The organism is Pseudomonas sp. PIC25 (genome assembly GCF_002286785.1).
In the GTDB taxonomy this organism is placed as follows: Bacteria; Pseudomonadota; Gammaproteobacteria; order Pseudomonadales; family Pseudomonadaceae; genus Pseudomonas_M.
Genome location: NZ_MUJY01000090.1, coordinates 1 through 83,961, shown reverse-complemented (window position 1 = coordinate 83,961; position 83,961 = coordinate 1). Strand labels below are relative to the sequence as shown.

Annotated in this window: 77 protein-coding genes, 2 tRNA genes and 2 pseudogenes; 32 read left to right on the top strand and 49 right to left on the bottom strand. The window is 63.4% G+C overall.

Annotated elements, in window-relative coordinates; genetic code table 11:
• From BZL41_RS11420 to BZL41_RS11410, 3 genes and pseudogenes are all read right to left on the bottom strand, one after another.
• Nucleotides 1-76 (bottom strand) — tRNA-Ala (locus tag BZL41_RS11420).
• A gap of 164 nt (nucleotides 77-240) precedes the next feature.
• Nucleotides 241-1,722, bottom strand: a complete 1,482-nt coding sequence (gltX, locus tag BZL41_RS11415; RefSeq protein WP_095599407.1) for a glutamate--tRNA ligase — start codon at nucleotides 1,720-1,722, stop codon at nucleotides 241-243.
• A gap of 25 nt (nucleotides 1,723-1,747) precedes the next feature.
• Nucleotides 1,748-2,669, bottom strand: a pseudogene (locus BZL41_RS11410) (LysR family transcriptional regulator).
• 102 nt (nucleotides 2,670-2,771) lie between these two features.
• On the opposite strand from BZL41_RS11410, the gene BZL41_RS11405 reads away from it, so the two are divergent.
• A complete protein-coding gene (locus BZL41_RS11405; protein WP_095599406.1) occupies nucleotides 2,772-3,818 on the top strand; it encodes an HlyD family secretion protein in 1,047 nt (348 codons plus the stop codon).
• A gap of 52 nt (nucleotides 3,819-3,870) precedes the next feature.
• Nucleotides 3,871-5,358, top strand: a complete 1,488-nt coding sequence (locus BZL41_RS11400) for an MDR family MFS transporter (protein ID WP_174706158.1) — start codon at nucleotides 3,871-3,873, stop codon at nucleotides 5,356-5,358.
• Nucleotides 5,359-5,375: 17 nt separating this feature from the next.
• Here BZL41_RS11400 and BZL41_RS11395 read toward each other — a convergent pair whose 3' ends face one another.
• The 16 genes from BZL41_RS11395 to BZL41_RS11320 all read right to left on the bottom strand — a co-directional run bounded on the left by BZL41_RS11395 (nucleotide 5,376) and on the right by BZL41_RS11320 (nucleotide 22,566).
• Nucleotides 5,376-6,293 carry an alpha/beta hydrolase gene (locus BZL41_RS11395; protein WP_218224499.1) on the bottom strand — a complete coding sequence of 306 codons (918 nt, stop codon included), beginning with the start codon at nucleotides 6,291-6,293 and terminating at the stop codon, nucleotides 5,376-5,378.
• Nucleotides 6,294-6,359: 66 nt separating this feature from the next.
• Nucleotides 6,360-8,555, bottom strand: coding sequence for a TonB-dependent siderophore receptor (locus BZL41_RS11390; RefSeq protein ID WP_095599403.1), 2,196 nt, complete (start codon nucleotides 8,553-8,555; stop codon nucleotides 6,360-6,362).
• A gap of 152 nt (nucleotides 8,556-8,707) precedes the next feature.
• Nucleotides 8,708-10,054, bottom strand: a complete 1,347-nt coding sequence (locus tag BZL41_RS11385; protein WP_095599402.1) for a sensor histidine kinase — start codon at nucleotides 10,052-10,054, stop codon at nucleotides 8,708-8,710.
• Nucleotides 10,051-10,761: a response regulator transcription factor gene (locus BZL41_RS11380; protein ID WP_095599401.1), complete on the bottom strand. Its 711-nt coding sequence runs from the start codon at nucleotides 10,759-10,761 to the stop codon at nucleotides 10,051-10,053. Before BZL41_RS11380 ends, BZL41_RS11385 begins: the two co-directional genes overlap by 4 nt.
• Nucleotides 10,762-10,974: 213 nt before the next feature.
• Nucleotides 10,975-11,682, bottom strand: coding sequence for a GntR family transcriptional regulator (locus BZL41_RS11375; RefSeq protein WP_095599400.1), 708 nt, complete (start codon nucleotides 11,680-11,682; stop codon nucleotides 10,975-10,977).
• A gap of 113 nt (nucleotides 11,683-11,795) precedes the next feature.
• Nucleotides 11,796-12,503 carry a GntR family transcriptional regulator gene (locus BZL41_RS11370; RefSeq protein WP_174706157.1) on the bottom strand — a complete coding sequence of 236 codons (708 nt, stop codon included), beginning with the start codon at nucleotides 12,501-12,503 and terminating at the stop codon, nucleotides 11,796-11,798.
• A gap of 55 nt (nucleotides 12,504-12,558) precedes the next feature.
• Nucleotides 12,559-13,587 carry a proline racemase family protein gene (locus tag BZL41_RS11365; protein WP_095599399.1) on the bottom strand — a complete coding sequence of 343 codons (1,029 nt, stop codon included), beginning with the start codon at nucleotides 13,585-13,587 and terminating at the stop codon, nucleotides 12,559-12,561.
• Nucleotides 13,588-13,597: 10 nt separating this feature from the next.
• Entirely contained in the window at nucleotides 13,598-15,079 is a 1,482-nt protein-coding gene (locus BZL41_RS11360; protein ID WP_095599398.1) for an aldehyde dehydrogenase family protein, read from the bottom strand.
• Nucleotides 15,076-16,350: an FAD-binding oxidoreductase gene (locus BZL41_RS11355; protein ID WP_256578137.1), complete on the bottom strand. Its 1,275-nt coding sequence runs from the start codon at nucleotides 16,348-16,350 to the stop codon at nucleotides 15,076-15,078. The genes BZL41_RS11360 and BZL41_RS11355 overlap by 4 nt, the downstream gene beginning before the upstream one ends.
• Nucleotides 16,337-17,395: a 4-hydroxyproline epimerase gene (locus BZL41_RS11350; RefSeq protein ID WP_095599396.1), complete on the bottom strand. Its 1,059-nt coding sequence runs from the start codon at nucleotides 17,393-17,395 to the stop codon at nucleotides 16,337-16,339. The genes BZL41_RS11355 and BZL41_RS11350 overlap by 14 nt, the downstream gene beginning before the upstream one ends.
• 55 nt (nucleotides 17,396-17,450) lie before the next feature.
• A complete protein-coding gene (gene dapA, locus BZL41_RS11345) occupies nucleotides 17,451-18,329 on the bottom strand; it encodes a 4-hydroxy-tetrahydrodipicolinate synthase (protein ID WP_095599395.1) in 879 nt (292 codons plus the stop codon).
• 36 nt (nucleotides 18,330-18,365) lie between these two features.
• Nucleotides 18,366-19,031 carry an amino acid ABC transporter permease gene (locus BZL41_RS11340; RefSeq protein WP_095599394.1) on the bottom strand — a complete coding sequence of 222 codons (666 nt, stop codon included), beginning with the start codon at nucleotides 19,029-19,031 and terminating at the stop codon, nucleotides 18,366-18,368.
• 10 nt (nucleotides 19,032-19,041) lie between these two features.
• Entirely contained in the window at nucleotides 19,042-19,713 is a 672-nt protein-coding gene (locus BZL41_RS11335; RefSeq protein WP_095599393.1) for an amino acid ABC transporter permease, read from the bottom strand.
• 11 nt (nucleotides 19,714-19,724) lie between these two features.
• Nucleotides 19,725-20,543 carry an amino acid ABC transporter ATP-binding protein gene (locus BZL41_RS11330; protein ID WP_095599392.1) on the bottom strand — a complete coding sequence of 273 codons (819 nt, stop codon included), beginning with the start codon at nucleotides 20,541-20,543 and terminating at the stop codon, nucleotides 19,725-19,727.
• Between the two features lie 53 nt (nucleotides 20,544-20,596).
• On the bottom strand, nucleotides 20,597-21,442 hold the full coding sequence (locus BZL41_RS11325; RefSeq protein ID WP_095599391.1) for a transporter substrate-binding domain-containing protein: 846 nt from the start codon (nucleotides 21,440-21,442) through the stop codon (nucleotides 20,597-20,599).
• Between the two features lie 212 nt (nucleotides 21,443-21,654).
• The gene (locus BZL41_RS11320; protein WP_095599390.1) at nucleotides 21,655-22,566 is read right to left on the bottom strand and encodes a LysR family transcriptional regulator; all 912 of its coding nucleotides are present in this window, start codon (nucleotides 22,564-22,566) and stop codon (nucleotides 21,655-21,657) included.
• Between the two features lie 565 nt (nucleotides 22,567-23,131).
• On the opposite strand from BZL41_RS11320, the gene BZL41_RS11315 reads away from it, so the two are divergent.
• From BZL41_RS11315 to BZL41_RS11305, 3 genes are read left to right on the top strand one after another with little or no spacing between them, the layout of a single operon-like run.
• Nucleotides 23,132-23,908: a PP2C family serine/threonine-protein phosphatase gene (locus BZL41_RS11315; RefSeq protein ID WP_095599389.1), complete on the top strand. Its 777-nt coding sequence runs from the start codon at nucleotides 23,132-23,134 to the stop codon at nucleotides 23,906-23,908.
• 9 nt (nucleotides 23,909-23,917) lie between these two features.
• Complete coding sequence (locus BZL41_RS11310; protein WP_095599388.1) at nucleotides 23,918-25,474, top strand: serine/threonine-protein kinase; 1,557 nt, start codon at nucleotides 23,918-23,920, stop codon at nucleotides 25,472-25,474.
• A 48-nt stretch (nucleotides 25,475-25,522) separates the two neighbouring features.
• On the top strand, nucleotides 25,523-26,380 hold the full coding sequence (locus tag BZL41_RS11305) for an FHA domain-containing protein (RefSeq protein WP_095599387.1): 858 nt from the start codon (nucleotides 25,523-25,525) through the stop codon (nucleotides 26,378-26,380).
• A gap of 179 nt (nucleotides 26,381-26,559) precedes the next feature.
• On the opposite strand, the gene BZL41_RS11300 is transcribed toward BZL41_RS11305, so the two are convergent.
• Both BZL41_RS11300 and BZL41_RS11295 read right to left on the bottom strand, forming a co-directional pair.
• Complete coding sequence (locus BZL41_RS11300) at nucleotides 26,560-27,273, bottom strand: class I SAM-dependent methyltransferase (protein ID WP_095599386.1); 714 nt, start codon at nucleotides 27,271-27,273, stop codon at nucleotides 26,560-26,562.
• A 175-nt stretch (nucleotides 27,274-27,448) separates the two neighbouring features.
• Complete coding sequence (locus BZL41_RS11295; protein ID WP_095599385.1) at nucleotides 27,449-28,453, bottom strand: GlxA family transcriptional regulator; 1,005 nt, start codon at nucleotides 28,451-28,453, stop codon at nucleotides 27,449-27,451.
• Nucleotides 28,454-28,561: 108 nt separating this feature from the next.
• Here BZL41_RS11295 and BZL41_RS11290 point away from each other — a divergent pair, with 108 nt between their 5' ends.
• Entirely contained in the window at nucleotides 28,562-29,155 is a 594-nt protein-coding gene (locus BZL41_RS11290; RefSeq protein WP_095599384.1) for a thioesterase family protein, read from the top strand.
• 280 nt (nucleotides 29,156-29,435) lie between these two features.
• Here BZL41_RS11290 and BZL41_RS11285 read toward each other — a convergent pair whose 3' ends face one another.
• Nucleotides 29,436-30,203 carry a MipA/OmpV family protein gene (locus BZL41_RS11285; protein WP_256578136.1) on the bottom strand — a complete coding sequence of 256 codons (768 nt, stop codon included), beginning with the start codon at nucleotides 30,201-30,203 and terminating at the stop codon, nucleotides 29,436-29,438.
• 340 nt (nucleotides 30,204-30,543) lie between these two features.
• Between BZL41_RS11285 and leuC the strand changes: the two genes are divergently transcribed.
• Nucleotides 30,544-31,965, top strand: a complete 1,422-nt coding sequence (gene leuC, locus BZL41_RS11280; RefSeq protein ID WP_095599382.1) for a 3-isopropylmalate dehydratase large subunit — start codon at nucleotides 30,544-30,546, stop codon at nucleotides 31,963-31,965.
• 1 nt (nucleotide 31,966) lies between these two features.
• Nucleotides 31,967-32,575, top strand: a complete 609-nt coding sequence (gene leuD, locus BZL41_RS11275) for a 3-isopropylmalate dehydratase small subunit (protein ID WP_095599381.1) — start codon at nucleotides 31,967-31,969, stop codon at nucleotides 32,573-32,575.
• A 105-nt stretch (nucleotides 32,576-32,680) separates the two neighbouring features.
• Here the strand turns inward: leuD and BZL41_RS11270 are convergent, their stop codons facing one another.
• The 8 genes from BZL41_RS11270 to BZL41_RS11235 all read right to left on the bottom strand — a co-directional run bounded on the left by BZL41_RS11270 (nucleotide 32,681) and on the right by BZL41_RS11235 (nucleotide 41,730).
• The gene (locus BZL41_RS11270; RefSeq protein WP_095599380.1) at nucleotides 32,681-33,598 is read right to left on the bottom strand and encodes a LysR substrate-binding domain-containing protein; all 918 of its coding nucleotides are present in this window, start codon (nucleotides 33,596-33,598) and stop codon (nucleotides 32,681-32,683) included.
• Between the two features lie 77 nt (nucleotides 33,599-33,675).
• Nucleotides 33,676-34,659 (bottom strand): alpha/beta hydrolase fold domain-containing protein, encoded by a 984-nt coding sequence (locus BZL41_RS11265; RefSeq protein ID WP_095599379.1) that lies wholly within the window; start codon nucleotides 34,657-34,659, stop codon nucleotides 33,676-33,678.
• 1 nt (nucleotide 34,660) lies between these two features.
• On the bottom strand, nucleotides 34,661-36,031 hold the full coding sequence (locus BZL41_RS11260; protein ID WP_095599378.1) for an MmgE/PrpD family protein: 1,371 nt from the start codon (nucleotides 36,029-36,031) through the stop codon (nucleotides 34,661-34,663).
• A gap of 119 nt (nucleotides 36,032-36,150) precedes the next feature.
• The gene (locus BZL41_RS11255) at nucleotides 36,151-36,459 is read right to left on the bottom strand and encodes a DUF4387 domain-containing protein (protein ID WP_095599377.1); all 309 of its coding nucleotides are present in this window, start codon (nucleotides 36,457-36,459) and stop codon (nucleotides 36,151-36,153) included.
• Nucleotides 36,452-37,867, bottom strand: a complete 1,416-nt coding sequence (locus tag BZL41_RS11250; RefSeq protein ID WP_095599376.1) for an acyclic terpene utilization AtuA family protein — start codon at nucleotides 37,865-37,867, stop codon at nucleotides 36,452-36,454. The genes BZL41_RS11255 and BZL41_RS11250 overlap by 8 nt, the downstream gene beginning before the upstream one ends.
• Nucleotides 37,868-37,896: 29 nt before the next feature.
• The gene (locus tag BZL41_RS11245; protein ID WP_256578134.1) at nucleotides 37,897-38,913 is read right to left on the bottom strand and encodes a phosphoglycerate dehydrogenase; all 1,017 of its coding nucleotides are present in this window, start codon (nucleotides 38,911-38,913) and stop codon (nucleotides 37,897-37,899) included.
• Between the two features lie 35 nt (nucleotides 38,914-38,948).
• Nucleotides 38,949-40,349 carry an OprD family outer membrane porin gene (locus tag BZL41_RS11240; protein WP_095599375.1) on the bottom strand — a complete coding sequence of 467 codons (1,401 nt, stop codon included), beginning with the start codon at nucleotides 40,347-40,349 and terminating at the stop codon, nucleotides 38,949-38,951.
• 88 nt (nucleotides 40,350-40,437) lie between these two features.
• Nucleotides 40,438-41,730 (bottom strand): CitMHS family transporter, encoded by a 1,293-nt coding sequence (locus BZL41_RS11235; RefSeq protein ID WP_095599374.1) that lies wholly within the window; start codon nucleotides 41,728-41,730, stop codon nucleotides 40,438-40,440.
• Nucleotides 41,731-41,915: 185 nt separating this feature from the next.
• Between BZL41_RS11235 and BZL41_RS11230 the strand changes: the two genes are divergently transcribed.
• The 8 genes and pseudogenes from BZL41_RS11230 (at nucleotide 41,916) to BZL41_RS11195 (ending at nucleotide 50,076) form a co-directional block, all read left to right on the top strand.
• Complete coding sequence (locus BZL41_RS11230) at nucleotides 41,916-43,103, top strand: citrate synthase (protein WP_095599373.1); 1,188 nt, start codon at nucleotides 41,916-41,918, stop codon at nucleotides 43,101-43,103.
• A 394-nt stretch (nucleotides 43,104-43,497) separates the two neighbouring features.
• Nucleotides 43,498-44,691, top strand: a complete 1,194-nt coding sequence (locus BZL41_RS11225) for an alpha/beta fold hydrolase (RefSeq protein WP_256578133.1) — start codon at nucleotides 43,498-43,500, stop codon at nucleotides 44,689-44,691.
• A 14-nt stretch (nucleotides 44,692-44,705) separates the two neighbouring features.
• Nucleotides 44,706-45,794 carry an AbrB family transcriptional regulator gene (locus tag BZL41_RS11220; RefSeq protein WP_256578132.1) on the top strand — a complete coding sequence of 363 codons (1,089 nt, stop codon included), beginning with the start codon at nucleotides 44,706-44,708 and terminating at the stop codon, nucleotides 45,792-45,794.
• Nucleotides 45,795-45,824: 30 nt separating this feature from the next.
• Nucleotides 45,825-46,070: pseudogene (locus BZL41_RS29060) on the top strand (DUF4400 domain-containing protein); the annotation flags it as partial.
• A gap of 85 nt (nucleotides 46,071-46,155) precedes the next feature.
• On the top strand, nucleotides 46,156-46,671 hold the full coding sequence (locus tag BZL41_RS11210; protein WP_095599370.1) for a hypothetical protein: 516 nt from the start codon (nucleotides 46,156-46,158) through the stop codon (nucleotides 46,669-46,671).
• Nucleotides 46,672-46,881: 210 nt separating this feature from the next.
• On the top strand, nucleotides 46,882-47,475 hold the full coding sequence (locus BZL41_RS11205; protein WP_095599369.1) for an RAQPRD family integrative conjugative element protein: 594 nt from the start codon (nucleotides 46,882-46,884) through the stop codon (nucleotides 47,473-47,475).
• Between the two features lie 574 nt (nucleotides 47,476-48,049).
• Nucleotides 48,050-48,910 carry an RNA ligase family protein gene (locus BZL41_RS11200; RefSeq protein ID WP_095599368.1) on the top strand — a complete coding sequence of 287 codons (861 nt, stop codon included), beginning with the start codon at nucleotides 48,050-48,052 and terminating at the stop codon, nucleotides 48,908-48,910.
• Between the two features lie 14 nt (nucleotides 48,911-48,924).
• The gene (locus BZL41_RS11195; protein ID WP_095599367.1) at nucleotides 48,925-50,076 is read left to right on the top strand and encodes an AAA family ATPase; all 1,152 of its coding nucleotides are present in this window, start codon (nucleotides 48,925-48,927) and stop codon (nucleotides 50,074-50,076) included.
• Nucleotides 50,077-50,511: 435 nt separating this feature from the next.
• Here BZL41_RS11195 and BZL41_RS11190 read toward each other — a convergent pair.
• Together BZL41_RS11190 and BZL41_RS11185 are read right to left on the bottom strand one after the other, a co-directional pair.
• Nucleotides 50,512-50,587, bottom strand: a tRNA-Asn gene (locus tag BZL41_RS11190).
• A gap of 69 nt (nucleotides 50,588-50,656) precedes the next feature.
• Nucleotides 50,657-51,853, bottom strand: coding sequence for an amino acid aminotransferase (locus tag BZL41_RS11185; RefSeq protein WP_095599366.1), 1,197 nt, complete (start codon nucleotides 51,851-51,853; stop codon nucleotides 50,657-50,659).
• A 220-nt stretch (nucleotides 51,854-52,073) separates the two neighbouring features.
• Between BZL41_RS11185 and uvrB the strand changes: the two genes are divergently transcribed.
• A complete protein-coding gene (uvrB, locus tag BZL41_RS11180) occupies nucleotides 52,074-54,089 on the top strand; it encodes an excinuclease ABC subunit UvrB (protein WP_095599365.1) in 2,016 nt (671 codons plus the stop codon).
• 99 nt (nucleotides 54,090-54,188) lie between these two features.
• Here uvrB and BZL41_RS11175 read toward each other — a convergent pair whose 3' ends face one another.
• The 7 genes from BZL41_RS11175 to BZL41_RS11145 all read right to left on the bottom strand — a co-directional run bounded on the left by BZL41_RS11175 (nucleotide 54,189) and on the right by BZL41_RS11145 (nucleotide 59,963).
• Nucleotides 54,189-54,467: a hypothetical protein gene (locus BZL41_RS11175; protein ID WP_095599364.1), complete on the bottom strand. Its 279-nt coding sequence runs from the start codon at nucleotides 54,465-54,467 to the stop codon at nucleotides 54,189-54,191.
• A 128-nt stretch (nucleotides 54,468-54,595) separates the two neighbouring features.
• Entirely contained in the window at nucleotides 54,596-55,786 is a 1,191-nt protein-coding gene (locus tag BZL41_RS11170) for an XdhC/CoxI family protein (RefSeq protein ID WP_095599363.1), read from the bottom strand.
• Between the two features lie 16 nt (nucleotides 55,787-55,802).
• A complete protein-coding gene (locus tag BZL41_RS11165) occupies nucleotides 55,803-58,007 on the bottom strand; it encodes a xanthine dehydrogenase family protein molybdopterin-binding subunit (protein WP_095599362.1) in 2,205 nt (734 codons plus the stop codon).
• A gap of 4 nt (nucleotides 58,008-58,011) precedes the next feature.
• A complete protein-coding gene (locus BZL41_RS11160) occupies nucleotides 58,012-58,473 on the bottom strand; it encodes a (2Fe-2S)-binding protein (protein ID WP_084337605.1) in 462 nt (153 codons plus the stop codon).
• A 140-nt stretch (nucleotides 58,474-58,613) separates the two neighbouring features.
• Complete coding sequence (locus tag BZL41_RS11155; RefSeq protein WP_095599361.1) at nucleotides 58,614-58,841, bottom strand: DUF2798 domain-containing protein; 228 nt, start codon at nucleotides 58,839-58,841, stop codon at nucleotides 58,614-58,616.
• Nucleotides 58,842-58,853: 12 nt separating this feature from the next.
• Nucleotides 58,854-59,423: a flavodoxin family protein gene (locus BZL41_RS11150; RefSeq protein WP_095599360.1), complete on the bottom strand. Its 570-nt coding sequence runs from the start codon at nucleotides 59,421-59,423 to the stop codon at nucleotides 58,854-58,856.
• A gap of 45 nt (nucleotides 59,424-59,468) precedes the next feature.
• A complete protein-coding gene (locus BZL41_RS11145) occupies nucleotides 59,469-59,963 on the bottom strand; it encodes a DUF2938 domain-containing protein (protein ID WP_095599359.1) in 495 nt (164 codons plus the stop codon).
• An 82-nt stretch (nucleotides 59,964-60,045) separates the two neighbouring features.
• Here BZL41_RS11145 and BZL41_RS11140 point away from each other — a divergent pair, with 82 nt between their 5' ends.
• Both BZL41_RS11140 and BZL41_RS11135 read left to right on the top strand, forming a co-directional pair.
• A complete protein-coding gene (locus BZL41_RS11140) occupies nucleotides 60,046-60,477 on the top strand; it encodes a helix-turn-helix domain-containing protein (protein WP_095599358.1) in 432 nt (143 codons plus the stop codon).
• A gap of 346 nt (nucleotides 60,478-60,823) precedes the next feature.
• Entirely contained in the window at nucleotides 60,824-62,137 is a 1,314-nt protein-coding gene (locus BZL41_RS11135; protein ID WP_095599357.1) for a hypothetical protein, read from the top strand.
• Here BZL41_RS11135 and BZL41_RS11130 read toward each other — a convergent pair.
• Nucleotides 62,134-62,562 (bottom strand): nuclear transport factor 2 family protein, encoded by a 429-nt coding sequence (locus tag BZL41_RS11130; protein WP_095599356.1) that lies wholly within the window; start codon nucleotides 62,560-62,562, stop codon nucleotides 62,134-62,136. The two genes, BZL41_RS11135 and BZL41_RS11130, sit on opposite strands and share 4 nt — an antisense overlap.
• Nucleotides 62,563-62,817: 255 nt before the next feature.
• Entirely contained in the window at nucleotides 62,818-63,291 is a 474-nt protein-coding gene (locus BZL41_RS11125) for a cupin domain-containing protein (RefSeq protein WP_095599355.1), read from the bottom strand.
• A 449-nt stretch (nucleotides 63,292-63,740) separates the two neighbouring features.
• Here BZL41_RS11125 and BZL41_RS11120 point away from each other — a divergent pair, with 449 nt between their 5' ends.
• Nucleotides 63,741-64,544: a hypothetical protein gene (locus tag BZL41_RS11120; protein ID WP_095599354.1), complete on the top strand. Its 804-nt coding sequence runs from the start codon at nucleotides 63,741-63,743 to the stop codon at nucleotides 64,542-64,544.
• 22 nt (nucleotides 64,545-64,566) lie between these two features.
• Here the strand turns inward: BZL41_RS11120 and BZL41_RS11115 are convergent, their stop codons facing one another.
• The 7 genes from BZL41_RS11115 to BZL41_RS11085 all read right to left on the bottom strand — a co-directional run bounded on the left by BZL41_RS11115 (nucleotide 64,567) and on the right by BZL41_RS11085 (nucleotide 71,922).
• Nucleotides 64,567-65,904: a ferric reductase-like transmembrane domain-containing protein gene (locus BZL41_RS11115; protein WP_095599353.1), complete on the bottom strand. Its 1,338-nt coding sequence runs from the start codon at nucleotides 65,902-65,904 to the stop codon at nucleotides 64,567-64,569.
• Between the two features lie 43 nt (nucleotides 65,905-65,947).
• The gene (locus BZL41_RS11110) at nucleotides 65,948-66,157 is read right to left on the bottom strand and encodes a DUF3079 domain-containing protein (RefSeq protein ID WP_095599352.1); all 210 of its coding nucleotides are present in this window, start codon (nucleotides 66,155-66,157) and stop codon (nucleotides 65,948-65,950) included.
• Nucleotides 66,158-66,550: 393 nt separating this feature from the next.
• On the bottom strand, nucleotides 66,551-67,615 hold the full coding sequence (locus BZL41_RS11105) for a 2,3-butanediol dehydrogenase (RefSeq protein WP_256578140.1): 1,065 nt from the start codon (nucleotides 67,613-67,615) through the stop codon (nucleotides 66,551-66,553).
• Nucleotides 67,616-67,704: 89 nt separating this feature from the next.
• Complete coding sequence (locus BZL41_RS11100) at nucleotides 67,705-68,817, bottom strand: acetoin dehydrogenase dihydrolipoyllysine-residue acetyltransferase subunit (RefSeq protein ID WP_095599350.1); 1,113 nt, start codon at nucleotides 68,815-68,817, stop codon at nucleotides 67,705-67,707.
• Nucleotides 68,814-69,833: an alpha-ketoacid dehydrogenase subunit beta gene (locus BZL41_RS11095; RefSeq protein ID WP_095599349.1), complete on the bottom strand. Its 1,020-nt coding sequence runs from the start codon at nucleotides 69,831-69,833 to the stop codon at nucleotides 68,814-68,816. Before BZL41_RS11095 ends, BZL41_RS11100 begins: the two co-directional genes overlap by 4 nt.
• 30 nt (nucleotides 69,834-69,863) lie before the next feature.
• The gene (locus BZL41_RS11090; RefSeq protein WP_095599348.1) at nucleotides 69,864-70,841 is read right to left on the bottom strand and encodes a thiamine pyrophosphate-dependent dehydrogenase E1 component subunit alpha; all 978 of its coding nucleotides are present in this window, start codon (nucleotides 70,839-70,841) and stop codon (nucleotides 69,864-69,866) included.
• Nucleotides 70,819-71,922 (bottom strand): ATP-NAD kinase family protein, encoded by a 1,104-nt coding sequence (locus tag BZL41_RS11085; protein WP_095599410.1) that lies wholly within the window; start codon nucleotides 71,920-71,922, stop codon nucleotides 70,819-70,821. Before BZL41_RS11085 ends, BZL41_RS11090 begins: the two co-directional genes overlap by 23 nt.
• A gap of 330 nt (nucleotides 71,923-72,252) precedes the next feature.
• Here BZL41_RS11085 and BZL41_RS11080 point away from each other — a divergent pair, with 330 nt between their 5' ends.
• Nucleotides 72,253-74,127 carry a sigma-54-dependent Fis family transcriptional regulator gene (locus tag BZL41_RS11080; protein ID WP_095599347.1) on the top strand — a complete coding sequence of 625 codons (1,875 nt, stop codon included), beginning with the start codon at nucleotides 72,253-72,255 and terminating at the stop codon, nucleotides 74,125-74,127.
• A gap of 120 nt (nucleotides 74,128-74,247) precedes the next feature.
• On the opposite strand, the gene BZL41_RS28505 is transcribed toward BZL41_RS11080, so the two are convergent.
• Complete coding sequence (locus tag BZL41_RS28505) at nucleotides 74,248-74,571, bottom strand: EthD family reductase (protein WP_168190979.1); 324 nt, start codon at nucleotides 74,569-74,571, stop codon at nucleotides 74,248-74,250.
• A gap of 186 nt (nucleotides 74,572-74,757) precedes the next feature.
• On the opposite strand from BZL41_RS28505, the gene BZL41_RS11070 reads away from it, so the two are divergent.
• From BZL41_RS11070 to BZL41_RS11020, 11 genes are all read left to right on the top strand, one after another.
• Nucleotides 74,758-75,147, top strand: coding sequence for a hypothetical protein (locus BZL41_RS11070; RefSeq protein WP_095599346.1), 390 nt, complete (start codon nucleotides 74,758-74,760; stop codon nucleotides 75,145-75,147).
• A 101-nt stretch (nucleotides 75,148-75,248) separates the two neighbouring features.
• Nucleotides 75,249-75,656, top strand: a complete 408-nt coding sequence (locus tag BZL41_RS11065) for a hypothetical protein (RefSeq protein ID WP_095599345.1) — start codon at nucleotides 75,249-75,251, stop codon at nucleotides 75,654-75,656.
• Nucleotides 75,657-75,728: 72 nt separating this feature from the next.
• Entirely contained in the window at nucleotides 75,729-75,947 is a 219-nt protein-coding gene (locus tag BZL41_RS11060; RefSeq protein WP_095599344.1) for a DUF2933 domain-containing protein, read from the top strand.
• Nucleotides 75,948-76,039: 92 nt separating this feature from the next.
• A complete protein-coding gene (locus BZL41_RS11055) occupies nucleotides 76,040-78,121 on the top strand; it encodes a copper-translocating P-type ATPase (RefSeq protein ID WP_218224501.1) in 2,082 nt (693 codons plus the stop codon).
• Between the two features lie 144 nt (nucleotides 78,122-78,265).
• Entirely contained in the window at nucleotides 78,266-78,904 is a 639-nt protein-coding gene (locus BZL41_RS11050) for a peroxiredoxin (protein WP_095599343.1), read from the top strand.
• A 9-nt stretch (nucleotides 78,905-78,913) separates the two neighbouring features.
• The gene (gene ssuE / locus BZL41_RS11045) at nucleotides 78,914-79,507 is read left to right on the top strand and encodes an NADPH-dependent FMN reductase (RefSeq protein ID WP_095599342.1); all 594 of its coding nucleotides are present in this window, start codon (nucleotides 78,914-78,916) and stop codon (nucleotides 79,505-79,507) included.
• Between the two features lie 124 nt (nucleotides 79,508-79,631).
• Nucleotides 79,632-80,606 carry a sulfonate ABC transporter substrate-binding protein gene (locus BZL41_RS11040; protein WP_095599341.1) on the top strand — a complete coding sequence of 325 codons (975 nt, stop codon included), beginning with the start codon at nucleotides 79,632-79,634 and terminating at the stop codon, nucleotides 80,604-80,606.
• Between the two features lie 20 nt (nucleotides 80,607-80,626).
• Nucleotides 80,627-81,775: an FMNH2-dependent alkanesulfonate monooxygenase gene (gene ssuD, locus BZL41_RS11035; RefSeq protein ID WP_095599340.1), complete on the top strand. Its 1,149-nt coding sequence runs from the start codon at nucleotides 80,627-80,629 to the stop codon at nucleotides 81,773-81,775.
• Nucleotides 81,776-81,949: 174 nt separating this feature from the next.
• Nucleotides 81,950-82,735 carry an aliphatic sulfonate ABC transporter permease SsuC gene (gene ssuC / locus BZL41_RS11030; RefSeq protein WP_095599339.1) on the top strand — a complete coding sequence of 262 codons (786 nt, stop codon included), beginning with the start codon at nucleotides 81,950-81,952 and terminating at the stop codon, nucleotides 82,733-82,735.
• Nucleotides 82,732-83,526 (top strand): aliphatic sulfonates ABC transporter ATP-binding protein, encoded by a 795-nt coding sequence (gene ssuB, locus BZL41_RS11025; RefSeq protein WP_095599338.1) that lies wholly within the window; start codon nucleotides 82,732-82,734, stop codon nucleotides 83,524-83,526. Before ssuC ends, ssuB begins: the two co-directional genes overlap by 4 nt.
• 40 nt (nucleotides 83,527-83,566) lie before the next feature.
• Complete coding sequence (locus BZL41_RS11020) at nucleotides 83,567-83,782, top strand: molybdopterin-binding protein (protein WP_095599337.1); 216 nt, start codon at nucleotides 83,567-83,569, stop codon at nucleotides 83,780-83,782.
• Nucleotides 83,783-83,961: the final 179 nt, after the last annotated feature.

Genomic DNA, 83,961 nt, shown 5'->3' with positions numbered 1-83,961 from the left:
TGGTGGAGCTAGACGGGATCGAACCGTCGACCTCTTGCATGCCATGCAAGCGCTCTCCCAGCTGAGCTATAGCCCCGTCTCGAGGACGGGGCGCATATTAGGGGGGCTCCCCTGGGCTGTCAACAGATTTTTTTCCGATTCCGAAAATTTTTTGCCATTAGAACAATTACTTAAGAGCACCGACGGAAAAGAGCCAGCTCCGCCCTCTCCTGCCATCGGTGGTTGTGGTCTACCGTGGCATCAGCCAATGGCAGCCAGCAGCTTCTCCCATTCCTTGTTCTCCTTCTTCGACACGCCACCGAGCAATTCGATGGCCTGGCGCAGACGGAAGCGGGTCAGGTCCGGCCCGAGGATTTCCATCGCATCCAGCACCGAAACGGAGCTGGCTTGCCCGGTGATGGCGGCGAACATCAGCGGCATGGCATCGCGCAGCTTCAGTTCGAGGTGTTCGACCACCGCCTGGATGCAGCCGGTGATCCGGTCCTTCTCCCACTGACGCAAGGCTTCCAGCTTCCAGAGGACCAACTGCATCACTTGGCGCACCTGGTCCGGCGATAGCTTCTTGTGCTCGAACAGCCGGGCATCCAGCGGCACGCTACCGGCGAAGAAGAAGCTGGCCAGAGGGGCTATCTGGCTGAAGGTCTCCACCCGCCCTTGGACGTGCGGAGCGATCTTCATCAGATACTCGGGGTTCAACGCCCACTTCTGCACTTCGGCAGCGAAATCCTCGACGCTCAGCTCGCGCAGCCACTGACCGTTCAGCCAGGACAGCTTCTCCAGGTCGAAGATCGGCCCGCCCAGGGAAACCCGCTGGATATCGAAATGCTCGATCATCTCGGCGAGGCTGAACTTCTCGCGCTCGTCCGGCATCGACCAGCCCATCCGGCCCAGGTAGTTGAGCATCGCCTGGGGCAGGAAGCCCATGCGTTCGTAGAAGGTGATCGAAGTCGGGTTCTTGCGCTTGGACAGCTTGCTCTTGTCCGGATTGCGCAGCAGCGGCATGTAGCAGAGCTTGGGCTGCTCCCAGCCGAAGTACTCGTAGAGCTTGATCAGCTTCGGCGCCGAAGGCAGCCATTCCTCGCCGCGCAGCACATGGGTGATCCCCATCAGGTGATCGTCCACCACGTTGGCCAGGAAGTAGGTGGGCAGGCCATCGGCTTTCATCAGCACCTGCATATCCATGCGGTCCCACGGGATCTCCACATCGCCGCGGAGCATGTCCGGCACCACGCAGACGCCCTCGGTCGGCACCTTCATCCGCACCACGTTGGACTCGCCAGCCGCCAGGCGGCGGTTCACTTCCTCGGCGGACAGGTGCATGCAATGGCCGTCGTAGCGCGGGGTTTCCTTACGCTCCATCTGCTCGGCGCGCAGCGCGTCTAGGCGCTCGGGGGTGCAGAAGCAGTGGAAGGCATGGCCCTTCTCCACCAGCTCTTTCGAGTACTTCCGGTAAATCTCGCCTCGCTCGCTCTGCCGGTAGGGACCGTGCGGGCCGCCGACGTCCGGGCCTTCGTCCCACTCGATGCCGAGCCAGCGCAACGCATCGAAGATCTGCTGTTCGGACTCGCGGGTCGAACGCAACTGATCGGTGTCTTCGATGCGCAGGATGAACTGGCCACCGTGCTGACGGGCGAAGCAGAGATTGAACAGGGCGATATAGGCGGTGCCGACGTGCGGGTCGCCGGTGGGCGACGGCGCGATGCGGGTACGAACGGTGGTCATGGAAGCTCTCGAACAGAGGGATCGATCAAAGCGCCGATGTTAACAGGCGCGCTGCCGTGGGCTCCAGCGTAGTGGCCGCCTTCGATCCGCAGGTTGCCCATGAGGAAATCGAGAAACGCCTTCACCTTCATGGCCTGGAAACGCCGCGACGGATAGACCGCATACAGCTCGCCAACCGGCAGCCGCGCCTCGGGCAGCAGTTCTACCAGGCGCCCGCTGCGCACCGCCTGCTCGGTGATCAGCAACGGCAACCCGGCGATCCCCGCTCCGGCCATCGCGGCTTCCCGGGCGAAGGTGATGTTGTTGCAGGAAAGCACGCGCTGGCAGGGAACGTTCTCCCCCTGCACCGGCCAGTGACGAGGCGAGTCGTGGGGCAGCAGGATCGCCCGGTGGTTGGCCAGGTCCTGAACCGTGCGCGGCGTACCGTGGGCGGCCAGATAGCCGGGACTGGCGCACAGGCACCGGGCGGTCTCGAACAGCTTGCGGCCGATCAGCGTGGAATCCTGCGGCTGGCCGACCATGATGGCGATGTCCACCCCCTCCTCCACCGGATCGACGTAGCGCGAGGTCAGCTCCACCTCGGCGGTGATCTGCGGGTATTGGCGCATGAACTCGCCCAGGACCCGCCCCAGCAGCAACTGGCCGAACTCGATCGGCGCGGTGATCCGCAGCAGGCCAGACGGTTCCTGCTGCAACTGCATGACCGCCTGCTCGGCCTCGGCGAAATCCAGCATGATCTGCCGGCAACGGTCGTAATAGGCCTGGCCGACCTCGGTCAGACGCAGCTTGCGCGTGGTGCGGTTGAGCAAGCGCACCCCCAGGCGCTCTTCCAGCAAGGCGATGCGCCGGCTCACCGTGGACTTCTGCATGCCCAGGCTGTGCGCCGCCTGGGTAAAGCTGTGGCACTCCACCACCCGGGTGAAGATCAGCGCGTCATCCAGCCCCATTATTGTTCCCCATAAGCAACAAAGTTTCTGAAGTGTACCGGCTATAAGCGAGTAGGGAACACTGCTAGATTTCCGAAATTCTGCCCGTCCACGAGCATTTCCATGCCTGCCCAACTGCAACGACGCCTGTTCGTTTTCCTGTTCGTCCTGGCGCTGGTCGCCGGCGCCTTCTTCCTGCACTGGCTGTTCGTCGGCCGTTTCGTCGAAACCACCGACAACGCTTATGTGCAGGGCGAGATCACGCGCATTTCCAGCCAGCTCGGCGCACGCATCGAAAAGGTCCTGGTGGAAGACAACCAGCACGTGAAGCAGGGCGACCTGCTGGTGGTGCTGGAGGCGGAGGATTTCCGCCTGGCCGTCGAGCGCGCCCGCGCCACCCTGGCGACGCGCGAGGCGGAGCTGGCGCAGGCGCGTAGCAAGCTCGAGCAGCAGGCCAGCCTGATCGCCGCCAGCGAGGCGGACGTGGCCGCCAACCAGGCGACCCTCGGCCGCACCCAGATCGACCTGTCGCGCGCCCAGACCCTGCGCAAGCCCGGCTATGTCTCCGAAGAGCGCGTCACCACCCTGTCCGCCGACGCACGTGTCGCCCGTTCGCAACTGGCCAAAGCGGAAGCCGACCTCAAGGCCCAGCGCCAGCAGATCGAAGCCCTGAACGCCGACATCCGCCGGCTGGAGGCGCAGATCGCCAACGCCCGTGCCGACGTGGCCCAGGCCGAACTGAACCTGACCCGCACGGAAGTCCGCGCCCCGGTCGGCGGCCTGGTCGGCCAGCGCGCCGCGCGCTCGGGCCAGTACGTACAGGTCGGTGCCCACCTGCTGTCGCTAGTGCCGGACGACGACATCTGGATCCAGGCCAACTTCAAGGAAACCCAGATCGGCCGGATGCAGCCGGGCCAGAAGGCCGAACTGCTCTTCGACAGTTTTCCCGACACCCCCATCGAAGGCACCGTGCAGAGCCTGTTCGCCGCCTCCGGCGCCCAGTTCAGCCTGCTGCCGCCGGACAACGCCACCGGCAACTTCACCAAGGTAGTGCAGCGCATCCCGGTCAAGCTGACCTTCGCCGCCGACAACCCGCTGAAAGGCAAGATCCGCCCCGGCATGTCGGTAGAAGTGAAAGTGGAACTGAAGGACGAGCAGCGTGGCAGCTGACACGCTGATACGCCCCACCAACGAGCCCAGCCGGCGCGACTGGATCGCCGTAATGAGCGCCATGCTCGGCGCCTTCATGGCGGTGCTGGACATCCAGATCACCAACTCGTCGCTCAAAGACATCCAGGGCGCGCTGTCCGCGACCCTGGAGGAAGGCTCTTGGATTTCCACCTCCTACCTGGTGGCCGAGATCATCATGATCCCGCTCACCGCCTGGCTGGTGCAGTTGCTCTCGGCCCGCCGCCTGGCGCTCTGGGTGTCGCTGGGGTTCCTCGCTTCGTCGCTGCTCTGCTCCCTGGCCTGGAGCCTGGAGAGCATGATCGTGTTCCGCGCCCTGCAGGGCTTCACCGGCGGCGCACTGATCCCCCTGGCCTTCACCCTCACCCTGATCAAGCTGCCGGAACACCACCGCGCCAAGGGCATGGCGCTGTTCGCCATCACCGCCACCTTCGCCCCGTCCATCGGCCCCACCCTGGGTGGCTGGCTGACGGAAAACTTCGGCTGGGAATACATCTTCTATATCAACGTGCCGCCGGGCCTGCTGATGATCGCCGGCCTGCTCTACGGTCTGGAAAAGAAGGCACCGCACTGGGAGCTGCTGAAAAGCACCGACTACGCCGGAATCGTCACCCTCGGCCTGGGTCTCGGCTGCCTGCAAGTCTTCCTCGAAGAAGGCCACCGCAAGGACTGGCTGGAATCCAACCTGATCGTCAGCCTCGGCAGCGTCGCCCTGGTCAGCCTGATTCTTTTCGTCATCCTGCAATTATCGCGGCCCAATCCGCTGATCAACCTGGGCATCCTGCGCAACCGCAATTTCGGCCTGTCGAGCATTTCCAGTATCGGCCTGGGCATGGGCCTCTACGGCTCGATCTACGTGCTGCCGCTCTACCTCGCCCAGATCCAGGGCTACAACGCGCTGCAGATCGGCGAAGTGATCATGTGGATGGGCATACCCCAACTGTTTCTCATCCCGCTGGTGCCCAAGCTGATGAAAGTGATCTCGCCCAAGCTGCTCTGCGGGCTCGGCTTCGGTCTGTTCGGGCTCGCCAGCTTCGCTTCCGGCGTGCTCAACCCTGACTTCGCCGGGCCGCAGTTCCAGCACATCCAGATCATCCGCGCGCTGGGCCAGCCGCTGGTGATGGTGACCATTTCACTGATCGCCACCGCCTATATCCTGCCCCAGGACGCCGGATCGGCCTCAAGCCTGTTCAACATCCTGCGCAACCTGGGCGGCGCCATCGGCATCGCCCTCCTCGCCACCCTGCTGGATGCCCGCGCCAAGATCTATTTCGACTACCTGCGCGAATCCATCGTGCCGACCAATCCCCAGGTGGCCGAACGCCTGAGCCAACTCACCAGCACCCTCGGCAGCGAGCAGGCTGCGCTGGGCAAGCTGAGCGAGATCGTTCACCAGCAGGCGACGATCATGGCCTACAACGATGCCTTCCACTTCATCGGCATCGCCCTGGGCATCAGCATGCTCGCCGTGCTGCTGACCCGGCCGCTCCCCAAGGGCATGCAGGGCGGCGCGGCGCACTGAGTTCCCAGGCGGGTGCATCAGTCCCGGATCGGCAACCCGGCCGCCAGACGCAGCGCCAGATGCAGCGAGGCCGCCAGCATCGGGCCATGGTCGAGGCCGGGCAACTCTCGGTAGGTGACCTCCAGCCCGCCGTGCCCACCCAGACGTTCGGCCAGGCGCTGGAGCGCATCGTCCGGCAGCATGGCCATGGCACGCGCACGCGGCGAATCTCCAGCCGCCCCTCGCGCGCTCTCCTCGCTCCCCCTGAGCAACAGCAGGCTCGCCTGGGCACCTCCGCGATAGCTCCGCTCCAGCTCGGCAAGCAGACCAGGCTGCCACCACAGCGACGGGCTGGCGGCGATATAAGTCTGGAAACTCATGGGTGCAGCAAACAGCGTGTCGATAACGAACAGCCCGCCAAAGGAGTGCCCCCAGATTGCCTGGCGCGACGCATCCAGCGGTTGGCGTGCTGCCACGGCCGGGCGGATGCGTTGCTCCAGCAACTCACGGAAGGCCGAAGAACCGCCACCGTCATGCTCGCCGTAGCGCTGTAGCGGACGACCGTCCGGCCAGCCCGGCGTGTAGTCGCGGGTCCGTGCCGGCAGATCCAGGCGGCGGTCACTCGCCGGGCCGATCAACACCAGCAGCGGCGGTTCGGCGGTATCCAGCTCGGCCAGCCAGTCCTCGCGCAGAGCCTGCAAGGCGGCGTTGCCGTCTAGCAGGTAGAGGGCCGGATAACCGCTGACGGGCGGCTGGCGGCGCGGTATCGCCAGGCGAACCCGGTAGTGGCGCTGGCCATCGCGGGAATCCAGCTCGAAGTGTTCGAAGCGATAGAACGCCGAGCCGCGCTCGACCAGCGTTTCGCCGAGAACGGCATCGGGATCGGGTCGCGCCGCGGCCGCCGAAGCCAGCAGCAGGCCGAGCCAAGCCAGGCAGCGTAGATAGGGTCGAATCATGGGCATCCCTCATGAGACGGAGCCACGGAAGCGAACCCCGTGGCGCCATCGGTACCGGGCAAACGGTCAGAACGAGGTGGTGACGGAGGCGAAATAGGCGCGCCCCGGCTCATTGTAGGTGTAGGCGCCGGCGTCACTGGCGTTGCCTTCGCGGTAGATGCGCTTGTCGAACAGGTTGTTCACGCCGACCCGCAGGCTGAGGTTCTTGCTGAACGCATAGCCGGCGCTGACTCCCACCAGGCCGTAGGGATCGACGTCCTTCTGCGCCTCGTCGTCGTATTCCTGGCCGGTGCGCAGGTTGAGCGACGGCGCCTCCTGCTTGCCGTAATAGGTGGCGTTGACCTGGAACGAGAGCTGCTCGCTGGCCTGCCAGTCCAGCGTGGTGTTGACGGTGTACTCGGGGATGATGCTGAGCGGCTCGCCGGTTTCCTTGTCCTCGGACTTGATCATGTAGGTGAGGTTGGTGTTCCAGTCCAGTTGCGGGGTCAGTTCGACGAACAGGTTGCCCTCGACGCCCTCCACCACTGCCTCGTCGGTATTGGTCCATTGCAGCACGCGGCGACCGTTGCCCAGGCGATAGAGGTACTCGTTGCTGGCGACGATCTTGTTGCGGTAGTCGTTGTGGAAGTAGGTCGCGCTGGTCCGCCAGAAGCCCTTGTCCAGCGCCAGGCCGATTTCCTTGTTCACGCTGGTTTCCGGTTCCAGGTCCGCGTTGCCCACCAGATAGCAGCCGCCGCTGTTGGCCTCGCCGGCATTGCAGCCGTTGCCGCGGCTGTACAGCAGGTAGTTGGGATTGGACTGGTAGAGGTTCGGTGTCTTGTAGGCGCGGGCGATGCCGCCTTTCAGGGTCAGCTCGTCGGTCAGCTCGTGCGAGGCGTTGAGGCTCGGGCTCCAGTTGCCGCCGAACGTTTCGTGATCGTCGAAGCGCAGACCGGGGGTGACGGTGGTCCTGTCGCCCACTTCGATGTTGTCCTCGGCGAACAGCGCGTAGCTGCGCGCAGTGGTCTTGGTATCGCCCCGGCTGAAGCCCTCGATGGCGCCGGTGTCCCAGCTCTGCGCCCGCAGCGAGCCCGGGTCGTTTAGCGACTCATAGAGGTATTCGCTGCCGAGGGTGAGCACCTGATCGAAGCCAGCGTTCAACGGCAGGTTGACCTCGGCGCTGGCGCGGGTGTTGCGCAGCCGCGAGGTGAAGGCCCCCGCCCCTTCGCTGGGCGCGCCTTCCGGGCCGCCGGCCAGCCCCTCGTTGAGACGCCAGTTGCGGGTGTAGTCGTAGCCCAGCGAGGCCTTGGAACTGCCCCAGTCGAACAGGCCGGTATGGGTCAGCGCGTAGTGGGTGCGCTGCAGTACGTTGGTTTCCTGGCCGTACAGACTGTCGATGAAGGGGATGTTGCCGCCCCCATTGTTGAGCATGGTGTCGCCCGAATAGATGTTGCCCTGGCGACTGTAGCCGGCCTCCAGTTCGAGGGCGTGCTCGGGGCTGAGCTGCCAACTGAGCAAGCCGTTGATGTCCTTGTTGCGCACGCCTTCGCGTCCGGCTACCAGGGTGCCGTCGCTGGCCTGGTGCGAGGCGTTGATGTCAGCGTCGTCGGCGTCGGTCTTGCTGAGGCCGCCGTATACGCGGAAGGCGAACGGCTCGCCGAGCGGCCCGCTGAGGCTGAAGTTGGTGCGCTTGGTCATGCCTTCGCCATCGTCTTCCGGCAGCGAGGTGTAGGCGGTCAGCGAACCGCTCAGCTTGTCCGACGGGCGCTTGGTGATGATGTTGATCACCCCACCCATGGCGCCGGAGCCATAGCGCGCCGCAGCCGGGCCGCGAAGAATCTCGATGCGTTCGACCTGCTCGGCCGGCACCCAGTTGGTCTCGCCACGGGTGTCGCGGTCGCCGTTCCAGCCGTAGCGCACCGCGTTGCGCGAGGCGGACGGCTTGCCATCGATGAGGATCAGGGTGTTTTCCGGCCCCATGCCGCGCAGGTCGATCTGGCGGTTGTTGCCCCGGTTGCCGCTGGTGCTGTTGCCAGTCAGGTTGACGCCCGGCTGGCGGCGGATGATCTCGGAGAGGTCGTTGGCTGGCGGCTGCCTGGCGATGTCCTCCGCCGTGATGATGGACACACCGGGGGCCTGCTTCAGCTCTTCCTCGGCCGTGCCCAGCACCCAGGTGTCATTCAGCTTGAGGACGCCCTCCGCCGTCTCGTCGGCCAGAGCCAAGGGCGACGTGGCGACCAGCATGGCCAGGGTCAGTGAGCTGAGTGTGAAGCACGGCTGCATCTTGTATCTCCCGCAGATCGAAAGGACCGGCATGACGGGAGGATTCGGGAGCGTTGCGAACGGCAGGAAACCCCGGCAGCGCCCCGCTGTCGCCAGCCGGGAACGCGCCAAATGATATTAACTATCATTTGATAGTAAAGTTCATTTACGAACTATACAATTGCCAGCCGCAGGTGCAGGCGCAAGCCGGGCGAGGCATTCTCCGCCCACAGCTCGCCGCCTTGCAGACGCACCATGCTGCGCGCGATGGCCAAGCCGAGACCGAAGCCGTCATTGCCCGGTCGAGCCGCGCTGAGGCGGGTGAAGGGTTGGAAGATCATCTCCAGCTGATCCGGCTCGACACCCGGCCCCTGGTCTTCGACCCACAGGTGCCAGTGGCCCTCCTCACGACGTCCGTCGAGGCGCACCGTGCCGCCGGGCGGCGAGTGGCGGATGGCATTGCGCAGAATGTTCTCCACGGCCTGGGCAAGACCGTTGAGGTGCCCGCGTACCCGGCACTCCGGCCCCAGTGCGCAGGGCAGTTGTACGGGACTCCAGCCGGTTTCGAAGCAGGCATTCTCACGCAGTAGCTCCCAGAGCGCCGCAACCTGCACGTCCTCAAGCGGCAGCGCCGGACGCTCGGTATCCAGCCAGACCAGTTCGAGGGTATCGCCCACCAGTTTCTCCATACCTGCCACTTCGTGCTCCAGGCGCTGGCGCAGATCGGCGATGTCCGCTTCGCGCTCGGTCGCGACCCGCAGGCGGCTGAGCGGCGTGCGCAGCTCGTGGGACAGATCGCGCAGCAACTGGCGCTGGAAGGCCACCGTGCCCTCCAGACGCCCGGCCATGTGATCGAACGCGCGCGCCAGCTCACCCAGCTCATCGCGGCGGACACTCACCTCGGCGGCGACCCGCGCGTCCAGGCGGTCGCCGCGCAAGGCGTTGGCCTGGGCCCGCAGATGCGCCAGCGGCCGGCTCAACTGGCGGTAGATCAAGCCACAGAGCAACAGGGCCAGCAGGCCGGGCACCAGAACATTGATGAATAATTGGATGCGCAGGTCGGAACCGCTGGGAAGGAAGCGCTCGGGAAGCTGCACCACCAGGCGTCCCTGCTCCGGGTCTTCGGGAAACGGCAGGCTGACATGGGGCAGGTCCGTCATGCGCCGGCTCATCGGCCAGTCGATGCGGCGCATGAAGGTCAGGTTGGCATACTCGCTGTCCAGCAGCGGCCGGCTGCCCAAGGAACGCAGGTCAGGCCCGACCACCGCCGCCCAGCTCGACTCGTCCCGGCCGAATTCCGCCAGCCAGCGGTCGATCCCCGTCCGCCCAGCGGAACGCCAGGCCCGCTCCGCCTCTTCGGCGTAGCGGGACAACTGCTCGCGCGCGGCAGGTGTCAGAAAATAGCTGCGCTGATCGACGTACTCGGCCCAGGAATGGGTGAGCCAGATAATCGATACGCAGAAGCCGACCTGCAGCAGCGCCAGGCGCCAGAACAACGAATGGCTGCCCGGCAACTTCATCGCTCACCCCGGGCCATCACATAGCCTTTGCCCCAGACGGTAGCCAGGCGTCCCTGGGTGTACCCCACCGTCTGTAATTTGCGGCGAACATGACTGACATGCATGTCCAGGCTGCGATCATGGGCGGCATAGGCCCGGCACAGCGCCTGCTGATAGAGAAAGGGCTTGCTCAGCGTCTCGTCCGGGTGCCGCCAGAGCAACTCCAGCACGCGGTATTCGCTGGGCGTCAGCCCGGCCCAGCGTCCGTTCAGCGCCACATCCTGACGGCCCTCGTCGAATTGCAGCCCGTCCCCGCCGACAACCGGCGCATGGCTGCGCCGCTCATAGGCGACGCGGCGGAGAATGGCCTCGATGCGCACCTCCAACTCACCCAGGCTGAAGGGCTTCGGCAAGTAGTCGTCGGCCCCCTGGCTGAACCCGGCGATGCGGTCCTGTTCGCCACCCAGCGCCGACATCAGGATCACCGGCACTCCCCGGCGGCGGCGCAAGCGCTGCAATGCATCCAGGCCATTGGTACCCTGCAGCAAAATATCCATGAGGATCAGGTCGAAGTCTTCCGTCTCTGCCAGGTGCAGCCCTTCGCTGCCGTCCTGGCTGTGGGTGACGGCATAACCGGTGCCCCGCAGGTGATCGAGCAGATGGTGGGCGAAAACGAGGTCATCCTCGACGGCAAGGATACGGGCGGCGAAAGAGGCGGAATCAGGCATGCGAAACCAATGCAAACAGCAATGAGAAATATTCCTGACCCATAGTACAGCTATTCGCCAGCATCGGTGCTAATGGCGTCATGCCCGTCGTCGAGCAAAGGCACCGAAAGAACGCCCATATTCGCCCACCCGGCTGAGGCGGCGGGTTACCCGCTGGGACGTGGCCGTTGGGGCAGCAGGACGCTGCTTCGCTCCGGCCCGCCGGGCTCAGGGCTAGGAAATCCGCATCTGCGACGTCAGGTTCTGCTGCATGAAATCGAGGAATCTTCGCTGGAACAGCAGGGTGTGCTCGTGAGCGGCACTTTCGGCGGCGTCGGCATCGCGGGCGGCGATGGCTTCGACGATGTCTTCATGGTCGCGGCCCAGCCCGGAGGAACTGGCCGTATTGAGGATGAAATCGAAGTGCAGGTGCAGCAGGCGCTGGCCTTCGCCGAGGAGTTTCTCGTAGTAGCCGGTCAGGTAGGGATTCTTGCCGGCCCGTGCGATTTCCAGGTGCAGCGCCTTGTTCAGCTCGGTCATCGCCTGGAAATCGCCCTTGCTGATCGAGTCCATATAGGCATTCTCCGCGGCACGGATCCGCGCCATTTCCTCGTCGGTACGCTGCAACGCCGCCAGCCGGGTGACCGCGCGCTGAATCAGGTCCAACGCCGCGACGTAATTCGGGAACTCCTCGATCTCGAACGGCGTGACCAGGGTGGTGCGGTTCGGCAGGATGGTCACCAGCCCCTCGGTGATCAACCGGGCCAGAGCATCGCGCACCGGCGAGCGGGAAAGGCCGAACTGGGTCGCCAGGGACACTTCGTCCAGCGGAGCGCCCGGCTTCAGCTTGAGGGTGAGGATCTGCTTGCGCAGCTCTTCGTAGATATAGCGACCGCCGTGACGACGACCGTTACTTTCTGGCTCTACTGCATCGTTGCTCATCGAAAACTCTCTGCGAATCGCCCTGCCCGCCTGGGCGTGAATCTGGTCGAAGAGAGTAACGCAGCTCTTCCGGGAGTGCCTATCGATAGTTCCACGCCCGGCTGCCGGGCCGGCTACAGAATCGAAACGCTCTTGGTCATATTCTGCTTCATGAACTCCAGGAAGCGGTCGCGGAACAGCAGCGTATGCACATGGGACGCTTCTTCCGCGGCATCCGCCTGCCTGTTCGCGATGGCCTGGACGATCTCGTCGTGATCCTGCTCCGGCCTGGTCAGGCTCTGCGAGCTGACGATGAAATCGAAGTGAAGATGCAGCAGGCGCTGGCCCTCCCCCAGCAGCTTTTCGTAATAGCGGGTGAGGTAGGGGTTGTGCCCGGCCCGGGCGATTTCCAGGTGGAAGGCCTTGTTAAGCTCGGACATGTCCTGGAAATTGCCCGAGCCCAGCGCTTCGACATAAGCGACGTTCGCCTCCCGGATGCGCTCCAGTTCCTGTTCGGTGCGGTTCACTGCGGCCAGGCGGGTCACCGCGCGCTGGGTCAAGTCCAGGGCGGCGATGTAGTGGGGAAACTCTTCGATCTCGAACGGCGTCACCAGCGTGGTGCGGTTCGGCAGGATGGTCACCAATCCTTCGCTGATCAGGCGAGCCAAGGCATCGCGCACCGGCGAGCGGGACACCCCGAACTGGGCGGCCAGGGACACCTCGTCCAACTGGGCGCCCGGCTTGAGCTGGAGGGTCAGGATCTGCTTGCGCAGCTCTTCATAGATGTAGCGTCCGCCATGTCGCCGCACGCTGCTTTCCGCTTCCATCGTCACTACGCCCATGGCATGCCTCTCGTTGGATCGGCGGGCCGGAGCCCGCCCTTTGCAACTGCTCCCTTTACTGGGGAAACGCCGGCCCCCAGGTGTCGCTGAGCATGAAGCCTTCCGCCAGTGGATCGTCCGGGTCGACACCCAGTTGCTGGATACCGTAGATCCAGGCGCGTCCCGTTATCCGTGGCAGCACGGCGGGCCGTCCCGCGACATCGGTGCGGCCGAGCAACTGCACCTGGAACTCGCCATTGATGGTGGAGCGGGAAACCAGTTGGTCGCCCACTTCCACCAGGCCGCGCGCCGCCAGGGTGGCGAGATTCGCCGAACTACCCGTGCCGCAGGGAGAACGGTCCACGCGGCCCGGCGGCAGTGTGGTGCAGGTCTGGTAGGTACTGTCATCGACGCGGTTGCGGAACATCACGTAGGCAACATCGTCCAGCGCCTCGAACAACGGATGCCGGACGCTGATCTGGCGGTTGATCGCTTCCTTGAGCGCCACGCCAGTGTCGGCCAACTCTCGGGCATGCTCGGGGGCGATGCTCAGTCCCACCTGCTCCACATCGATCAGAGCGTAATACACGCCGCCGAAGGCGATATCGGCCTTGATGGTACCGAACGCCTCCGTCTCGATGGCCACGTCCAGGTGCTCGACGAACGACGGCACCATGTCCAGCGACACGCTCAAGCAGCGACCGTCCGCGCAGCGTGCACGCGCCGTCACCAGGCCGGCAGGCGTATCCAGAACCACGGTGGTCTCCGGCTCCTGCATCGGCAGCATGCCCAGCTCCAGCAAGGCGGTCACCACGCAGATGCAGTTGCTGCCGGACATGGGATGGGCCTTGTCGGCCTGCAGCACGACGAAGCCCGCCTGGGCCTCCGGGCGGGTCGGCGGCAGCAGCAGGTTCACCGACATCTGCAGGCAGCCCCGCGGCTCCAGCACCACCAGGCGACGCAGGCTGTCGTCGACCTCGTTGATGTAGTTCATCTTGTCCAGCATGGTCTCGCCGGGAATGCCGACCACACCGCCGGTAATGACCTTGCCAATCTCACCTTCGCAGTGGACGTCCACCAGTTGCAGTGTCTTCTTCCAACGCATGGCGGTTACCTCACTTGATGTACCAGGCCCAGGACTGCTCGCTGTCGTAGCGGGTGATCTGCTTCGTTTCCAGGTAGTTGTTCAGGCCCCATTCACCCAGCTCGCGGCCGATGCCGCTTTGCTTGTAGCCGCCCCAGGGCGCCTCGGTGAAGGTCGGTTGCGAGCAATTGATCCAGACGATACCGGCACGCAGCTTGCGGGCGACCCGCTCGCAGCGCGCCAGATCGCGGGACATTACCGCCGCGGCCAGGCCGAAGCGCGAATCGTTGGCCGAACGCAGGGCTTCGGCTTCGTTATCGAACGGACGCACGCACACCACCGGGCCGAAGATTTCCTCGTTCCAGATCCAACTGTCTTCCGGCACGTCGGCGAAAACGGTCGGTTGCAGGTAGAAGCCCTTGTCGAAGCCAGCCGGACGGCTGCCGCCCGTAACCAGTTGCGCGCCCTCCTCCTGGCCGCGGGCGATGGCGGCCAGGACCTTGTCGTACTGGCTTTTGTTGACCAGCGGGCCGAGCAGCACGCCGTCCTCCAGGCCGTTGCCGATGCGGACCTTCCCGGCCTCTTCCCTCAAGCGCTGGAGTAGCGGTTCGTAGAGGTCGCGCTGGACCAGCACCCGCGAAGTGGCGGAACAGACCTGGCCCTGGTTCCAGAAGATGCCGAACATGATCCATTCGACGGCGGCTTCGATATCGCTGTCGGCGAAGATGATGAACGGCGATTTACCCCCCAGCTCCAGGCTGATGTTTTTGATGTCCCTGGCGGCGGCCTGCATGATCCGGCTGCCGGTCGGCACGCTGCCGGTGAAGGCCAGCTTGTCGATGCCGGGGTGCTCGGCCAGCGGCGCGCCGGCGTCCGCACCGAAGCCCGGCACTACGTTCAGCACACCGGCGGGCAAGCCGGCCTTGTCGGCGATGCGTGCCAGTTCCAGGGCGGTCAACGGAGTGAGTTCGGAGGGTTTCAACACCATGCTGCAACCCGCAGCCAGCGCCGGGGCGACTTTCCAGGCGGCCATCAGCATGGGGAAGTTCCAGGGAATGATGGCCCCGGCGACGCCGACCGGCTCCTTGCGAGCCACCGAGCTGAAACGCTCGTCGGCCAAGGTCACGGATTGTTCCTGCTGGCTATCGAGGTCTTCGGCCAGGTCGGCATAGAAGTCGAAGCAGCCGGCGGTGTCACCGATGTCCCACAGGGCCTCGGGCAACGGCTTGCCGTTGTCGCGCACTTCCAGCTCGGCCAGTTCCTGCTGGCGGCTGCGGATGCCCTGGGCGATCCGACGCAACACAGCGGCGCGGGCGGTGCCGCTCATTTGCGGCCAAGGGCCCTCGTCGAAGGCGCGGCGGGCGGCCTGCACCGCCAGGTCGATGTCTTCCGCGGTGGCGGCGGCGACCCAGGCGACCGTGGTTTCGCTGCTCGGGTCGACGGTCTCGAAAGTGCCGCCCTTGGCTGGGGTCACCCACTGGCCATCGATGTAGAGCTGGTCATACGAATTCATGCGAGTCCTCCAATGAAAGCGAAACGATTGGCGCGAAAGGGCACCAGGTCCTGGGCGCTGGGTCGGCCGGCCACCAGATCGGCGATCAGGCGCCCGGTGGTGGCGCCGAGGGTCAGCCCGAGCTGGCCGTGGCCGAACGCCATGTAGGCGTTGGTCAGTTGCGGAGAACGGTCGATGACCGGTTTGGTATCCGGCAGGAACGGCCGGTAGCCCACGCCGTATTCGAGATTCCCGACCTGCAGCTCCGGCAGGATGCGCCGGGCCTTTTCCAGGATGATGTCGGCGCGCTTGAAGTTGGGTTCGGCGTTGGCGCCGGCGAATTCGATGGTGCCGCCGATCTGCAACCCACGGGTCATGGGGGCGAAGCAGAAACCGCCGTCGGCGTAGATCACCGAGTGGCGGATCTCGACGCCGGGGTTCGGCAGGACCACCTGGTAGCCGGCGATGCCGGCCAGCGGAATGTTCACGCCCAACTGAGGAAAGAACTGGCGCGAACCCGTCCCCGCGGCCACCACCACCTGCTGGGCGGGGATACGCTCGCCGCTGGCAAGCAGGACGCCGGTGGCGCGGTCGCCCACACTGTCGATCCGCTTCGCCTGCTCGCGGATACGCACCCCGCCCTGCTCGATGAAACTCCGGGTCAGGGCAGCGATGAAACCCTCGGTATCGCTGACTGCACGCCAGTCCGGAAACAACAAACCACTCTTGAACTTGCCGGCCAGACTCGGCTCCAGCTCGGCGATGTCCGAGGCATCCAGTTCTTCCGAGCTGAACCCCAGGGACTTGCGCAATTCCAGATGGGGCCGCTCGTGAACCACGCCCTCCGCCGACTCGAAGACCTCGATGATCGGACGGTCGCCGAGCAGGCTCTTGTCCGAGCAGGCTTCCAGCAGCGGGGCGTAGTCCTCGTAGACGTTCTCGGTCAGGGTCGTCATCGCCTGGGCGATCTCGACGATCTTCGAATGACGGGCATTGGCGACGAAGCGCAGGAACCACGGCAGGATGCCCGGCAAGGCGCTGGGGCGCAGGGCCAGCGGGCCCTTCTGGTCGAGCAGCCAGGCGGGAATCTTCTTCAGGATGCCGGGCTTCGACAGCGGGATGACCTCGCTCACCGCCATCTGCCCGCAGCTCCACTTGGCCGTGCTGTCGCCGGGGGCAGCCGGGTCGACCAGGGTGACCCGGTAGCCTTCGCGCTGCAGGTACAGGGCGCAGCAGACACCGACGATGCCACCGCCGATGACGACTGCCTTTTCTTTCTCAAGCGTTTGCATGGGGCTCATCCGATACCTTCCCGCGACCGTTTGCAGTGAAATCACTCAGTAAGAATCCATCCCAGAACGGCTGCCCGGTATCCACCAGCAACTCCGCGCGCCCCGTGATCCAGGCACGACCCTCGACGCTGGGAAGAATGGCCGGCGTACCGTCCGAGAGCATAGTCGTGGCCTCTACCCGACCGGTGAAGCGGCTACCGATGATGCTTTCATGGCGGAATGCCGCTCCCGCCCTCAATAATCCCCGGGCGAAACGCTGGGCGACCCGTGCCGATGTCCCGGTCCCGCAGGGAGAGCGGTCGACCAGGTCTGCCCCGGCGATCACGACGCTGCGCCCATCGGAATCCGGCGACAAGGGATAGCCGGTCCACATGCAATGCTTCACGCCGTGGATCGAGGCATCGTCCGGGTGCACGATCTCGAAGGTGGCATTTACCAGGCGCTGCACTTCCCTGCCCCATTCGAGCAATTGCCCGGAGGTGAAGTGTCCGCAGCCGCCGTAGTTGGCTTGAATATCGACGATCGGATAGAAGTTGCCGCCGTAGGCGATGTCGAGTGTCAGCTTGCCCAACTGCGGCAGGTAGATTTGCACGTCCCGGTACAGCAGGAAGCTCGGCACGTTGGTGAAGCGAACCGAGGAGACCTTGTCGCCCTGCCACTCGTAGGTGGCCCGGATCTGCCCGGCAGGTACGTCCACCACCACCTGCCCGGGCTGCCGCGGCGTCACCAGCCCGGACTCCAGAGCGAAGGTGATCGAGCCGAGGGTGGCGTGCCCGCACATCGGCAGACATCCCGAGGTTTCGATGAACAACAGGCTGAGATCCGCGTCATCGCTGATGGGCGGATAGAAGATCGTGCCCGACATATGCGAATGGCCACGCGGTTCGAGCAGCAAGGCGCGGCGAATCCAGTCGTATTCCTCGACGAAGTGCCGGCGTCGTTCGCTCATCGTCGCGCCGCACAGTTCAGGGGCGCCGGCTACGACCATACGGACGGGCATGCCTTCGGTATGGCCTTCGATACAGGTGAAGCTGTGCCTGGTCATGTCTGTTCTCTCGTCGTCGCTGCCGGCCTCTCGCCAGGCCGGCAGCGGAAGGACATCACGCCTGAGAAGCCTCGAACACCTTGCGGAACTCGGCCTTTTCCTCGTCGGTCAGCGGCAGCAACGGCGCACGGGCGTTACCGGCCTCGAAGCCCGCCAGTTCGCAGCCGTACTTCACCTTCTGTACGAACTTGCCGCTTTCCAGATTGGCCATGATCGGGAACAGGTTGCGCATGACATCCTGCGCACCGGCCAGGTCGCCGGCGGAATACTTGCGGTAGAAGTCCACCACCTTCTCCGGGAAGATGTTGGCCGGCCCGCAGATCCAACTAGTGGCACCCCAGAGGAAGAAGTCCAGCGCCTGGTCGTCGGAACCGCAGGAGAGCTGGATCTTGCCCTTGTAGTTGTTGCCGATCTCGATGGCGCGCAGCAGATTGCCGCTGCTTTCCTTGATGCCGATGACACGCGGATGGTCCTTGAGCGCCTCGACCACGCCCATGCCGACCTCGACGTTGGTCCGCACCGGGTAGTTGTAAAGCACCACGTTGATTTCCGGGAACGCGTCGAGAATCGTCCTGTAGTGGCTGAGCAGCTCTTCCTGGGACGGCAGGGCGTAGTACGGCGGAGCGATCAGCAGGTTGGTGTAGCCGGCATCGACAGTCTGCTTCACCTGCTCCAGCACCTCGCGGGTGCAGGAGCCGTTGGCACCGGCGATGAGCACGCCACGGTCGCCCACCACCTCCTTCACGGTCGCCATCACCTGGCGGCGCTCTTCGTTGGTCAGCGCGTAATACTCGCCGGTGGAACCCAGCGGAACGAAACCGCTGACACCAGCCTTCAACTGGTACTCGACGATGGAGGCCAGGGTGTCGTGATCGACCGCGCCCGATTTGTCGAAGGGAGTGACGAGGGCGGGCAGGATGCCTTTCAGTTGCATGGGTTATCTCCAGATGGGGGCCGGTAGGGCTTGGGGTTAATAGGCGTAGCGCCGGAGCATGCGGGCTTCGATCACGCCGACCAGACGAGTCAGCGGGAAGGCCACGAGGAAATAGATGACGGCGACCGCAGAGAGGAACTCGACCGGTCGCGCCGTGCTGTTGGAAATGTTCTGGCCGACGAACATCAGGTCGGCGATGCCCACCGAGGAAATCAATGCGCTCTCCTTGAACAGGCTGACCACGTTCGACAGCAGCGGCGGAATCGCCCGCAGCAGTGCCTGCGGGAAGATCACGTAGAGCACCTTGACCCGCGCGGTCAGGCCCAGGGCGGTGCAGGCATCGTGCTGCTCGGCGGCGATGGACTTCAGCGCGCCGCGGAAGGTCTCGCTGGTGATGGCGGCCATGTAGAGCGTCAGCGAGATCACCACCGAGACATAGGGCGGGATGGAAAGCCCGAACACCACCGGGAAGCAGAAAAACACCCAGAACAACTGGATCAACAGCGGCGTGCCGCGGAAGAACTCCACGTAGAGCTTCGTCGGTAACGCCAGCACCCAGATCCGCGAGACGCGCAGCAGGCTGAGCAGGAAGCCGGCGAGACTGCCCATCAGGGCGCAACCGAGAGTGATGACGATGGTCAGCGACAGGCCCTTGAGCAGCACCTGCCAGTAGGACAACACGATGGAGAAGTCGATGGTCATGGGGTTCTCCTCAGCGCTGGGTCGCGGCGTCCTGGCGCCGCTCTATGATCTGCGCCAACTGGGCGATCGGCAGCGACAGGGCGAAATAGATCAGAGCGATCAGCGAGTAGGTTTCCAGCGGCCGGTACGCCTCGGTAGCCAGGCTTTTGCCCACGTACATCAGGTCCGCCACCGCGACGATGGCGACCAGCGCGCTCTGTTGCAGGGTGCCGATGCCGTTGGTCATGAGCACCGGCAGTGCACTGCGCAGAGCCTGCGGCAGCACCACATACAGCGTGCGCTGCCAGCGGCGCAGCCCTAGGGCGACGCTGGCGTCCAGGTGCTCGCGCGGCACCGCCTGGACACCGGCCCGGTAGGCCTCGGCGTTGAACGCGGTGAGATTCAGGCCCAGCGCCAGGAAACCCATGGCAACCGGATCGATGAAGACGTTGAACAGCATCGGCACGCAGTAGAAGAACCAGACGATCTGCAGCAGAGCCGGCGTGCAGCGGAAGAACTCGATGAACAACTGGGCTGGCCAGCGCAGGAAGAACCACCGGCTCATCGCCATCAGGCACAGGCCGAAGCCGCAGACCAGGCCAATGAGGTTGGAGACCAGGGCCAGTTCCAGGGTGACCTTCAGGCCCTCCCAGAGCGCAGCGGAACTGCCGCTCAGGAAATGGAAGTCGAATTGGTAATTCATGATTTCACCCCTCAGTCCAGATGCAGGACTTTTTCGAGAAACTCGCGGGTACGGGCTTCCTTGGGCTGGGTGAAGATTTGTTCCGGCGGGCCCTGCTCGACCACCTTGCCGTTGGCGCAGAACACCACGCGGGTCGCGATATGCCGGGCGAAGTGCATGTCGTGGGTGACGATGATCATGGCCATCTTCTGCTCGGCCAGTTGCATCATTACGTTCTGCACCTCGATGACCATCTCCGGGTCGAGGGCCGAAGTCACTTCATCGAACAGCATCAGCTTGGGCTCGAGCATCAGCGCGCGGGCGATGGCGACGCGCTGCTTCTGGCCGCCGGAGAGCTGGCTGGGATAGGCGTTCAGCTTGCTTTCCAGGCCCAGGCGCACCAGGTACATCCGCGCCCGCTCGGTGGCCTCGGCCTTGGACAGGCCATGCACCTTGGTCGGCGCCAGGATCAGATTGCTCAACACCGACAGATGCGGGAACAGTGTGTAGTGCTGGAACACCATGCCGATCCGGGTGCGCAGGTTTTCGTCCAGGGGCTTGCCGCGCACGGTGGCACCGTTGATGTACGGCTTGCCCTGGAAGTGGATGGTCCCGCCCTGTATGCCTTCCAAGCCCATCAGCACGCGCAGCAGCGAACTCTTGCCGCTACCGCTCGGGCCGATGATCACCAGGCGATCGTCGGCACGCATGTCCAGGTTCAGGTTGTCCATCACCACCAGCTGCTCGCCGTAGGATTTGCAGACGTTGCGCAGCTGGATGAAGTGGTCGGTAGCCGAATCGGGAGCGAGCGCAGGCTGTGGCTGGGCGGCCACCAGATAGGGAACTTTCATAAGGAGCTTCTCCGGGAGGGCTCCGAAGCGGAGCCCTCGGGGTCAACGAGAGATCACTGGGCGGATTTTTCGACGGCGTTGGCCTGCCGGGAGGCCTTGTCGACCAGGGCGTCGATCTCGCCGGTCTCGCGGCGCTGGGTGACGTAGATGTTCAGCACCTGCAGGTCGGCGGCACTGGCGTCGCGGCGCAGGCCGAAGGCCACACCCTGCTTGGCGAGCGCCGGCTCGGGCAGGACTTCCTTGGCCCAGTCGGGGTTGGCCACGGCGAAGAGGTGGTTGGTATCGCTGGCATCGACCAGCACATCGGCGCGACGGGACATCACCGCCAGGCGGGTCTCATCCATGCCGGGCAGGCGCATGATCTTGCCCTTCTTGACCACGGCGGAGATCGCCTTGTCCTGCGCCGTGCCGGACATCACGGCGAAGGTGACGCCTTCCTTGTCGTAATCGGCCACGCTGTTGCCGGCGCCGCTGAACTTCGGGTTGTCCTTGTTGACCAGCAGGGACACTTGGTAGTCAGTCGCCGGAGCCGAGAAGGACACTGCCAGGGCCCGCTCCGGTGTCTGGTTGAGAGCCATGGCCAGGTCCCACTTGCCGCTCTGCAGGCCCGCCACCAGGTTGTCCCAGTTGGTGTCGACGAATTCGACCTTGACCTTCAGCACCTTCTCGCCGAAGTCGCGACACAAGTCCACGAAATAGCCGCTGTACTGGCCGGTCGCGACGTCACGCATGACGTAGGGAGCCGCCACGGCCGCCCCGCAGCGCAGCACACCGGCGCTTTGGATGTCTTTCCAGATCTGCGTTTCGGCCGCCTGGGCGGGGGCCTGGGAGAGCAAGGCACCGAGTGCCGTGGCGCAAGCGATCACATTGCGGATAGAGCGGGAAAAGAACCTAGCCATTTTGAACCTCACCGTAGTTGTTTTTGTAGGCAGAAGTACAAGCTTTCGATTTTGCGCTTTTGCGTGCCGTCTTGTGTGCAGCGCTGCATGCAGACTAGGACCAGACAAAACAGACTGTCAACATGTCGATGCGATTTTTTTCCGGACGATGACCAACGGGTCGGCAGGTCCAGTGACCGGCCGACCGTTGCGGAAACGGGAGGGAAAGAGAGCTAGCGCGTGCGTTCCAGAGCGTCGAGAAAACGTTCCAGGATCAGATTCTGCCGGCGGCCCTTGCGGGTCGCGATGGCCAGCTTGGCGTCGAAGAACAGGCGATCCGGCCCAAGGGGCGCCATCAAGCCCTTCTCGACCCAGGCCGCCGCATAGTGATCCGGCAGGAAACCGATGTAGCTGCCGGTCAGGATGAGAAAGGCGATGCCTTCACGGTCCGTGGCCGAGGCGGCGAAGTTGAGCAACTGGTGCAGGCCGATCGCCTCGGCCGTCAGGCGGTAGTTGGGTACCACGGCATCCACCGCCTTCAGGTCTTCGTTGCTGACCTCGGCCGCCCGCGCGAACAGCGAGTGCTCGCGGCTGCAATACAGGTTCGAGCGCTCTTCGTAGAGCAGGCTGTATTCGAGGCCGGACAACGGCGTGATCAACGGCAGCGCGCCGACGTGCAGGCGCCCGTCCAGCAGGCCGCGCTCGATTTCGCCCGGCGTGCTCATGCTGAGATTGATCTTCACACCCGCCCCTTCCGCCCGCAGGGCTTTCAGCGCCCGGGTGATGCGCATCCTGGGCTGGGTCACCAGGTTGTTGACGATGCCGATGTTGAGGTCGCCGCGCAGCTGCTGGTGCATGAGATTGACCTCGCTGCGGAAGCTCTCGATGGCCACCAGCACCATCTCCCCCGCCCGCATCACCTCCCGGCCTTCGTCGGTCAGGGCGAAACCGGCCCGGCCCCGCTGACAAAGACGCATGCCGAGGCGTTTCTCCAGGTCGCTCATGTGCAGGCTGATGGCCGAACGGCTGATACCCAGCGCCCCCTCGGCAGCCGCGAAGCTGCCGCATTCGGCCACAGTCTTGAACACCCGCAGCAAGCGCAGATCGAAATCGCTCACTTGGCTCAGAGGCGTCTTTTTGGGCATGAATGAGCTTTACCTAACATGAACATAAGTAAATATAGCTTTAACTCACCCATTCCTTCAGCACAAGCTTGACGCACCCACCCCCTCCCCTGGGACACGTCATGAATCAGCCCTTTCAGGTCATCGCTGCAGCACCTCCATCCACGGCATCGGTCGCCAAGCGCCAGCTTCCAAGGCCATGCGCTGGGCGCCGCCCGGCACGCGCCTGAACGGCCTCCCGTACGAGCGGCGTCATCGCCCAATTGTGTCGGGCTGTCCGGGTAGACGCCGCTCGCACCCGCGGATCGTTCTCCAGTCCGCGGTTCCTCCGGGCTTCGAGTTTCTAAGACCGGGGCTCCTCGAGAAACGCTGAGCTTTGGCCGCCGCACACGGGCGGCCTTTTTTATGGGGACTCGATTGCACCTCCGGCAGCCTCCCCAGCCGTCGTGCCTCTCGTCCCAAAAGCCAACTGGTTAACAATTTGCCATCTCGTCAGGGGATAGAGCGATGACAGTGGCACGGACCGACCGCATCATGTTGCGCACCTTTCCGATCGTCCTGCCTCCGGAGCAAGGAACCATCCTGCATGCTGCGTATCGCTTCTTCCTCGTTGCTGGATTTCGCCGGGCTCACCTCACCCGGGCGGATGCGCGAGCACAATGAAGACGCTCTGCTGTGCTGCCCGGCGCTCGGCCTCTGGGCGGTGGCCGATGGCATGGGGGGGCATCAGTGCGGCGAGGTCGCCAGTGCGCTCGCATTGACAGCGCTGGAGCAGGCGATCGGGCGTGGCGAACGGCTGGAGTCCGCGGTCCACAGCGCCAACCGCGCCGTGCTCGACGCGGCGGCGCAAGGCGGCATGGGCACCACCATCGTCGCCGTTCGTTTCGAAGGCGCCGACTTCGAACTCGCCTGGGTCGGCGATAGCCGCGCCTACCGCGTCACTGCCGACGGCATTGCGCCCCTCAGTCGCGACCACAGCTGGGTACAGACCATGATCGACGCCGGCGAGCTGGACCCCGCCGAAGCCCAGACGCACCGCTGGCGCAACGTCATCCTGCAATGCCTGGGCCGCGACCAGGCGCTCGAAGTGGGTTTCCTGAGCGGCACCCTGCAGGCCGGCGAGGTGCTGCTGCTGTGCAGTGACGGCCTGACCGGTGAGCTCAGTGAAGCGCAGATCCATGCCCAGTGCACTGCCGCCGAGACGCTGGAAGAGATGGTCGAGCACTTGATCGAACAGGCGAACGCGCATGGCGGCCGCGACAACATTTCCTGCATCGTGCTCGGACACAGCCAGCCACCGCCGTCGGCCGAACCACCCCGGAACGGGCTCTTCCACAAGCTGTTGAAACCTTTCAAGTCGTAGGAACGAGGCATGGAGAGGACGCTGCAAATACCCGGTTATCGCCTGCACAAACGCCTGGGCAAGGGCGGCATGGCGGAAGTCTACCTGGCGACCCAGTTGTCGCTGGACCGGGAAGTGGCCATCAAGGTATTGCTGAACACCGAGGACGAAGCCTTCACCGAGCGCTTCATCCAGGAGGGGCACATCATCGCCTCCCTGCACCACCCCGCCATCATCACCATCTACGACATCGGCCAGATCGGCGATGGGCGCCATTACCTGGCGATGGAGTACGTCGGCGGCGGCGACCTGGTGCAGTACCGCGGCACCGTGCTCTCCCCCTCGCGGGCGCTGGATATCGTCCGCCAGTTGGCCGGCGGCCTGGCGGTGGTGCACGACAACGGTTTGGTCCACCGCGACGTGAAACCCGCCAACATCCTGTTCCGCAACGACGGCAGCGTGGTGCTCACCGATTTCGGCGTGGCCAAGGCCGTGGAGCTGGACAACGAACTCACGCACTTCGGCGTCGCCGTCGGCAGTCCGGCCTACAGCAGCCCGGAGCAGGCGCGCTGCGAGCCGCTCGACGGACGCAGCGATATCTATAGCCTCGGCGTCATCCTTGCCGAGATGCTCACCGGAACCAATCCGTTCCGTGCCGGCAGCTATCCGCAGACCGTGCTCAACCACATGCAGATGCCACCGCCGCGGTTGCCGCCAGCCCTCGCCGCCTACCAGCCGCTGCTCGAACGCATGCTGGCCAAGCAGCCCGACGAGCGCTTCGCCAACTGCCAGGAACTGCTGGAGGCCATCGAGGAAGCTACCGAGCCGGACATGGACATGACTCGCATCGCGCCGGCCATAGCCCTTAAGCCATCGGCTAAACCACGCGCCCATCGCCCCGTGCGACGCTGGCTGACCGCCACGGTCGCCACGCTGCTGCTGGCTGTGGCGCTGGGAGCGGGCGGCTTCAAGCTGTATCAGCAGCATCGTATCCATGACTACCTGGCCCGTGCCGAGCAGAGCCTGGTCAGCGGCAGGCTGGTGACGCCGGCGCAAGACAACGCCGACTACTGGTTCCGCCAGGCCCTGCGCCTGGATACCGAGAACGCCCAGGCCATCGAGGGCTTGAAGCGGGTTCTGGAGGCGCGCATCGCCGGATACCTGGAGTTGGCCGAAGCGCGGCTCGCCGAGGGCCAGTTGATCGAGCCGGTCGAGGATAGCGCGCTTTATTACTACCGCCAGGTACTCGGCTGGGTGCCGGACCATGCCGGCGCCCTCGACGGCATCCATCGCATCGCCCAGCGCTATGTCGACTTCAGCGAAGCGGCCTACCAGCAGCGCGAATACACCCAGGCGCTGGAGCATATCCAGCAAGGGCTCGACGTCGAACCCGACAACCAAGCCCTGCTCGCGCTGCGCGACGACCACGCCCGGCGCGTCGCCCAGGCCCAGGCACAAGCCCGCGCGAACCAACTGGCGACACGGGCACCGGCTCCGTCATCCACGCGCAGCACGCGCCCCGCCAGCCAACCGGCGCAAGAACAGAGCAATCCGATCAAGCGCCTGTGGAACCGAATCTTCCAGTGACACCCGATGCGAGGCCATCCGCCTCGCCAGCCCAAGGTAGAGGCAGACATGCTCAGGATTCACTTCGTTGACAACCGCCAGGGCCCCGTCTGGCTTGCCGATGAACACTTCACCCTCGGTGCGGACAGCCGCAACAACCTGGTGCTCGACGCCCCCGGCGTCGGCGCCTTCCATGCGGAGCTGCGCCAGGAAAACCGCTTCTACTACCTGACCGACCTGGGCACGCCCGGCGGCACCTACGTCAATGGCGAGAAGATCGGCGAGCACTATCAGATCCGCTCCGGCGACCGCGTGCGCCTGGGCACGCTGGAGCTGACCATCGACGACCCGGCCCGGACCGGTCCCAAGGTAGCCAACGCACCGCGCTGGCTGTTGCAGGTGGTAGAAGGCGAGAACCAGGGCCACAAGTACCACATCACCGGCTCGATGACTTTCGGCCGCTCGGTCAAGTGCGAGCTGTGCTTCAGCGACCCGGAACTGTCGCGCCGGCACGCCGAGTTCTACCTCAAGGGCGACAACCTTGAAGTGAAGGACCTGGCTTCGGCCAATGGCATCCAGGTGAACCGCCAGAAGGTCATCGCCGCCGTGCTGCAACCGGGCGACCTGGTGCAACTGGGCAACACCCGGTTGCTGGTCATCGGCCCCAAGGTGGCCGTGCCGGAAGCGGTCGATGAGGACGCCACGGTGTTCATGCGCGCCGCCGACCTGCCCGCTGCCGCCGCTCAGCCGACGCCGCCCCGCCCGGCCACGCCCAATCCCCTGCGCACTGCCTCAGCAAGCGTCTCGACACCCAAGCCGCCCGCATCGGCAGCCAGCGCGAAGAAATCCGGCTCGCGCCTGGGCCTGCTGCTGGGGGGACTGGTATTGGTCGCCCTGGCGGGCGTGATTGCCCAGCGGATGCTGTAGTGCCTGCTGGCGCTGTCTTCATCAAGACCGCAACCACCACGTTTGGAACAGTACTGCCGAAGCGCAACGGTCAGAGCCGAGGCCATCGGAAGTACTCAGGCTGGCAGCCGGATGACTCCCACAGGTGGACTCGCCTCACGCGCCCCACGGTATGGGCCCGTAGCGAAAATAGGCCGCCACTAACTCCAATCAGTGTCTGCCTTCCGCGTGCAGAGCCATCCATGCATCAGCCCAGCCTGAAAGAACTGCACCGGCGCCTCGAACCCAGCCACCTCGATGATGCCGGCGACCTGTGGCGCCGGCAGGATCGCCACATCGCGGGCATAGGCGGCCCGGGCCCGTTCCAGCATTTCCGGTTGCACGCCGGCTGAGGACATCAGCGCCATCCAGTCGCGTAGCAACGCCTCATAGGCGGGAGACTCGGTATCGGAGGCCAGGTCGGCATTTGCCAGCACTCCGCCCGGTGACAGCCGACGGGCGATCTCATGGAAGAAGGCAATTCGCGCTTGCGGTTCGAGTAAAAATTGCGACACCAGAAAACAGGTAGCACCGTCGTGGTTGGCTTCGGCGGGCAGCGTATCGAGATAGCCTTCGTGAAAACGACAACGCGAGAGGAAGCCGCCCTGTGCGGCCCGCTGACGGCAGATATCGAGCATGGCACCCGAGGGATCGACGGCCGTGAACCGCCAGCCGGGAAAGCGCTCCGCCAGGTGAGCCAGCTCCGCACCGGTCCCCACGCCGACACAAAGTATCCGGGCATTTTCCGGCAAGCCTGCGAAGAGGGAGTCGAGCAGGAAATACAGGGCGTCGCGAATGGGCGCCATCCCCGCCCATTGCTTGTCATAACCGGCAGCCTGCTGGTCAAACAAGGCTTTGAGTTCTTCATTGCGCATGGGAGCACCTTCCTTTTGTGTCGTGACGGAATGCACCGCGTTGGCCGCGGTGCCGCTTTCAGTATCCCAGGGCTGTCAAGCCCCCTCCGGTTCGACCCCGAAACAGCTAGATGAGAACGCTGGCTGATCTGAACGGGTATAAAACGAGGCATTTGCTGCATCGTCGGAGAAGCTGTCACAACCCTTGGCCAGCCTGCTGGCTTTGCTTGCCACGCTCTTGGGGCGCGCAACGAAAGCGCTTTCGAAAGGCCGCCGGCGAAATGCCGACACGCTGGCAGAACAGACGCCGGAATGAATTGCTGTCCTCGTAGCCCACGCGGCTAGTGATCACATCGAACCCCAGCCGCGTGGTTTCCAGCAATTGCTTGGCCTTTTCCAAACGTAATGCCTGAAGGTAGGCCAGCGGGCTGTAGCCAGTGGCGTCCTTGAAGCGGCGCTTGAAGTTACGCACACCGAAACCGAAATCCACGGCCAGTTCGTCGATGCCGCAGGGCTCGGCGAAGTGTGCCTCCATCCATTCCTGCACACGCGACACTGCCTCGTCGCCATGGCCACGAGGCATCGACCAACGGATGTAGACGGACTGCTCGTTGCGCACATCGTCGATCAGCAGGTAGCGACTGCATTGCTGCGCCAGTTCACGCGAGGCAAACCGGCGAATCAGGTGCAGCATCAGATCCATGGCCGCACTCGCGCCAGCACTGCTGATCAGGCGCCCCTCCTCGCAGAGAATGCGCCGTTCATCCAGACGAACCGCCGGGTAGCGGCGACGCATAAGATCCGCAAAAGCCCAGTGGGTGGTGGCCTCGACGCCATCCAGCAAACCTGCTTCGGCAAGCATGAAGGTAGCGGTACACATCGACGCGATGACCGCTCCCTGCTGGTGCTGGTGGCGCAACCAGGCGCAGTAGCGCTGGAAGGTTGGCAGGGCCTCACGCAAGCTGAAGAGAAAGCCGGGAATCAGCACCAGATCGGTTCGCTCGAGCGCATCGAGTGCTACGTCCACTGGCATGGCACGACCTAGAGGATTGCCCACAGGCTGCCCATCCAATGACGCCACGCTCACGGCAAAAGGTGCAGTGGCAGGCGCAGCGAAGCGGTTTGCCGCATCCAACACCTCAAGCACCAGCGCGGCAGTAGCGAGCGAGCTGTGTTCGGCTAATAGAAGCGTTATGTGCATAGTGAGCCTTATTGCGCAATCAGCATGATATTGGTCACTTCTGCATCTACCTTACCTCAGGCGTCCCACTTAGACTGCGACGCCGTCATTCAAACAGGTGTTTGTCGCATGAACCTATGGTTTCGCCTTTTGCTGATGTTGCTGCGCCGCCCCTGGCACAGACCAGTGCCCGGGCTCGCCACCACGGTAATCGCGTTGCGCGTGTGGCCATTGGATTTGGACTTCAACAGACACGTCACCAACGGCCGCTACTTCACCCTGGCCGATGTCGGCCGTATGGATTACGTGCTACGCAGTGGCGCCTTTCGCGTGGCGCTTCGGCACCGCGCCCTGCCCATCGTCGGCGATGTGTGGGGCAAGTTCCGCCGCGAGCTGAAGCTGTTCGAGCGCTTCGAAATCCACACGCGCATGCTTGGCTGGGACGACAAGTGGAGCTTCATCGAGCATCGCTTCGTCAAGGATCATCGGGTGATCGGAGTGGTGACCATGCGCGGGCTGTTCCGCGGGCCCAAGGGTAATGTCGCACCTGCCGAATTCGCCCGCGAACTCGGCCTGGAAGAACAATCACCGCCGTTGCCCCAGTGGCTGTGCGAGTGGTCTGCCAGTTGCGATGGCCTGAGCACATACCTGCGCGAAACAGAACACCTGCAGACACAGCAGCAACCGGTTGATATCTCTCAACAACTGGGGGCAGACCACTGAAGCGGCCGAGCCTCGTCTGCTCAGTGATCGACCGGGTACTCGTCCATTTCAGCCCTCGTTATCAAGCAAGTAATCGAGGATATTCATGCCCGAAGCCTCGCAACCTTACAGCGGACGGCTATGCCTCGCCGAAGACCTGACAGGAATCCCAAGGCCAAACTCAAAAATCCCAGGTTTTCACCTGGGGCTTTTTGAGTTTGGCTCCGCGACCTGGACAGACCAAAGGGCTAAGGGAGGACTCTGGCACTGGCGAAAATGCTGGCTTGGTCTGTCCCTATCCTCAGTCAAAAACCCACGAAAGCCCTACCTTGACGCCAAACACACCGGAGTCCCCTTCAGTCAGCGGACTATCAGTGATCCGGTCTGGCAGGCTCTGGTAGCTCGCCTCGGCATTGAGCAGCCAGCGTTCACCCAGTGGTTTCGCTACGCTGAGCGCCACGCCCGGAACGAAGGCGCTACCGGGACGGTATCGGGATACACCGCGAGCCTCTTCCTCGCTTAGGGTGCCGTAGTAGTAGTTCGCGAGCTTGTCCGATAAGTAGCTCATCGTTAACGATGGCGTTACCTCGGCACCGGCCACGGAAAAGGGGTAGCCATACTCGAGAGACAATTCGTAGCCATCGCTGGCCCCGCTGATATCGCCCCGGGCGCTGGCCTGCAGTTCACCGGCAGCGCCCCTCCAGGTCGCCCGAAGGCCAAGGTCCAGGCCATTGTCACGATCTTCCAGCAGATCGCGATCTATTCCATTCTCGAGCAACTCGTCACGGCCGAAATCGTCAGCGTCGATACCGTCGAAACGACCGGCAACTATCGCATCCAGGCCGAAACCCTCGTTCTGGTACAGGTGCATACCACCGGTCAGCCCCCGCACGAAAAGACGTTCGCTCTCATAATGCAATAGTGGCAGCAGCGACACGGAGCGATCCTCACCGGCATAGATCCCTTGCGAGACGGATAAGCCCAAACCGACGGATCGAAATCCACTTTCGTCGGCTTGGGCGGCAAGCGGTAACGCAACAGCGAGAAGAACCAAACGGCGATGTGTCATGGAAGAAAGTCTCTGATCGTGGGAGCGACAATGCGCTGGAAGGTCCGATGTAGACGGCCAGCAGCAAAGGTCTACGAGAATATAGTTAGGCATCAAATCAGAGTAAATCTGTACAAATTTCATCCATATATGGTCAAAATACTTACATCGGCCTTATGCGGATCTAGGCTGGCGGCGCGGCTGGCCGTGCCACATCCATAGCCATAAAACCGTTGGCTAAACACGATTTGTGAATCACCTGTTTCGGTATCTGCCATTGAACCTGCAGGCTCGCCTGCCTGATTGTTTCTGCACCGGGAATCAGCCGATTTCGCACAAACAATCAGCGGTGAGAATTGCGATGCCACGCCCGCTCACGCTTTACGAAAAGCACATCGAGTCCCATACGGTCTGCAAACTGGATGACCAAGGGCATGTGCTGCTCTATATCGACCGACAGGTTGCCAACGAATACACCAGCCCACAGGCCTTCAGCGGTCTAAGGGAAGCAGGGAGAATCCTGTGGCGGCCATCCTCCGTATTGTGCGTAGTGGATCACGTCAACCCGACCACCCCGGAGCGTGTAGCCGCCATGCCGGATGCCGGCGGTGCGCTACAGGTGTCCTACTTCGAAAGGAACTGCCGGGACTTCGGCATCGAGCTTTTCGACGTGCTGGACAAGCGCCAGGGCATCGAGCATGTCGTTGCGCCCGAGCAGGGCTTCATTTTGCCCGGCATGGTGGTCGCAGCGGGCGACAGTCACACCACGACCTACGGAGCGCTGGGTGCATTTGGGTTCGGCATCGGCACCTCGGAGATCGAGCATCTGCTCGCCACCCAGACCCTGGTCTACAAACGCCTCCGCAGCATGCGGGTTACCGTGTCTGGCGAAATGGGACCGGGCGTCACGTCGAAAGACATCATCATGGCGCTGATTCAGCGCATCGGAGCCTCCGGCGCGACGGGGTACGCCATCGAGTTTGCCGGCCCCACCATCGATGCCTTGAGCGTCGAGGCGCGCATGACCATCTGCAACATGGCGGTCGAGGCCGGGGCACGAGGCGCGTTCATGGCCCCGGATGAAAAGGTATATGCCTACCTGAAGGACAAGCCCCGCGCGCCCAAGGGCGCGCTATGGAATCAGGCGGTGGAAAAATGGCAAGAGCTGCATACCGATCCAGGCGCACGGTTCGACAAGGAAGTGCAACTCGACGCAAGTGCACTGGCGCCCATGGTCACCTGGGGAACCAGTCCCGACCATGCGGCCCGAATCGGCGAGCGGGTGCCGGATCCAGAGTTGGAGAGCGACCTGATCCGTCGCCAGGATCTGCAACGCGCCCTGCGCTACATGGGGCTCGAACCGGGTACCAGATTGGTCGACATTCCGATCAGCCATGCATTCATCGGCTCCTGCACCAATGCCCGTATCGAGGATCTACGCGACGCGGCACGCGTGGTGCGAGGGCGCAAGGTGGCTCCGAATGTGCGCGCGATGATCGTACCCGGTTCGACCCAAGTGCGCGATCAGGCGGAAGCCGAAGGCCTAGCGCAGATCTTCAAGGATGCCGGCTTCGAGTGGCGGCAGTCGGGTTGCTCCATGTGCTTGGCCATGAACGATGACGTGCTGTCGCCTGGCGATCGCTGCGCATCCAGCACCAATCGTAACTTCGAGGGCCGCCAGGGTGCCGGGGCCCGCACGCATCTGATGAGCCCGGCGATGGTGGCCGCCGCCGCGATCAGCGGCCATCTGAGCGACGTTCGCACACTGACGAGGGAAACCTGAAATGCAGCCTTTCACCTGCGTCTGCGGCATTGCCGCGCCGTTTCTCGCTGCCAATGTCGACACCGATGTGATCATGCCCAAACAGTTCCTCAAGGGTATCGACCGCCAGGGGTTGGATCGCGGCGTTTTCTACGACCTGCGTTTCCTGCAGGACGGCAGCTTGAATCCGGAGTTCATCCTCAATCGAAATCCCTGGGCTCACTCCAGCTTCCTGGTCGTCGGCCCGAACTTCGGCTGCGGCTCCAGCCGTGAGCATGCGGTGTGGGGCCTTCAGCAGTTGGGGATTCGCGCGCTGATCGGCAGCAGCTTCGCCGGCATCTTCCACGATAACTGCCAGCGCAACGGTGTTTTGCTCATCCAGCTGAGCAAGGCAGAGGTGCTCGATATCGCTCAGCAGGTCGCCTCCCCCGAGCATGCGCGGCTCACCATCGATCTGTCCCAGCAGGATATTCTGCTCGGCGATGGCCGGCTCATCCACTTCGAGATCGAGGGGCTGCGCAAAGACGCCTTGTTGCAGGGGCTGGATGCCATCGGCAGCACACTGCAGCGCACCACGCAGATACGTGCTTTCGAGGCCAGGCACCATCTCGCCAACCCCTGGCTGGCCTGAGCGGAGCGGGGTCTGGCACACAGTAAAGCGTTGCCGCCCCGCCGCCTTCACCGCGACATGCTCGCTTTGCTGCCCGGCGCGGCAAATTCCGCGAGCGAAGCGGCATCAGTCGCCCAGGAGCGTCATTGCAAAGTAGCGCTGCAAAAACTCCACGCAGACACGAAGCTTGGCGGAGTCAGCCAATCGGGTCGGATACACAGCCCAGACGTTCGCGCTCTGCGTGTATTCCGGCAGCACGCGAACCAGCCTGCCCTGCTCCAGCAACGGCTGAACGTCCCACAGCGAGCGCAAGATGATGCCCAGATCACTCAATGCCCATTGAAGAACGATTTCGCCATTGTTCGATGATAATCTGCTGCCTACTCGAACGATCTCTTCGCGCTCGACGGTATTCAGCCGCCATACGCCGAATGGATTGCTGCGCTCCTTGATGACCAAGCAGTCGTGGAGAGCGAGCTCGTTGATTGTCGTGGGAAGACCACGCTTTTGCAGGTACACGGGTGTTGCGCAAAGCACTCGTTGATTGCTGGCCAGCTTGCGGCCGATGTGATGCCCTGGAAGATCGTCTCCAACACGGATCTCGAGGTCGAATCCCTCGGCGACGATGTCGACCACCCGATCAAAGACATCCAGACGTACCTCAAGCTCTGGATAGGCGGATGACAACTGTGCGACCGCAGGCGCGACATAATTGCGGCCAAATCCAAAACTGCTGCAGATGTGCAACAAGCCGCGCGGGATCTGCCGCACCGTCGTCAGTTCGCTGACGAAATCATCCATCTCGTCGAGAAAACGAGTCGCCCAGCGTTGCGCCTTCTCCCCTGCTTCGGTCAGCGCTATGGACCGCGTGCTACGGTGCAGAAGTCGCGCCTGCAACGTTTCTTCGAGTATGCGTATGCGCTTGCTGATGAAGGCCGGTGACACGCCGAGCTCTTGTGCCGCGGCGGCGAAACTGGACTTTCGGATGACAGCGAGGAAAACCCGCAAATCCTCCGGCAATGGAGAAGAGCTCCTTGTGGTCATTGAGGCCTGCCTATGCATCTGGGGGACGAATGTCAGGAGAGAGGATCGTCATGCATGCCATGACTCCTGCGCGCCCCTCAAGACTCCTTGCTGAGTGACGTAGACAAGGCGGCACCCTCTTTCTCGATGAAGTTTCGGACCACTTGCGCCAGCTCACTAAAGCGCAGTACGCCATGAATGATGCCCGGTAGCACCAGCAGGGAAGCATCCACCCCGCAGGCCTCGAGCTTGCGGTGCAACTGGATGTTTTCATCCAGCAATGGGTCGAGGTCACCGATCACCAGCCGAGTCGTGGGCAACCCATGCAACTCGGCGTGCAGTGGCTGCACCCTCCAGTCATCCTGGCCATCGGGCAGATAGCTTTGCCAATACATGCGCATCGAATCGGCCGAGAGCCCATAACCGCCAAAATGGCCGAGGCGGCGCCACGAGCGGGCCTGGGTATCCTTCGAATAGACCCCGTAGAAGAGCAGCAGGTGGCGCAAGGCGATGCCCTGATCACGCAGCGCAAGCGCCGCTGCCAAGGCTAGGTTCGCGCCTGCGGAATCACCGCCTAGGGCAAAGCGATCCACCTTGAAGACGGATATCGCCTGCGCCTCGATTACCTGCCTGACGATCGCGACCACTTCCTCGAAGGCTGTGGGAAAGGGATGTTCGGGAGCCAGCGCATACTCGATCGACAGCACTGCCGCAGCACTTGAGCGTACCAGTTGCCGCAGCGGCGCATCCCAGCCTGCCAATGAGCCATGCCGGAAACCGCCGCCGTGACAATAGAACAGCAAACCTGCCGGGGCGGAGTTATCAGGCCAATAGAGCTTGCAGGGCACCGGGCGCCCATTGACCGAAAAGTCGATGAGCGGCTCGCACTCCAACGGCGTGCTGGTCGCCCCCACGAACTGCGTGACGCGCTCCAGATAAGCGCGAACGCTGCCAACATCCTCCTCTACAGGCGGAGTCAGCCCGACAGCTTTCAAGAGTGAGGCCACCCTGGCGACATCCGGGTGCGCCGATAAGCTATCGGTACCGATTTGAGTGGTATGTCCCTCGCCATCCGCAGTCATGTCAGTGCTTCACCATTGCCGCGAAGAGAGTCTCGAAGCCCTTCTGCTGATCAAGTTCGGACACGAACGCCAATACGGCCTGTTGAGCCTCCTCCTGCAGATGCACAGCGGCCATCTTCCTGAACTTATTCTCGAAGTCCTCCGCGGTCATGGGTGTCTCCACGGATCCCGGTCCGCTCAGCACCTCGCTGACAAGAACTTCACCGCTACGCAGGATCAAGGTCACCCGATTGGCCAAATGCCTGGGAAAGAGCCGGGTAATAGCTGGATCCTCGACGACGGTCGTCTTCGCCATGAGTGTGGCGACCAGTGGATCGGTAATCTTCTTCATCGAATAGGAATCGATGCTGATGTCTCCATCGATCAGCGCGCGAACGACGTTATAAGGCAGGCTGTGATCAGCGGTTTCCCTCGTTTGAGGTCGCCATTTTTCTGCTCCGTCAGCCAGGACCCGCTTGTTGAATTCGGATGTTTCGATCCGAATGGATTCAATAGCGAACAGGTCATCCAGTCGTTTGCTGAGCTCGATTCCAGCCCAGACAGCCGTATGAAGCTCGCCATTTGTTGGAAACGTCTTGGTCAATGAGCGCTTGATAGCAAAGTCGCCATTGTCCCGAGTAGCGAAAGCATCGACGTCCAACGAGAACGTGCCCGTAACCTGGTTAAAGAACCCCATCTCGCCTTCGAAGACGGGGGCTGGACCGGTCATTCCGTGCCGCGCCATCTGTGCGGCGAATATCGCGTTTCGTGCCGCGTTTGCGGCGGAACATCCCTTCCAGTCCGACAAGGCGCCAGAGCGAACCTGTCGCATCGCCAGATGCCCGCTGAGGGCGATATTGATGGCCTGCTCGGTCTGTCGAGAGTCAAGCTTCATCAATTTGGCGGCGGCGGCGGCCATCGACACGTTGATGTAGTTGACGTGATCCCAGCCCTGCTTGTTCAGACTCGCCGCATCCTGAAAGCGCATCTGAATTTCATAAGCCAGTAGGATCGAAGCGATCAACGCTTGCCCGTCTGCACCCTCTGCCTGCGCAACCGCTATGCAGGCCGGAATGTTGTCACTCGGATGCCCTGGCTCGAGGCCCATGTAGCCATCGTTGTAATCCAGAAAGCGGACCATGACGCCATTGGCGAAAGCCGCGCGTTCTGGCGTTGTTTGCAGCGACGTCCCGAAGACACTCGAATTGCCGGGTACCGATGCCGCGTACGCCAGGCATGCCTGAACTGGATCCGCATCATAGGCCCCAAGGATGCAAGCGAGACTGTCCAAAACACGATTACGCACGAGCGCAATCAGATCGCCCGAAAAACCGCTGCTTGGAAATTCGTAAGCATACTCAGCTATGCGCTGAGCAAGGGTGGTGTTTGACATTACTTCCTCGTGAAGCGAACAAAAAGGCAACCACCCCGCTCTGGATGCGCGGGATTGCAGAATCATTGAGACAACATACCGCTGACTCTGTACCTGAGCGGGGTGAGTGTTCGGACGGCTTAGCCCACATCGACATCCAGCAGCCGGACATACTGTTGGCCGGCATGCATGTCGCGCTCGACCATGCCCCCTTGAGGCGTCTGCCTGGGGTAGGAAATCTTGACCATGTCGAGCTGAGGAACCGGGATACGTTTGACCTGGGCAGCATCGGCACCGTATAGCTGCGCGAACGCCTCGACCGACAGGGCCTCGCTGTCATGGTAACGCTCGAAGTTTTCACGCCCGTCAAAGAAGATGTCGAAGGTAATCCAAAAAGGTCCGGCCTGTTTCGACCTAATGTAACGACAGACTTCGCGCAGCTTAGGCATTGTGGTGCTCCTCGTTATTGACTTCGACGGCCATGTCTAACCATTCGGTGCTGACCAGCTCGAAGGGATCGTCCAGCTTCACGACATGGTTCAGCTTGAACTCGTAGATCTGGCCGCGCGGAATGTCGGCGGGCGTGAACGCAAACCCATACGAAGGCAACTCCTTGCCCATGATGCTGGGGTAGTGGAAGAAATAGGGATTGCAGGTGTGGGCAATTGCGTTGGCCAGCTCCTGAGTGTCTGCTGTGGCAACGAAGAGAATTCCCAGCTCTGGAGGCGTAGGCGTTCCAGCAGGGGGCCTCACTCCGGTGACGGCGTTCCAGCCGTACATGCGCAGCGAGATATGGAACTCACCGAGTTCCTCGGTCGGGATGCACTGACGTGTGCGCGCGTAAAGCGCCTCTAGCAAGCGGTCGTGAAAACCATCGATATCGGCCAGCACGTCAGGGTCTTGCACCCCCACCAGCATGATCGTCTGGTACTGCCCTGCCGCAGCCCCCTCCAGCTTCATGGTGTACGGCTTGGGCTCCCAGCGCGACCCCGTCACCCGGACGGCCCTCTCGCTGCACATGCGATACTCGGCCTGGGTCACATCCAGAACGCCACCCGGTTCGATGAGACGATAAGGGTCACTGTTTTCGTACAACATGTGCCCCGATACGCTTTTCGGCGTGCAGCGATTGTTCTGGCCGAGCGGTTCGACCTCAAAGCCCTCGCTGTCGATGCTCAGCAGTACGCCGGCGCCAGCCACAGGGTTTTCTGCGCATTGCAGGCCGCACTCCGCGATCTTCCCCGCATGCCATGACGGCCCCCAGGGCGCTCCTTTCCAGATGGGAAAGGCAGCGATAACGGCAGTATCGGTCGCACGGCCGGCCAGCACGATGTCCGCGCCGCCTTCCAGTGCCGCCACGAAAGGCTCAACCCCCAGAGCGGCCACGATATGCTCACAGGAATCGATCGTTGCGTCGTCCAGCGGTTTGGATGGCGCAAGCGCGCTGATGCGCCCTTGAGCGTTGAGCTGCTTGAGAGTGGCCTTGTCCTGCTCACAATGAATCATCGCGATTTTCGGTGCGATATTCAGCTCCCGAGCAACCTCGAGCACGATGTCCCTCGTCCAGGCCAGATTGAGATCGCCCCCTGCCTGACCAGAGGTTCCCACGATGATGGGCACCCCCGTAGCCGCTTGTGCCCGCATCAGAATCGTCAGGTCACGTTTGACCGCGCCACGATTGTTCTTCGACTTACCCAACGCCAGATAGGCGGCACCGCTATCTGTCGATCCAGCGTCTGTCGCAATGGCCTGAGCGCCCCGCTCCAATCCGTAGGCGATTTCCTCTTCACGGACCCCTGCGCCCAGTGACCCGCAGGGCACAATTATCTTGATCGCGTCTTTTATTGGTTGACTCATAAAATCCTCTCTATGTGCAGCTGTCGATCTCAGGAAGCTGAGTAAGTCGAACTGAAAACCTGGCAGCCCGGCGGCGGCTCTTCTCCATTCAGTACGGAAACAACACAGTTGGCCGCGACTAGATTGGTGCGCTGCAGCCCCTCATGCGTCGAAGCGCCGGAATGGGGCGTTGCGATAACGTTGGGCAGTCGCACCAGTTCGTTCGTCACCCAGGCCAAACCCGGATCGGATTCGCTTTCGAAAACATCGAGCCCGGCGCCAGCGATTGCACCTTTGGTGAGTGAATCCAATAGCGCTTGGTCATCGACGAGCCCTCCGCGGGCGGTATTGATCAGAAAGGCACTGCTTTTCATCAGCGCCAATCGACGGGCATCGATCAGATGTTTTGTGGTTGGTTTTAGCGGTGCATGAAGCGATACGAAATCACTACGCTGCAGCAGCGTTTCCAGATCGACATACTCGATGTTCATCGCGTTGCCATAAGCGAAGGTCGGTCGAGGGGTGGAAACCAGAATGGTCGTTTCGAAGGCCCTCAGACGCTTGACGACATGCTGGGCGATGCGCCCCAAGCCGACCAAGCCGACTGTTTTGGCGTACAGGTCATTTCCGATCAGAATCGAGCCTGGCCCGTCAATCAGCTGTTGCTGGGACTCACGGAAGCGGTGAGCCGTAGCGAGCATTAGCCCCAATGTACGGTCCGCGACGCTCTCTTCATTTCCACCTGCTGCAATGGTGACAACCTTGCCTGTCTTCGCCGCCGCGTCGAGATCAACCCGTTCATAACCCACACCGCGACGAGCTATGATCTTGAGTCTGGGCAGCGCTTGGAGAAGACTCAAAGTCACATTGGCATGGCCAACGATCCAGGCATCGGCATCTGAAAGAACTGACAGCAACTCTTCTTCTGTCGCAACTGCATCCGATTTGCCATTTGGCAGTTTTGCCACGACCACCGAGCAACCATGTTCTCTCAAGAAATCGATCGTCGCATCGTCAAAAAAATTCGGAGTTACAACTACCAACTTTTCTCTCGGCACGGAGTTCACCCACTTAACCTGATCAATTACCAAGAACCACCCATCTAGAACGCATAGTCGATGTACATCCTGACTTCTTTGCCATTCACCACGTTATTGGGCTGAGCAGATACCAGCGCCACGAAGTCCTGATTGATCCAGTAGCGGGTATAAATCAAACCTACCGACACCCCCTGATAATCCTGTTCTTCGAATCGATAGTTGAGTCGATACTCCGCCTGACTTTCAGTGACATCGGCGCTCATGCCGGAAAAAGGATCATCGGCATCGAAACGACCGCGTTTGAACAGCGCCATGACGTTGAACCCATCCAATGGAATGCCGGCAAGGAACTTGCCATCGAACTCATACTTGCCGGCCAACTGCCAGGTCGTTTCACCATCGTTATTGAAGTCATTGCCCGAGCGCGTCCAGGCGTCCATCAGGCCGTCGACGTTTTCACCGTGATCGAAGAATGCGTAACCCAGTTTCCCGTTACTCAATTCGGCTCGTGTCTTTGAATAAGAAAGACCAAAACTCCAATGATCAAGCTTCAGGCCAAGATTAAGGTTCAGCCAGTTAGCCTTGTCGTCATAAGCGGCATCCCCACTCAACCAATCCCGATCCCAAATATCGCCATCACGCCGAAAGTCGTAGTACTGCGTTTCGAAGATCGCACCGCTTCTCTCTCCAAGTGGCGCACGAAGCGTCAGGCTGTAGCTGGTATTACGGTTGAAATCCTTAGCGACGCCCTGAGCAAACCTCAATGCAAATAGCTTGGCGTCGTACCCGATACTGAACGTCTGGATATCATCAACTTCGTATCCGCCGTTACTTCGAATGCGCTCAAAGTCTTCCCGGTCCCGTGGAGAAACCCTGTTGATATAGGCTCCATCCACGTTCAACACCCCAGGCAACGGCCCGATATCCAAGCCTTCAACCTGAACCTGGCCTCTTGCCCCCTGCAAGCTGCCAGGTACTGCCCTGGTGTCGAGCGTCACCACTGTGCCCGCATCGAACCGTCCGCGCCCAGTCTGCAGCAAAGCTGACCAGTTCTCCCCAGAATGACGGAGCTTGAGATTCGCCTGGCCCAGTTTCGCAAACCCCTCACTTTCGCCCGACGTGTCATCAAACAGGTCTCGGTTCTCTTGTCGCGCATCAAGTTTTGCAACGCCGTAAAAGGAGGCATCAAACCCGATACTGTCGCCCCAATAACCTGAGTTGTAATCAGCCACCAAACCCAAAGCGGTGCCGCCCAGCCGATCACCAAATGGAAAACCACCAAATCGATCCTCGATCAATCCATTTTCGATCCGGGTATCGATATGGACAGCCCGCAGATAGACATTGAACCTACCCTCGTTATTTGTTCTGTTGTAGTCATGAATATTTGAAGCGCAGACATTACCGGAAACCAGCAGCAGCAGAGAAGAACCCAGCAGAAAGACAGTATTCTTATTGTTCATTTCCTGTTCCTTTTAATTATTTTTGACGCAGGAGTTCACTGCGGTCGCCAATCGCAGCCGCACAATAAAACGCTATTAATTCAAACTATTAGATAATTGCGCCCGTCACACAGGCCCCAAGAATGAAGACCAGAGAAGAGCCAATGGCCGGGACCAAGGCAAACCTCTGTAGATCACCAACTTCTCGCTTGAGCAAGCCGCTCAGCACATAGATGGCGGCAATCAAGGGACTCAGCGCATGTACGGGTTGGCCGAGCATAGATGCCCGAGCGATGTGCAAAGGATCGACACCGTACTCCGCTCCGGCCGCCGCCAGAATCGGAACGATGCCGAAGAAGTACGCATCGTTAGACATGAAGAAGGTAAATGGCAGCGAGGCGAAAGCCGTGATCAACGCCATCTGGCTGCCCGCTGAGTCCGGGATGATCGAGACAAAGGATTTCGACATGGCATCGACCATGCCTGACCCCGTCAGTATCCCGGTGAATACACCGGCCGCGAAGATCAGGGTGGCAACTGTCACAGCATTTTCGGCATGGGCGGCAATGCGTTTTTTTTGCTCGGCAAGTCGCGGATAGTTAATCACCAGTGCCAAGGCGAATGTGACCACCATAACTACCGGCAATGGCGCCAGCCCAGTACCCATGGCTGCAGCCATCGACAGCATCAGCAACAGGTTGATCCATACGAGCTTCGGCCGCTGGTGACTACGATCCACCTCTGGCAGCTTCACGTCGGCCTCGGCTATCAGCATGTCTTTCCCCGGCTGCCAGCCCAGCCGCTTGCGCTCCCTGAGGCCTAGCCACCAAGCCATCGCCGCAGCGTATACGAGCCCCAGGGCAGCGGCAGGAATGAGGCCGACGAACACGTCCATGACATCCAGATGCAGGGCGCTGGCGACGCGAGCAGTCGGCCCACCCCACGGGATGATGTTGATCATCGTGTTGGTGAGCAGGATCAGCAACGCGATGATCAAGGGATTCATCCCGATGCGCAGGTAAACGGGCAGAAATGCCGTCACCACGATCAACACCGTACTGGTGCCGTCACCGTCAAGGGATGTCAGCGCACCCAGAAAGGCAGTGGCGAGACTAATTCGCAGGGGATCATGCCCGGCAAAGCGCGTGATCAGCTTGACCACCGGCTCGAATAGACCGGCGTCATACATGATGGAAAAAAGAAGTATCGCAAACACCAGCATGATCGCGATCGGGGCGACTTGTCGCATCCCGTCCATGATCATGCCTCCCATTCCGCCGCCCAAGCCAGCGAAAAGCCCAAACACCACAGGGACGAGAATCAGCGCAACTACTGCAGATAGTCGCCTGGTCATGATCAAGACCATGAACGTAGTGACCATCGCGAAACCTATCCAAGCCATATCGGTGCCCTTCTTATTGTTAGAAATGCGATCTACCTGCCTGGTGACCACGCCCGAAACGGTACATGTTGATAGATTCTTAGTAAATCTTGATTTATTTCATTCATATTTACATTAAAAATTAACGTGTGTTATAAGTGCACAAACCTCATTGCAGTTAACGAATCCACTGGCAAGCGCACCCCATGAGCGACGACCATCTCTACATGTCAGCCGAGCAGGCAGCAGAACGTCTCGGTGTGAACCTTCCAACCCTCTATGCCTATGTCAGCCGGAAAAACATCCGCTCCGTGAAGGTGGAAGGGTCTCGAAAGCGCCGTTACTGGGCGGCGGATATCGAGCGGCTGACCAAAGGGGAGCAGCGTGGCAGCGCTACGCAACAACCCGAACTTGGGCTGGGTATTCAGAGCAGTGCCATCACCCTACTGACGGACAACGGCGTCTACTATCGAGGCGTCAGCGCTACCGAGTTGGCCGATCACGCGACGCTGGAAGAAGCGGCGGAATTGATCTGGCAGTCCCCAGGAGCTTTCTCCAAAGCCTTACCTGTAATGCCGGAGAGTACGCCAGCTCTGCTCGGGCTGTATCAGCACATGACTGTGTCCGAAAAAGCCATTGCGCTTTTTCCGCTGGTTGAACGGGTCAACCCTCGCTCCTTCGATCTATCCCCTGATGCGTATGCACGAACGGGAGCCGACGTGGTGCGCATCCTGGCGTCCCTTCTGGTGGGCCACGGTGTGCCAAGCGCCCAGCCACTCCACGAATTTCTTTGCCAAGGACTGGGCGTCGATCCGGTCCTTCAGGATCTCCTCAGGCGCCTTCTGGTGCTGTTCATCGATCACGAGTTCGATCATTGCACCTACAGCGTGAGGGCAGCAGCACGAACTGGGGTTACACCCTACTACGCCGCGATAGCGGGTCTTACGACTTACCAGGGCAGGCGGACCGCCTATAGCAGGCATCAGGCGGCCAGCCGACTTCTCGCCGAGATATGCGTAGCCAAGGACCCCATTCCGGCGCTGCTGCAGTACTTCAGTCAGAGCGGTGAGATTCCGGGATTCAATCATTCCACCCACAAGGATGCGGACCCTCGCGTCGCCAACCTGATGACTGCCATGATCGACGTCCTCGAGGCTGACCCGGAATTCCGGAATCTGCAGAAGGCGGCGGAAGTGGCTGAAGAACTCGTGGGCAAACCACCAGAATTCGTTCTATTGGCCAGCTTCGTAGGCAGGAAATGCAACCTGGTCGGTGAAGAACTGGCGCTGGCTGGAATCGCCAGGGCGATAGGCTGGATCGCTCACGCCAGCGAACAATGCCAGCTCCCCGTAGCCAGACAACGGGCCAATTACACAGGAAAGCTTCCGAGCTGAGGCGTGCCCCTCCCTTCCCTTCACTCCATTTTCCGACGCTGCGCCTGAGCTCTGCCGGACGCTTGACCGCCAGCGCAACATGGCTACATATCCAGTACTTCTATTGACGATTTCTGTACAGATTTACGAACCATCAACCTGTGTAATAGATTCGCGCCAGCTATCGGGCCAGCCCGAAGAGTGATGGACGCGAATAGCCTTCAGCGCACTGATATTCCCGTTTACACGAATAAGACAGGCGATGTCCTGCTCCTATTTCGCAGCCGGTAGCCAAAGGATGGATCTCTCACTCTGTTGATGAGGCGAACGCCCAATGTCGATATCTCGTGCCGCACTGGCGGCTCAGGTTCTTGCCTGTGCGATTGCAGCTGGCTCCCCGATCTGGGGAACGCTTGTGGCTGACGAACTACCCTCCGGCCACTCGGTCGGCGATATGGATATATCGCCGTTCTACCGCTGGCATGGGGCAATGCCGACGGCGCCGGGAAGTGTATTGCGAAGCGAAGCCATAGCCGTGCAAAAGCAGATGCCTTCCAGTGCGCATGCAATTCGGATGCTTTACAGCTCGACGGACAAACGCTGGAACTCCGGGTCACTTGCGGTCAGCGGCACGCTGTTCCTGCCGTCCACGCCACCGCCACCCGGTGGTTGGCCGCTATTGAGCTGGGCCCACGGCACGCTGGGTATCGCTGATATCTGTGCGCCTTCATGGACCGGTTTCAAGGAACGCGATGCTGCCTATATCAATCGCTGGCTCGAGCGCGGTTTCGCAGTCGTGGCTACCGATTACCAGGGGTTAGGTGGCCCCGGACCGCATCCTTATACGGTTTGGCAGGCAGAGGGCACATCAGTACTAGATGCAGCCCGTGCAGCCCAGGCGATCAGACCGGATCTGATCGGAAAGAGCGTCATCCTCGCAGGGCAATCACAAGGCGGCGGGGCTGCATTGGGAGCTGCGATGCTTGCCGCTTCCTACGCCCCCGAACTCGATATCAAAGGAGCCATCATCACCGCGCCCAACAGCACCTTTCCCGAAGGCCCCGTACCGCTACCTCCCCGCCATTCGAATACGATGTTCCTGTCGTTCGCCACGGGCGGCTTAGGCCCGGACAGTCCGCCTGTCGAGGAGATCCTGTCCGACAAAGGACGAGAGCTGCTCGAGGTGGCCCGGCAAGACTGCACGGCGGAAATTGCTCGCAAGGCTCGTGAACTGAAAGTCGAATCATTCAGGGATCTTTTAGCGATCCCGATCGAGGCCCTTGATGAGCTGCGCATTGCCACGACGGACATGCCGCTGGCAAAGATTCCGTTTGCACTGCTGATTGCAACAGGCGATGCCGACCGAACCATTACACCGGACAGGCAGTACGCGGTCGCATCTGCGCTGTGCGCTGCCGGAAACCGAGTCACTTGGCGCAAATACCAAGGACTGGGCCATGACGGCGTCTTGCACGGCTCCCTCGAGGAGTCCTTCGTTTTCACCCAAGCCCAACTCCGCGGCCAAGGCTATGACTCGAACTGCGCCACTCTCCAGCCGCCCGGCCCTCCAGGCGAGAGGGATCAAACCGCAGCATTCAATGACGACTGAACGAGGGTAGACCTTTGGGCATCATCATGGTCCCCCGCTTCGTATGCAAACTCGCCTTATGGTTGATATTGGCCCTGTTGTCGGTTAGCTCATCTACCTTGATGTATCAGCAAGAGTTGCCGGGGGCGTTCATGTTGGGCCCCATGGGCGCGGCGCTAGCGATGGCTCTGTGCGGAGCAGGCTTACGCCTGCATAGGAATTTTACACTCGCTGCCCAGAGCGTCATGGGGTGTCTGATCGCTGCACTCGTCACTCCTCCCCTGCTTGCCGTGTACCTGGACTATTGGCTGGAGCTGAGCGTAATCAACGTTGTGACATTGGGCGTGATCACGCTGATGGCTGTCATCGTGACGCAGCGGCAGTGGTTGCCCAATACGACCGCCATCTGGGGACTCTTTCCCGGCGCCGCGTCCGCCATGGTCCTGCTGGCCGACACCCACCATTCAGATCCGCGCGTGGTGGCGCTCATGCAGTATTCACGCATTGCGCTGGTTACGCTTGCCTCGATTTCCCTGGCCGCCATGCTCGGACATGCAGGTGGAACGACGCAGGCCATCACCAGCCCGCTCAAGCTCACATGGTCTCTGCCTGAGAACTACTCGCCTGCGCTGGCAGGGTTAGCATTGGCACTCTGCGGCTTTTGCGTGGCCAAACTATCGGGTATCGGCAGCCTGGCGCTCTTGCTGCCCGCGCTAGGTGGAACCGTCCTTCAGGCTACGGGCACTACGGTCATCGACACTCCAACCTATGTTTTCGTACCCGCCTTCGTCATAACAGGCTGGTACGTGGGACTGACATTCAGTCGGAGCTCAGTGAGACAGTGCTTAAGCCTTTTGCCCGTGATTCTTTCAACACTGGTTGCGGTCATCCTTGTTTGCGGCTTGCTCTCGCTGGTTCTGGCGCTCCTGATTCCCCGCATCGACCCGCTCACTGCCTATCTGGCACTGAGCCCTGGGGGCATTGAAACCATTGTCATCATTGCCAGCGACGTGGATGTGTTTCTACCATTGATCCTGGCCTCGCAGTTCTTGCGCCTAATCATGGTGTTGTCAGTCGGGCCGGCTGTGGCCAAGACAGTTGGCTCTTGGATTTCAAAAAAGTGAAATGCCTCTAGCGGTGCAGCGCAATGCTTTGCACTGTTCACCGGAGCCGTGGACGGATTGATGCGACGCGACCTGAGGAAGTTCGGCGCGGGACGAGAATCGAGCTTCGTCTATCACCGCGCCAAACGTTTGCTGCTACCGCTTCTGGTTGCCCCGTGGCTGATCTACCTCGCCCTGCCGATATCGGTTTAATCTGGTGTAGGCACTACTGCCTTATGCGGGCATGCTGGGGTGGCAATGGCGGTAACGGCGGCGACATTCAAAAAGTATCTTTGACTAGAGTCGTTGATGCTAAATTAGGTCGATTACGCCTCTCTACAAGCTGAACAGAACTACTGCTTAGCGAGACAAAGGATTGCTGATGCTGATACTCACGAACTTCAGAACTAAAGCCGCTATCGCTTCACTTCTTTTAATAGGAGCACTCTCCGCAAATGCCGAAGAGGTTTCCGATGAACTCTACGGCATTCTATCGATCAATGTTTCAAACACTCACTACACAGCTGTCGTTAAGGATACATCAGCAGAGCTTATAGAAAACTATCAATCAAGCGAACCTGACGATACCAATAACCTCTTTTACAAGGCCTATCTCGTCAAGACGGAGATAATTGATGTCGTCCATGGTGAGCTGCCGAAATTCATTGAAATTATCGCTCAACAGTTAGCCTTTAAGGACTACACGGTGTCGTTGAAGCCTTATCTGCTAAGTTTTTGCAAAACCCCAGGCGGAAAATACTATGTTCCGGAAAACCTGACCAGGGCGAAAGCAACGCCGGCGATCATTCGTGCAGCTAAAGAACTTGCCTCCGAGTTACCGAAAGACGAGTCAACTCCCTGCATATCCAATACAAAACGATTCGTCCCCGCCGACTAATTTTCCAGTAAGCAGGTTAAAGTTCAACGCGACTCAGACACGCCTATCACCTAATTAAGAGTTTCACTGGGGAAGTCGAATGGCTGCCCATCTGATATGCCCATGCGCCCTTTCAGTTGATCAATAATCCGACACGCCACGAATCACCTTTTCCGCTGACGCCCGGGCCCTGATCTCGAAAGCTATCTCCAGCTTTTGAAGGGGGCTCGCATGCGGGTTCGATACGTCTCCTCCGCTTTCGCGCTGACACTGTTGCTGATGGCCTCGGCTAACTCCTCGCTGGGCGCCTCCGCCCATGAGCAGGCCCAGTTGGCCCTGATGCTGAAGCAACTGGATCACATCGATACGTTGGCTCGCGCGGTGGCGGCCAGTGCATCGAGTAGCACCAGTGAGCGCTACCGCTTCGACTACCGGCGTCTGGAAGCGGACATCCAGCGCATCCGTCAGGGCGTACGCCATCGCGCTGGAACTACGCCCCTGGCTGAAGCTGCTCCTCGATCAGGCCAAGCTGCTGAAATTCGAACCCCACGATCAGTTGTTCAATGTGAACCGCTTCAGCAACTAACACACCCGCAAGCTCATGACGATCTGGCAGGTGGAAAATTGCTTCAAGAAGATTTCCAAACGACTGAAGGTCAGTCCCCACCGTTTCAGGCACACGCTGGGGACCGAGTTGATGCGAAGGCCGAGCGCAACCTGCACGGGGTACGAGACCTGCTGGGCCATACCAATATCCGTACCACGCTCGAATACATCGATGTCGATCTGGCGATGCTGCGGCAGCTGGTCAACGAGCGGCAGTAACCACTGCCGGCATCGCCTTACCCGCCACCCCGTCGTCGGTGAGCAATTCCTGACTTGCCGGTGAGCTGCCTCAGCCATAGCCGCGCGTCCTTGTCAGGCTCTGTCATGACGTAGTGAACAGTCAACAGACTAGTCGCAAAAGGCCATCAAACCAACCGATCTGATGCATATTTGCGATTCTAGCCGTCACGATCACGCTGTTGGGCGCGGCAGCCGTATGGTGGTTTGCCAAGGCTCGCGGCCCCTTCGTCACCTCTGCCCTCAAGGCCGATCAGGAAATTGGCAATTGAACAGGAGCCGCATAGCGGCTTATAGACACACGGAACCATGCAGTAGCAACGGATATTGCCGCTACCACCGTTGACATCGGGGGGCTTTAGATGTTGAATGCGCACCCTATTTCATCCCCCTCACTTTCAGTGGTGAACGAAGTGCCCCGTACCAGCCAACTCGCCTGATACCGACGACGGTCCATCGTGCTTGATGGCTGCCCACGCGAACTGCGTGGCCGCTTCCCACATTTTGCTCGCCTGAATCTTGTCGTCGGTTTTCCCAATTCCTATGGAGAAAACCCATGAACATGGATTTCCGCGCCTATGCGCAAAACCTTGAACTGCATAAATACCCACGGACTCCACACTTGGAGAGTTCTCGCCTGCAGCCAGGCGACACAGATGCTGATCAAGTCCGTTATTCGTCCTTAGCGGGTCAATGGCTGGTCGTAGAGGAAAAATTGGATGGCGCGAACACCGGCATCAGTTTCTCGGCTGCCGGCGAACTACTCCTGCAGTCTCGTGGCCACTACCTTACCGGCGGTGGCCGTGAGCGGCAGTTCAACCTTTTCAAACAATGGGCCGTTGCCCATGAAGACTGGTTGATAAGCCGCCTTGAAGATCGATACGTGCTTTTTGGTGAATGGATGCACAAGAAGCACTCGGTTTTCTATGACCGCCTGCCGCACTTCTTCTGCGAGTTTGACATCTGGGACCGAGCACGGGGCCTGTTCCTATCGACAGCAGCTCGACGCCAGCTTCTGCGAGACGGTCCGGTTTTATCGGTTCCGATCCTTCATGAAGGTCCGGCGCCAGCGCGGCTTAAGGATCTGCTCGACCTCGTCCGTGATTCCCGGGCCAAGTCGGCGGATTGGCGCAGCGCGTTTGAAGCCACAGTGCGACGGGAAGGCCTGGATCTGGGACGTGCTTGGCGACAGTGCGACAAGTCGACACTGATGGAGGGCCTGTATTTGAAGCTTGAAGACGAGAAACAAACAACCGGGCGCCTTAAATGGGTACGCAAGGATTTCGTTCAGGCCATCTTGGATGCAGACCAGCACCATGCAAACCAGCCATTTATTCCGAACTTGCTGGCCGACGGGGTAGACCTTTACTCCCCGCGCCTCTCGATGGATTGGAGTGGTTTGCGGTTTGGCTACTAAGGAGAACACGAGACATGGACATGCGACAACTGAAAGGGCTGGTGCCATCACCCGGTCAACGCTTCGACGCGAAGGAGTGCCTGGAAGCCATTCCGGCCTTATCTCGGCTGGCGAGTACGCCTCAGGACCCTTACTACCACGCCGAGGGTGATGTGTGGACTCACACCTGCATGGTAGTTGAGGCGCTGCTCGCTCAACCGACCTACCAGCAAGCGACAGAGGAACAACGCTTTGTGCTGTTCATCTCGGCTCTGCTACACGACATCTCGAAGCCGGACACAACGGTGGTTGATACTGAAACTGGCCGGATCGGGCAACCAGGCCACTCACGTCGAGGCGCCGTAGATTCACGCCTACTGCTTTGGCGGGCAGGCGTGCCATTTGCACTACGGGAGCAGATCTGCCGAATCATCTCAGTGCATCAGCTCCCGTTCTTCGCGCTTTCGGGTAACCGCAACGGCCAGAGTCCGGAGTTCATCCTGCACAAGTTGTCTTGGGAACTCCCCGTCTGGATGTTGTGCGCAATCGCTGAAGCAGACATGCAAGGACGCCTCTACGAAGGGAAACAAGGGGCTCTTGACGAGATAGAACTGTTCCGAGAGTTGGCCGCAGAAGAAGGCTGCCTTTACGAGCCGCGTGCATTCGTAGATGACTACACCAGGGTCCAATATTTCCGCGGCGCCCGGGTACACCCCGATTACTCACTGCATGAGCCGGAAGGCTCTCGCGTCATTGTGCTATCTGGCATGCCCGCCAGTGGCAAAAATACCTGGGTGGCCAAACACCACCCGGATCTCCCGGTGATCTCATTCGACGACGCCCGCGAGGCGCTAGGCCTACGTCATGGCGAGAACGAAGGGGCCGCAGCCCACCTCGCAATCGATCAGGCAAAAATACTACTGCGCGAGAAAAGACCCTTCGTTTGGAACTCAACGCACCTATCGGCGCAAATGAGGAAAAAGACCCTAGACCTGTTGTACGCATACCAGGCGAACACTCAGATCGAGTACTTGGAAATGCCTGAGAAGGAGATCTATCGGCGTAACACCAGTCGGGATACCAGCCTGCGCAACGACGACATCCGAAGAATGCTGTTCAAGTGGGAGGTCCCCTTGCCAACCGAGGCGCACCAGGTTCGTTATCACTATGACCGGAGCGCATTTTAAGTAGCTAGGGACGGTACTCTTTTGGCAGCGAGCATTCACGAGAGGCAGGGCAGGGTCTGGCACCGAGCCTAGATACCGATAAGCTCGCCGCCGAAGGCATCGAGCGTGGACCAATCTGGGGACAGTTGCACAAGGGCCTGGACGTTCCTTACGGAAGCCGTCTGCTGCGTAGCCGCGACTACCTGTACTTTCCCCATCCGGCACGCCAGGCAGTAATCGGAGGCGATAACGATCAGCCCGATCTGCTACGGGAGGCCTGTGCAGGCGCACAAGTACTGGTGGGATGGACCATCAAAGGCTGCGCGGGTAATCCATGGGAGCGATCGCCCATATACTTTGCAAAAACGCCTCACCCTCCTGCTTCACCGGTTACAAGCCACCGATGCGAGCCAGAGGGCGGGAGAGAAGCCTAATCGATTGATTAGGCTTTGAATTTGGCTCCGCGACCTGGACTCGAACCAGGGACCCAATGATTAACAGTCATTTGCTCTACCGACTGAGCTATCGCGGAACAACGGGGCGTATCCTACTGATTAAAAAGGGGAAGTCAAGCGTGACAGCGAGACTTCCCCAGCATTTTTCAGAGTACCTGGGCGATGGCCCGGGTAACGCTTTCCAGATTGCTGCGGTTCAGGGCGGCGACGCAAATGCGGCCGGTGCTGACGGCGTAGATGCCGAACTCGCTCTTCAGACGCTCCACCTGCTCGGCGCTCAGGCCGGAGTAGGAGAACATGCCACGCTGGCGGGCGACGAAGCTGAAGTCGCGCTTGGCGCCCAGGGCGGCCAGTTGCTCGACCATGGCCATGCGCATGCCGCGGATGCGTTCGCGCATCTCACCCAACTCTTCTTCCCACAGGGCACGCAGTTCCGCGCTGTTCAACACGCTGGCGACCACGGTGGCGCCGTGGGTCGGCGGGTTGGAGTAATTGGTGCGGATGACGCGCTTGAGCTGCGACAGCACGCGCGTGGCTTCATCCTTGGAGCCGGTGACGATGGACAGCGCGCCGACCCGCTCGCCGTACAGCGAGAAGGACTTGGAGAACGAGCTGGACACGAAGAACGGCAGGCCGGATTCGGCGAACAGGCGCACCGCCGCCGCATCTTCCTCGATGCCGTCGCCGAAGCCCTGGTAGGCGATGTCGAGGAACGGTACGTGCTCCCGCTCGCGCAGGACGTCGAGCACGGCTTTCCAGTCGTCAAGGCCGAGGTCGACACCGGTCGGATTGTGGCAGCAGGCATGCAGCACCACCACGGAACGCGCGGGCAGCGCCTTCAGGTCGTCCAGCATGCCGGCACGGTTCACGCCGTGGGTGGCGCCGTCGTAGTAGCGGTAGTTCTGCACCGGGAAGCCGGCGGACTCGAACAGCGCGCGGTGGTTTTCCCAGCTCGGGTCGCTGATGGCGACGACCGACTCCGGCAGCAGGCGCTTGAGGAAATCCGCTCCGACCTTCAGGGCACCGGTGCCGCCGAGGGCCTGGGCCGTGACCACGCGACCTTCGCTCAGCAGTGCCGAGCCGGCACCGAACAGCAGGGTCTGCACGGCCTGGTCATAAGCCGCGATGCCTTCGATCGGCAGGTAGCCGCGCGGCGCGTGGGCAGCGATACGGGCTTTCTCAGCCTCCGCTACCGCGCGCAACAGCGGAATCCTGCCCTCTTCGTTGTAGTACACGCCCACGCCCAGGTTCACCTTGGTGGCACGGGTATCGGCATTGAATGCTTCATTGAGGCCCAGAATGGGGTCGCGAGGAGCCATTTCTACGGCGGAGAACAAACTCATGTCGGGGAAGCTCGAAGAGAGAGGTGGGAGGCCATGCAACACTCCCGCGGATGGGCGCTGGAGCGTTGCGCAAACGGGGCCGTATTATAGCGGCCATGCGTCCTGGCTGCGATATGCTGTCGGGAGTTTTCCTGGCTTTTCAGCCTGAGCGGAGCAATGCGCGATCAGCGGTCGCCAACCACGGCAAACCTGCCCGCACGGTCAATCTTCGAGGTCCGTCATGTCCGAGTTCCAACTCGTCACCCGCTACAAGCCGGCCGGCGACCAGCCGGAAGCCATCCGCCAGATGGTCGAAGGGCTGGAAGCCGGGCTCTCGCACCAGACGCTGCTGGGCGTGACCGGCTCCGGCAAGACCTTCAGCATCGCCAACGTCATCGCCCAGGTGCAGCGGCCGACCCTGGTGCTGGCACCGAACAAGACCCTGGCGGCGCAGCTCTACGGCGAGTTCAAGTCCTTCTTCCCGAACAATGCGGTCGAGTACTTCGTTTCCTATTACGACTACTACCAGCCGGAAGCCTACGTCCCCTCCTCGGACACCTACATCGAGAAGGACGCCTCGATCAACGATCACATCGAGCAGATGCGTCTGTCGGCGACCAAGGCGCTGCTGGAGCGGCCGGACGCAATCATCGTCGCCACCGTTTCCTCCATTTACGGCCTGGGCAGCCCCGATGCCTACCTGAAGATGGTGCTGCACATCGACCGGGGCGACAAAATGGACCAGCGCGCCCTGCTCCGCCGGCTGGCCGAGCTGCAATACACCCGCAACGACATGGACTTCGCCCGCGCCACCTTTCGCGTGCGCGGTGACGTGATCGACATCTTCCCGGCGGAATCCGACTTGGAGGCGATTCGTGTCGAGCTGTTCGACGACGAAGTGGAAAGCCTGGCGGCCTTCGATCCGCTGACTGGAGAGGTGATCCGCAAGCTGCCGCGCTTCACCTTCTACCCGAAGACACACTACGCCACACCCCGCGAGACCCTGCTGGAGGCCGTCGACCAGATCAAGGCGGAGCTGCGCGACCGCCTCGAGCACCTGCGCAACCAGAACAAGCTGGTGGAGGCGCAACGTCTGGAGCAACGCACCCGCTTCGACCTGGAGATGATCCTCGAGCTGGGCTACTGCAACGGCATCGAGAACTACTCGCGCTACCTCTCCGGCCGGGCGCCAGGCGAGCCGCCGCCGACCCTCTATGACTACCTGCCGGCTAATGCGCTGCTGGTCATCGACGAATCCCACGTCACGGTGCCGCAGGTCGGCGCCATGTTCAAAGGCGACCGTTCGCGCAAGGAAACCCTGGTGGAATACGGCTTCCGTCTGCCCTCCGCGCTGGACAACCGTCCGCTGCGCTTCGACGAATGGGAGGCGATCAGTCCGCAGACCATCTTCGTCTCGGCGACGCCCGGCCCCTACGAAGCCGAGCATGCTGGACGGGTGATCGAGCAGGTGGTCCGCCCGACCGGCCTGGTCGACCCGGAGATCGAAGTCCGCAAGGCCACCACCCAGGTGGACGACCTGCTGTCCGAGATCCGCAAGCGCGTCGCAGTGGACCAGCGGGTGCTGGTCACCACCCTGACCAAACGCATGGCCGAGGACCTGACCGACTACTTGGCCGACCACGACGTGCGGGTGCGCTACCTGCACTCGGACATCGATACCGTCGAGCGGGTGGAAATCATCCGCGACCTGCGCACCGGCGCCTTCGACGTGCTGGTCGGCATCAACTTGCTGCGCGAAGGCCTGGACATGCCGGAAGTCTCCCTCGTGGCGATCCTGGACGCGGACAAGGAAGGCTTCCTGCGCTCCGAACGCTCGTTGATCCAGACCATCGGCCGGGCGGCGCGCAACCTGCATGGCAAGGCGATTCTCTACGCGGATAACATCACCGGCTCGATGCAGCGCGCCATCGACGAGACCGAGCGGCGACGGAACAAACAGATCGCCTTCAACGAAGCCCATGGCATCGTGCCGAAGGGCGTCAAGAAGGACGTGCAGGACATCCTGGAAGGTGCCACCGTCCCCGGCTCGAGAAGTAACAAGCGGCGCGGCATGGCCAAGGCGGCGGAAGAAAGCGCCCGCTACGAGAGCGAACTGCGCTCACCCAGCGAGATCAACAAGCGCATCCGCCAATTGGAAGAAAAGATGTACCAGTTGGCCCGCGACTTGGAGTTCGAAGCCGCGGCGCAGGTGCGCGACGAAATCCAGAAGCTGCGCGATCGCCTGCTGGCGGTCTAAACCAGGGTTCGGGGCGACCGGACGGCAAGCCGAATGGGCGGCACGTCCGTGTGCCTCGGATGGGGAACGCCGCATGGTTGGCGTCCCCTCCCCGGTTCGTCACTTCATGCTGCCGTAGCGTGCCCGGTCTTCCAGGATCGGCGAGCGGTAGCGCGGCTCGGTCGGCGGCATGGACATCTCCGTCATCGGCCCCGCCGCCGTAGGCTGTTCTTCCAGTAATTGCGCGAAACGCTCGGAGTGGTCGACGGTCATCCGCTGACCGGTCAGCATCTGCTGCTTCATCCGCCACTCGCCCAGCCGCTCGCCACCGTCCTCGGCCCACACCATGGTCGTGCCCGTCATGGCCAACGCCATCAGTACACTCAGTATCGATTTCATCTGACACCTCCTCGGATGCGCCCCCATTCAGGGGACGAACGAGGCGGCCCGTTGTTACAGGCCGCTCGGCATCGGGAACGTCGATGGGAGGCAAAACCCGGACCGCATCGCGGCCCTGTATCCAGGGCTCAACTTTGGTCGGCCAGCGACTGCTTCTCCGCCTGGGGTGCGTCCAGCGTCCGCACCGTGGCCGCTTCGATCGGATGGATCGCCGCGCGACGGTGTTTCAGCATGCCGCCTTCGCGCCGGTTGAGCACCGCGGTGATTTCCCCCAGCGCTGCCAGCGCGACGCTTTCCGGTGTGTCGCCGCCGAGGTCGAGGCCCATGGGGTAATGCAGGCTGTCCAGACCCGGCAAGCCTGCACCCTGCGGATCGATTTCCGCCAGCAAGCGCTGGGTGCGGTCGCGTGGGCCCAGTTGGCCGATGTAGACGGGAGAAGCCTGCAATGTCTGGCGCAGCCAGCGGAGGTCCTGGCTGTAGCTGTGGCTCATCACCAGCACGACGGCACCGTCGAGCGACAGCAGCGCCTCACCGGGTGTGGCGCAGATCACCGCATCGGCTTCGGGAAAGCGTTCCGGGCGGGCGAAATGCGTGCGACCGTCCACCACAGTGACATGCCAATCGAGCATTTTCGCCATGCGCACCAGCGACTGGGCGTCGTAACCGCCGCCGAAGACCACCAGACGAACCTGCGGCGCCACGTATTCGAGGAACACTTCGATGTCGCCCCGCACATCGCTGTAAACGCGCAACTCGGAGCGCTGCCGGGACAGCACCTCGGCCAGATCGCGACGGACTGCTTCCTCCAACTCCGCATGCCACAACCGCCCGGCGAAGCGCCAGGACGGCTCCAGCATCAGCCGGTCGCCCACCTGGACGCGGGCATTGCGATACGAGGAGATCACCGTGGCCAGGGCGCCAGGCAGTTGGCTCCGGCGCACCTGTTGCAACAGCTCGACCACCGGCGACGAGGACGCTGGTACCAGGCGTTCGAGCAGCACATGCACAGTACCGTTGCAGCCCAGGCCGAAGGTCAGCGAGCGCTCCTGCTCGTCATCCGACTCGTCGGTGCCGGTGCTGTAGCGCCGCACCCTGGGCACACCGGCCTCGGTGAACCACCAGGCCTTCTTCGCCAGCTCGGCCTCCAGGCAGCCGCCGCTGACGGTGCCGACCGTACCGCCATAGAGCGGGATAAGCATCCGCGCGCCCGGCCGCCGATAGGCCGAGCCCTCGACCTTGACCACCGTGGCCAGGACCGATTCTTCGCCGGCCCGCTCGGCGCGCTGGATCGCCTCGAGCAGTGCACTGGTACCTGTCATCGCAGTTCTCCCGCCATCAGGCCAGGCGTCCCTGGGACAGGAACGGCAGCGTATGCACGCGTTTGCCGGTGGCGGCGAAGATCGCATTCGCCACCGCCGGGCCGACCGGGGCCACGCCCGGCTCGCCGATCCCGGTGGGCGCCTCGCCGGACGGCACGATATGCACCTCGACCTTGGGCATTTCGGCGATCCGCAGTACCTGGTAGCCGTCGAAATTGTTCTGCTCGACCTTGCCGTCCTTCAGCGTGATCGCACTGTGCATCACCGCACCGAGGCCGAAGCCGATGCCGCCCTCCATCTGCGCAGCGATGATGTCCGGGTTGATCGGCGTGCCGCAGTCCACCGCGCAGACCACGCGATCCACCTTGACCTGGCCCTTCTCATCCACCGTCACTTCCGCCACCTGGGCGACATAGGTGTTGAACGCCTCGGCTACCGCGATCCCACGCCCGCGCCCTTTCGGCAGCGGCTTGGCTGGGTCCCAGCCGGCTTTCTCGGCGGCCAGTTCGAGCACACCGAGCAAGCGCGGCTGCTTCGCGAGCAGCGCACGGCGGAAGGCGAACGGGTCCTGCCCGGCCGCCTGCGCGGCCTCGTCGATGAACGCCTCGACCGCAAAGGCGGTGTGCGAACTGCCGACCACCCGCCACCAGAGCACCGGCACGCCGGCCTGGGTGGTGGTCAATTCCACCGACATGTTCGGGATCGCATAGGGCAGGTTCGCCGCACCCTCCACCGAGGTGTGATCGATGCCCTCCTTGACCATCACCGGCTCGAACGGCGTGCCGGCGACAATCGATTGGCCGACGATGCGGTGCCGCCAGCCGACGAGCTTGCCCTCTGCATCCAGGCCCGCCTCCAGTTTGTGCACGTACATCGGCCGGTAAAGCCCGCCGTGGATGTCGTCCTCGCGGGTCCATTGCAGCTTCACCGGCGTACCGTTGGCGCCCAGCGCCTTGGCGATGGACACCGCCTCGACGATGTAGTCCGAACCCGGATTGGCGCGCCGGCCGAAGCTGCCGCCGGCGTACAGGGTGTGGATCGTCACCTGCTGCGGTTCGAGCCCGGCCGTCTTCGCCGCGTTCGCCTGGTCGATGGTCTGGAATTGCGCGCCGGTCCAGATTTCGCAGCGGTCCGCCGTCAGCTTGACCACCGCATCCAGCGGCTCCATTGGCGCATGCGCCAGGTAGGGGAATTCATAGCTGGCCGACACCGTCTTCGCCGCTCCGGACAACGCAGCGGCCGCATCGCCTTCCACCCGTGCCGGCAGGCCCGGCTTCTCGGCGAGCTGCCGGTACTCGGCAAGCATCTCATCGCTGCTACGTTTCTCCGCCTTGGCATCGTCCCACTCCACCTTGAGCGCATCGCGCCCCTGCTTGGCCGCCCAGAAACCCTGGGCGACCACCGCCACGCCACGCGGAACCTGTACCACCGAAACCACGCCCGGCACCGCTTTGGCCGCCGAGGCATCGAACGATTTCACCGTCGCACCGAACTGCGGCGGCCGCTGCAACAGCGCCACCAGCATGCCGGGCATCGTCACGTCGAGGGTAAACTGCGCAGTGCCGTCGGACTTCGCCGCGGCATCGACCCGCGGCGCCTGACGGCCGACCAGGCGGAACTCCTCGGGCGACTTCAGCGTGACTTTCTCCGGCACCGGCAGTTTCGATGCCGCAGCCGCGAGCGAACCGTAGCTGGCCTGGCGACCGCTGGCCGCGTGATGGACCACACCCTCGCGGGTGGTCAACTCGGAGACCGGCACGCTCCAGGCGGCAGCCGCCGCCGCGATCAGCATCGCCCGTGCCTTGGCGCCGGCTTCGCGCAACTGCATCCAGGAATTGGCCATCGCCGAACTGCCGCCCGTACCCTGCATCTTGCCCCAGGCGAGGTTGGCGTAGCGCTCCGCGTCGGCCGGCGCGCTTTCCACTCGCACCTTGCGCCAGTCCGCATCCAGCTCCTCGGCGACGATGGTGGCGATGCCGGTATAGGCACCCTGGCCCATCTCGACGTGCTTGGCGATGACCGTGACGCTGTCGTCGGGACCTATGCGCAGGAAGGCGTTCGGCGCGAAGGTATCGCCGGCCGGCGTAGCGGCCATGGCGCGCCCTCCGCTACCGACCCACTGGAAGCCGATCAGAAGACCGGCGGCCGCGACACCGGCGGATTTCAGGAAGGTCCGGCGGGACGGTTGCTGCAATTCCGGGAGATCGAGTCGAGTGGTCATGGGCTCAGGCCTTCAGCGTGTCGGCAGCTTCGTGGATGGCATCGCGAATGCGCGCATAGGTGGCGCAACGGCAAATGTTGCCGTTCATCGCGGCGTCGATGTCGGCATCGCTCGGCGCGGCATTGCGTTCGAGCAGCGCCGTCGCCGACATGATCTGCCCGGACTGGCAATAACCGCACTGCGGCACCTGCAATTTCACCCAGGCGGCCTGAACCGCCTTGGCGGGCTTGCTTTCCAGACCCTCGATGGTGGTGATGTGCTTACCCGCGACGGCGGACAGCGGCAACACGCAGGAGCGCACCGCCTGCCCGTCCATATGCACCGTACAGGCGCCGCACTGCGCCATGCCGCAACCGAACTTGGTGCCGGTCAGCCCGGCGACTTCGCGGATCGCCCAGAGCAGCGGCATGCTGGGGTCTGCATCGAGGGTGATGTTCTTGCCATTGAGCACGAGCGTTGTGGCCATGAATGTCTCCATACGAAAGCCAGGGCCTTGTCGGCCGATACAACGCAGGTTGCCGGATCGCCACGCTCCGGCGCTTGCACGATTCTGCGAATTTCTTGAACGATCCTGTCGATGTCGCCCATTCCGTGGCGGAGCTGCCTCTATTCCGCCCTGACCAGCCACTCGACCAGCGACCGCGCCACCGGCGTGACCAACAGCACCGCCGGAAAGGCGAAGAGCCAGGCCATCAGCCAGGCACCGCACCAAAGACCGGGAAACCCCGGCACCAGCCCGGCAGCCCGGTAGGTGGAAATCCCGGACACCAGCAGTGACATGAGGCCGGAGAGAATCAGGCTGAACAGCAACGGAACGAAACGCTTGGGAAGCATGGACACCTCCGCTCAGGCGAAGCCGGCGAGCCGGTGCAGGGTTTCGGAAAACTGCCGGCCGAATATCCGCGCGGTCTTGATATCCCCCGGCGCGAAGGCATCGGCCGGAGCGGAGTGGCTGGACTGGGCCATCAACCCCGACCAGGAGCCGAGCCGGTTGGCCGCTTCCTCATAAGGCACGCCCCCATGCTGTTCGGGCAGGATCGGATTGCCCACCCAGAGCATCCCATGCTGCATGCAGAACGCGAACAGCGACATGAGCGTCGACTGCTTGTCCCCCGCCGGCAGCGACGACACGGTGAACCCGGCCGCGAGTCGTCCCTTGAGCTTCTGCGCTCGCCAAAGCGGCCCAGTGGTGTCCATGAAAATCTTGAACGGGCCGGACACACCACCGAAATAGGTGGGCGATCCGAGGATATAGCCATCGAAGCCGAGCAGGTCGTCCGGCGCCCTGCCCAGGTCCTCGGCCTTGAGCAAATGGACCTCGGTGCCAGGCACGCCCTGGGCGCCTTCGCAGATCTGGCGGGCGATGTGTTCGGTGTGCCCGTAGGCACTGTGGTAGATGACGGCGAGTTTCTTCATGGCGATGTGTCCTTGCGGTTGGGAATGTCGTTCGGCAAGGCCGGCTCAAAAAACCAGCCAGTCGATCAGGAGCGCGGAGATGAAAAGTCCCAGGCCGAAGACCGTATGGTTGGCCAGGCTACGCAGGCAGTTCTTCAAGGGCGTCGGTGTTTTCGAGGCGGCAAAGCCGGCCCCCATCGCAGGTTGCATCACGAACAGCGGCGCCACGACGGTCCCCGCGCCGACCAGCACGGCGGGCAGCAGGGTCGGGTTGGCCGTCCAATCGATACCGGCGAGAGCCACCAGCACGCCGGCGAAGGCAACGCCAACGACATAGTGGGTGAGCCAGCCCAGGGCCAGTTCGCTGGGGATGGGTTGTGCCTTGGCGATGGCGGCGTGGGCGAAACGTCCACGAAACAGATGCCCGACCCAGCGCCCGATGAAGGCCATGCTCAGAGTCTGGACGCCCAGGCGCCTGAGCAGGCTGAGCCAGAGATCCATGACAGCGGTGGCGCCGATACCGATGAGAGAGACCTGGATGATGTCGTGCAGTAGCGTCATATGAGCCCCTTGATCGTTGACGAGTGAAGGTGTCGGGGCTCACTGTAAAAGTTGAAGTCAACTTCAAGTCAAGAGAACATGAATGGACATCGCCGAAGTCGCCAAACGCAGCGGAATACCAGCATCGACGCTGCGTTTCTACGAAAAGAAGGGCCTGATCGTCTCCCTCAGCCAGCAAGGGACCCGGCGCTGGTTCGGGCCCGGCATTCTCGACCAGCTGGCCCTGATCTCCCTCGGCCAGGCAGCCGGGTTATCGCTGGATGAGATTCGCTCGATGTTCTCGCCCGATGGCACACCGAACATCGACCGGCAATTGCTCGCGACGAAAGCCGACGAGATCGACACCCTCATCAAACGCCTCGAGGCCATGAGCAAAGGATTGCGGCACGCGGCGGCCTGTCCTGCCCCGAGCCACCTGGAATGCCCGACCTTCAAGCGCCTGCTCAAGGCCACCTCGTCGGGCGTCATCGAACGTCGCTGGAACAAAACCGCCCCCAAAAAGCCAGGCCCGTAGAGACGAACTCACTCGCCGGGCGAATGAATTCCTCCCACAACGGATCTGCTTTTCGTAGGAGCCAGCTCTGCTGGCGAAGCTCTTGCGAGGCCCCAATCGCAAGCACAGCTCGCTCCTACACAGGGGCCGTAGCCCGGATAAGCATCAGCGTAATCCGGGACCGTGCCCCCGGATTGCGCCCTGGCTTATCCGGGCTACGATCCAAAACTCACACTGTAGGGGCAAATCTTCACGCCTTGCGCCTCGACACAGCGCGTACCAGCGACTATCAGGAAAGGGGCCCGTCTCGCTCTGGCGGCCCCGAGGCCATCGTCTGCCCCGGCTCCCACCATCCACGAGGCCGCTCATGATCTTCCAGCAATGCATTGCAGGACATTGGAACCGCATCCCGACGCCCCCCGCCAGCCTGGGCTACTACGTCTGCGGCGACCGCAATTGCCATGGTCCACTGTCCGGCCCCGCGTACGAGATCGCGCCCGGCCCGGCACTGGCCGCGCAGCACTGCACCAGCGGCCCGTTCTATTACCGCTGTGCCAACGGCCACTGGTCGGTAACCGATGAACGCCTGCGGGGAACCGATGCCGAGCGCCTGGCGGTCTGCGGGCATCCCGGATGCGCCGCGGGGCTGGCCAGTCACGCCAGTACAGACCGCCCAACCGCCCCGCTCTATGCCCTCGTCAGTGCGATCGCCGACCTGCGCGATCTGCATGACCCGGTCACCGACAAGCACAAGACCGGCGGCGAGGTCGACCTCTACGACCAGCAAGTGTTCAAGTACCTCTTCAGCTTCGCCCGACAGAAGTTCACCGCCGACGGCAGCGTCGAATTCCTCGTCGGCGAAACCCGCTACGCCGTCTTGCGCTCACCGTCCAGGGAATTTCCGCTGCACCCGTACTGCTACCCCTCGCTGCGCGCCGACGGTGGCGATTGCCACGCCGACGCACGCTACGAAGACATCGGCCGCCAACTGATGCAATACACGCCGGACTTCATCGACAGCCTGCTCACCGTGGCCATCCGCGTGATGAAGCAGAAACACACCCGCGACGACATCGACTGCATCGCCAACATCTGCAACAACGTCGATCTGATCCTATCGCCCCGCCGCAATGCCCTCCCGGTACGCTGGCATCCGCTCTCGCTGCTGTGCGTCCTGGTGGGCAGCGCCGCCGCCGAAACCGGCCGGGGCCTGGTGGGGTTCGTCAACGTGCTGGCGGCTTTCCATCACATCAAGCACGACGCAAGGAAAGCCTGGAACAACTGGGCCCATGTGATCGGCCAGCCCGGCGCCGACTTCGACAGGAACACCAACCGTTTCCTGGACCAGACGAAACAAGGGATCGAGGACGTCTATCCCAGCAGCTATTCATTCAATGGCAGCGAACCAAAGCGAAACAGCGTCGGCTTCAGCGGCTCGGAACGCATGATCAAAGCCGCCAGCGGCGAAGTCCCCGGAACCAGCATCCCGCCGGAAAACGAGAGCAAGTGGCGCGCCTACAAGGAATTCGTCAAACGCGACATCAACCACTTCGCCAAATGGCAGGGCCCGGACTACCGCATCCTCGGCCCGGGCAGCCCGCCGTCAGCGGATACAGCGGAGAACTTCGAACGCAAGGTGCTGCGGCATTTGCAGCTCCTGTTCGGCGGGCGGGGCCATTAACCCTTGGCGGCCGCCAGGTAGGCTCCCAGACGCCGCCCCATTTCCTCGCCGAGCGCCTGCAAGCCGCTCATGGGACGGACCATGACTTCGAACTCGACGATCTTGCCCTGCTCGTCGAAACGGATCATATCGATGCCCTTCAATTCACGCCCGTTGACCCGGGCACTGAACTCCAGCACCACGCTCAGGCCATCGGCCGTGGCCAACTGGCGGTGATAGCGGAAATCCTCGAAAACCTGGAGCACCGTATTGAGGATGGTCGAAACCACCGCCGCCCCCGGGTATGGCGTATGCGCCATGGGCGAACGGAACACCACGCTCTCTGCCAGCAGCTCGGGCAGTGCCGACAGGTCGCGCCGGTCGATCATCCCGTGCCAGTGTTGCAACGAAGCGGCGGCCTGGGGGGGCAGGTTCAATTCGGACATCGTGTCTTCCTCTCGATCGTTGTTCTTGTGAGGCCCGCCCCGGACCGATACGCCGTCCGTGCGGTGTGAACGGACGATACGACCCGGACCAGACCGGCTCAATGATCGAAAATGACAAATGAATGATCCTGCCGCGCAGCGTATCCGGGACCGCCAAGCAGCTCGAAGTGAGTCGTCCGAGGGTATGAGACAGACACGCACGGCGACGCCCGCCCCGGCAGCAGGCTTCCGCCAGGGCGAGGGTGTGCTACCGCGTCATTGCTTCCTGGGATCGTCAGCCGGATCGAGGTAGCTGATGCCCCAAGGGCCCGCACCGTGCAACTGCAACTCGGCCTCTCCCTCTTTGGTGCCGGCGAACATCGGCATGCCGGCCGGAATGACCAACATGTCACCCGCCTGATAGGCCGCAGCCTGGGTATCGTCGAACGTGTCGCCGGTAGCGAAGTAGAACGTGCCCGAGATCACCGTGACACGCTCGGTCACCGGATGGGTATGCACGCCGATCCGGGTGTTCGCCGGCAGCTTCAGGCGCATGGTGAAGGGGTCGCCGGTCTTGGGATCGCCTTCGATCACAGCGAGCATCGCCCCGGGCCCCACCGATGGCGCAGGAACCCAGTTCAGCTCGGACGATTTGGCGGCAATGAAGGCGGGTTCCGCCGCCCAGGCGCCGGCCGTCACGAACGAAGCGCCGAGCAAGGCCAGTAACGCGGCTTTCTTGGGAGTGGTCATCACAATCTCCTTCTGTTGGCTTGAGCAACGCCGGGCCGATACGCCACCGCAACCGAGGCAACCCGGAAAAGCCCTCCCGGCGGCAACGCGAACCTCCTGTAAAGCGAGCGGAAACGCCCACCCTCCGGGAACCCGACCCGCCCGCTGCAATACGGCCGGCGCGGGGTAAAACGAGCGAACGAGGAGAAATTCGACGGTATACCCGTGACGATAGACGAAGCGGAACGGCCGGTTATGCCGTTTGGGAGCAGCTTAAAACCTTGGGTTATGGCGCTATGCCATCCGCATGGGGGGCGAGTACATTTGATCGTTCCCACGCTCCGCGTGGGAATGCCTCCCGGGACGCTCCGCGTCCCATGGGCGAATGAATTCGCCCCTACAACCCCACTACCCCGCTCACGACTCCAGCCACCATAATTACCCCCTGTCCCTCGTCAGGAACCACATACATGGACCGTTCTCGCCGCCTTCCCGCCTGGACATCCGCTTTCCTGCTCACCTGCACCTGCCTGAGTCAGCCAGCCTGGGCCGATGATGCTCAGCCGTGTAGCAGCGAGTTGCTTTATTCCCTCGGCAGGCAACTGGGCCAGGAGGGGTGGAACGTACCCGATGAGTCGGACAGCCGGGTCATCGCTGCGGCCTGCAAGCGTTGGCCGGACGATCCGGCACAGACAGTGGTGGCGGTCGCCTATCTCGATTCGACGGACGATGCGCCGCCCGGCGAACGGTCCCCTCGCCTGCTGTTGGCCAAGGTGGAGGGTGCAGCCAGTACGCTCCGGGAGCGCTACGAGACGCGCCTGGAAGAAGACGCAGCCACCGAGGTCGATAGCGGCAGCCTGTGGCTGGACACCGCGCGCTATCACCTGGCGCCGGGGGTTCGGGCGTTCGGTGTGGTGTTCCGCAGCGTTGCCCGTGGTGCCAGTTGCCCGGACGGGGGGTTTGACGATCTGCTTACCCTGGTGGTGCCCGACGGCGGCCAATTGCGCCCGGTGTTTTCCACCTACCTCAGCCAGTGGACGACAGTGAAAGGCACGTCCTGCGTTGCGGACAGCGACTTCGAAGTGGAAGCCTCGCGCCTGACGCTCGGTATCGGCCCGAACCGCTCCAACGGCTATGCGGACCTGATCGTGACCTCGCGGGTACGCAACGATTTCGAAGACGGCAAAGTGCTGCGCACCGCCAGCGAGACCGTCCGCTATGACGGCACCCGCTATCCGTTCGAGGAATATTCGAAGTTCTGGCAGCGGCAGTAAGAGAATTTCTGGCATCGCGCACTCAGCGAAGCTGAAACAGCTCCTGATGGAAGTCCGCCTGGTCCAAGCCATGTTCCACCAGATCGTCACGCAGCGCTGTGCCGAAGCCGGGCGGGCCGCAGAACCAGAAGCTCGCGTCGCGCCAGTCCGGCAGTTCCTCGCGTAGCCGCTCGCCACTGAGGCGGCCGTTCTGGTCGGCGATCAGCAAATGCAGCCTGACCCCTGCCGCCTCCGCATCGGCGCGCAGTTTGCCGATTGCCTCGGGCGAATACTGCCCGGTGGGGTGGAACAGGTCGATGAGGTGCTGGCGGTCCGGCGTCCGGGCGAGTTGCTTCATGCGGGCGACGAAGGGTGTGATGCCGATGCCGGCGCCGATCCATATCTGCCGCTTCTTGCGGTCCTCGAAAGTGAAGCAGCCATAGGGGCCCTCCACCGTCACGGAGGCTCCCACCTTTAGGGTGCGCGGCAGGCGGCGGGTATGGTCGCCCAGCGCCTTGGTGATGAAGGTGATTCGCGGCCGGCGGGCATCCCAGGCCGAAGCGATGGTGTACGGGTGCGCGCCTTCGCGCCGGGACGAGGTCACGAAGGCGAACTGCCCGGCCTGGTGCCCCGCCCAACCCGGCTGCAGGTCGATGCAGGTTTCCAGTACATCCAGCTCCGGGTAGTGGATCAGCGAGCGGATCGCGCCCCTCACCTTGCGTCCGGCACCGATGCCCTTGGCCAGCGACCGGAACGCCGCGAGGCTGCCGCCGAGCATCAGCAGCGCTATGACCAGGCCGACCGGCTGGGCCCAGTAATCGATTTCGATCAGTACCACCGAGTGGAACACCAGCACGAGGTAGAGCGCGGCCAGGAGCCTGTGCGTCTTGGCGAACCAGTGATAGGGAAAGCGCTTGGCCAGGGCCAATACGATCAACAGCACCATGGCATAGAACGCCCATTCGCCAAGCGTTTCGGCCAGCCCGCGCTGGCCGCGCAGTAGCTGCTCCAGGGTGCCCAGGCTTTGCCCTCCGCCCTGCCCGCGCGCCGGACGAGTCAGCCAGCCCCAGCCCACCGCCCATTTAGTGCCCTTGGCCCACAGCCAATGGACGCCGCCGAACACCAGCGCGCCGATGCCGAGCCACTTGTGCAGCCGGTACATCTTGTCCAGGCCACCCAGCCAGCGCTCGGGCATGCGGGGCCGGACGGCCAGCAGCACGGCCACGCTCATCGCCGCCATGGCCATGACGCCGGTGTACTGCACCAGCACATGGCGCAGGGAAAAGTAGGTCAGCGGTTGCGGCAGGAAGGTATCGGCGAGCGCCCAGAGCAACGTCATGCCGATCAACAGCGCCCACAGGGTGATCTTGATGTTTTTCATGCGAGATGCCGGAAGAGCCCGAGAACAGCTGCGTTGGAAGATGTCACGCCTGGTTCGGCTCTTCTTCCTTCACCTCGATCACTTCGATGCCCCAATCGCCGAACTTGTACCAATCCTCGCCCATCATTTCCGCCGGGTGCATGGTGCGGGTGGTGCCGTTTCCGCAGGCGAGATCGCTGGTCGGGCAGTAGCGGTCGCAGCCCCAGCAGATGCGCTCGGGGTGGCTGGGGTTGAGGGGGAATTTCTTCGCCATGTCGGGCCCTCCCTTGGGTAGAGGTAGGCCCACCATAGACCGATTGGTCAGGAACGGCCTTGACCTCGCTCAACTCCGGGGGAGATGGCGAGAACCGTCGCCGCGCCATCCGTGGCAGTGCGACAGTCCATCCAGCGCGCGCAGTCTATCCGTCTCGGAGACGTTCGTCGCGTGGAGAAATGTTTCAGATCGATCAATGACTTACTCTGAATTCGCCGTTGGTTTTCTGACGTATCGGTCCAGTCTCGATCGTGGTCATGCAGGCGTGTCGATTCGCCCCAACGGAGCCCCCTTACAGGGGCGAATTCACTCGCCCACGGCTTCTCCGGCAATCCGTGAAGAACCATAAAAAAGCCCGGTCGGGGCACCGGGCAAACGCTCACCTCGGTCCGCTCAGGTGCCGGTGGGCGAGACGATGATCTTCACGTTGTGCTCCTTGTTGTGCACCAGCTCTTCAAAGCCCTGGCTGACAATCTGCTCCAGGCCGATGCGGCCGGTGACCAGGGGTGTGATGTCCAGACGGCCATCGGCGATGAAGGCGATCACGTCGGCGAATTCGCCGTTGTAGGCCAGCGCGCCGATCACCTGCTTCTCGGTGGAGACCAGCTCGAAGAAGTTGAACTCGCTGGGCTCTTCGAAGATGCCCACCAGCACGCAGGTGCCCGCCTTGCGGATGGTGTCGATGGCCAGCTTGGCGGTGCGCTTGTGACCGATGCACTCGAAGCTGACATCCGCGCCCAGCCCGCCAGTGAGTGCGCGGATTTCGGCGAGGACGTCGCATTCGTTGGGGTCGAGCACGTGGCTGGCACCCACCTCCTTCGCCTTGGCCTTGCGCGCCGAGGACATTTCCAGGGCGATCACCTGCGCCGCGCCGGCCGCCTTGGCACACATGATGGTGCACAGCCCGATGGTGCCGGCGCCGACCACCACCACGTTACGCCCGAGCAGGCTGCCGGCCTTCTTCACCGCGTGCATGCCCACCGCCAGCGGCTCGATCAACGCGCCGGCCTCGCTGGGGAAATCCGCCGGCAACTTGTAGAGCAGGTTGGCCGGCACGTTCACCCATTCAGCGAAGGCGCCGTTGTTCATCAGGCCGGTGAAGGCCAGGTTCTCGCAGAGGTTATACAGGCCATGGGTGCAGTAGTAGCAGGTGCCGCAATGCTGGCAGGCGTCGGCAGCGACCCGCTCGCCCACGGCGTAACCCTGCACGCCATCGCCGAGCCGGGCGATCTCGCCACAGAATTCGTGGCCGAGGATGCACTGGCCCTTGATGCCGGTGAGCGGGTGCGGCGCCTCCACCGGGATGAACACCGGCCCGGCGAGGTATTCGTGCAGGTCCGAGCCGCAGATGCCGCACCAATGCACGCGAATCTGTACCCAACCGGGCGGCGGGTCGCCCGGCAGCGGGACGTCTTCCACGCGGATGTCGTTGCGGCCGTGCCAGACCGCCGCACGCATGCTGGCGGTATCGATAGAAGCTGTCATGACTCATCTCCACTCAAGCTGACCAAACCCCGGCCACCAGGCGGCCGGAGCATTCCCTTCATTCATTGCGCCTGGAGAAACGCCTGGATCAGGCCGTTGACCCGCTCCGCCGCCTCCATCTGCACCATGTGCGCCTGGCCGGGGAGAATCTCCACCTGCGCCGGCAACCCCTCCGCGTGGCGGGCCGGAATGATGGCGTCGTCGGCCCCCCAGACCACCAGCACCGGGCGCTCGCCCTGCTCCACCACCGGGCGCAGGTCGATGCGCTGGCGCCCCTCGGCGAACAGCGTGCCGGCCAGTTGGCGCAAGGCGGCCTCGACACCTTCGAGGCGCTTGTACTTGAGCATGTCCTCCAGCATCTGCCGGGTAACCAGCGCCGGGTCGGAAAAGAGCTGCGCCAGTTGCGGTTTCAGCGCGTTGCGGTTGGCCGCGTCGACGAAGCCGTGCAGGTAGGCGCCGTTGATTTCCGGGCCCAGGCCGGCACTGGCGATCAGCACCAGCGAACGCACCCGCTGCGGTGCCAGGCACGCGGCGTTCAACGAGACGGCGCCGCCCATGGAATGCCCGGCGAGGTGAGCATGCTCGATGTCCAGGTGATCGAGCAGCGCCAGCACGGTGCGGCTCAGCTCGTCCAGATCGCCCTGCTCCAGCGTCTTGGTCGATTCGCCATGCCCCGGCAGGTCGAGGGCGATCACCCGGCGCGCGGCGGCCAGCGCCTCGTGGTTGAACAGCCAGTTGTTCAGGTCGCCGCCGAAGCCGTGCACCAGCACCAGCGGCGTACCGCCCTCACCACGGTCGAAGAAGCGAATGCTGCGGCCATCCAGCTCCACCTTGCGCGGCGCCGGGCCGGCCTCTTCGCCCTCCTCGCCACCGGGGACGAATTCGGCCTGGAAGCGCTCGACCACCGCGTCGATCTCGGCATCGCTCACCTCGCCGTCCACCACCACCGCCAGCAGCGCGCCCACCGGCAGGGTCTCGTCCTCACGGGCCACCTTGCGCCGCAGCACACCGGAGAACGGCGCCTCGACGCTGCTGGAAATCTTGTCGGTCTCGACGTCGAGCACATCCTCGCCCTTCTCGATGAGATCGCCCTCGTTCTTCAGCCAGGCGTCCACCCGGCCCTCGGTCATGGACAGGCCCCACTTGGGCATGGTCAGGGTATGGATCTGGCTCATGCCACCTTCCTCCCTTCGATCACCCGGCGCACTTCGGCTTCGATCTTCGCCGCATCGGGGATGTACAGGTCTTCCAGCGCATCGGAGAACGGCACCGGCGTGTGCGGCGCGGTGACCAGGCCGATGGGGGCACGCAGCGCGCCGAAGGCATTACGCGCCACCAGGGCAGCGATATCGGTGGCCATGGAGCAGCGCGGATTGGCTTCGTCGATCACCACCAGGTGACCGGTCTTCTCCACGCTTTCCAGGATGCTGTCTTCATCCAGCGGGCTGGTGGTGCGCAGGTCCAGTACCTCGCAATCGATGCCCTCGCGCGCCAGGCGGCCGGCCGCTTCCATGGCCACGTGGACCATCCGGCCGTAGGTGACCAGGGTCATGTCATCGCCTTCGCGGAGGAAATTGGCCTCGCCGAAAGGCACCGTGTACAGCTCTTCCGGCACATCGCCCTGCATGCCGTAGAGGAGCTTGTGCTCGCAGAAGATCACCGGATCGTTGTCGCGGATCGCCTGGATCAGCAAGCCCTTGGCGTCGTAGGGCGACGACGGACAGACCACCTTCAGGCCGGGAATATGCGTCCACAGCGCGGTAAGCATCTGCGAGTGCTGGGCGGCGGCGCGCAGGCCGGCGCCGACCATGGTGCGCAGCACCAGCGGGGTGACCGCCTTGCCGCCGAACATGTAGCGAAACTTGGCCGCCTGGTTGAGGATCTGGTCCAGGCAACAGCCGGCGAAGTCGACGAACATGAGTTCGCACACCGGGCGCATGCCCTGGGTCGCCGCGCCGACGGCGGCACCGACGTAACCCACCTCGGACAACGGGGTGTCCAGGACCCGGCCGGGGAACTGGTGGTAGAGCCCCTTGGTCACGCCCAGCACGCCGCCCCAGGCATCCTGCTCGCCCGGCGCACCGGCGCCGCCGGCGTTGTCTTCGCCCATGATAAAAACGCTGCTGTCGCGGCGCATTTCCTGGGCCAGGGCCTCGTTGATCGCCTGCTGGTAGCTGATTTTTCTCGCCATGATGATTGTCCTTCGCTAGTCGTTCGGTGATCAGGGATAGGTCACGTACACATCGGTCAGCAGATCGGCCGGCTGCGGTTTCGGGTCGGTCTTGGCGCAGCGCACCGCGTCGTCGATCTGCGCCTCCACCTCGCTGTCGATGCGATCCAGTTGGGCGGCGTCGAGCAGGCCGGCGCGGGTGGTGCGCTCGCGGAACTGCATCAGGCAGTCGCGCTGCTCGCGGTAGTGCTTCACCTCGTCGGGGTCGCGGTAGGTCTGGGCATCGCCTTCGAAGTGGCCGTAGTAGCGGGTCAGCTTCACTTCGATCAGCGACGGCCCCTCGCCGGCCCGGGCACGCTCGATGGCGGCGCCGGCCGCCTCGTGAACGGCGAAGAAGTCGAAGCCGTCCACCGTCACGCCGGGCATGCCGAAGCCGGCGGCGCGGTCGGCGATGTGGTCGCAGGCCACCGACCAATTCGACGCAGTGGCCTCGGCGTAGCCGTTGTTCTCGGCGACGAAGATGCACGGCAGGTTCCACACCGAGGCCAGGTTCATCGCCTCGAACACCGCGCCCTCGTTGGAGCCGCCGTCGCCGAAGAAGGCCACCGCCACGCCTCGGCTGCCCTTGAGCTTGGCAGCCAGCGCGGCACCGGCGGCGAGCGGCGCACCGGCACCGACGATGCCGTTGGCGCCGAGCATGCCTTTCTCCAGGTCGGCGATGTGCATGGAGCCGCCCTTGCCCTGGCAGACGCCGGTCTTTTTGCCGTAGATCTCGGCCATCATTCCGTGCACGTCCACGCCCTTGGCGATGCAGTGGCCGTGGCCACGGTGAGTGGAGGCGATGCAGTCCTCGTCGGTGAGGTGCGCCATGACGCCAGCGGCGGACGCCTCCTCGCCGGCGTAGAGGTGGACGAATCCGGGAATCTCGCCGGTGGCGAATTCCACGTGGAGCCGTTCTTCGAAGGCACGGATGGTGCGCATGACCCGGTAGGCATGCAGCAACTGGTCAGCGGACAGGTGAGTGGACATCTTGTTTTTCTCCAGGGTTGTCTTCAGGGAAACGGTTGACGGGGTGTTGCGGGTGATCGCGGCCGACACACAGCAGGCGGTGGCGTGCCGCATAGGCCAGGACGGCCTCGACATCGATGCTCAGCGGGCCGTAGGCATCCAGGGTGACGGTGGGGCGGTCGGCGGGGCCGAACTCGATCTCGCGCTCGCCATCCAGCGCCAGGGTGCCGCAGCCGAGCGCCAGCGAACGCGGCACACCGGGCTCCAGCGGCCCTGCCGCGACCACGCCGCATCCCTCCAGCAGGCCGGGGGCAAGCGGTGCCAGCAGCGCTTCGCGGGCCTCGGGGTGCAGGCGCATCCAGGCCCCGCCCGGTGCTTGGCGCGACACCGGGAACCACAGCCCGCAGAGCGCCGACAGGCCGATGGCCCAGGGCTCGGCGAAGGTCACGAAGACTTCCGCCAAGTCCTCCGCGCGGCTGATGGCGCGGGCGCCGATGAACGGCAGCGGCGATACCGCGACATCCACCAAAGCCCACTCGCACAATCCCCGCTGGGGCTCGCGCACCAGCAGGCGCTTGTTGCGGCGCAGGCCGATCTCGGGCGGTATCCGGCCGCTGGCGCAGAGCCCGCCAGCGAGTCCGGCGCTGGTAGCCTCGCGCAATTCGGGGAAGGCATTGTTGGTGCCGGTGGAAAGGGTCAGCAGCGGGATGTCGCCCACTTCGGCGGCCACCGCCTTGTGCGTGCCGTCGCCGCCGAGCACGGCGATCAGCGCGACGCCCCGCTCGGCCATCCGACGCGCCGCCAGGCGGGTGTCCTCGACGCTCTGGCGCAGCGAGATATCCAGGAACTCTACCTCCGGCCAGCGGCCCTCCCGGGCCTGACGGCTGTCGCGGGCCTTGAGCACGGCGGCGGCGATGCCGGTCATGTCCGGCGGCATCAGCACCCGTTCGATGCCGGTGGCACCGAAGGCGCCGAGCAGGCGCTGTACCACCGCCGCCTTGTCGGTGCTGGAAAACAGTCCGGCCTTGGCGGTCAGGCGGCGCAGGTCGCGCCCGGAAGCCGGGTTGGCAATGATCCCAACGGTCAGCGGAATACGGCTCATGGCGGGCGAACGCTCGGCCATGCCACACCTCTCTTGTTCTTGTTCGGAGGTCCGGCGCTCGACGGCGCCGGTGTCGGGAGGGCTAGAGCAAGGCCGGTGCCAGATCGCACCCACTTCGCCGCAAATCCCCATGGCAGAGCGGCTCCGCTGGATTGATAGGGAGATGGACGAAGGCGATGGATGAGACGCTGCATTTCACTTTGCCGGGCCGCCAGGCGAGACGCTGAGACGCAGCGTCTCATCCGTGCCGTTCAGCCACGTCGCGCTTGTCCGGGCTCCGGGGACGGCGCTTAATGGGCGCACAAGAACAAGATGCAGAGAGGGAGGCCCATGCTTTCCGCACACTCGAAAGCCCACGTGGATTGCGTCAGCCGCGTGCTGAAGAACGCCGCCCGGCTACCCGAAGCGCCGGTGCCGTCGCTGATCCTCGACTCCTGGCGCCGCTCGATGGAGCAATACCGCCTGGACCCCGGTTCCCTGCAGGGGCCGCGCATCCTGTCCCAGCCCCAGCTCAACGAGTGCCGGGAGCGCTCCGAGCTGTTCCTGCGCATCGCCAGCGAGGAAGTCGCCCGCCTGCACGGCCAGGTCCGCGGCGCCGACTATTGCGTGTTGCTCACCGATGCCCACGGGCAGACCATCGACTACCGCGTCGAATCGGCGATCCGCAACGATTGCCGCAAGGCCGGCCTGTACCTCGGCACCTGCTGGTCGGAGGGCGAGGAAGGCACCTGCGGCGTCGCCGCCGTGCTGGTCGGCGGCGTGCCGGTGACGGTGCACAAGCGCGATCACTTCCGCGCCGCGTTCATCGACCTCACCTGCTCCGCCGCGCCGGTGTTCGATCCGCAGGGCGAACTGCTCGGCGTACTCGACGTCTCCGCCGTGCGCTCTCCCGACGACCGCCGCAGCCAGCACCTGATCCGCCAGATGGTGGCGCAGAGCGCGCGTCAGATCGAAAACGCCTACTTCATGCACAGCGCCCAGGGCCACTGGGTGCTGCGGGCACACAGCGCGCCGGGCTACGTGGACAGCCAGCCCGACTACCTCTTCGCCTGGGACGACGACGGTCGCCTGCGGGCCCTCAACCCGGCTGCCCGGCGCTACCTGCAACAGCGGCTCGGCCAGGTGCCGGAACACATCGGCGAAGTATTCGACCTGGACACGCTGCATGCCGCTGCCGACGAAGCACCCCGCGTTTTGCGCGGGCATGGCACCGACGCCGAACTGCACGTGCGCCTGAGCGCACCGCGCCGGACCAGCCGGGCGGTGCGGCGGCCTGACACCGCAGCCGCCGAGCTGGACCCACGTATCGCCGAGAGCCTGCGCCTGGCGGTGCGGGTCAAGGACCGCCACCTGCCGGTGCTGATCCAGGGCGAGACCGGCGTCGGCAAGGAAGTCTTCGCCCGCCAGCTCCACCAGGCCAGCGCCCGCCGTGACCAGCCCTTCGTCGCGCTGAATTGCGCGGCAATCCCGGAGAGCCTGATCGAGAGCGAGCTGTTCGGCTACGTCGCCGGTGCCTTCACCGGCGCCTCCAGCAAGGGCATGCGCGGGCTGCTGCAACAGGCCGACGGCGGGACGCTGTTCCTCGACGAGATCGGCGACATGCCCCTCGGCCTGCAAACCCGTCTGCTGCGCGTGCTGGCCGAAGGCGAAGTGGCGCCCCTGGGCGCGTCGCGCCGGGAGAGCGTGGACATCCAGGTGATCTGCGCCACCCACCGCGACCTGGCGGCCCTGGTGGCGGCCGGAGAATTCCGCGAGGACCTCTACTTCCGCCTCGGCGGCGCCTGCTTCCAACTACCGCCGTTGCGCGAACGCAGCGACCGGCTGGCTCTGATCACCCGCCTGCTGGACGAGGAGGCGGCACGCTGCGGCGTGCGCGTCGGCCTCAGCGCCGCCGCCCTCGAATGCCTGCTCGGCTACCGCTGGCCGGGCAACGTGCGCCAGCTACGCCACGTGCTGCGCTATGCCTGCGCGCTGTGCAGCGGCACCTCGATCCAGTTGGAAGACCTGCCGCCGGAGCTGCGCGGCAACGGTACGCCGCCCACCGCCGACCCCGGCGACGTCTGCGACGACCCGGAGCGCCAGGCCCTGCTCGATGCCCTCATCCGCCATCGCTGGAAACCCGTACCCACGGCGCGGGCGCTGGGCATTTCGCGGGCGACCCTGTATCGCCGGGTGCACCGCTACGGCATCGACATGCGCGGCTGACACAACGCCAGCCGCATGACGACCTGACTCCGTAGCCCGGATAAGCGAAGCGCAATCCGGGGGCGATTTCCCGGATTGCGCCAAGGCTTATTCGGGCTACGAGCGTAAGCCGTCTCGCCTTCAGCCCTCGAAGGCGACGTGAACCTGGCTGATCAGAATCTGCGGCTCGATATCCGTGTAATTGGCGACATCGGCCATCAACGGTTGCCCGCCAGCCGCCATCGCCGCCTGGAACGCGGCAACGTCGTCGAAGAGCATGTGGGCCGCCGCAACCACCGGGGCCGGGTTACCGGCGGCGTCGGACAGCGCCTGGTCGATCTCCAGCCGGCGCAGACCGTGCGCACCGAGGTGCTCGCGAATCAGCGCGGCATGCCGGTTCTGGTAGTAAGCGTGGTCGAAACGCGCGCCTTCGCGGGCGGCATAGGAGACGGTGACGCGAATCATGGCTACTCCTTGGAAAGTCCTCGATGAACCGGCACGACGAAGCGGCCGGCCAGTCACCATAGCACTGCTTCCGCCCCTCGGTCGGCACATGGCGCAGTGCACAGTCCCGATCCACGCTTGATGTGGATCAATGGCCCGGATGAGCCATGCTGTAAGTTCGAACCATCGTCGAAAAGGAATCGCGGAATGACTTGGTTTCGCAACCGCCTGCCGCAGCTGATACGCCTGGCCCTGGTGCTCTGGCTGTTGGCCTTTGCGGTGGCCGCGGGCCAGGGCTGCCTGAGCCAACCGCCCCATGATCCGGCTGCCGGCCATGCGCTGCTCGAACACGCCGGGCCTGATCATGACCACGCCGCGCACGCCAGCGGTTGCCTGCAATTCTGCGAAGACACCTCCGTGTCGCTACTGTCCTCCCTGTCCCTGCTCTCCCTCGGTCACGCCCTCTGGGCGGTACTGCTGCTGCCCGCGTTGCCGATCGTCGCGCGCGGCACCTTGCCGTTCGCCTTCCTCGCCTTGCAGCTTCCGGCTCCGCCGGCGCCCCCTGCCCGCTTGCGCTTCGTCCGCTTCAACGATTGAAACCCCTCCCGGCGTGCCGGAGTTTCCGGCCGCTCCTGCCCGGCTGCGCTGCATGCAGGTGGCCGGTTACCCGCTGACTCCTCACTTTCTGGAGATTCACCATGAACACACCCGTCAAAGCACTCGTCGCCGCCCTCTTGATCGGCAGCCCGTTGTTCGCCCTGGCCGTCGACGAACACCATCCCGAACAGACCCCGGCGGCACCGACAGACGCCGCCCCCGCGCAGGATCAGGCCATGACCGAACAGATGCAGAAAATGCAGGCCATCCACGACAGGATCGCCGCCGCCAAGACCCCGGCCGAACGCCAGGCCGCGATGCAGGAGGGCATGCAGGCGATGCGGGAAGGCATGGCCATGCTGCAGAACAATTGCCCGGGAATGGGCATGGGAATGGGCATGTCCGGCGGCAAGGGCGGGGGCATGGGCGGCGGCATAGGAATGATGAACATGATGATGAAGATGATGGATCAGCAGTCGGACATGATGAAGCAGCCGACCAACCCTTGAACCACGCGGAAGTTCCCGGCCGTAGCGGCGTGCACGCCGCGGCGGCCGGGAGCTTCCGGCACAGGAGCAGCCATGAGCCCTTCTTCCACCCCGCCCCCACCGTTCTGGCGCAGCCGGCCCGGCATCGTGCTGGGCATGCTGCTGGTCATCGCCCTGTTCTACCTGGCCCGCGAGCATTACGGCCATCTATCCCAGGCGCTGCCCTATCTGATTCTGCTGCTGTGCCCGCTGCTGCACCTGTTCGGTCACTCCCACGGTGGCCATCACTCCAAGGACGGCGACAGGAACTGACTATGCACAACCATGAGCATCACCATCACACGCCAACCGCTCCGATGGCGGTGGTGCCCCCGGCAGCCGACGAAGGCGAATACACCTGCCCTATGCACCCGGAGATCCGCCAGCGCGGCCCCGGCACCTGCCCCAAGTGCGGCATGACCCTGGAACCGGTGCTGCCCGAGCTGGAGCAGGAGGAGAACCCGGAACTCAAGGACTTCAGCCGGCGCTTCTGGTGGACCCTGCCGCTGACCGTGATCGTCACCCTGCTGGCCATGGGCGGACATGCCCTGAACCTGTTCCATGGCACTACGCAGAACTGGGTCGAACTGGCCATCGCCGCCCCCGTGGCGCTCTGGGCCGGCTGGCCGTTCTACGTCCGCGGTGTGCGCTCGGTCATCCAGCGCAGCCCGAACATGTGGACGCTGATCGGCCTCGGCACGTCCGCCGCCTTCCTCTACAGCCTCGCCGCCACCCTGGCGCCCGGCGTGTTCCCGGCCACCTTCGAGGTGGACGGCCGGATCGGCGTGTATTACGAGGCGGCGGCGGTGATCATCTCACTGACCCTGCTCGGGCAGATGCTTGAACTCAGGGCCCGCTCGCAGACCTCGGCCGCCATCCGCTCGCTGCTCGGCCTCGCGCCCAAGACCGCGCGCCGGATCGCCGCCGACGGCAGCGAAGAGGACATTCCACTGAGCCATGTACACAGCGGCGACACCCTGCGCGTACGCCCCGGCGAGAAGGTACCGGTCGATGGTGTGGTGCTGCAGGGCGAAAGCGCGGTGGACGAATCCATGCTCACCGGCGAGCCGCTGCCGGTGATGAAGCGAACCGGCGACACGCTGATCGGCGCCACCCTCAACACCCACGGCAGCCTGGTGATGCAGGCACAGAAGGTCGGCTCGGCGACCATGCTCGCGCAGATCGTGCAGATGGTGGTGCAGGCGCAGCGCTCCAAGGCGCCGATGCAGCGCCTGGCGGATGTAATCGCCGGTTACTTCGTCCTGGCGGTGATCGCCATCGCCGTCCTGACCTTCTTCGGCTGGGGCCTGTGGGGGCCGCAGCCGAGCTGGGTGTTCGGCCTGATCAACGCCGTGGCGGTGCTGATCATCGCCTGCCCCTGCGCCCTCGGCCTGGCCACGCCGATGTCGGTGATGGTCGCCACCGGCAAGGCCGCCGGCAGCGGCGTGCTGTTCCGCGATGCGGCGGCCATCGAGAACCTGCGCAAGATCGACACCCTGATCGTCGACAAGACCGGCACCCTCACCGAGGGCCGCCCGGCCTTCCACAGCGTCGAGGCCGTCGCCGGCTTCGGCGAGGAGGAGGTGCTGCGTCTGGCCGCCAGCCTCGACCAGGGCAGCGAACACCCGCTGGCCCACGCCATCGTCGAGCGGGCACGTAGCGCCGGCCTGGCCTTGAGCCCGGCGGAAGACTTCGAGTCCGCCTCCGGCATCGGCGTGCGCGGGCAGGTCGAGGGCCGCCGCCTGCAACTGGGTAACACGGCGTTGATGGCCGACGCCTGCGTAGCCACCGACGCCTTGCAGGCCCGGGCCGAGCAATTGCGCGGCGACGGCACCAGCATCATGTACCTGGCGGTGGACGGCCGCCTGGCGGGCCTGCTGGCCGTGGCCGACCCGATCAAACCGACCTCCCGGCTGGCGGTGGAGCGCCTGCAGGCCGACGGCGTACGCGTGATCATGGCCACCGGCGACGGCCTCACCACCGCCCGCTCGGTCGCCCGCCAGCTCGGCATCGAGGAAGTCCACGGCGAGGTCAAACCGCAGGACAAGGAACGCCTCGCGGCCAACCTGCAACAGGCCGGACACCGCGTGGCGATGGCCGGCGACGGCATCAACGACGCCCCCGCCCTGGCCCGCGCCGATGTCGGCATCGCCATGGGCACCGGCACCGACGTGGCGATGAACAGCGCCCAGGTGACCCTGGTCAAGGGCGACCTGCTGGGCATCCTGCGCGCCCGCAGCCTGTCCGTGGCCACCGTGCGCAACATGCACCAGAACCTGACCTTCGCCTTCGCCTACAACGCCATGGGCATACCACTGGCCGCCGGGTTGCTGTACCCGCTGACCGGGCACCTGCTGTCGCCGCTGATCGCCGCCCTGGCAATGAGCGTCAGCTCGGCCTCGGTGGTGTTCAACGCGCTGCGCCTGCGCCGGGCGACCATCGAATGAGTGAATGGAGCGCGTGCTCAAGGATGAGCACGAAGCCCACTTAAATAACAATAAAGAATAAATAAATTTATATTTATTCTTTTTAATTTGAATCGCGCCTGTACATAGTGAGCCCTCCCAACACATTCACCGCAGGAGCACCCCATGAGCCTCAGACTCGGCGATACTGCCCCCGACTTCGAACAGGATTCCAGCCAGGGCCCGATCCGTTTCCATGAGTGGCTGGGCGATAGCTGGGGCGTGCTGTTCTCCCACCCCGCCGACTTCACCCCGGTATGCACCACCGAGCTGGGCTTCACCGCCAAGCTGAAAGACGAATTCACCGCCCGCAACGTCAAGGCCATCGCGCTCTCGGTGGACCCGGTGGACTCGCATGTGCGCTGGATCGATGACATCAACGAAACCCAGGGCACCACAGTCAACTTCCCGATCCTCGCCGACGCCGACCGCACGGTGTCCGACCTCTACGACCTGATCCACCCGAACGCCAGCGATACCCTCACCGTGCGTTCGCTGTTCGTTATCGACCCGAACAAGAAGATTCGCCTGATCATCACCTACCCGGCCAGCACGGGGCGCAACTTCCACGAGATCCTGCGGGTCATCGATTCACTGCAACTCACCGACTCGCACAAGGTGGCGACACCGGCCAACTGGCAGGACGGCGACGACGTGGTGATCGTGCCTTCACTGAAGGACGAAGACGAAATCCGCCAGCGCTTCCCCAAGGGCTACCGCGCCGTGCGCCCCTACCTGCGGCTCACCCCGCAACCGAACAAGTGAGGCGTCGAGATGCATGTCGTCCTGCTTTCCGGCAGCCCGTCGGCGCGCTCGCGCAGCGAGTTGCTGCTGGGTCGCGTGCGTGAGCGGCTGGAGGCGCGGCAGGTGGAAACCAGCCTGCTGCGGGTCCGCGATTTTTCCGCCGAGGACCTGCTCCACGCCCGCTTCGACAGCCCCGCCGTGCAGTATCTGCAAACGTTGATCGCCAGCGCCGACGGCCTGGTGGTCTCGACGCCGGTGTACAAGGCCTCCTTCGCCGGCGCGCTCAAGGTGTTGCTCGATCTGCTACCGGAGCGCGCCCTGGCGCACAAGGTAGTCCTGCCACTGGCCAGCGCCGGCAGCCAGGCCCATCTGCTGGCAGTGGACTACGCACTGAAACCGGTGCTGGCGGCGCTCAAGGCCCAGGAGCTGCTCGCCGGCGTATTCGCCACCGACGGGCAAATCACCTACCCGGACGGTGGCCTGCCGGCGAGTTTCGACGAAGAACTGGGCACGCGCCTGGACGAAGCGACGGAGCAACTGCTCGCCGCCCTCGCCCGCCGCCCGCGTCCACTGGAAGCCCACCTGTTGAGCGAACGGCTGGCAACGGCCCGTTGGAGTATTTAAAGCAGCTACGAGCGGCAAGCTATAAACCTCAAGCCAAAGCCCATCGGCTTACCGCTAGAAAAAGCCTTACTGGCCCGCCAACGGGCAAGCAGGAATCCCTGACACACAGCAAAGGAGAGGCGCCATGCGCACCATCACTTTGCGTCGGAGTCTGGTCGCCCTGTTTGCCGCGGCCCTGTCTTTCGGCGCAATCATCCACGCACAGGCCGAACCCCTGCGGATCGGCTACCAGAAATACGGCAGCCTGGTGCTGCTCAAGGCCAGCGGCACGCTGGAGAAGCGTCTCGCCGACAAGGGCATCGAGGTGCAATGGACCGAGTTCCCGGCCGGCCCGCAGTTGCTCGAAGGATTGAACGTCGGCTCCATCGACTTCGGCACCACCGGCGAGGCACCGCCGATCTTTGCCCAGGCGGCGGGGGCGGACCTGGTCTACGTCGCCTATGAGCCGCCGGCGCCCAGCGGCGAAGCCATCCTCGTTTCCAAGGACTCGCCGCTCCGCTCGGTGGCCGAGCTGAAGGGCAAGAAGATCGCTCTCAACAAAGGCTCCAACGTCCACTACCTGCTGGTCCGCGCGCTGGAAGACGCCGGCCTGTCGAGCCGTGACGTCACCCCGGTGTACCTGCCACCTGCCGATGCCCGTGCCGCCTTCGAACGCGGCAGCGTGGACGCCTGGGTGATCTGGGACCCGTTCCAGGCCGCCGCCGAGCACCAGTTACAGGCACGTATCCTGCGCGACGGCAACGGACTGGTGAGCAACCACCAGTTCTACCTGGCCGCCCGGCCTTATGCCGAACGCCACCCCGAGGTGATCGCCGTGCTGGTGGAGGAAATCCGCGCCATCGGCGAGTGGACCCGCGCCAACCCCGACGCCGCCACCGAGCTGGTCGCACCGTTGCTCGGGCTGTCAACCGAGATCACCCGCCAGGCGGTGCTGCGCAAGGGCCATGGCGCCCAGTTCCTCGATACGCGCGTGATCGCCGAGCAACAGCGCATCGCCGACACCTTCGCCGCCCTCAAGCTGATCCCGAAATCCGTGAGCATCGCCGAGCGCGTCTGGACGCCCCCGGCCCAGGCCACCGCCGCGCGCACCGCTCTCTGAGCGAATAAGGAGAATTCCCCATGAGCCTCAATGTGTTCTGGTTCCTGCCCACCCATGGCGACGGCCACTACCTCGGCACCGCCGAAGGTGCACGCGCGGTCGACCACGGCTACCTTTCGCAGATCGCCCAGGCCGCCGACCGGCTCGGCTTTGGCGGCGTGCTGATCCCCACCGGCCGCTCCTGCGAGGATTCCTGGCTGGTGGCCGCCTCGCTGATCCCGGTGACCCAGCGTCTGAAATTCCTGGTCGCGCTGCGCCCCGGCGTCGTCTCACCCACCGTGGCCGCACGCCAGGCGGCGACCCTGGACCGGCTGTCCAACGGCCGGGCGCTGTTCAACCTGGTCACTGGCGGCGACCCGGACGAATTGGCCGGCGACGGCCTCGACCTGTCCCACGCCGAGCGCTATGAAGCTTCGGTGGAGTTCACCCGCATCTGGCGCCGCGTGCTGGAGGGCGAGGTGGTGGATTACGACGGCAAGCACCTCCGGGTGAAGGGCGCCAAGCTGCTTTACCCGCCGATCCAGCAACCGCGCCCGCCGCTGTACTTCGGCGGCTCCTCGGATGCGGCGCAGGACCTCGCCGCCGAGCAGGTGGAGCTGTACCTGACCTGGGGCGAACCGCCGGCCGCGGTGGCCGAGAAGATCGCCCAGGTGCGCGAGAAAGCTGCCGCCCGGGGCCGCCAGGTGCGCTTCGGTATTCGCCTGCACGTCATCGTCCGGGAAACCGACGAAGAGGCCTGGCGGGCCGCGGATCGCCTGATCAGCCACCTGGACGACGACACCATCGCCCGCGCCCAGGCATCCCTCGCGCGCTTCGACTCGGTAGGCCAGCGGCGCATGGCCGCGCTGCACAACGGCAAGCGCGACAAGCTGGAAGTCGCACCCAACCTCTGGGCCGGGGTCGGCCTGGTACGCGGCGGCGCCGGCACCGCCCTGGTCGGCTCCGGGGCGACCGTGGCCGAACGCGTCCGCGAGTACGCCGACCTGGGCATCGACACCTTCATCTTCTCCGGCTACCCGCACCTGGAAGAGGCCTACCGCGTCGCCGAACTACTGTTCCCACACCTGGACCTGGCCCAGCCCAGCCAAGTACCGGCACGCGGCTACGTCAGCCCCTTCGGCGAGATGGTCGCCAATGACATCCTGCCCAAGACGGCGGCAGCGAGTTGAAGGGGGTGGGGAGTGAGAGGTGAGGAGTGAGGAGCGGTGGACCGCGTTCACCCAAGCATCCCGCCCCGATTCAAGCCCCACGCGCACCAACTCCTCGCCCTTCTGGGAAAGGGCCGGGGTGAGGGGTGGAGTCTCAGCCCCACACCCAACGACAAGACTGACCGGGAGCACATTATGACCCTCCATTCCCTCAGCCAGCGCCTGGCCCCCTGGGCGCTGCCCATCGCCCTGCTGGCGCTCTGGCAGACCGCGGTGGCCGGCGGCTGGCTGTCCAGCCGTATCCTTCCGGCCCCCAGCGCTGTGCTGGAAGCCGGCTGGGCGCAGGTGGCCAGCGGCGAGCTCTGGACCCACCTGGCCGTCAGTAGCCAGCGCGCGGCCATCGGTTTTCTCATCGGCGGCGGGCTCGGCCTGCTGCTCGGTTTCATCACCGGCTTGTCGCGCTGGGGCGAGCGGCTGCTGGACAGCTCGGTGCAGATGATCCGCAACATCCCGCACCTGGCGTTGATCCCACTGGTCATCCTGTGGTTCGGCATCGACGAGACGGCGAAGATCTTCCTGGTCGCCCTCGGCACGCTGTTCCCGATCTACCTCAATACCTACCACGGCATCCGCAACGTCGACCCGGCCCTGGTGGAAATGGCGCGCAGCTACGGCCTCTCCGGCTTCGCCCTGTTCCGCGCGGTCATCCTCCCTGGCGCGTTGCCATCGATCCTGGTCGGCGTGCGCTTCGCCCTCGGCTTCATGTGGTTGACCCTGATCGTCGCCGAAACCATCTCGGCCAACGCCGGCATCGGCTACCTGGCGATGAATGCGCGGGAATTCCTGCAGACCGACATCGTGGTGCTGGCGATCCTGCTCTACGCCGTGCTCGGCAAGCTCGCCGACCTCGCTGCCCGCGCCCTGGAACGCGCCTGGCTGCGCTGGCACCCGGCCTACCAGCCCCACGGAGGTAATCCATGACCGCCCTGCACAACCTGCACCACGGCCTGCCGCTGAGCCTGTCCGGCCTCGTCCGGGACTTCGGCGAGCGCCGGGTGCTGCATGGCATCGACCTGCAGATCCCGGCCGGCCAGTTCGTCGCCGTGGTCGGCCGCAGCGGCTGCGGCAAGAGCACCCTGCTGCGCCTGTTGGCCGGGCTCGACAGCCCCGGCGCAGGCCAGCTCAGCAGCGGCAGGCGCGCCCTGGCCGAGGCCCGCGAAGACATCCGCCTGATGTTCCAGGACGCGCGTCTGCTGCCCTGGAAACGGGTGATCGACAACGTTGGCCTGGGCCTCTCGGGCGATTGGCGGCCGCGCGCCCTGGAAGCCCTGGAAGCGGTCGGCCTGGCGGACCGCGCGGGCGACTGGCCGGCGGCCCTGTCCGGAGGACAGAAGCAGCGCGTCGCCCTGGCCCGTGCCCTGATCCACCGGCCGCGCCTGTTGCTTCTCGACGAACCGCTCGGCGCGCTGGATGCCCTGACCCGGATCGAAATGCAGCAACTCATCGAGCGCCTCTGGCAGCGCCATGGCTTCACCGTGCTGCTGGTCACCCACGACGTCGGCGAAGCCATCGCCCTGGCTGACCGGGTGATCCTGATCGAGGACGGCCGAATCGGCCTCGACCTGCCGGTACGCCTGCCGCGACCGCGCCAGCGGGGCTCGGCGGCCTTCGCCGCGCTGGAAGCAAACGTGCTCGAACGGGTCCTCGCCCACCCGGCGCTTCCGCCGGAAACCGCTTCACCGCTCCCGACGCACCTGCGCTGGGCGCTTTGACCAGGGATGCCCGGCATCCATCACGTTCAGGAGAGAAACCATGACCATCAAAGCCATCAACGTACGCAACCAGTTCAGGGGCACCATCAAGGAAATCATCGAAGGCGACGTGCTCTCGGAAATCGACGTGCAGACCGCCGCCGGAATCGTCACCTCGGTGATCACCACCCGCTCGGTGCGCGAACTGGAGCTTGGCGTCGGCAGCGAAGTGATCGCCTTCGTCAAATCCACGGAGGTATCCATCGCCAAGCTCTGAGTACACAGGACACAGCCGGCCGGAACAACGGCCGATATTTTCGAGGCGGGAAGCTAGAGGCAGGCTCCCGCCTTTTTTTATGGTTCTTCACGGATTACCGGGGAAAGCGGCTTTGATTTTCATGAAGAAGAAGCTGCTGTCCCGGTAGCCGTAGGCCATGCGCTTGATCACCTTGATGC

What these genes read in the sequence shown, in the direction of transcription:
- gltX (WP_095599407.1), bottom strand. Translation starts at nt 1,722, where the DNA reads ATGACCACCGTTCGTACCCGCATCGCGCCGTCGCCCACCGGCGACCCG.
- BZL41_RS11405 (WP_095599406.1), top strand. Translation starts at nt 2,772, where the DNA reads ATGCCTGCCCAACTGCAACGACGCCTGTTCGTTTTCCTGTTCGTCCTG.
- BZL41_RS11400 (WP_174706158.1), top strand. Translation starts at nt 3,871, where the DNA reads ATGAGCGCCATGCTCGGCGCCTTCATGGCGGTGCTGGACATCCAGATC.
- BZL41_RS11395 (WP_218224499.1), bottom strand. Translation starts at nt 6,293, where the DNA reads ATGATTCGACCCTATCTACGCTGCCTGGCTTGGCTCGGCCTGCTGCTG.
- BZL41_RS11390 (WP_095599403.1), bottom strand. Translation starts at nt 8,555, where the DNA reads ATGCAGCCGTGCTTCACACTCAGCTCACTGACCCTGGCCATGCTGGTC.
- BZL41_RS11385 (WP_095599402.1), bottom strand. Translation starts at nt 10,054, where the DNA reads ATGAAGTTGCCGGGCAGCCATTCGTTGTTCTGGCGCCTGGCGCTGCTG.
- BZL41_RS11380 (WP_095599401.1), bottom strand. Translation starts at nt 10,761, where the DNA reads ATGCCTGATTCCGCCTCTTTCGCCGCCCGTATCCTTGCCGTCGAGGAT.
- BZL41_RS11375 (WP_095599400.1), bottom strand. Translation starts at nt 11,682, where the DNA reads ATGAGCAACGATGCAGTAGAGCCAGAAAGTAACGGTCGTCGTCACGGC.
- BZL41_RS11370 (WP_174706157.1), bottom strand. Translation starts at nt 12,503, where the DNA reads ATGGGCGTAGTGACGATGGAAGCGGAAAGCAGCGTGCGGCGACATGGC.
- BZL41_RS11365 (WP_095599399.1), bottom strand. Translation starts at nt 13,587, where the DNA reads ATGCGTTGGAAGAAGACACTGCAACTGGTGGACGTCCACTGCGAAGGT.
- BZL41_RS11360 (WP_095599398.1), bottom strand. Translation starts at nt 15,079, where the DNA reads ATGAATTCGTATGACCAGCTCTACATCGATGGCCAGTGGGTGACCCCA.
- BZL41_RS11355 (WP_256578137.1), bottom strand. Translation starts at nt 16,350, where the DNA reads ATGCAAACGCTTGAGAAAGAAAAGGCAGTCGTCATCGGCGGTGGCATC.
- BZL41_RS11350 (WP_095599396.1), bottom strand. Translation starts at nt 17,395, where the DNA reads ATGACCAGGCACAGCTTCACCTGTATCGAAGGCCATACCGAAGGCATG.
- dapA (WP_095599395.1), bottom strand. Translation starts at nt 18,329, where the DNA reads ATGCAACTGAAAGGCATCCTGCCCGCCCTCGTCACTCCCTTCGACAAA.
- BZL41_RS11340 (WP_095599394.1), bottom strand. Translation starts at nt 19,031, where the DNA reads ATGACCATCGACTTCTCCATCGTGTTGTCCTACTGGCAGGTGCTGCTC.
- BZL41_RS11335 (WP_095599393.1), bottom strand. Translation starts at nt 19,713, where the DNA reads ATGAATTACCAATTCGACTTCCATTTCCTGAGCGGCAGTTCCGCTGCG.
- BZL41_RS11330 (WP_095599392.1), bottom strand. Translation starts at nt 20,543, where the DNA reads ATGAAAGTTCCCTATCTGGTGGCCGCCCAGCCACAGCCTGCGCTCGCT.
- BZL41_RS11325 (WP_095599391.1), bottom strand. Translation starts at nt 21,442, where the DNA reads ATGGCTAGGTTCTTTTCCCGCTCTATCCGCAATGTGATCGCTTGCGCC.
- BZL41_RS11320 (WP_095599390.1), bottom strand. Translation starts at nt 22,566, where the DNA reads ATGCCCAAAAAGACGCCTCTGAGCCAAGTGAGCGATTTCGATCTGCGC.
- BZL41_RS11315 (WP_095599389.1), top strand. Translation starts at nt 23,132, where the DNA reads ATGCTGCGTATCGCTTCTTCCTCGTTGCTGGATTTCGCCGGGCTCACC.
- BZL41_RS11310 (WP_095599388.1), top strand. Translation starts at nt 23,918, where the DNA reads ATGGAGAGGACGCTGCAAATACCCGGTTATCGCCTGCACAAACGCCTG.
- BZL41_RS11305 (WP_095599387.1), top strand. Translation starts at nt 25,523, where the DNA reads ATGCTCAGGATTCACTTCGTTGACAACCGCCAGGGCCCCGTCTGGCTT.
- BZL41_RS11300 (WP_095599386.1), bottom strand. Translation starts at nt 27,273, where the DNA reads ATGCGCAATGAAGAACTCAAAGCCTTGTTTGACCAGCAGGCTGCCGGT.
- BZL41_RS11295 (WP_095599385.1), bottom strand. Translation starts at nt 28,453, where the DNA reads ATGCACATAACGCTTCTATTAGCCGAACACAGCTCGCTCGCTACTGCC.
- BZL41_RS11290 (WP_095599384.1), top strand. Translation starts at nt 28,562, where the DNA reads ATGAACCTATGGTTTCGCCTTTTGCTGATGTTGCTGCGCCGCCCCTGG.
- BZL41_RS11285 (WP_256578136.1), bottom strand. Translation starts at nt 30,203, where the DNA reads ATGACACATCGCCGTTTGGTTCTTCTCGCTGTTGCGTTACCGCTTGCC.
- leuC (WP_095599382.1), top strand. Translation starts at nt 30,544, where the DNA reads ATGCCACGCCCGCTCACGCTTTACGAAAAGCACATCGAGTCCCATACG.
- leuD (WP_095599381.1), top strand. Translation starts at nt 31,967, where the DNA reads ATGCAGCCTTTCACCTGCGTCTGCGGCATTGCCGCGCCGTTTCTCGCT.
- BZL41_RS11270 (WP_095599380.1), bottom strand. Translation starts at nt 33,598, where the DNA reads ATGACCACAAGGAGCTCTTCTCCATTGCCGGAGGATTTGCGGGTTTTC.
- BZL41_RS11265 (WP_095599379.1), bottom strand. Translation starts at nt 34,659, where the DNA reads ATGACTGCGGATGGCGAGGGACATACCACTCAAATCGGTACCGATAGC.
- BZL41_RS11260 (WP_095599378.1), bottom strand. Translation starts at nt 36,031, where the DNA reads ATGTCAAACACCACCCTTGCTCAGCGCATAGCTGAGTATGCTTACGAA.
- BZL41_RS11255 (WP_095599377.1), bottom strand. Translation starts at nt 36,459, where the DNA reads ATGCCTAAGCTGCGCGAAGTCTGTCGTTACATTAGGTCGAAACAGGCC.
- BZL41_RS11250 (WP_095599376.1), bottom strand. Translation starts at nt 37,867, where the DNA reads ATGAGTCAACCAATAAAAGACGCGATCAAGATAATTGTGCCCTGCGGG.
- BZL41_RS11240 (WP_095599375.1), bottom strand. Translation starts at nt 40,349, where the DNA reads ATGAACAATAAGAATACTGTCTTTCTGCTGGGTTCTTCTCTGCTGCTG.
- BZL41_RS11235 (WP_095599374.1), bottom strand. Translation starts at nt 41,730, where the DNA reads ATGGCTTGGATAGGTTTCGCGATGGTCACTACGTTCATGGTCTTGATC.
- BZL41_RS11230 (WP_095599373.1), top strand. Translation starts at nt 41,916, where the DNA reads ATGAGCGACGACCATCTCTACATGTCAGCCGAGCAGGCAGCAGAACGT.
- BZL41_RS11210 (WP_095599370.1), top strand. Translation starts at nt 46,156, where the DNA reads ATGCTGATACTCACGAACTTCAGAACTAAAGCCGCTATCGCTTCACTT.
- BZL41_RS11205 (WP_095599369.1), top strand. Translation starts at nt 46,882, where the DNA reads ATGCGGGTTCGATACGTCTCCTCCGCTTTCGCGCTGACACTGTTGCTG.
- BZL41_RS11200 (WP_095599368.1), top strand. Translation starts at nt 48,050, where the DNA reads ATGAACATGGATTTCCGCGCCTATGCGCAAAACCTTGAACTGCATAAA.
- BZL41_RS11195 (WP_095599367.1), top strand. Translation starts at nt 48,925, where the DNA reads ATGGACATGCGACAACTGAAAGGGCTGGTGCCATCACCCGGTCAACGC.
- BZL41_RS11185 (WP_095599366.1), bottom strand. Translation starts at nt 51,853, where the DNA reads ATGAGTTTGTTCTCCGCCGTAGAAATGGCTCCTCGCGACCCCATTCTG.
- uvrB (WP_095599365.1), top strand. Translation starts at nt 52,074, where the DNA reads ATGTCCGAGTTCCAACTCGTCACCCGCTACAAGCCGGCCGGCGACCAG.
- BZL41_RS11175 (WP_095599364.1), bottom strand. Translation starts at nt 54,467, where the DNA reads ATGAAATCGATACTGAGTGTACTGATGGCGTTGGCCATGACGGGCACG.
- BZL41_RS11170 (WP_095599363.1), bottom strand. Translation starts at nt 55,786, where the DNA reads ATGACAGGTACCAGTGCACTGCTCGAGGCGATCCAGCGCGCCGAGCGG.
- BZL41_RS11165 (WP_095599362.1), bottom strand. Translation starts at nt 58,007, where the DNA reads ATGACCACTCGACTCGATCTCCCGGAATTGCAGCAACCGTCCCGCCGG.
- BZL41_RS11160 (WP_084337605.1), bottom strand. Translation starts at nt 58,473, where the DNA reads ATGGCCACAACGCTCGTGCTCAATGGCAAGAACATCACCCTCGATGCA.
- BZL41_RS11155 (WP_095599361.1), bottom strand. Translation starts at nt 58,841, where the DNA reads ATGCTTCCCAAGCGTTTCGTTCCGTTGCTGTTCAGCCTGATTCTCTCC.
- BZL41_RS11150 (WP_095599360.1), bottom strand. Translation starts at nt 59,423, where the DNA reads ATGAAGAAACTCGCCGTCATCTACCACAGTGCCTACGGGCACACCGAA.
- BZL41_RS11145 (WP_095599359.1), bottom strand. Translation starts at nt 59,963, where the DNA reads ATGACGCTACTGCACGACATCATCCAGGTCTCTCTCATCGGTATCGGC.
- BZL41_RS11140 (WP_095599358.1), top strand. Translation starts at nt 60,046, where the DNA reads ATGGACATCGCCGAAGTCGCCAAACGCAGCGGAATACCAGCATCGACG.
- BZL41_RS11135 (WP_095599357.1), top strand. Translation starts at nt 60,824, where the DNA reads ATGATCTTCCAGCAATGCATTGCAGGACATTGGAACCGCATCCCGACG.
- BZL41_RS11130 (WP_095599356.1), bottom strand. Translation starts at nt 62,562, where the DNA reads ATGTCCGAATTGAACCTGCCCCCCCAGGCCGCCGCTTCGTTGCAACAC.
- BZL41_RS11125 (WP_095599355.1), bottom strand. Translation starts at nt 63,291, where the DNA reads ATGACCACTCCCAAGAAAGCCGCGTTACTGGCCTTGCTCGGCGCTTCG.
- BZL41_RS11120 (WP_095599354.1), top strand. Translation starts at nt 63,741, where the DNA reads ATGGACCGTTCTCGCCGCCTTCCCGCCTGGACATCCGCTTTCCTGCTC.
- BZL41_RS11115 (WP_095599353.1), bottom strand. Translation starts at nt 65,904, where the DNA reads ATGAAAAACATCAAGATCACCCTGTGGGCGCTGTTGATCGGCATGACG.
- BZL41_RS11110 (WP_095599352.1), bottom strand. Translation starts at nt 66,157, where the DNA reads ATGGCGAAGAAATTCCCCCTCAACCCCAGCCACCCCGAGCGCATCTGC.
- BZL41_RS11105 (WP_256578140.1), bottom strand. Translation starts at nt 67,615, where the DNA reads ATGCGTGCGGCGGTCTGGCACGGCCGCAACGACATCCGCGTGGAAGAC.
- BZL41_RS11100 (WP_095599350.1), bottom strand. Translation starts at nt 68,817, where the DNA reads ATGAGCCAGATCCATACCCTGACCATGCCCAAGTGGGGCCTGTCCATG.
- BZL41_RS11095 (WP_095599349.1), bottom strand. Translation starts at nt 69,833, where the DNA reads ATGGCGAGAAAAATCAGCTACCAGCAGGCGATCAACGAGGCCCTGGCC.
- BZL41_RS11090 (WP_095599348.1), bottom strand. Translation starts at nt 70,841, where the DNA reads ATGTCCACTCACCTGTCCGCTGACCAGTTGCTGCATGCCTACCGGGTC.
- BZL41_RS11085 (WP_095599410.1), bottom strand. Translation starts at nt 71,922, where the DNA reads ATGAGCCGTATTCCGCTGACCGTTGGGATCATTGCCAACCCGGCTTCC.
- BZL41_RS11080 (WP_095599347.1), top strand. Translation starts at nt 72,253, where the DNA reads ATGCTTTCCGCACACTCGAAAGCCCACGTGGATTGCGTCAGCCGCGTG.
- BZL41_RS28505 (WP_168190979.1), bottom strand. Translation starts at nt 74,571, where the DNA reads ATGATTCGCGTCACCGTCTCCTATGCCGCCCGCGAAGGCGCGCGTTTC.
- BZL41_RS11070 (WP_095599346.1), top strand. Translation starts at nt 74,758, where the DNA reads ATGACTTGGTTTCGCAACCGCCTGCCGCAGCTGATACGCCTGGCCCTG.
- BZL41_RS11065 (WP_095599345.1), top strand. Translation starts at nt 75,249, where the DNA reads ATGAACACACCCGTCAAAGCACTCGTCGCCGCCCTCTTGATCGGCAGC.
- BZL41_RS11060 (WP_095599344.1), top strand. Translation starts at nt 75,729, where the DNA reads ATGAGCCCTTCTTCCACCCCGCCCCCACCGTTCTGGCGCAGCCGGCCC.
- BZL41_RS11055 (WP_218224501.1), top strand. Translation starts at nt 76,040, where the DNA reads ATGCACCCGGAGATCCGCCAGCGCGGCCCCGGCACCTGCCCCAAGTGC.
- BZL41_RS11050 (WP_095599343.1), top strand. Translation starts at nt 78,266, where the DNA reads ATGAGCCTCAGACTCGGCGATACTGCCCCCGACTTCGAACAGGATTCC.
- ssuE (WP_095599342.1), top strand. Translation starts at nt 78,914, where the DNA reads ATGCATGTCGTCCTGCTTTCCGGCAGCCCGTCGGCGCGCTCGCGCAGC.
- BZL41_RS11040 (WP_095599341.1), top strand. Translation starts at nt 79,632, where the DNA reads ATGCGCACCATCACTTTGCGTCGGAGTCTGGTCGCCCTGTTTGCCGCG.
- ssuD (WP_095599340.1), top strand. Translation starts at nt 80,627, where the DNA reads ATGAGCCTCAATGTGTTCTGGTTCCTGCCCACCCATGGCGACGGCCAC.
- ssuC (WP_095599339.1), top strand. Translation starts at nt 81,950, where the DNA reads ATGACCCTCCATTCCCTCAGCCAGCGCCTGGCCCCCTGGGCGCTGCCC.
- ssuB (WP_095599338.1), top strand. Translation starts at nt 82,732, where the DNA reads ATGACCGCCCTGCACAACCTGCACCACGGCCTGCCGCTGAGCCTGTCC.
- BZL41_RS11020 (WP_095599337.1), top strand. Translation starts at nt 83,567, where the DNA reads ATGACCATCAAAGCCATCAACGTACGCAACCAGTTCAGGGGCACCATC.